General features: G+C 71.3%; 82 protein-coding genes (1 of these 82 cut by a window edge). 56 read left to right on the top strand and 26 right to left on the bottom strand.

Annotated features, from left to right (window positions below; genetic code table 11):
• The 7 genes from ABD329_RS18130 to ABD329_RS18100 form a co-directional block, all read left to right on the top strand.
• Window positions 1-1,055 (top strand): alpha/beta fold hydrolase (locus ABD329_RS18130; protein WP_344316644.1); only part of this gene is annotated, 1,055 nt, incomplete at its 5' end.
• 18 nt (window positions 1,056-1,073) lie between these two features.
• Window positions 1,074-1,643, top strand: coding sequence for a hypothetical protein (locus tag ABD329_RS18125; RefSeq protein ID WP_198280126.1), 570 nt, complete (start codon window positions 1,074-1,076; stop codon window positions 1,641-1,643).
• Window positions 1,644-1,872: 229 nt separating this feature from the next.
• Complete coding sequence (locus ABD329_RS18120) at window positions 1,873-2,478, top strand: hypothetical protein (protein WP_198280127.1); 606 nt, start codon at window positions 1,873-1,875, stop codon at window positions 2,476-2,478.
• Window positions 2,475-3,629 (top strand): peptidoglycan-binding protein, encoded by a 1,155-nt coding sequence (locus ABD329_RS18115; RefSeq protein ID WP_198280128.1) that lies wholly within the window; start codon window positions 2,475-2,477, stop codon window positions 3,627-3,629. The genes ABD329_RS18120 and ABD329_RS18115 overlap by 4 nt, the downstream gene beginning before the upstream one ends.
• Entirely contained in the window at window positions 3,626-4,390 is a 765-nt protein-coding gene (locus ABD329_RS18110) for an ABC transporter ATP-binding protein (protein ID WP_198280129.1), read from the top strand. The genes ABD329_RS18115 and ABD329_RS18110 overlap by 4 nt, the downstream gene beginning before the upstream one ends.
• A complete protein-coding gene (locus ABD329_RS18105; protein WP_344316642.1) occupies window positions 4,387-5,589 on the top strand; it encodes an ABC transporter permease in 1,203 nt (400 codons plus the stop codon). Before ABD329_RS18110 ends, ABD329_RS18105 begins: the two co-directional genes overlap by 4 nt.
• Window positions 5,590-5,784: 195 nt before the next feature.
• Complete coding sequence (locus ABD329_RS18100) at window positions 5,785-7,158, top strand: cation:proton antiporter (protein WP_344316641.1); 1,374 nt, start codon at window positions 5,785-5,787, stop codon at window positions 7,156-7,158.
• Here the strand turns inward: ABD329_RS18100 and ABD329_RS18095 are convergent.
• Entirely contained in the window at window positions 7,145-7,906 is a 762-nt protein-coding gene (locus tag ABD329_RS18095) for a polysaccharide deacetylase family protein (RefSeq protein ID WP_344316640.1), read from the bottom strand. The genes ABD329_RS18100 and ABD329_RS18095 overlap by 14 nt on opposite strands.
• A 41-nt stretch (window positions 7,907-7,947) precedes the next feature.
• On the bottom strand, window positions 7,948-9,333 hold the full coding sequence (locus tag ABD329_RS18090) for a glycoside hydrolase family 10 protein (protein ID WP_344316639.1): 1,386 nt from the start codon (window positions 9,331-9,333) through the stop codon (window positions 7,948-7,950).
• Window positions 9,334-9,697: 364 nt separating this feature from the next.
• Here ABD329_RS18090 and ABD329_RS18085 point away from each other — a divergent pair, with 364 nt between their 5' ends.
• The 15 genes from ABD329_RS18085 (at window position 9,698) to ABD329_RS18015 (ending at window position 32,287) form a co-directional block, all read left to right on the top strand.
• Window positions 9,698-10,600, top strand: coding sequence for an MBL fold metallo-hydrolase (locus ABD329_RS18085; protein ID WP_344316638.1), 903 nt, complete (start codon window positions 9,698-9,700; stop codon window positions 10,598-10,600).
• 40 nt (window positions 10,601-10,640) lie between these two features.
• A complete protein-coding gene (locus tag ABD329_RS18080) occupies window positions 10,641-12,137 on the top strand; it encodes a carboxylesterase/lipase family protein (RefSeq protein ID WP_344316637.1) in 1,497 nt (498 codons plus the stop codon).
• Between the two features lie 237 nt (window positions 12,138-12,374).
• Window positions 12,375-13,664 carry an ABC transporter substrate-binding protein gene (locus ABD329_RS18075; protein WP_344316636.1) on the top strand — a complete coding sequence of 430 codons (1,290 nt, stop codon included), beginning with the start codon at window positions 12,375-12,377 and terminating at the stop codon, window positions 13,662-13,664.
• A gap of 52 nt (window positions 13,665-13,716) precedes the next feature.
• A complete protein-coding gene (locus ABD329_RS18070; protein ID WP_344316635.1) occupies window positions 13,717-14,655 on the top strand; it encodes a carbohydrate ABC transporter permease in 939 nt (312 codons plus the stop codon).
• Between the two features lie 17 nt (window positions 14,656-14,672).
• A complete protein-coding gene (locus ABD329_RS18065) occupies window positions 14,673-15,500 on the top strand; it encodes a carbohydrate ABC transporter permease (protein ID WP_344316634.1) in 828 nt (275 codons plus the stop codon).
• A 20-nt stretch (window positions 15,501-15,520) separates the two neighbouring features.
• A complete protein-coding gene (locus tag ABD329_RS18060) occupies window positions 15,521-16,564 on the top strand; it encodes a LacI family DNA-binding transcriptional regulator (protein WP_344316632.1) in 1,044 nt (347 codons plus the stop codon).
• 79 nt (window positions 16,565-16,643) lie between these two features.
• Window positions 16,644-18,578, top strand: a complete 1,935-nt coding sequence (locus ABD329_RS18055; protein ID WP_198281205.1) for a cellulase family glycosylhydrolase — start codon at window positions 16,644-16,646, stop codon at window positions 18,576-18,578.
• The gene (locus ABD329_RS18050; RefSeq protein ID WP_198281204.1) at window positions 18,575-20,845 is read left to right on the top strand and encodes a glycoside hydrolase family 3 N-terminal domain-containing protein; all 2,271 of its coding nucleotides are present in this window, start codon (window positions 18,575-18,577) and stop codon (window positions 20,843-20,845) included. The genes ABD329_RS18055 and ABD329_RS18050 overlap by 4 nt, the downstream gene beginning before the upstream one ends.
• Before the next feature lie 112 nt (window positions 20,846-20,957).
• On the top strand, window positions 20,958-22,913 hold the full coding sequence (locus ABD329_RS18045; RefSeq protein ID WP_344316631.1) for a glycoside hydrolase family 5 protein: 1,956 nt from the start codon (window positions 20,958-20,960) through the stop codon (window positions 22,911-22,913).
• Between the two features lie 125 nt (window positions 22,914-23,038).
• Window positions 23,039-23,866 (top strand): ABC transporter ATP-binding protein, encoded by an 828-nt coding sequence (locus ABD329_RS18040; protein ID WP_198281996.1) that lies wholly within the window; start codon window positions 23,039-23,041, stop codon window positions 23,864-23,866.
• A 49-nt stretch (window positions 23,867-23,915) separates the two neighbouring features.
• Complete coding sequence (locus tag ABD329_RS18035; RefSeq protein ID WP_246619164.1) at window positions 23,916-24,842, top strand: ABC transporter permease; 927 nt, start codon at window positions 23,916-23,918, stop codon at window positions 24,840-24,842.
• Between the two features lie 44 nt (window positions 24,843-24,886).
• Window positions 24,887-26,041, top strand: a complete 1,155-nt coding sequence (locus ABD329_RS18030) for an ABC transporter substrate-binding protein (RefSeq protein WP_344316629.1) — start codon at window positions 24,887-24,889, stop codon at window positions 26,039-26,041.
• A 177-nt stretch (window positions 26,042-26,218) separates the two neighbouring features.
• A complete protein-coding gene (locus tag ABD329_RS18025; protein ID WP_198282069.1) occupies window positions 26,219-27,601 on the top strand; it encodes a cytochrome P450 in 1,383 nt (460 codons plus the stop codon).
• Window positions 27,602-27,806: 205 nt separating this feature from the next.
• Complete coding sequence (locus ABD329_RS18020; RefSeq protein WP_198277062.1) at window positions 27,807-28,748, top strand: NAD-dependent epimerase/dehydratase family protein; 942 nt, start codon at window positions 27,807-27,809, stop codon at window positions 28,746-28,748.
• Window positions 28,745-32,287, top strand: a complete 3,543-nt coding sequence (locus ABD329_RS18015) for an aminotransferase class I/II-fold pyridoxal phosphate-dependent enzyme (RefSeq protein WP_425574349.1) — start codon at window positions 28,745-28,747, stop codon at window positions 32,285-32,287. Before ABD329_RS18020 ends, ABD329_RS18015 begins: the two co-directional genes overlap by 4 nt.
• A 22-nt stretch (window positions 32,288-32,309) precedes the next feature.
• Here ABD329_RS18015 and ABD329_RS18010 read toward each other — a convergent pair whose 3' ends face one another.
• From ABD329_RS18010 to ABD329_RS17995, 4 genes are all read right to left on the bottom strand, one after another.
• Entirely contained in the window at window positions 32,310-32,879 is a 570-nt protein-coding gene (locus tag ABD329_RS18010; protein ID WP_198277063.1) for a toxin, read from the bottom strand.
• Window positions 32,880-32,892: 13 nt separating this feature from the next.
• On the bottom strand, window positions 32,893-33,333 hold the full coding sequence (locus ABD329_RS18005) for a helix-turn-helix domain-containing protein (RefSeq protein ID WP_198277064.1): 441 nt from the start codon (window positions 33,331-33,333) through the stop codon (window positions 32,893-32,895).
• A 396-nt stretch (window positions 33,334-33,729) separates the two neighbouring features.
• Window positions 33,730-34,884, bottom strand: coding sequence for an MAB_1171c family putative transporter (locus tag ABD329_RS18000; RefSeq protein ID WP_198277065.1), 1,155 nt, complete (start codon window positions 34,882-34,884; stop codon window positions 33,730-33,732).
• 40 nt (window positions 34,885-34,924) lie between these two features.
• On the bottom strand, window positions 34,925-35,653 hold the full coding sequence (locus ABD329_RS17995) for a TetR-like C-terminal domain-containing protein (protein WP_198277066.1): 729 nt from the start codon (window positions 35,651-35,653) through the stop codon (window positions 34,925-34,927).
• Window positions 35,654-35,809: 156 nt separating this feature from the next.
• Here ABD329_RS17995 and ABD329_RS17990 point away from each other — a divergent pair, with 156 nt between their 5' ends.
• The 3 genes from ABD329_RS17990 (at window position 35,810) to ABD329_RS17980 (ending at window position 42,864) form a co-directional block, all read left to right on the top strand.
• Window positions 35,810-39,031 (top strand): NACHT domain-containing protein, encoded by a 3,222-nt coding sequence (locus ABD329_RS17990; protein WP_198277067.1) that lies wholly within the window; start codon window positions 35,810-35,812, stop codon window positions 39,029-39,031.
• A 182-nt stretch (window positions 39,032-39,213) separates the two neighbouring features.
• On the top strand, window positions 39,214-41,274 hold the full coding sequence (locus tag ABD329_RS17985; protein WP_198277068.1) for an ATP-binding protein: 2,061 nt from the start codon (window positions 39,214-39,216) through the stop codon (window positions 41,272-41,274).
• Window positions 41,275-41,280: 6 nt separating this feature from the next.
• The gene (locus ABD329_RS17980; RefSeq protein WP_198277069.1) at window positions 41,281-42,864 is read left to right on the top strand and encodes an ABC transporter substrate-binding protein; all 1,584 of its coding nucleotides are present in this window, start codon (window positions 41,281-41,283) and stop codon (window positions 42,862-42,864) included.
• Between the two features lie 27 nt (window positions 42,865-42,891).
• Here ABD329_RS17980 and ABD329_RS17975 read toward each other — a convergent pair whose 3' ends face one another.
• The 5 genes from ABD329_RS17975 to ABD329_RS17955 all read right to left on the bottom strand — a co-directional run bounded on the left by ABD329_RS17975 (window position 42,892) and on the right by ABD329_RS17955 (window position 48,585).
• The gene (locus ABD329_RS17975) at window positions 42,892-43,689 is read right to left on the bottom strand and encodes an SAM-dependent methyltransferase (RefSeq protein ID WP_198277070.1); all 798 of its coding nucleotides are present in this window, start codon (window positions 43,687-43,689) and stop codon (window positions 42,892-42,894) included.
• 126 nt (window positions 43,690-43,815) lie between these two features.
• Window positions 43,816-44,619, bottom strand: coding sequence for a VC0807 family protein (locus ABD329_RS17970; RefSeq protein ID WP_309142712.1), 804 nt, complete (start codon window positions 44,617-44,619; stop codon window positions 43,816-43,818).
• A 291-nt stretch (window positions 44,620-44,910) separates the two neighbouring features.
• Window positions 44,911-45,699, bottom strand: coding sequence for a hypothetical protein (locus ABD329_RS17965; RefSeq protein ID WP_309142713.1), 789 nt, complete (start codon window positions 45,697-45,699; stop codon window positions 44,911-44,913).
• Window positions 45,689-47,341 (bottom strand): vWA domain-containing protein, encoded by a 1,653-nt coding sequence (locus ABD329_RS17960; RefSeq protein WP_344316627.1) that lies wholly within the window; start codon window positions 47,339-47,341, stop codon window positions 45,689-45,691. The genes ABD329_RS17965 and ABD329_RS17960 overlap by 11 nt, the downstream gene beginning before the upstream one ends.
• Window positions 47,338-48,585 carry a hypothetical protein gene (locus tag ABD329_RS17955; protein WP_309142714.1) on the bottom strand — a complete coding sequence of 416 codons (1,248 nt, stop codon included), beginning with the start codon at window positions 48,583-48,585 and terminating at the stop codon, window positions 47,338-47,340. The genes ABD329_RS17960 and ABD329_RS17955 overlap by 4 nt, the downstream gene beginning before the upstream one ends.
• A 314-nt stretch (window positions 48,586-48,899) precedes the next feature.
• Here ABD329_RS17955 and ABD329_RS17950 point away from each other — a divergent pair, with 314 nt between their 5' ends.
• Window positions 48,900-51,158: a hypothetical protein gene (locus ABD329_RS17950; protein WP_344316625.1), complete on the top strand. Its 2,259-nt coding sequence runs from the start codon at window positions 48,900-48,902 to the stop codon at window positions 51,156-51,158.
• Window positions 51,159-51,438: 280 nt separating this feature from the next.
• On the opposite strand, the gene ABD329_RS17945 is transcribed toward ABD329_RS17950, so the two are convergent.
• Complete coding sequence (locus ABD329_RS17945; RefSeq protein ID WP_344316624.1) at window positions 51,439-52,407, bottom strand: hypothetical protein; 969 nt, start codon at window positions 52,405-52,407, stop codon at window positions 51,439-51,441.
• A 298-nt stretch (window positions 52,408-52,705) separates the two neighbouring features.
• Between ABD329_RS17945 and ABD329_RS17940 the strand changes: the two genes are divergently transcribed.
• From ABD329_RS17940 to ABD329_RS17895, 10 genes are all read left to right on the top strand, one after another.
• Window positions 52,706-54,877, top strand: coding sequence for a HAMP domain-containing protein (locus tag ABD329_RS17940; RefSeq protein ID WP_198281374.1), 2,172 nt, complete (start codon window positions 52,706-52,708; stop codon window positions 54,875-54,877).
• 9 nt (window positions 54,878-54,886) lie between these two features.
• Window positions 54,887-56,434 carry a poly-gamma-glutamate synthase PgsB gene (gene pgsB / locus ABD329_RS17935; protein ID WP_344316622.1) on the top strand — a complete coding sequence of 516 codons (1,548 nt, stop codon included), beginning with the start codon at window positions 54,887-54,889 and terminating at the stop codon, window positions 56,432-56,434.
• Complete coding sequence (locus ABD329_RS17930) at window positions 56,431-56,913, top strand: poly-gamma-glutamate biosynthesis protein PgsC/CapC (protein WP_020866790.1); 483 nt, start codon at window positions 56,431-56,433, stop codon at window positions 56,911-56,913. Before pgsB ends, ABD329_RS17930 begins: the two co-directional genes overlap by 4 nt.
• A 21-nt stretch (window positions 56,914-56,934) precedes the next feature.
• Complete coding sequence (locus tag ABD329_RS17925) at window positions 56,935-57,996, top strand: NlpC/P60 family protein (RefSeq protein ID WP_198281445.1); 1,062 nt, start codon at window positions 56,935-56,937, stop codon at window positions 57,994-57,996.
• 113 nt (window positions 57,997-58,109) lie between these two features.
• Complete coding sequence (locus tag ABD329_RS17920; RefSeq protein ID WP_198281444.1) at window positions 58,110-58,547, top strand: Fur family transcriptional regulator; 438 nt, start codon at window positions 58,110-58,112, stop codon at window positions 58,545-58,547.
• Window positions 58,548-58,581: 34 nt separating this feature from the next.
• The gene (gene katG / locus ABD329_RS17915) at window positions 58,582-60,795 is read left to right on the top strand and encodes a catalase/peroxidase HPI (RefSeq protein WP_198281443.1); all 2,214 of its coding nucleotides are present in this window, start codon (window positions 58,582-58,584) and stop codon (window positions 60,793-60,795) included.
• A 199-nt stretch (window positions 60,796-60,994) separates the two neighbouring features.
• Window positions 60,995-61,372 (top strand): sortase-dependent protein, encoded by a 378-nt coding sequence (locus tag ABD329_RS17910; RefSeq protein ID WP_344316621.1) that lies wholly within the window; start codon window positions 60,995-60,997, stop codon window positions 61,370-61,372.
• The gene (locus ABD329_RS17905) at window positions 61,369-61,977 is read left to right on the top strand and encodes a class F sortase (RefSeq protein WP_198282313.1); all 609 of its coding nucleotides are present in this window, start codon (window positions 61,369-61,371) and stop codon (window positions 61,975-61,977) included. The genes ABD329_RS17910 and ABD329_RS17905 overlap by 4 nt, the downstream gene beginning before the upstream one ends.
• Window positions 61,978-62,078: 101 nt before the next feature.
• On the top strand, window positions 62,079-62,570 hold the full coding sequence (locus tag ABD329_RS17900) for an RNA polymerase sigma factor (protein ID WP_020866784.1): 492 nt from the start codon (window positions 62,079-62,081) through the stop codon (window positions 62,568-62,570).
• Window positions 62,554-63,141, top strand: a complete 588-nt coding sequence (locus tag ABD329_RS17895; RefSeq protein WP_344316620.1) for a hypothetical protein — start codon at window positions 62,554-62,556, stop codon at window positions 63,139-63,141. Before ABD329_RS17900 ends, ABD329_RS17895 begins: the two co-directional genes overlap by 17 nt.
• A 30-nt stretch (window positions 63,142-63,171) precedes the next feature.
• On the opposite strand, the gene ABD329_RS17890 is transcribed toward ABD329_RS17895, so the two are convergent.
• Entirely contained in the window at window positions 63,172-64,767 is a 1,596-nt protein-coding gene (locus ABD329_RS17890) for a solute symporter family protein (protein ID WP_198276917.1), read from the bottom strand.
• Window positions 64,764-65,159 (bottom strand): DUF485 domain-containing protein, encoded by a 396-nt coding sequence (locus tag ABD329_RS17885; protein WP_198276916.1) that lies wholly within the window; start codon window positions 65,157-65,159, stop codon window positions 64,764-64,766. The genes ABD329_RS17890 and ABD329_RS17885 overlap by 4 nt, the downstream gene beginning before the upstream one ends.
• 539 nt (window positions 65,160-65,698) lie before the next feature.
• On the opposite strand from ABD329_RS17885, the gene ABD329_RS17880 reads away from it, so the two are divergent.
• The 10 genes from ABD329_RS17880 (at window position 65,699) to melA (ending at window position 77,125) form a co-directional block, all read left to right on the top strand.
• Window positions 65,699-67,087 carry an L-lactate MFS transporter gene (locus ABD329_RS17880; RefSeq protein WP_198276915.1) on the top strand — a complete coding sequence of 463 codons (1,389 nt, stop codon included), beginning with the start codon at window positions 65,699-65,701 and terminating at the stop codon, window positions 67,085-67,087.
• A 4-nt stretch (window positions 67,088-67,091) separates the two neighbouring features.
• A complete protein-coding gene (locus ABD329_RS17875; RefSeq protein ID WP_198276918.1) occupies window positions 67,092-67,235 on the top strand; it encodes an MFS transporter small subunit in 144 nt (47 codons plus the stop codon).
• Window positions 67,236-67,379: 144 nt separating this feature from the next.
• Window positions 67,380-70,241 carry a nitrate- and nitrite sensing domain-containing protein gene (locus ABD329_RS17870; RefSeq protein WP_344316619.1) on the top strand — a complete coding sequence of 954 codons (2,862 nt, stop codon included), beginning with the start codon at window positions 67,380-67,382 and terminating at the stop codon, window positions 70,239-70,241.
• A gap of 30 nt (window positions 70,242-70,271) precedes the next feature.
• Window positions 70,272-70,721 (top strand): roadblock/LC7 domain-containing protein, encoded by a 450-nt coding sequence (locus ABD329_RS17865; RefSeq protein ID WP_198276913.1) that lies wholly within the window; start codon window positions 70,272-70,274, stop codon window positions 70,719-70,721.
• 16 nt (window positions 70,722-70,737) lie between these two features.
• On the top strand, window positions 70,738-71,349 hold the full coding sequence (locus tag ABD329_RS17860; RefSeq protein WP_344316618.1) for a DUF742 domain-containing protein: 612 nt from the start codon (window positions 70,738-70,740) through the stop codon (window positions 71,347-71,349).
• Window positions 71,350-71,654: 305 nt separating this feature from the next.
• Complete coding sequence (locus tag ABD329_RS17855; protein WP_198276911.1) at window positions 71,655-72,998, top strand: ABC transporter substrate-binding protein; 1,344 nt, start codon at window positions 71,655-71,657, stop codon at window positions 72,996-72,998.
• Window positions 72,999-73,007: 9 nt separating this feature from the next.
• Complete coding sequence (locus ABD329_RS17850; RefSeq protein ID WP_198276910.1) at window positions 73,008-73,958, top strand: carbohydrate ABC transporter permease; 951 nt, start codon at window positions 73,008-73,010, stop codon at window positions 73,956-73,958.
• Complete coding sequence (locus tag ABD329_RS17845; RefSeq protein WP_198276909.1) at window positions 73,955-74,797, top strand: carbohydrate ABC transporter permease; 843 nt, start codon at window positions 73,955-73,957, stop codon at window positions 74,795-74,797. The genes ABD329_RS17850 and ABD329_RS17845 overlap by 4 nt, the downstream gene beginning before the upstream one ends.
• A gap of 52 nt (window positions 74,798-74,849) precedes the next feature.
• Entirely contained in the window at window positions 74,850-75,818 is a 969-nt protein-coding gene (locus tag ABD329_RS17840; protein WP_198276908.1) for a carbohydrate kinase family protein, read from the top strand.
• Entirely contained in the window at window positions 75,815-77,125 is a 1,311-nt protein-coding gene (gene melA / locus ABD329_RS17835; protein ID WP_198276907.1) for an alpha-glucosidase/alpha-galactosidase, read from the top strand. Before ABD329_RS17840 ends, melA begins: the two co-directional genes overlap by 4 nt.
• A gap of 64 nt (window positions 77,126-77,189) precedes the next feature.
• Here melA and ABD329_RS17830 read toward each other — a convergent pair whose 3' ends face one another.
• The 6 genes from ABD329_RS17830 to ABD329_RS17805 form a co-directional block, all read right to left on the bottom strand.
• Window positions 77,190-78,092 carry a LysR family transcriptional regulator gene (locus ABD329_RS17830; RefSeq protein ID WP_198276906.1) on the bottom strand — a complete coding sequence of 301 codons (903 nt, stop codon included), beginning with the start codon at window positions 78,090-78,092 and terminating at the stop codon, window positions 77,190-77,192.
• A 113-nt stretch (window positions 78,093-78,205) separates the two neighbouring features.
• A complete protein-coding gene (locus ABD329_RS17825; RefSeq protein WP_198276905.1) occupies window positions 78,206-79,672 on the bottom strand; it encodes a family 43 glycosylhydrolase in 1,467 nt (488 codons plus the stop codon).
• A 59-nt stretch (window positions 79,673-79,731) separates the two neighbouring features.
• Entirely contained in the window at window positions 79,732-81,582 is a 1,851-nt protein-coding gene (locus tag ABD329_RS17820) for a glycoside hydrolase family 76 protein (RefSeq protein ID WP_198276904.1), read from the bottom strand.
• A 126-nt stretch (window positions 81,583-81,708) separates the two neighbouring features.
• Complete coding sequence (locus tag ABD329_RS17815; RefSeq protein ID WP_198276903.1) at window positions 81,709-84,015, bottom strand: AbfB domain-containing protein; 2,307 nt, start codon at window positions 84,013-84,015, stop codon at window positions 81,709-81,711.
• A 238-nt stretch (window positions 84,016-84,253) separates the two neighbouring features.
• Window positions 84,254-84,742 carry a hypothetical protein gene (locus tag ABD329_RS17810; protein ID WP_198276902.1) on the bottom strand — a complete coding sequence of 163 codons (489 nt, stop codon included), beginning with the start codon at window positions 84,740-84,742 and terminating at the stop codon, window positions 84,254-84,256.
• Between the two features lie 3 nt (window positions 84,743-84,745).
• Entirely contained in the window at window positions 84,746-85,207 is a 462-nt protein-coding gene (locus tag ABD329_RS17805; protein ID WP_344316616.1) for an ATP-binding protein, read from the bottom strand.
• 243 nt (window positions 85,208-85,450) lie between these two features.
• Between ABD329_RS17805 and ABD329_RS17800 the strand changes: the two genes are divergently transcribed.
• The 3 genes from ABD329_RS17800 to ABD329_RS17790 all read left to right on the top strand — a co-directional run bounded on the left by ABD329_RS17800 (window position 85,451) and on the right by ABD329_RS17790 (window position 87,483).
• Complete coding sequence (locus ABD329_RS17800; protein WP_198275577.1) at window positions 85,451-86,326, top strand: helix-turn-helix domain-containing protein; 876 nt, start codon at window positions 85,451-85,453, stop codon at window positions 86,324-86,326.
• A gap of 25 nt (window positions 86,327-86,351) precedes the next feature.
• Entirely contained in the window at window positions 86,352-86,564 is a 213-nt protein-coding gene (locus tag ABD329_RS17795; RefSeq protein ID WP_198275603.1) for a DUF397 domain-containing protein, read from the top strand.
• Window positions 86,565-86,667: 103 nt separating this feature from the next.
• Window positions 86,668-87,483 carry an SAM-dependent methyltransferase gene (locus tag ABD329_RS17790; RefSeq protein ID WP_198275578.1) on the top strand — a complete coding sequence of 272 codons (816 nt, stop codon included), beginning with the start codon at window positions 86,668-86,670 and terminating at the stop codon, window positions 87,481-87,483.
• A gap of 87 nt (window positions 87,484-87,570) precedes the next feature.
• On the opposite strand, the gene ABD329_RS17785 is transcribed toward ABD329_RS17790, so the two are convergent.
• Genes ABD329_RS17785 through ABD329_RS17775 form a run of 3 tightly spaced genes read right to left on the bottom strand, consistent with a single transcriptional unit; the run spans window position 87,571 to window position 90,162 of the window.
• Window positions 87,571-87,750: a hypothetical protein gene (locus ABD329_RS17785; protein ID WP_198275579.1), complete on the bottom strand. Its 180-nt coding sequence runs from the start codon at window positions 87,748-87,750 to the stop codon at window positions 87,571-87,573.
• 55 nt (window positions 87,751-87,805) lie between these two features.
• Window positions 87,806-88,498, bottom strand: a complete 693-nt coding sequence (locus ABD329_RS17780) for a response regulator (protein ID WP_198275580.1) — start codon at window positions 88,496-88,498, stop codon at window positions 87,806-87,808.
• Complete coding sequence (locus ABD329_RS17775) at window positions 88,495-90,162, bottom strand: sensor histidine kinase (protein ID WP_198275604.1); 1,668 nt, start codon at window positions 90,160-90,162, stop codon at window positions 88,495-88,497. The genes ABD329_RS17780 and ABD329_RS17775 overlap by 4 nt, the downstream gene beginning before the upstream one ends.
• A gap of 98 nt (window positions 90,163-90,260) precedes the next feature.
• Between ABD329_RS17775 and ABD329_RS17770 the strand changes: the two genes are divergently transcribed.
• From ABD329_RS17770 to ABD329_RS17760, 3 genes are all read left to right on the top strand, one after another.
• A complete protein-coding gene (locus ABD329_RS17770; protein ID WP_198275581.1) occupies window positions 90,261-91,268 on the top strand; it encodes a Bug family tripartite tricarboxylate transporter substrate binding protein in 1,008 nt (335 codons plus the stop codon).
• A gap of 161 nt (window positions 91,269-91,429) precedes the next feature.
• Window positions 91,430-92,902 carry a GntP family permease gene (locus ABD329_RS17765; RefSeq protein WP_198275582.1) on the top strand — a complete coding sequence of 491 codons (1,473 nt, stop codon included), beginning with the start codon at window positions 91,430-91,432 and terminating at the stop codon, window positions 92,900-92,902.
• 196 nt (window positions 92,903-93,098) lie between these two features.
• Window positions 93,099-94,121, top strand: a complete 1,023-nt coding sequence (locus tag ABD329_RS17760) for a LacI family DNA-binding transcriptional regulator (protein WP_246618218.1) — start codon at window positions 93,099-93,101, stop codon at window positions 94,119-94,121.
• A 42-nt stretch (window positions 94,122-94,163) separates the two neighbouring features.
• Here ABD329_RS17760 and ABD329_RS17755 read toward each other — a convergent pair whose 3' ends face one another.
• Window positions 94,164-94,931 (bottom strand): glycoside hydrolase family 172 protein, encoded by a 768-nt coding sequence (locus tag ABD329_RS17755; RefSeq protein ID WP_309142628.1) that lies wholly within the window; start codon window positions 94,929-94,931, stop codon window positions 94,164-94,166.
• Window positions 94,932-95,273: 342 nt separating this feature from the next.
• On the opposite strand from ABD329_RS17755, the gene ABD329_RS17750 reads away from it, so the two are divergent.
• From ABD329_RS17750 to ABD329_RS17735, 4 genes are all read left to right on the top strand, one after another.
• Window positions 95,274-96,752, top strand: coding sequence for an FGGY-family carbohydrate kinase (locus ABD329_RS17750; RefSeq protein ID WP_198275583.1), 1,479 nt, complete (start codon window positions 95,274-95,276; stop codon window positions 96,750-96,752).
• Between the two features lie 115 nt (window positions 96,753-96,867).
• A complete protein-coding gene (locus ABD329_RS17745) occupies window positions 96,868-98,517 on the top strand; it encodes a fucose isomerase (protein ID WP_198275584.1) in 1,650 nt (549 codons plus the stop codon).
• Between the two features lie 53 nt (window positions 98,518-98,570).
• Window positions 98,571-99,719 (top strand): DUF4185 domain-containing protein, encoded by a 1,149-nt coding sequence (locus tag ABD329_RS17740; RefSeq protein ID WP_344316613.1) that lies wholly within the window; start codon window positions 98,571-98,573, stop codon window positions 99,717-99,719.
• A 540-nt stretch (window positions 99,720-100,259) separates the two neighbouring features.
• Window positions 100,260-101,621 carry an FAD-dependent oxidoreductase gene (locus ABD329_RS17735; protein ID WP_198275586.1) on the top strand — a complete coding sequence of 454 codons (1,362 nt, stop codon included), beginning with the start codon at window positions 100,260-100,262 and terminating at the stop codon, window positions 101,619-101,621.
• A gap of 81 nt (window positions 101,622-101,702) precedes the next feature.
• Here ABD329_RS17735 and ABD329_RS17730 read toward each other — a convergent pair whose 3' ends face one another.
• On the bottom strand, window positions 101,703-102,473 hold the full coding sequence (locus ABD329_RS17730) for an SDR family NAD(P)-dependent oxidoreductase (protein ID WP_198275587.1): 771 nt from the start codon (window positions 102,471-102,473) through the stop codon (window positions 101,703-101,705).
• Window positions 102,474-102,502: 29 nt separating this feature from the next.
• On the bottom strand, window positions 102,503-102,548 hold the 3' end of the coding sequence (locus ABD329_RS17725) for a phosphotransferase family protein (protein ID WP_344316612.1). Its footprint extends 983 nt past the window's final position; only the last 46 of its 1,029 coding nucleotides appear in the window; its start codon lies off the right edge, out of view; it ends in the stop codon at window positions 102,503-102,505.

Raw genomic sequence — 102,548 nt, 5'->3', positions numbered from 1 at the left:
ACGCGCTGCCCATCACGGTGAACGGCAAGCTGGACCGGGCCGCACTCCCCGCTCCCGACTTCACCGGCGTGGCGAGGGCGGGACGTGGCCCGGAGACGCCGACCGAGGAGCGCCTGTGTGCGCTGTTCGCCGAGGTGCTGGGCCTGGAGGAGGTGGCGAGCACCGAGGCGTCGTTCTTCGAGCTCGGTGGCGACTCGATCCTCGTGATGAGGCTGATCGCGCGGATCCGGGCCGCCTTCGGCGCCGAGGTCAGCATCCGCGCGCTGTTCACCGCTCCGACCGTGGCCGACGTGGCGCGGCTGCTCGACGGTGCGGAGGACGGCACCGCGCACACCGACTCCGACGACACCGGTCTGTTGGTGCCGCTCCGGACCGGAGGTGACCGTCCGCCCGTGTTCTGCGTCCACCCGAGCACCGGGCTGGGGCGCTGCTACGCGGAACTCACGGACCACCTGCCACCGGACCGACCGGTCTACGCGTTGCAGGCCCGCGGTTTCGGAACGGATGAGTCACTGCCGCGGACGGTCGAGGAGATGGCCGCGGACTACGTGGCGAGGATCCGGACCGTGCAGCCGGCCGGGCCCTATCACCTCCTCGGCTGGTCATTCGGTGGCACCGTGGCCCATGCGATGGCGGCGCTGCTCCAGCAGCGGGGCGAAACGGTGGACCTCCTGGTCAGCCTCGATGGCTACCCCGGCGTAGACGAGGCGGGGCCGACCGGTGAGCCCGATGGCGAGCCCGCCGAAGGGCCCCGCGGCGGGCGGCGCAAGCGGGTGCGGATGCTCTCCGAGATCCAGAGGGTCAACGCCAACAACATCCGGCTCCTCCAGCACCACACGCCCGGCGTCTACCGCGGAAACCTGTTGCTCTTCGTCGCCGCGGAGGGTCGGCCCGCGTCGGCCCCCGCGCAGTCGGCTTCGGACAGCTGGGCGCCATACGTCGACGGGCATATCGAACCGGTCCGGATCGCCTCCGATCACGACGGGATGCTCACCGGAGAGCCCCTCGAAACGATCGGTCGGCTCATTTCCGCGCAGCTGCTGACGAAGAATTAGCGAGAGGGTGGAGAGAGTATGGACGAGAAGGAGAACGCGGCCTCGGGCGAGCCGCCCGAGGGTACGCGCCGACAGGGCAGATTGGGCATTCTGCTCGTTTCGCTGGGGGCCGCTCTCGCGATCGCGATGGTGGCGGGCGGATTGGGTTTCGCGCTCGGCTCCGACGATTCTCCGAAGTCGTCGGGGAGTGCCGGGGCGGGGGACAAGAAGGCCAAAAGCATGGCCTTCGTCGAATGCCTTCGGGACAACGGTGTGCCGGACTTTCCCGACCCCGCCGCGGACGGCTCCATTCTGCTCGACCCGAGCAGCGGCATAGACGTCAAGGGCGATGCGTACAAAAAGGCGGAGAAAGCCTGCGAGCGGCTGATGCCGGAAGGGCGCCGGGCTTCCCCGCCGCCCGGTGGGATGCCCGATCTGACGAAGTACGTGGACTGCATGCGGAAGAACGGCGTGCCCGACTTCCCCGACCCGAAGGGTGGCGGCTTCGCCCCTGAGGAGGCCGGGATCGATGTCAAGTCGCCCGGGTTCCGGGACGCCCACAAGGCTTGCGAGCAGCACCTGCCCGCCGGGGCGCCGGGCCCGGCGTAATCCCGCGCGATGCCCTGCCCGGTGCCTGCCTGGTGCCTGCTGGGTGCCTGCCGAGCGCCGCCCCTGCCCCGGTCCGCCGAACCACCCGTCCGGCGGCCCGGGGCTTCCGCATGCCCTGCGGTCCGGGACCTGCGCATCTCCGGCCGTAGCCCCCACTGAAACCTCGGCGAAACCGCCCCCTCGCTAAAACAGGAAGTACAGGAAATCCCGAAGGAATGGGGACAGTGGCATGGTGGTTATCACGGAGCGGCCGTCGGATGGCAGTGCCGCACCCAAGAAGAGGCTGCGGCGCACCACCGCACTGGCGGCGCTGCTGACCGGGGTCGCCCTGCTCGCCACTGCCTGTGGCGACAACGACGAACCCGATAAGAGCGTGGCCAGCGTGGGCTCCGGGAAGAACTCGCAGTCCAAGCAGCCGGCGGCCGGTGCACAAGGGGACGGGCTGAAATTCGCGGAGTGCATGCGGAAGAACGGCCTGCCCGATTTCAAGGACCCGAAGCCCGGTGAGGGCATGGGCGTCGGAATTGACCCGCAGTCATCGGAGTTCAAGAAGGCGGAGAAGGCCTGCAAGCAGTACATGCCGGCCCCGCCCCCGCAGGAAGGTGGTGGCGGTCCGGGGGACGTGTGGCCGACCGAGGACAAGCTCAAGTACGCCAAGTGCATGCGCAAGAACGGCGTGCCCAGCTTCCCCGATCCGGACGAGAGCGGTGGCTTCAAGCTGGAGGTCGACCCGACCACACCGCAGTTCAAGAAGGCGGAGGACGCCTGCAAGCAGTACCAGCCCGAGTCCCTGCGCAACATGGAGCCCAACAAGCAAGGCGGGGGCTCGGCGTGAGTGCGACCCAGACCCCGACCGAGGACGAGGAAGCGAGCCCCCCGGAGCGGCAGAGCGCGCCACCACCGGCGCGGCGCAAGCGGCGCGGGCTGACCGCGATCGTCGTCGTGGCGATCGTGGTCGCGGCGGGCGCGGGCGTCGTCGTGGCCGATCCGTTCAAGAAGTCAGAGAAGGACTCGTCGGCCAGGACCAGCGCCCCCACCGGGCTGGCGAAGGTCACCCAGGGCTCCCTTTCGGCCCGCACCCTGGAGAACGGGACGCTCGGCTACGCGGGTTCGTACGACGTCGTCAACAACGCCAAGGGCACCATCACCAAGCTCCCCGCCGTGGGCGATGTGATCAGCCAGGGCAAGGTGCTCTACCGCGTGAGCGGCAAGCCGGTGGTGCTGCTCCAGGGCGCCGCCGAGCCGGTCTACCGCGATCTGGCCTACGGCGCCGAGGGCGCCGATGTGCGGCAGCTCAACGCCGCGCTCGTCAGCCTCAAGTACGCCACCAAGGCACAGATCGACCCCGACTCGGACTACTTCAGCATGCAGACCTACTACGCCCTCAAGGAGCTCCAGGAGGACGTCGGTCTGAAGGAGACGGGTGAACTGTCCCTCGGGCAGGCGGTGTTCCTGCCCGCCGAGGAGGTCCGGGTCATCAAGTCAGGGGCCGTACGCGGTGGCCCGGCCGGGCAGGGGCAGAGCGTCCTCCAGGTCTCGTCGACCAAGCGGCAGGTGACCGTCGAGCTCAACGCCAGCCAGCAGACCGGAGTGGCGGTCGGCGACAAGGTGACCATCACCCTTCCCAACGGCAAGTCGACCGATGGCGAGGTGTCATCGGTGGGGAAGGTGGCGAAGCAGGCCGATGACAAGACCACGATCGAGGTGCAGATCAAGCCGAAGGACCCGAAGGCCACCGGCGGGCTCGACCAGGCGCCCGTCCAGGTGGCCATCGTGTCCGACACCGTGAAGGACGTGCTGTCGGTGCCGGTGAACGCGCTGCTGGCGCTCGCCGGAGGCGGTTACGCCGTCGAGGTCGTGGAGGCGGGCGGCAAGCACAAGCTGATCCCGGTGCGCACCGGGCTCTTCGACGACAGCGAGGGCAAGGTGGAGGTCAGCGGCGCCGGACTCGGGGTCGGCCAGAAGATCGCGGTGCCCGCCTCATGACCGGCGTGGAGACCGAGACGCGGCCGGTCGACGTCCGGACCAGCGGCGAGGCGGTGCTGCAACTGGAGGACGTGACCAAGGTCTATCCGGGCGCCTCCCCGGTCGTGGCGCTGGACGGGGCCGGATTCACCATCCACCGGGGCGATCTGGTGGCCATCGTGGGCCCCTCCGGCTCCGGCAAGTCGACCCTGTTGCAGGTCATGGGCACCCTGGACCGGCCGACCTCCGGCACGGTTCGGGTCGTGGGGGAGGACGTGGCCGCGATGTCCGACCGGGCGCTGGCCGGGCTGCGCGCCACCCGGATCGGCTTTGTCTTCCAGCAGTTCTTCCTGGCCGAACACGCCACGGCGCTGGAGAACGTGGCGGACGGGATGCTGTACTCCGGTGTCCGGCGTCCGGCCCGGCTGTCGGCGGCCGCCGCGGCCCTGGACCGGGTCGGCCTCAGCCACCGGATCCACCACCGGCCGTCGCAGCTGTCGGGTGGTGAGCGGCAGCGGGTCGCGATCGCCCGTGCCCTGGCCGGTGATCCGGCGATCGTGCTGGCCGACGAGCCCACCGGCAACCTCGACAGCGTCGCGGGTGCCGCGATCTTCAAGCTGTTCAAGGAGCTCAACGCCGAGGGCACCACCATCGTCATGATCACCCACGATCGGGAGCTGGCCGCCCGGCTGCCGCGCCGGATCGAGGTGCTCGACGGCCACATCGTCGCGGACGTCATGTCGGCGGAGGACCCGCTGGACATCGAGAGGCGGTTGCCATGACCTCCACGGCCCCCGCCCCCGGCCGGCTCCACCCCGCCGACCTGGGCCGGACCGCCAGCGTGGGCCTGCGTACCCGCCGGATGCGGGCCGCCCTGTCGGCGCTGGGCATCGCCATCGGCGTCGCCGCCATGGTGGCGGTGCTCGGGCTGTCGTCCTCCTCGCAGGCCGGGCTGCTCGCCGAGATCGACAAGCTGGGCACCAATCTGCTGAAGGTCACTCCGGGCCAGTCGCTGGGCGGCGGGGACGCCAAACTCCCCGTCGAGGCGCCCGGCATGATCTCCCGGATCGGCCCGGTCGAGGCGGTGCAGAGCACCGGCAAGACCGATGCCGAGGCGTACCGCAGCCCGCACATCCCGAGCCTCAACACCAACTCCCTCTCGGTGAACGCCGCCAGCCTGCGCCTCCCGGCCGCGGTGCGCACCTCGATGGCCCAGGGCAGATACCTCAACGCCGCCACCGCGCGGCAGCCGGTGGCCGTCCTCGGCTGGGACGCCGCCAGCCGGCTGGGCATCTCCCGGATCCACCCGGGCATGCGCGTGTGGGTCGGCGGCCAGTGGTTCTACGTGTCCGGGGTGCTCAAGCCCGCGAAGCTGACACCGGAGATCGACTCGGCGGTGCTGGTGGGCTACGAGGCCGCGAAGAAGTACCTGGACTTCGACGGCCACCCCTCCACGGTGTACGTCCGGTCGGACACCGACCAGGTCAAGGAGGTCCGCAACGTCCTGGCGGCCACGGCCAACCCGCAGAACCCCAGCGAGGTCAGCGTCACCCAGCCGTCGGCGGCGCTCGAGGCCCGGGCCGCCGCGCGGTCGGCGCTGGACGGACTGTTCCTCGGGCTGGGGGCGGTGGCCCTGCTGGTCGGGGGCATCGGGGTCGCCAACACCATGGTGATCTCGGTGCTCGAACGCCGCTCGGAGATCGGCCTGCGGCGGGCGCTCGGCGCCACCCGTGGCACCATCCGGTTGCAGTTCCTCTCCGAGGCGATCCTGCTCGCCATGCTCGGTGGCGCGGTCGGGGTGGTGCTGGGCACGCTGGCGACGTTCGTCTACGCGGGCGTCAAGGGCTGGGAGACCGTGGTCCCGGTCCTCGCCTGGGCGGGTGGACTCGGCGCGGCCGTGGCCATCGGTGCCATCGCCGGGCTGCTGCCCGCCCTGCGGGCGGCCCGGATGCCCCCCACGGAGGCGCTGCGAACCGTCTGAACCGAGCCGCCCGGCACCGTGGTGAATCCCCCGTCCCGGTGCCGGGCTCCGGGCTGCCCGATCCGGGGGCCACATACGGCCGTGGTCGCACGCGGTCGGCGTCGGTCCCGCGTCCAGACGTCCAAGTGCGCATTTCCGTAAGGGAGTTGGTTCCCCGAGACTGGGCGGAACCGGTGACGGGGGAGGGCCTTGGCCATGAGCGGCAGCGCGCTGGAAGAGACCATCCGGGATGTGCTGGTCGGCCTCGCCGTGGTCGTACCCGCGGCCGTCGTCTGCGGGCGGATCGCCCAGCGGCTGCGGCAGCCGGCGGTGCTGGGGGAAATCGCCGCGGGCCTGATGCTGGGGCCCAGTCTGCTGGGGCTGCTGCCCGGGAATCCGACCGCGGTCCTCTTTCCGGACCAGGCCCGCCCCTTCCTCCAGCTGCTGGCCCAACTGGGCCTCGTACTCTTCATGTTCGGGGTGGGATACCACCTCGACGTGGCACAACTGCGGGGCCGGGGACGCCAGGTGGTGTCGGTCTCGCTCAGCTCCGTCGTCCTGCCGTTCGCCCTGGGCACGGGCCTGGCCGTCGCCTTCGCGTCCTGGGGCCTCACCGGGCAGGGGCGGATGGGGCTGCTCGGCCCGGCGCTGTTCCTGGGCGCGGCCATGTCCATCACGGCCTTCCCGGTGCTCGCCCGCATCCTGACCGACCACGGTCTGGCCCGGGAGCGCATCGGCACCATGGCGCTGGCCTGCGCCGCCCTCCAGGACCTGCTGGCATGGGGCATCCTCGCCGTCGTGGTCGTCGTGGTGAACGCCGACGGCTCCTGGCCGCTGGCCCGGATGGCGCTGCTGTCCACCCTCTTCGCCATCGGCATGCTGTACGTGGTCAAGCCCGCACTGCACCGGCTGCTGGCGCCCGAGCGGTCCTGGAACCGGGACGGCACACTGGTCCAAGGCGTGGTCTTCAGCGGTCTGCTGCTGTCGGCCTGGGCCACCGACGCGATGGGACTGCACACGGTGTTCGGCGCCTTCCTCTTCGGTGCCGTCGTACCGCGCCGCCTGCTCGAGGCCCACACTCCGGAGGTGCCCGCGCGCATCGAGCAGTCGAGCCTGCTGCTGCTCCCGGTCTTCTTCACCGTCACCGGGCTGTCCGTCGACTTCCGGGGACTCGGCGGCCAGGGCCTGGCCATGCTGCTCGCCGTGCTCGTCGCGGCCTGCGCGGGCAAGTTCATCGGTGCCGCGGCCGCCGCCCGGCTCACCGGGGCCACCCCACGGCAGGCGGTCACCCTCGGTGTGCTGATGAACGCGCGCGGGCTCACCGAACTCGTCCTGCTCAACGTGGGCCTGGGCCTCGGAGTGATCGACGGCCGTGTCTTCACCGTGATGGTGGCCATGGCCGTGGTCACCACGATGATGACCGGCCCGCTGCTCCAGCGCCTGTTGCCGGCGCCCCCGTCACGCACCGCCTACCGCGGTGGCGAACACGGGGGCGCCGGGGGCGCGGCGGAAGCCGAGGCGGGGCCGCGGCCGCTGCCGCGCGACGCGGCCGGAAGCGGTCAGCCGGATACGGCGCTCAGGGAGCCGTGACGACCGCGCCGCCACCCGCCCCGGCGGTGATCCTGCCGGGGCACAGCCCCCGTGCCGCGAGCCCGCTGAGGATCTGCAGCACGGCGGCGACGGTGGTCTGGTACCCGCCGTCGTGCATGAGGATGATGCTGCCCGCCCGCATGGTGGCGGCGGCCTGGACGATCTGCTGGGTGCCGGCCCCGTTCCAGTCCTGGGAGTCCACGCTCCACAGCACCTCGGTCAGCCCGAGACGGGCCTCATCGGCCTTGACCTGCGCGTTGGTCTCCCCGTACGGCGGCCGGAACAGAGTGGGTGTCTGCCCGGTGATGCGCCGGATGGTGTTCTGGGCGCCCGCTATCTCGTTGTACGCCGCCGGCTCGCCGATCTGGGTGAGATGGGGGTGCGACGTGGTGTGATTGGCGATCCACATGCCCGCCGCCTGCTCGGCCCTGAGCAGATCCGGATGCTGGTCGGCGTGGAGCCCCCAGATGAAGAAGGTGGCCTTCGCGCCACCCGCCCGCAGGGCGTTGAGCAGCGCCTGGGTCGACGCCGGATTCGGCCCGTCGTCGTACGTCAGCCCCACGTATCCGTTGGGGCAGTCGGCCCAGGCCCGCTCGGTGTGCGCCGCGCCGTGCGTGGCCGCGGGCGACGGCGCGGCGGAGAACCCCGCCAGGGCGGCCGTGGCCGCCGCGACGAGTGCGAACCGCCGCGCTTTCCCGGTGCTTCTAGTGGCTGCGCGTCTTGCCGCGGCCTTCCCGCGTCCGGTCATGGTCCCTCCTGTAAGTGCGGGTGTGGTCCCCTGCCGGCCGGCTAGGAGGCGACGCACGAGCCGATGGTGGGGGCCGACCAGTCCCCGTTCGCCATGACCGTGAAGCCGAAGCTGGTGGCCGCTCCGGCGCCCAGGTTGCCGTTGCCGTTGGGCCTCATCGTCATGACCTTGCCGCTGCCGTCCCAGCTGGGAGTGCCGCTCCAGGTGGTGGAGACGCTCTGCGCGGAACGCACGGTCACCGTCACCGTCCAGCTGCTGATGGCGGAGTTTCCGGCCGTCACCGTCACCTTGCCGTTGAAGCGGTCGCCCCACCGCTGCGTCTCGGAGTACGACGCGGTGCACGACTTGTCGCCGCCGTCGCCACCACCGCTGGTGCCGCCCAGCGCGGTGAGCACCGCGGTGTAAGCGGGCTTCTTGGCGTAGTTGTTGTCGAACAGCAGCGGGGTGCCACTGGCGCGCCACGAGTACTTGTCGGTGACACCCCATACGGTGATGCCGGTGCAGCGGGACACGGCCAGACACGCCTGGGTGACACGGCGGTAGCTGTCGGCCTGGGCCGTGCCGGAGCCCTCGATGTCCAACTCGGTGATCTGCACATCGACGCCGAGGTCGGCGAAGCGCTGGAGGTTCTGCTGGTAGTCGCCGGGGACCGGGGACTGGCCGTTGAAGTGCGACTGGAAGCCGACGCAGTCGATCGGCACACCGCGCGCCTTGAAGTCCTTCACCATGTTGTAGACGGCGTTGCTCTTCGCGTTCTGGCCGTCGGTGTTGTAGTCGTTGTAGCAGAGCTTGGCGCCCGGATCGGCCGCACGCGCGGTGCGGAACGCCTCCTCGATGAAGCCGTCGCCGAGCTTGTCCTGGAACGGTGAACTGCGCCGGGCACCGCTGTTGCCGTCCTGGAACGCCTCGTTGACCACGTCCCAGGCGAGGATCTTGCCCTGGTAGTGCTGCATCACCTTGGTGATGTGGTTGTTCATCGCCGAGCGCAGCTCGGTGGCGCTCAAACCTCCTACCCAGCCGGGGAGTTGGGAGTGCCAGACCAGAGTGTGGCCCCGGATCTTCATGCCCTTGCCCTGGGCGTGACTCACGATCTGGTCGGCGCTGCCGAAGTTGAACGAGTTCCGGGAGCTCTCGACGGCGTCCCACTTCATCTCGTTCTCGGGTGTGATGGCGTTGAACTCGGTGTCCAGCGTGTTGGCGTACGCGGCTTCGCCGAGGTGGTTGGCGGCCACGGCGGCACCGAAGTAGCGGCCCTTGGCCGCCGCCGCGCCGCCCAGGGTGCTCGCGGCGCTGGCGGGACCGGACAGGGCCAGGACACCGGCCGCGGTGAGGAGGCCGACGACGCCGAGGCTGAACGCCCTTCGGACGCGTAACCGGGGACGGCGATCTCCGCGCTCCTGGCGGGCCTGACGGGAATCGATGACCATTGCTGTCCCTTCTTCGCGGGCGGGTGGCAGTGCTGTGCCGATGGGCAACGATCGATGCGGAGTATGCTGCGGGGCCGTCGCAACGTCAACGCTTCTTCCGGAACGATTCCGGTAGAAACTTCGGCTGGTGTTGCCGCTACATCGCCTCTGATCTGCGACTCACTGATGTATACGCATGGTCATCGGCGATGCAAAGGATCTAGCGCCATCAGTCTCCGAAAAGTTTTCGGTGCGGCGATGACGTGTTATCGGTCGTGCTGCCCGCCTCCGTCGGCGAGTGCAGTCAGGTGACGGATACCGCCCATGACCCCCTCCGACGAGGATTCTGCCGCGAATCGACATCTCATGAACAAGGTGAATATCCATGCAGCAGATAACCCTGGGCGATGTCACCGTCACACGCGTCGAGGAATACTACGGATCCGTCGACCTGACGTCCCGGACCTTCTTTCCGGAAAGCCCTGAGGAGGTGTGGAAGGACAACGCCTCCTGGCTGGCCCCGGACTTCTACGATCCCGGCACCGATAACGTGCGGTCCGCGATTCAGACCTGGGTCCTGCGCAGCGAGGGCAAGACCATTCTCGTCGACACCGGAGTGGGCAACCACAAGCACCGGCCCTACGCACCGGTGTGGAGCTATCTGAACACCGACTTCCTGGGGAATCTCGCCAGGGCCGGGGTGCGGCCGGAGGACGTCGACCTCGTGGTCAACACCCATCTGCACGTCGACCACGTGGGCTGGAACACCCGTCTCGACGGTCGGCAGTGGGTGCCGACCTTCCCGAACGCCACATATCTCATCCCCGAGCGCGACTTCGAGTTCTGGAATCCGGAGAACGAGCACAAGCCACTGCTCGGCAGGGGCAATCAGAATGTCTTCGAGGATTCCGTCGCCCCCATCCGGGAAGCGGGCAAGGCGCTGCTGTGGGACGGCAGCCTCGACATCGACGCCAATCTCCGTCTGGAACTCGCCCCCGGACACACACCGGGATCCTCCCTGCTCGCTCTCGATTCCCGGGGCGATCGCGCGCTCTTCGTGGGGGACCTGCTGCACAGCCCGGTGCAGATCGCCGATCCCGACACCAACAGCTGCTTCTGCGAGGACCCGGCCGAATCCCGCGCCACCCGCCGCCGGGTCCTCGGCCGGGCCGCCGATCGACACGCCCTGGTCTTCCCGGCCCACCTGGGCGGCCACGGCGCCGCCGAGGTGCGGCGCGAGGGCGACACGTTCGCCGTCAAGGAATGGGCCGCCTTCGCACGCCTGTGACCGGTGGCCGGAGAGATACCGAGGAAGAGACGCACCACGCATGACGAACCACACCCACGCCCCCGTCGTCGTGACCTCCCACGGCGCGGTCCGCGGCCGCCAGGAGGAACACGCCACCGTCTTCCGGCACATCCCCTACGCCGCACCACCGCGCGGCGCCGCCCGGTTCGCGCCGCCGGCGCCGCACCCGCCGTGGGACGGTGTCCGGGACACCACCGCCGGGGGCCCCACGGCACCGCAGCCGAAGCGCGACGCATTCGGCCGGCTCGACATGTCCCCGTACTTCGGACCGGGCTGGGTCCCGGGCGAGGACTACCTCGCGGTGAACGTCTGGACGCCCGACACCACACGCGACGACCTGCCCGTGATGGTGTTCGTGCACGGCGGCGGCTTCGTGGCCGGGTCCACCCGGTCCGAGCTCTTCGACGGCACCGCCTTCGCCCGGGACGGCGTCGTCCTGGTCACCCTCAACTACCGGCTCGGGGTGCCCGGCTTCCTGCACCTCCCCGACGCCCCCGACAACCGCGGCCTGCTGGATGTGGTCGCGGCGCTGCGCTGGGTCGGGGAGAACATCGCGGCGTTCGGGGGCGACTCGTCCCGGGTGACGCTCTTCGGCCAGTCGGCGGGCGCCACCATCGTGGGCGCGGTGGTGGCCGACCCACGGGCCGAAGGGCTCTTCCAGCGGGCCATCATCCAGAGCGGCAGCGGTCTGGGGGCGTTCAGCCGCGCCCAGGCGAGCCGGGTCACCCAGGCCCTCGCCCGTGCCCTGGGGACCGCCGCGACCGCGGAGGCGCTGGCGTCGGTCCCCGACGAGCGCTTCGTGGCGGCCATGCCGCGACTCGCCGGGATCGATCTCACGGTCGACGGGCGCTTCGACCCGCTGATCGGCCTGAGCACGTTCAGCCTCGTCCTGGACCAGCAGCCGGCCGAGGCCGTGGCCACCGGACGTGGCGCGGGCGTCGATCTGCTGCTCGGCACGAACGCCGAGGAGGGCAACCTCTATCTGGCCCCCTCGGGCCACCTCACGTCCTCGACCGAGGAGGACGTCCGCGCCACGGCGGCACGCTCCCACCCCGCCCCCGAGAAGCTGGTGGAGGTCTACCGCCGGGAGCGGCCAGGGGCGTCCCCGGGCGAGCTGCGGGCCGCCATCATGACGGACGCCCTGTTCGGCGCGGGCACCCGGCGGCTCGCCACCGCCCATGCCCAGCACCCCTCGTCGCGTACCCACGTCTACGAGTTCGGCTGGCGGTCGGAGGCGCTGGCCGGGCGGCTCGGCGCCTCGCACGTCATGGAGCTGCCGTTCGTGTTCGACCGCACCGACCTGACACGGCTCCACGGTCCCGAGGCGATCCTCGGCCCGGCCGGGCCGCCCGCCGACCTCGCCTCCCGGGTCCACGCCACCTGGATCCGGTTCGCGAGGACGGGCGACCCCGGCTGGCCGCCGTACGACAGCGTGCGCAGGACGACCATGCGGATCGCCGAGACATGGACGCAGGTGGCCGACCCCGGCGCCCAGGTGCGGCTGGCCTGGGAATAGCGCCACCGCGGGTGCGTCGTCACGGACCCGCCACCACGGACGACCGCGCACCATCCGCTCCCCACCACGGACGACCCGCACCCCATCCGCTCCCCGCCGCGGATGGGGTTCCGCGGGTCCGGTGTGTTTTCGGTCCCGGCAAGGGCTTGACCAGAGGCGAAGTGGCTCCTACATTCCTCACACCCTCGAGGTAGATCGATTAACCACTCGTTAACCGCCTGGTTGGAGACCCCCGCAGTGCACTCACCGCTGACTCGGCGCGGCTTCCTCGCCGCCGGTTCCGGCCTCGCCGCCGCGACCGTCCTGCCTGGCCTTTCCGCCTGCTCCGCGCTCACCGGCGCGGACTCCGATCCCGATACGCTCGTCGTGCACAGCCAGCTGGGCACCACCGCCCCGGGATCCCCCACCTACCTCGCGGCCCTCGACCGGTTCCGCAAGGAGCATCCGGGACTCAAGGTCAAGAACCTCATCAACGGCGACGACCTCGCGCAGGTCTACGAGACCTCGCGGCTGGCCCGCAAGGAGCCGGACGTCGTCATGGTCAACCTCTACGACAAGACGCTGGCCTGGACGGACGTCGGCGCCACGGTCGACGTCAAGGGCTATCTGGACGACTGGGGGCTGCGGGAGCGGGTGCTTCCGCAGGCGCTCGCCGAGTGGACCGACGCCAAGGGCAGGGTGCGCGCCTTCCCCTACTTCGCCACCAACTGGCCGATCGCCTACAACCGGGCCCTGCTGGACCGCGCGGGCGTCGACGCGATACCCACCACGGGCGACGAGCTGATCGCCGCGGCCCGCAAGCTGCGCGCCAAGGGGATCGCGCCCGTGACCGTCGGTGGCAACGACTGGACCGGGCAGAAGCTGCTGGCCCAGATCATCCAGACCTACCTCACCGAGGACGAGGCCCGGCACGCCTACACCACGGGGGACTTCGGAGCCAAGGGCGCCCGCGAGGGCATCGAGTACTTCGTGACACTGCGCGACGCCGGTGTCTTCGCCGACAAGGCCCAGGGCCTCACCTCGGATTCGATGACCACGCAGTTCAACACGCAGGCCGCGGCGATCGAGTCGGCGATGTCCTCGGCGCTGGCCAAGGTGCCCCCGAAGGTGGCCCGGCACACCGAGGTCGGCGGATGGCCGCTGGCCGACGGCGCCGCGCACGAGAAGCCCACCATCCTGCGCACCTACACCCTGATCGGGTTCTGGATCAGCCCGAACGGCACCAAGAAGATCGACGCCGTCGAGAAGTTCCTGCGCTTCATGTACCGGCCCGACACCGTCGCCCGGTTCATCAAGGAGAGCGGCCGCGACATGGCGCTGCGCTCCGACACCGTGAGCACCGATTTCCCGCTGGTGGCCGCGGCCCAGCGGCTGGGCTCGACCGTGAGCCAGGCGCTGCTGCCCGATGTGTACGTCCCGCCCGCCGCCGCCCAGCCGCTGATCACCGCGACCAGCACCTCCTTCACCCGCGGCACCAGCGCCGCGAAGGTCCGCGCCGCGCTCGAGACCGCGTACCGCTCCGCGTGAACCGCCCGCCCGTTCGCTCATATCCCGAGCCCGACTCCACGGGAGCCACCTCATGACGACGCTGACGTCGCCCCCGGGCGGGGCCGCGATCCGCCACCCCGCACCACCCGCCACCAAAGGCCGTAGCGGCACACCCCGGCAGGGCGGCACGATCCTGGCCGTCCCGGCGCTGGTCTGGTACGCGGTCTTCATGATCGGCCCGGTGATCGCCATCTTCGTGATCGCCGCCCTGCACTGGCCGGGCATGCTCCAGCCGGTGTCGTTCGCCGGGCTCGGCAACGTCCGCACGGTCCTGGACGACCCCGTCTTCTGGGACGCGGTGCGCAACACCGCCGTCCAGCTGGCGGTGGCGCTGCCGATCATGATCGTGTGCGCCTACATGCTGGGCTACTACGTGGCGCAGAAGCCGCCCGGACACCGGGTGATCCGCTATCTGCTGTTCATCCCCGGCCTGATCTCCACCCCCGCCAAGGCCATGGTGTTCTACGCGGCGCTGTCCCCGGACGGACTGGCCAACGGCGCGCTCGAGTCGGTGGGGCTCGGCTCGCTCACCGACGCCTGGCTCGCCTCGCCGTCCACGGCCCTGGCCTGTCTGATCGCCCTGGACGTGTGGAGCGGGATCGGCTTCACCGCCGTCCTGTTCGCCGCCCGGCTCGACAGCGTCCCCGACGACCTCGGCGAGGCGGCCCAGCTGGACGGGGCCGGGCACTGGCGGACCATGTGGCGCATCCACTTCCCCGTGATCCGCGACTACGTCGGCGTCGTCACCATGTTGCAGTTCCTGTGGACCCTCTTCGGCTCGGCGCAGCACGTGCTGCTGCTCACCCAGGGCGGTCCCGGCAGCTCGTCCACGACGCTGTCGTTCCTCGTCTACCAGAAGGCGTTCATCGCCGCCGACCTGGGCTACAGCCAGACCGTCGGCGTCATCCTCTTCCTGGCCGGGCTCGTCGGGCTGCTCACCATCCGCCGCGCGTTCCGCCAGAACTACTGATCGTGAGGCGGCTCACCATGAAACTCGGCAAGCGCTGGCTGCCCGCACACATCCTGGTGTGGACCTACGCGGTACTCCTGATCGTGCCGCTCTACTACTTCCTCGCCTCCGCGTTCAAGAGCAACGAGGAGATCTTCGCCCATCCCTTCGCACTGCCCGAGTCGCTCGGCTTCGGCAACTTCCGTACCGCCTACGACAGCGCCGACCTGGGCACCGCCGTCGTCAACTCCGCCCTGGTGACGGTCCTCGCCCTGGCGCTGACCCTGCTGCTGGCGCTGCCCGCGGCGTTCGCGCTCGCCCGCTCGACCGGACGGCTCGCCTCGGCGATGGAGAAGGTCTTCTCGCTGGGGTTCCTGATCCCCACGTTCGCGGCGCTCTTCCCCACCTTCCTGCTCGCCGCCGCCACCGGGCTGTTCCACACCCGGCTGTTCATGGTCTTCCTCCTGCCCGCGACGGCGATGCCGCTGTCGGTGGTGATCCTGGTGCAGTTCATGCGGACCATCCCCAGGGAGATGGAGGAGGCCGCCCGGATGGACGGGGCGTCCACCTACACGGTGCTGCGCCACATCTACATACCGATGTGCCTGCCCGGCATCGCCACCGTGCTCCTGCTGAACTTCCTCACCTTCTGGAACGAGTACCTGTACTCGCTGGTCATCATCGGTCCCGACCCCGAGCAGCGCACCGTGCAGGTGGCCCTGCCCACCCTCAAGGCCATCACCGGAACCGATTACGGCGTCCTCACCGCCGGTACCGTCCTGACCCTGATCCCCGTATGGGTCGTCTACACGGTGCTCCAGAAGCGCATGCAGCAGGCGCTCATCAACGGGGCGGTCAAGGCGTGAGCACGACCTCCGGTCAAGGTGTGAGCACGACCGCCGCGAAACCGGGACGGCGCCCCACCATCAAAGAGGTGGCGGCCGCCGCCGGGGTGTCCACCGCCGCCGTCTCCCAGGCGTTCAACGACAAGGGCCGGCTGTCGGAGGCCACCCGGCAGCGCATCCTGGACACCGCGACGGAGCTCGGCTGGTCACCGAGCGCGTCCGCCGCCGCCCTGCGCAGCGCCCGTACCCGCACCCTCGCCCTCGTCGTCCGGCGCCCCACCGATGTGCTCGGCGCGGACCCGCACTTCAGCGAGCTGATCACCGGTATCGAGGGCGAACTGGCGCCCCGCGGCTACGGTCTGCTGCTGCACCTGGTGGCCGGGGCCCAGGAGGAGAACGCCCTCTACAAGCGGCTCGCGGCCGAGGGCCGCGTCGACGGCGCCGTCCTGACCGACGCCCGCGCCGACGACCCGCGCCCCGCCCTGCTGGCCCGCCTCGGCCTGCCCGCCGTGCTGCTCGGTCCCCCCGACCGCGCCGCCGCCGTGCCACGCGTCGGCCTCGGCCACCAGGACGCCGCCGTCGAGGAGGTCGTCCGCCACCTCCTCGGGCTCGGACACCGGCGGATCGCCTATGTGGCGGGCCCCGCCGACCTGAAGCACACCCGGCTGCGCGGCGGCGTCTTCGAGACCGCCCTCCGGCAGGCGGGGCTGCGGCCCTACGCGGTCCTGCACACCGATTTCACCGAAGTGTCCGCCGTCGCCGCCACCCAGGCACTGCTGGACGCCGCCGACCGCGCCACCGCGATCGTCTACGCCAACGACTCGATGGCGATGTGCGGTATCGGCGCCGCCCAGCGCGCCGGGCTGCGCGTCCCCGACGATCTGTCGGTCGTCGGCCACGACAACCTGCCGCTCGGCCGCTGGCTGCACCCCCGGCTGACCACGGTCGACCAGCAGGTGCAGCGGGTCGGCGCGGCCGCCGCCCGGCTGCTCCTCGCACGCTGCGGCGAGAACGTCGAGGAGACGGCGCTCGACGACCGGCCACGGCTGGTCGTCCGCGAGTCCACCGGACCCGCCCCCGGCTGACGGCCGACACCTGAGCCCCCGACCCCGGCCCCGCGCCGGGCCACCCCCCACCCCGTACCACCGACATCCGAGAAGGACCATGCGACGCCACAGCGCCCAGCTCACCCACCACCCCGCCGTCCTGCCCTGGCTCGGCGCCAACTTCTGGTCCCGCACCGGCGGGCCCCTGATGTGGCGCGACTACGACCCGACGACGGTCCGCGCGGAGCTGAGGGTGCTGCGCGAGCACGGCCTGACGATGACCCGGTCGTTCTTCTACTGGCCCGACTTCCACCCGGAGCCCCACCGCGTCGACGAGACGCTGTGCGAGCGCTTCCGCGACTTCCTCGACGCCCACACCGAGACGGGCATGGGCACGGTGCCCACCTTCATCGTCGGACACATGTCGGGCGAGAACTGGGACCCCGCCTGGCGCGGTGGCCGCGACCTCTACGAGGACGTGTGGATGGTCGGCCGCCAGGCGTGGTTCGCGTCCCAGATGACCCGCCGCTTCAAGGACCACCCGGCGGTCACCGGCTGGCTCATCACCAATGAGATGCCCGGCTACGGCCGCATCTACCAGGTGGATCCGCCCTCCTCCGAGGTGGTGACCGCCTGGGCGCAGGCCATGTGCAACGCCGTACGGGCGGCCGGTGGCACCCAGCCCGTCTCCCTCGGCGACGGCGCCTGGGGCATCGAGGTCACCGGCCGCGACAATGGCTTCTCGCTGCGCGAGACCGCCGAATACGTGGACTTCGTGGGCCCGCACGTCTACCGCTCGGACACCGACCGGCCCCGTCAGCACCTGCGCGCCGCCTTCGAGTGCGAACTGGCGTCGGTCACCGGACAGCCCGTGGTCCTGGAGGAGTTCGGGCTCTCCACGGACACCGTGTCCGAGCGGAACGCGGCGGTCTACTACCGGCAGACCCTGCACAACTCGCTGCTCGGTGGGGCCACGGGCTGGATCGCCTGGAACAACACCGACTACGACGACCTGTGGGACCGCTCGCCGTACGACCACCACCCCTTCGAGATGCACTTCGGCATCACCGACCACACCGGCGCCCCCAAGGCCCCGCTGCTCGAACTCGCCGCGTTCGCCGACGTGTTGAAGGCCGTGGACTTCGCACACTGCCGACGCGCCGACGCGGACGCCGCCCTGGTCGTGCCCGCCTTCCTAGAGCGCGGCTACCCCTACAGCAGGCCCGCCGACCGGCCGCTGATCTTCACATCGCTGCATCAGAGCTATGTGGCCACCCGCGCCGCCGACCTGCCGGTGGGCTTCACCCGGGAGGCCGACGGACTGCCCGGCGACGCGGCCCTGTATCTGCTCCCCGCCACCCGTCAGCTCACCACGCGCACCCGGCGTGAGCTCGAACGCCGCGCCCACGCGGGCGCCACCGTCTACCTCTCGTTCTGCTCCGGGGAGCACCCGGGGACCCGCGGCCCGTGGTTCGACGACCTGGACGGGCTGTTCGGCGTGGAACTACAGCTCTCCTACGGCGTGGCCGAGCCCATCGAGGACGACGTCCTGGAGATGACGTTCACCGAGGACTTCGGCGGGCTGACGGCCGGGACCTCGCTGCGCTTCCCCGTCGCGGGCAACGAGGACAGCCGGGCGTATCTGCCGGTGGTGCCGCGTGATGCCCGGGTGGTGGCCGTCGACGCCCACGGGCGGCCCGCCCTCCTGGTGCGCGACACCGGGCGCGGCCGCACCGTCCTGGCCACCTACCCCCTGGAGCACATGGCCGCCCGCACCGCCCGCGCCAACCCCGAGGAGACCCACCGGCTGTACGCGGCGCTCGGCGACGTGGCCGGGGTCCACCGCCCGGTGACGGTCGACAGCCCCCACGTCGGCGCGGACCTCCTTGTCCACGACGACGGGCGCCGCTTCGTCTGGCTGGTCAGCCAGAGCCCCGAGGAGGTCACCGTCCGCCCCGCCGCCGAGGGAACGCTGCGTGACCTCGCGTCCGGCGCGGCGACGGCGGATGTGACACTCGGCCCGTACGGTGTGCGCGTCCTGGAGCTGACATGACCGACCAGCTCTACCGCGACCCGGCCGCGCCCGTGGCGGAGCGGGTCCGCGATCTGCTGGGGCGCATGACCCTCACCGAGAAGGTCGGCCAGGTCAACCAGCGGATGTACGGCTGGCACGCCTACGAGCGCACCGACGGCGGCCACCGGCTCACCGACGCCTTCCGCGCCGAGGTCGCCGCGTACGGCGGGCTGGGCGCCCTGTACGGACTCCAGCGGGCCGACGCCTGGTCCGGCGTCGGCTTCGCCGACGGCATCACCGCGGAGGACGGGGCGCGGGTCGCCGACGCCGTACAGCGGCACGTCGTGGAGAACACCCGACTCGGCATACCCGTGCTGCTCGTCGAGGAGGTTCCGCACGGCCACCAGGCCCTGGACGGCACCGTGCTGCCGGTCAACCTCGCCGTGGGCGCCACCTGGGACCCCGGGCTCTACGAGGACGCGGCGGCAGCGGTCGGCGCGGAGGTGCGGGCACGCGGTGGCCACGTGGCGCTGGTCTCCGCCCTCGACCTGGTGCGCGACCCGCGCTGGGGACGTGCGGAGGAGTGCTTCGGCGAGGACCCGTATCTGGCGGCCCGGCTCACCGGGGCGCTGGTGCGGGGGATGCGCACGGCGGACGTGGCCGTGGTGCTCAAGCACTTCGCCGGACAGGGGGCCGCGGTCGGCGGACGCAACAGCGCGGCCACCGAACTGGGCGCCCGCGAGCTGCACGAGATCCATCTGGCGGCTGCCCGGGCCGGGATACGCGCCGGTGCGGCCGGGGTGATGGCGGCGTACAACGAGTTCGACGGCCTGCCCTGCGTCGCCAGCCGACCGCTGCTGACCGAACTCCTCCGGGAGCGGCTGGGGTTCGACGGCCTCGTGATGGCGGACGGTGGCGCCATCGACCGTCTGGTCCGGCTCACGGGCGACCCGGTGGCCGCGGGCGCCCTGGCCCTCGACGCCGGATGCGACCTGAGCCTCTGGGATGCCTGTTTTCCGCGGCTGGCCGAGGCGGTGGCCCAGGGGCTCGTCGCGGAGCGGACCCTGGACACCGCCGTGGCCCGGGTGCTGGCGCTGAAGTTCCGCCTGGGCCTCTTCGAGCGGCCCTACGCGCCTGCCGTGGACCGGCCCGCCGACCCGCGTGAGCTGAGTGAACGCATCGCCCGCGCGTCCATCACCCTGCTCGCCCACGACGGGGGAGTCCTGCCGCTGGCACCCTCGGCCCGCCGGATCGCCGTCCTCGGCCCGAACGCCGACTCCATCGCCCAGCAGATCGGCGACTACACCGCGCCACAGCGCCCCGGCTCCCACCACGTCACGGTCCTGGACGGCATCCGGTCGGCCGCGCCGCCGGACACCGAGGTCACCTACGGGCCAGGGTGCGAGCTGGTCGGCGGCGACCTCTCCGGTGTCCCCGAGGCGGTCGCGCTGGCGTCAGCGGCGGACATCGCGGTGCTCGTCCTGGGCGGATCCAGCGCCCGGTCCGGTGACACCACCTTCGACAGCAACGGCGCCGCGGTGGTGAGCTCCGCCAACCCCGCGGGTATGACCTGCGGCGAGGGCGTCGACCTGGCGGAACTGCGCCTGCCCGAGGGGCAGTTGGCGCTCCTGGACGCGGTGGCGGCCACGGGGGTGCCGGTCGTCGTGGTCCTCGTCCAGGGCCGTCCGCACGCCCTGCCCGACCTCTCGGAGAAGGCCGCGGCGGTGCTGAGCGCCTGGTACCCGGGCCCGTGGGGCGGGCGGGCCGTCGCCGACGTGCTGTTCGGCACGGCCGGGCCCGAGGGGCGGCTGCCGGTGTCCATCCCCAGGTCGGCCGCGCAGCTGCCGGTGTTCTACAACGCCAAGGACCACCGGTACCGCGGCTATGTGGACCAGCCCGCCACCGCCCGCTACGCCTTCGGCCACGGCCTCTCGTGCACCACGGTCGCGTACGCGCCGCCGCGACTCTCCCGTGCCCGGGTGACCGCGGACGACCCGGCGCTCATCTGCCGGGCCACCGTGCGCAACACGGGTGAGCGGCCGGTGCGCGAGACGGTCCAGCTCTATGTGCGCCGGCTGTCGGGCGGCTCCTCGTGGCCCCGCGTCCGCGAGCTCCGTGGCTTCGCCCGCCTCGAGCTGCGGCCGGGGGAGGAGGCCGAGGCCGTGTTCGCGGTCGACGCCGACACCCTCGCCTCCGTCACCCGGGACCTGGGCCTCGCCGTCGAACCCGGTGAACTCCTGCTGGAGACCGGGCCCTCGTCCGGCGAAACGCAGGGGGCGCGGTTGGTGATCGAGCCGTCGAGCTGATCGAACGCCGCTGTCTGGACGGTGATGTGATGGGCCGTCAGTATGGTGCCAGGGCGCGCCGGGTCCGGCGGTGCCGCGTTCGGGCACCATCGCTCACCCACGGGAAGGCCGCATGCCGACCAGGAGATCACTCAGGTACCTGACGGGAATCGCGTCGATCCTCGCCCTGCTGGCCATGGCGCCGGGACCGGTCGCCACCGCCCGGCAGCCCGTCGCGGAGGCGGTCCCCGCCGTCACCGCCAAGGCCGCCTCCGTCTCCGCCAAGGCCGCCTCCGCCCCCGCGGCTGACGCCTGGCAGCCGCCGCTGTCGACCCGCGGCCGGTACATCGTGGACGCCAAGGGCGACCGCTTCCGGCTCAAGTCGGCCAACTGGGACGGCGCGCAGGGCTCGTGGACGGGCAGCGGCAGTGTGGACGACCCCGCCAACCACCACTCCGGGCAGAACTCCTCCGGCATCCCCCTCGCCCTGGACCGGGTGCCCCTGCCGACACTGCTCGCCGACTTCCACCGGCTGGGCATCAACAGCATCCGGCTGCCGTTCTCCAACGAGATGATCCACACCACGGCGACCGTCCCGGACAGCGCCGTGGCCGCCAACACCCAACTGCGCGGAAGGACACCCCTCCAGATCTTCGACGTCGTGGTGTCCGCACTCAGCCGGGACGGCTTCGCCGTCATCCTCAACAACCACACCAACACCACCCGATGGTGCTGCGGCATCGACGGCAACGAGCGGTGGAACAGCGGCCAGTCCACGCAAGCGTGGATCGACGACTGGGTCTTCATGGCCCGCCGTTACGCCGACGAGCCACGTGTGGTGGGCGCCGACCTCTACAACGAGGTGCGCCGCGATGTCCTGGACGACCCCAACTGGGGCCTCGGCGACCAGCACGACTGGTACACCGCCGCGCAACGTGCCGCCGACCGCATCCTCACCGAGGCCGACCCCGATCTCCTCATCGTGATCGAGGGCATCAACTGGACCGGGATTCCGGTGGACGGGCTGCCCCACGAACGCCCCACCCTGGCCCCCGCGCGCACCCTCTCGCACACCCTCACAGACGCCCACAAGCTGGTGTACTCGGCCCACTTCTACGGATACACCGGCCCGCGCCACAGCGGTGCCACCGGCGTCGGCGAGACCCACGACCCCCGGTACCAGGACCTCAGCCGGGATGAGCTGTATCGAACCCTCACCGACCAGGCGTTCTTCGTCGCCGAGGACAGCGGAAAGCACTACACCGCACCCGTGTGGATCAGCGAGTTCGGCATCGGATCGGCCGAGACGGGTACCGCGCCGCGCGCCTGGTTCACCCATATCACCGACTACTTCGCCGACCATGACGCCGACTTCGCCTACTGGCCACTCGTGGGCTGGGAAGGCCACGACGACTGGGCGCTGCTGCGCTACGACGCCACGGGCCGCGGATATGGAATCCTCGACCAGGGCGACTGGCGCGGCGCGGCGTGGCGGCGGCTGATGACCGCGCCCGGACACACCGGCCCCGTCGACCGCGTACCGGTCTGGCGCATGCTCGTCACCGACCACGGCGACCATGTGCAGTCCCTGATCGAGCGGGGCCGGGGCGACTGGGATCCGGGCGCCTACAAGGCGGCCTGCCCCGATGGGCTGCGGCTGATCGGCCTCAGCCACACCTCCGGGCGCGGGCTGTGCACCGACACCGGCGCCGACGACCCGCGCGCCCCCGGCACCGCCCATACGGTCGTCACGGACGAACGGTACGTACCGGCCGGTGGCGACTGGGCCTCCGGCTACACCAAGTTCCAGTGCCCCTCGGACCAGTTCCTCATCGGCTACAGCCGCCGTGGCAGCCGGGTGTCCGCCGCACTGTGCGCCCCGGCCCGGTCCCCGTTGGGCGCCACGGGACGTACGGTCTGGTTCGACCGCTCCGACAACCGGCCGGCCGACGCCGCGGGGGGCGACTTCGCCCACGGTGCCTACAAGGGGCAGTGCGCGGACGGCGAGTACGCCGCCGGTATCGCCTTCACCACGCGGGTGGGCGGCTCCGGCGGCCCGGACGCGCTGCTGTGCCGCCGTCTGTCCTGAGTAATGCCCCTGGGGTGCCAGTCGCTCCGCCACCCTTGCCCGAATCTGACGGGGCGTCATATCGTAAAGCGGTGCGCGCAGCCGTTGTCGCACGACACCCGCTCGACCGGATCAGGAGATACGGGGTGGAGCCGCACACCACACCCGGGGCCGCGCCGAAAGTACGTGCCCGCGCGGTGACCCGCACCTTCGGGCATGGAACCCGGCAGGTGCACGCCCTCGGACCACTCGATATGGACATTCGGCACGGGGAGTTCTGCTGCATCGTCGGCCCGTCCGGATGCGGCAAGTCCACGTTCCTGCGCATCGTCGCCGGACTCGTCCGCCCCAGCGGTGGCGAGGTCGAGATTCGCGCGCGTCGCCGGCACCCGGCCGCGATGATCCCGCAGGACTACGGCATCTACGACTGGAAGACCGTGCTGGCCAATGTCCGCTTCGGCCTCGATGTGCGGCGTGTGCCACGCAAGGCCGCCGACGCGCGGGCCCGGGACTGGCTGGCCCGGCTCGGTCTCTCCGACTTCGCCGACGCCTACCCGGCCACCCTGTCGGGCGGGATGCGGCAGCGGGTGGCGATCGCCCGCGCGCTCGCGGTGGAGCCGGAGGTGCTGCTCCTGGACGAACCGTTCGCCGCGCTCGACGCCCAGTTGCGCACCATCCTCCAGGACGAGCTGCTGGCGGTGTGCCAGGCCACCCGTACCACCGCACTGTTCGTCACCCACAGCCTGGAGGAGGCGATCGTGCTCGGGGACCGGGTGGTGGTGATGTCGGCCAGGCCCGGCAGGGTGATCGCCGAACGGCGCCCGCCGTTCGAACGCCCGCGCACCGGGGCGATGCGCCACGCTCCGCGGTTCGCCGCGTTGCGGTCCGAGCTGTGGGAACTCCTGCGCGACGAGGTGCGGCGGGGCGGGGCCGGTGCCACCGCCCCGGCGGACCCGGTGAGGAATCCCTCATGACGAGCGAGAACGGGAATCCCTCAGGTACGGGCGAGAACGGGAATCCCTCATGAAGGGCGAGAACACCGCCGCCTCGGCCCCGACCGCGCGGCCCGGTGAACGCCCCGCTGAAGGCGAACAGGGCGGCGCGCCCGCCGAGACGACGCTGCTGGTGCGGCGCCCCGGGCCGGGCGAGCGCGATCCGGTCCGCGCCCACCGGCGCCGCCGCGCCATCGAACTCTCCCTCGCCCTCGCCGTGCCCGCCGCGCTGATCCTGCTGTGGCAGCTCGCCGCGGACCAGCGCTGGATCGACCCGCGTATCTACCCCGCGCCGTCCACGATCGCGGCGGACGGCTGGCAGCGCGCCGCCGACGGCAAGCTGTGGCCGGACGTATGGGCCACCCTCAAGCGGGTGATCGCCGGTTATGCGCTCGGCACCGCGGCGGGCTATCTGTTCGGGCTGCTGATGGGTGCGCTGCGGATGGTCCGCGCGGCGCTGGAACCGTTGCTCGACGCGCTGTACGTCGTGCCCAAACTCGCACTGCTCCCCGTGTTCCTCAATATGTTCGGCCTCGGCGAGGGACCCCAGATCGCGCTCGTCGCGACCACCGTCTTCTTCTTCGTGTGGATCTCCACAATGGCCGCCGTGATGGGCGTCGCCGAGGGCCACCGGGAGGCGGGGCGGGTATTCGGCGCCGGTCCCTGGCAGATGTTCCGCCACGTCCTGCTGCCCGCCTCGCTGCCGCAGGTCCTCGTCGGCATGCGGGTCGCGGCCGGAGTGGCGGTCCTGGTCATCGTGGCCTCCGAGCAGATCGCCGCGAACGACGGCCTCGGCCACCTGATCTTCGACTCGCGGACGCTGTTCCAGAACGACGTGATGTTCGTCGGCATCGTCTGCGTGGCCGTGCTCGGCGTGGTCTTCTCCGAACTCGTCCGGTTCATCGGTCGCCGGCTCACCCCCTGGGCGCCGCGGGACCGCGGCCGGCCCCAGTCCTGACCCCCACCTCGGCTCCGACCCCCGGCCCCCGGAAGGCGGCACCCATGGCACGGACACCCTCCCTCGCCCGCGCCCTCCTCACCGGCGTGACCCTGCTGGGCGTCCTCGGCTCCCTCGCCGCCTGCGACGCGCGGACCTCGGACTCGGCGGGTCCGGGCGTGCGCGGCAAGCCCCGTCCGATCACCCCCGTCGCGGGCTGCGCCAAGGGCTGGACCGACCCCTCCGACAGGTCCGCCACCCGTGAACCCGCCCGTTGCGCGCCCGGCGCGCCCGCGCCGAAGCCGCTGAAGAGGAGGACGAAGGTCGTCGTCTCCGCGTCCACGCTGACCGCCGAATATCTGGCGCCCCTGCGGATCGGTGTGGCGAAGGGCGAATTCAGCAAGGAGAAGCTCGACGTCGAGGTGAAGCTGCTGCCCACCCCGGACGCGCTTCCGCTGCTCGCCAAGGGCGATGTCGACGTCCAGTACGCGGCGCCGGAGGCCGCCGTGCTCAACGGCATCCGGCAGGGGTTCGACATTCGCTGGGTCGCCGGCAACTTCACGCCCGCGCCCGGCTCCAGGAGCGGATTCTGGGCCAGGCTGCGGCCGGGGGAGACGGCGGGCGGGGTCAGCCTCAAGGACCGTACGGTCGGCACCCTCATCGGCAAGGGGTCGGTCATCACGTACCCGATGGAGAAGGTGCTCTCCGCGCACAAGGCCGACATGGACAGCGTCCGCTTCCAGCAGCTCGGCCCGGCCGAGGTCCTCGCCTCGCTGAAGAACGGCGGTGTGGACGCGGCCTGGCTGCTCGACCCGGTGTGGCGCCAGGTGGACGGCGACGCGGGCTACGCCTTCCTCGGCGGTCAGCCGAGCGGTGAACCGCTCGGCGGGCTCCTGTTCGGACCCGATCTGCTGACCGGGGACCCGGACGCGGGGGTGGCGTTCCTGCGCGCCTACATCCGCACCGTCAACACCTACTTCGCCGGCGACTACAAGAAGGACAAGGCGTTCCTGGACGACCTCGGCGACGTGCTCAAGACCGAGCCGGACACGCTGGCCGCCGTGCCGTCGCTGCGCATGGACTGGGAGATCCGCGCGGGCACCGTGGACCGCCTCCAGAAGGCGTACGCCACCGCCGGGGTGGTCGAGGGCGACCCGCTGCCCGAGGACAAGGTCGTGGACCGCTCGTTCTACGCGGAGGCGGTCGGCCACAAGCCCTAGCCTGCTCAAAGCCCTAAGGGGTGTCCCTGTTCAGCCCGCCGAACGGCCGCTAGTGTGGCCTGCGCCGTAGCGGGCCGACTCTCGCTCCGTGCCGCGCGTCAGATGCCGTGTGGCTACCCCCACACGGATCCCGCGGCCCGGCCGGAATGGTCCAGCTGTCGCCCTAAGGACATCGAAATGCACTTCCCTCCTTCCGAGCCGTCCGAGCTGGAGTCCCTGGCGGTCGAGCCGCTGATGACACGGGACTTCGAGACCCGGCCCGCCTCGGTCTACGCACGCCTGCGGGCCCGGTACGGGCCGGTGGCACCCGTCGATCTGCACGGGGTGCCGGTCTGGCTGGTGCTCGGCTACCGCGAGGTGCGGGAGGTGCTGCGCGACGAGAGCGCGTGGAAGAAGGACGTCCAGCACTGGCGGTGGCTGCGCGAGGGCCGGGTGCCGTCCGACTGGCCGCATCTGCCCGGCTACCAGGTCAGCCATCTGCTGGTCCAGGACGACCAGCGGCACAAGGCGACACGCGCCGCCGTGGAGGAGGCGCTCGCCCCCTTCCAGGACTCCGACGCGCCCCAGTCCTGGGAACTGGCGAACGCCGTCTCGCGCCACGCCGACGAGCTGATCACCTTCTTCGCGGACGGCAGCGAGAGCGGATGGGTGGACCTGGGCGCGCAGTTCGCCCGGGCGCTGCCGCTGATGGCCGTCAACCGGCTCTTCGGCTTTCCGGTCGAGCAGGGCGACGACGTGTTCATGGACTCGTGGCGCATGGTGGACGGCGGCCCGGACGCCGCGGCGGCCGTGGGCCGGCTGGTGGCCGCGACGACCGAACTCGCCGCGTACAAGAGGCAGAACCCCGGCGACGACCTGACCACCCGGCTGCTGGCCGTCGAGCCCCCGCTGACGGTGGAGCAGATCGGGCTGGAGCTGTACGCGATCATCGTCATCATGTCGGAGCTGGTCAGCCACGCCATCACCAACAGCGTGCTGGAGGTGCTGGCCGGGGAGGCCGGGACGCGCGCCGGACTGATGGCGGGGCCGGTCGAGGAGCTGGTCAACCGCGTGCACATCGCCTCGCCGCCGTGGGTCAACCTCACCTTCCGCTTTCCCGCGGTCGACACCGACCTGGGGGACTTCCGGCTCGCCGCGGGCGATGTGGTGGTGCCCTCGATCGCCGCCGCGCACGGCGACCCGATGTTCGCCACGCCCGGGAGCCAGGACGCGTCGGTGAGTTCGCGCGCCCATCTGGCCTGGGGCGCGGGGCCGCACCAGTGCCCGGGCCGGGGGCTCGCCGACATGGTTGTCACCACGGCGGTGGGCAAGCTGTTCGAACGGTGCGACTTCGAACTGGGCCTGCCCGTCGACCAGTTGCCCTGGCGCTCGTCCACGCATGTACGCGGTCTGAAGTCCTTCCCGGTCCGGTACCGGATGCGGACACGGCAGACCCCGGTGCCCCCGACCGCCCCGTTGCCGGAGGCCGAGCCGGTCACGGAGGCGACGCCCGCCCCCGCCCGGCCGGAACGGCCCCGCTCCGCGCTTTGGCGCTTCCTGGCGAGCCTGCGCCGGGGCTAGGGGGCTGGCGGATTGCCCCGCCTGCGGCGAGCTGCCCCCTCCCCTCCCCGCCCCTCCCCGAAGCCGGGGCTCCGCCCCAGACCCCGAAACCGGGGCGCCGCGCTACCTGCCCTCAGCGGGAACCGGCGCCTCCCGGTGAACGGAGTGAACGGCCCATCGGAACGTCTGCCGCAAAAGCCACAGACACTCGCGCTAGTGTGCGCGCGTGAACCTTCATGTCGTCATAGGATTCGGGCCCGCGGGGGCGGCCACTGCTCGGCTGCTCGCCGAAAGAGGCCATACGGTACGCGTCATCACCAGGTCGGGCCGCGGCCCGGAACCGGGTATCGAGCACGTCGCGCTGGACGCGACGGACAGCGAGCGACTGACCGAGGCCGTGCGGGGCGCGGCCGCCCTCTACAGCTGTGGCGCACCGCCCTACCACCGCTGGGCGAGTGAATGGCCGCCCCTGGCCGCGTCGCTCCGCGCGACCGCCGAGGCCACCGGGGCGGTCCTGGTCATGCTCGGCAACCTCTACGGCTACGGCCCGGTGGACGGGCCCATGACCGAGGAGCTGCCGCTCGCCGCCACCGGCACCAAGGGGCGGGTGCGCGCCGCCGGGTGGGAGCAGGCGCGCGACCTCCATGAGCAGGGCCGTATCAAGGCGGTCGAGGTGCGGGCCTCGGACTTCTTCGGGCCCGGGGTGACCGACGGCGGGCACCTCGCCGCGCGGGTCATGCCACCCGTGCTGCGCGGCAAGTCGGTCTCCTCGCTCGGCGACCCCGACACCCCGCACAGCTGGAGCTATGTCCCCGATGTGGCCGCCGCCCTGGCCGAGGTGGCGGGCGAGGAGCGGGCCTGGGGGCGCGCCTGGCACGTACCGACGGCGCCCGCGCTGTCCACCCGCGAGATGGTCGACCGCCTCGCCACCGAGGCGGGGACCGGGCCGGTCGCGGTGCGCAGGCTGCCGTCGGCCGTGCTGGGTCTCGCGTCGCTGTTCTCCCCGCTGCTGCGCGAGCTCAAGGAGGTCCGCTACCAGTTCGACCGGCCCTTCGTCATGGACGCGAGCGCCTACGAAGCCGAGTTCGCGGTGCGCGCCACCCCCGTCGAGGAGCAGGTCAAGGCGACGGTGGAGTGGTGGCGCGAGCGACTGGCCACCGCCGGGTGACGGCCGTGACAGCGAAGGAATCCACCGTGGGTGCGAGCGGCACGCGGCGCGATGACGTCGCGATCGTGGGAATGGCCTGCCGGTTCCCGGGGGCGCGGAACGTCAACCAGTACTGGCGGCTGCTCAATGAGCCGCGGGCGCAGTTCGCCACCGTCCCGGACTCGAGATGGCGCACCGCCACCTTCCTCAGCGACAACTTACGTGACACATCCGCGACCTATACGGACACCATGGCGCTGCTGCCGGACGTGGGCCACTTCGACGCGGCGCACTACGGCATCCCGCCACGCCGGGCCAGATCGATGGATCCGCAGGGGCGGCTGCTGATCGACCTGACCCGTGAGGCCATCCAGGACGCCGGATGGGAGGCCGAGGGCTTCGACCGCGAGGAGACCTCGGTGATCACGGCCCTCACCGAGAGCGGCTATCGCGAGATCACCACCATGCGCATCCGGATGCGCCAGCTGACCGGCGGCGAGTTCGGGGCGCGGGCCACCGACCCCGGGTGGCCGGAGACGGTCCGCGCGGTGGACGGGCTGCACGGCTCGTCGGTCGCCGGACTGCTGCTCAACATGGGGCCCAACACGGTCAGTTCGGTCTTCGATCTGCACGGCGAGAGCTATGCGCTGGACTCGGCGTGCTCCGGTGGTCTCATGGCCGTGGCCAACGCCGTGTTCGCACTGCGCGCGGGCCGCTGCCGCATCGCCCTGGCGGGCGGCGCCCAGCTGATCCTCGCCCCCGATCTGCTGGTGGGGCTCTGCCGGATCGGCGCCATCTCGCGCACCGGCAGATGCCTGCCGTTCGGCGCGGAGGCCGATGGCTTCGTCCTGGGGGAGGGCGCCGGGGTCCTGGCGCTGCGCCCCCTGGCCGACGCGCTGGCCGCCGGCGACCGGGTCTACGCGGTGATACGGGGCGTGGGCACGGCCAACGACGGGACCGTACAGGGCGGAATGCACCCCCAGGCGGCCGGTCAGCTCAGGGCCCTGCGCCGGGCCTACCGCGACGCCGATCTGACCCCCGACGCGGTGGGCTACCTCGAGGCACACGGCACCGGGACCACCGTCGGCGATCCGGTCGAGGTCGGCGTCCTGGGCGAACTGCGGGGGGCGCGGGGCGCGCCCGCCTTCCTCGGCGCCGTGAAGGCGGTGGTCGGACACGCGCTCAACGCCGCCGGGGTGGCCGGGCTGGTCAAGACCGTGCTGGCCGTGCACCGGGGGGTGATACCGCCACAGCCGGAGTTCGAACTCGCCGACCGCTCCGGACTCGACGCCGCGCGGCTGATCGTCCCGACGAAGCCCACCGTATGGCCGGAGTCCGGGCAGCCGCGCCGCGCGGGGGTGAGCGCGTTCGGCTTCGGCGGCACCGGTGTCCATCTGGTGGTGGAGGAATCCGCCACCGCCGCCGCCGGGGCCGCGGCCCGCCCCGCACCGGCCCGTCCCGCACCGGACGAGGGGCCGCGACTGCTGGTGCTCAGCGCCCGCGACCGGGCCGGGCTGGCCCGTTACGCCCGGGAGCTGGCCGACACCCTCGCCGAGGACCGGCCGCCGCTGGCCGCGGTGGCGGGCACCCTGGCCCGCCGGGCTCCGCTCGCCGAACGCCTCGCCCTGGTGGCCGAGGACACCGCCGACGCCGTCACCAAGCTGGCCGCCGCGGCCGAGGCCGTGGCGGCCGGCCGCACCGGGCGGCTCGGGCCGGGGCAGCTGACCGGCACGGTGCCACCCGGTGAGGAGCCGGAGACGGCCGTCGTGCCCGCGCCCGGCTCGCTGTCCGCCGAGGAGCGCTCGGCGGGGCTGGCCCGGCTCGCCGAGCGCGCGGTCACCGGCGCGGGGCTCCGCCCGGTGCTGGAGCACATACCCCCCTGCACCCTGCCACCGAGCCCGCTCGCCCCGCGCCACCACTGGGCGGTGGACGAGTCGGCACGCGCCCCGGAGGAGGCCCCGCCCGCCCTCGTGGCGGTGCGGGACGGCCGGACCGGGGTGGCGGAGGACCGGCCCGGGCCGGTGGAGGCGCGGGCCGGTGGCGGATCCGCGGCGACCATCGTGCTCGAAGAGCTCTCGCGCACCGGCGTCTTCCCGCTCGCCGATCTGACCGAGCGGATGAAGCTGGTGACCGACCTCGGCTTCGACTCCCTGATGCTCCAGGAGCTGGAGGTCAACATCGGCAAGCGGATACCGGGATTCCGCACCGAGGAGATCTTCTCGCCCGACCTCACCGTGGCACGGCTGGTCGGACTGGTCGATCCGCATCTCACCGGGGAACCGGTCCTCGGTGAGCCGCTGCCCCGGGAGACACGGGGGGACGTGGACGGGAACGGGAACGGGGACTGGGACGCGGCGACCGCGTGCGCCGATGACTTCCCCGAGGTGCGCCAGTTCGAGGAGCGCCTGAGCGCGATCACCGGCAGCGGCGCGGACTTCCCGTACTTCCGCGTCCACCAGGGCACCATCCGCGATACGACCATGATCGACGACAGGCCGTATCTGTCCTTCGGCAGCTACAACTACCTGGGGCTCTCCGGCCATCCGGCGGTCAACGAGGCCGTGCACCAGGCGGTGGACCGGTACGGGACCTCGGTCTCGGCGAGCCGGGTGCTCTCCGGCGAACGGGACCTGACCGTACGGCTGGAGCGGGCGCTGGCCGACTTCCTCGGCACCGCGGACTGCCTGGCGCTGGTGAGCGGCCACGCCACCAACGTCACCGCGATCGGGCACCTCGTCGGGGCGCGGGACCTGGTGGTGCACGACGCGCTCGCCCACGACAGCATCCTCCAGGGCTGCGCCCTGTCCGGGGCGGCGCGGCGCCCGTTCGCCCACAACGACATCGGCGCGCTCGAGGACACACTGCGGCGCAACCGGTCCCGGTTCAGACGGGTGCTGATCGTCGTGGAGGGCGCGTACAGCATGGACGGCGACCTGGTGGACCTGCCCGCCGTGATCGACCTGAAGCGGCGCTACGGCGCCCTGCTGATGGTCGACGAGGCGCACAGCATCGGCACCGTGGGCGAACGCGGCCGTGGCGTCGGTGAGTTCTTCGGCGTCGACCGGGCCGATGTGGACCTGTGGATGGGCACCCTGTCCAAGACGTTCGCCAGCTGCGGTGGCTATCTCGGCGGCTCGGCCCGGATGGTGCGGTGGCTGCGGCATACGCTGCCGGGCTTCGTCTACAGCGTCGGCCTGACCCCGGCCAACGCGGCCGCGGCGCTGACCGCCACCGAGCTGATCGTCGCCGAACCCCACCGGGTGCGTGCCCTGCGGCGCAACGCGGAACTCTTCCTCGGCCTGGCCGCTTCGGCCGGTCTGGCGACGGGCACCAGCGCCCACACCCCGATCGTGCCGTGTCTCCTCGGCGACTCGGCGAGAACCCTGCACATCGCGGACCGGCTGTTCGACCGCGGTGTGATCGCCGATCCGATCTTCCATCCCGCCGTGGAGGAGGGGCTGGCCAGGCTGCGGTTCTTCGTCACCAGCGAGCACCGCGAGGACGACATCCGGCGCGCCGTGGCGATCCTGGCCGAGGAGGTGGCGGCCACTGGGGGATGACTGAGGCACCGTCGGATCAACCTCAGATCAGGGTGCGTTCGATCCGGCTGAGCATGGCGTCCTGCCCGGATGCCCCGGCGCCCCCTGCCGTGGGCGCGCCATGCCGCTCCTCGGTGCCGCCCACCCGCTGGGAGAGCAGATAGGCGATGATCTCCGCCTCCTGCTCCTGGACGTCGTCGTAGGTCGCGCGCAGGAGCATGTCACGCACGAGGTCGGGGTCGAGGTTGGGGAAGAGGAGGCGTGCGCTCGCCTCGTCCAGCCAACCCGCCCCGCGATGGCAGCAGATGATGTGGCCCAGCTCGTGCAAGATGATGTGCTCCTGATGCGCGCTGGTCGTGTTGGCGTCATAGAAGATCAGGTCCTCGTCGCGGGCGGCGACCCACATGCCGCAGGGGTGCGTGGCCGGCATCGGCATCGGGACCAGCGTGATCGGGCGGCCGCGGACCTCGCCGAGATGGCGGCAGAGATCGGCCACGTCGGACACCTCCGGCAGGTCGAGGTCGGCGATCCGCCGCGCACCGGCCTTCCGGAGCTTCTTGAGCTGACTGCGGCGGTCGTGATCGGCCGACCGTCCCTTGCCCGCGCCCCTCACCCAGCCGCACCTCTCATTCCGGGTCCGAGGTGTCGGCGACCGGCGGAAGGCCCTGGAGCTGCCGGTACTGATCCATGATGGTCGTGATGGCCTCGAGGTTCTCCTTCTTCATCCCCGCCGCGCGCATCGCCACGGCGCGGACCCCGGCCTGGCGCAGCGCCTCGATGGCGGCGATCTCGCTGAGCACCGACTCGGCGACCTGGTCGTCGAAGAAGTAGGCCACCGACACGCCGAAGAAGCGCGCCAGGGCCGCCAGCAGGTCCGGTGAGGGATTGGAGCGCTTGCCCGTCCGCAACTGCGACAGATACACACCCCCGACCTTCAGTTCGGGGTTGGCCCGCTTGAGCTCCTCCGCCACCTCGGCGTTGGTCCAGTGCTTGCCCTTGGGACGAACCGTCTTGAAGAGGTTGTCCAGACGCACTGCCAGCATGGGCCGGTCGTCAGTCTCGGACATGCGAATCTCCCTCCCTCACCTCCTCGGCTTTGCCCCCGGCTAATCGTCAGTTTCGCAGATTAGCGGTCAGTTGACAATCGGACGCAACTCCGCCACCGTGGACCTCGCCGATAGCTGCCAGCTAACTCCGCTCACGGGGGTGGCCGAGTTGGTTGCCAGCTCTATCGGCCTGGTCCGGCCCGGTCTTTCGGGGCCGGACCCGGGCCGGACCGAGTGGGGCCACCCACTCGGCTCGGAAAGAAGGAAACGGGGGACACGGGGGAAACACGGGGGAAGTCCCGCTCGGCCTGTCGGGGGCAGACCGGGCGGGATCCACCCGGGGACCGGGGCGCGAACGCGCCCGCGGCCCCTCAGCGCGAACGCCTACGGTCGTCCCTCAGCGCGCCGTGCGGGCCGTCAGCGGACCTTGCCGAGCCGCCGGTAGGCGGAGGCCACCTTCGTGAGCCAGACGACCTCGGCGGTGAAGTTGTCCGTGTCGCGGTCCCCGAAGTCGCCGGTGTCCGCGTTGTCGTCGGGAATCGTGCCGGTGCGCTTGGCGTGCAGGGCCTGCCTGATCTGCGCCGCCTCGGCGAACGCCTGCCGGGACTCCTCGCTCCCCCTGGGGCCCGCCCCGCCGTCGCCGTTCGTGGTGCGGTCGATGTAGGGGCGCAACTCCCGCCATCCGTCCCGTATCTCGATGACCCTCCGGTGCAGCCGGTAGTCGAGATCGGAGACCGCGGCCCCGGGCGGCTCCAGCACGATGTCCGGCGAGGACTCGTACAGATCCCGCCACAGCGGGTACAGCGCCCGGTAGGATCGGTAGCCGCGCGCCCACTCCAGCAGCCTGGTGGCCGACGGCCCCCAGGAGGAGATCGTCAGGGCGAGCGAGAGGGTGACGATGCCCAGCGCGCTGAAGACGGACGCGGCCAGGGTCCAGGCGCCGATGTCGAGCCCGCACGCGGCCGTGAGGACGTTGACCACCCGGGCCAGGCAGTACAGGAAGAGGATCACCGCGGCGACGGAGAGCAGCCGCAGGGCCTGCCGCAGCGAGGTCTTGCTCGCCATCCGGGCGTAGGGCCCGCACTGGCGCAGGATGGTGACGCACGGAACCGCCTGGGAGACCATGAAGACCAGGAGGTAGGTGAGGACCAGCGGCTGGCCGCTGCCGGTGTTGAAGTCCTCGGCCGGCCGTCCGGGGCCGTCGGCGATCAGGAAGAGCGCCGTAAGGAGCGCGTTGAGGGCGATTCCGGTGATCAGCCAGTAGCGGGCCCTGCGCCCCGACTCCTCGGCGTCGGCCGCCCAGCGCAGCAGGATGATCTGGGCGCTGACGCAGAAGGCGACCGCCGACAGGTGCATCACCAGGATCGCGAGGTTGCCGACGCCCAGGAAGCGCTCGCTCCCCATGGCGACGGCACCCATCGTGAAGGTGAGGCACTGCAACAGCAGGGTGACCAACAGCGTGCGGTAGGCGCTGTCCCGCCAGCCGCGTCTGACCTGGCACAGCCGGTAGCCGAGGGCGGCGTACGACGACAGCGCCGCGATGGCGAAGCAGAGAGTCTTGATGGTGTTCACGGCCCTTTCCCCCACAGGTGCCGCGCACGCGGCGAACGATTCAGTCGGTGTTCTCGCCCAAGGGAACCACGAGTCCGATCCCTTCGGCCGCGACGGCGACGGCGTAGTCGAAGAACGCGGTCTCGTCCCGGACGCTGTCATGGGTGCGGCTGAAGACCTGGAACACCAGGAGCCCGATCAGGCTGCTCCACAGCACGATGCCGCGCTCGATGAGGTCCGAGAACGGGGCCTCGGGGGTGCCGCCGAACAGCTGCACCGCCTCCGGCAGCAGCAGCGGCGGCCCCGGCACCTGCCGCCGGGGCGCGGTGAGTTCACCGGCCTCCAGCGCCGACCGCACGATGCCGGCCAGCACCGCGGGGGTGCGCGAGGCGGGCGGGACGGTCTCCTGCGGGGCGTGGTAGTCCGGCACCGGCGAGCCGTAGACCAGAGTGAACTCGCCGGGGTTGGCGAAGGACCACCGGCGCAGCGCCCGCGTGACCGCGAGCAGCCGCGCGCCCGCCGACGCGCCCGCGTCCCGGGCGGCCCGGTCGGCCTCCTCCATCGCGGCACCGGAGTCGTTGTAGGCGTCGATGAGCAGCGCGGTCAGCAGATCGTCCCGGTGCGGGAAGACGGCCTCCACCTCGCTGACGGACAGGCCGCTCTCCTGGGCGACGGCGGCCGGGGACAGCCCTCCGGCGCCCAGTTTCACCAGCAGCTGGCGCGCGGTGGTCGTGATGACCGCCGACGCCCCGGAGTTGTCGTCGGCGGAACGTGTTAAGGAAGCATCCATGGGCCAAACCGTACCGGTGCCACGGCACTTCGCGCCCCGCGGACCGTGACCTGAACCCTGACCCCCGAGGGCTCTTCGCGGCTATGGTGAGCGGGATGTGAGCGGTTGCACGGGCTCGGCGGGGGCGCGCGCCGACGCCGCGAGGGAGGGGCTGCTGTGGACGGCGGCACGGTGGGGCTGCGGATCGCTTCGGCAGTGGTCGTGCCGGTGATCAAACGACTGCTGCTGCCGCCCGCGAGCGCGCCCGGCGCGGAGTACGGCGAACGGCCCGTGCCGATCCGCCGGCTCGTCTCGTTCGCCAAGGAGCACCGCACCCTCACCGAGGACGATCTGCACAAGCTCGCCCGCGAGCTGGTCCGCCGCGCCGTGCGGGCCGCCGGGCCGCACGATCCGCCGATCGGCGCCGATGAGCACGACTCCGTGGGGCAGGCGCTGACCCGCACCCTGCACGCGCTCGGCGATCTCGACATGGACGACGTGCACGCCTTCGCGCTCGGCCCGGAGCGGCTGGCCGCCGAGCTGTCCCGGCGCGCGGGCCCCGACACCCGCAGGCTCCTCAGCGACGACGCGGCCCGCTTCCACGACCGGCTCCTGGAGACGGCCTGCGTCCACCTCATGCGCTTCTTCAGCCAGCGGCCCGGGTTCGCGGCCCGAGCCCAGATCGAGCAGAGCCGCGAGATCCGGGAGCAGAGCGAGAAATTGGACGCCATCCTGCGGCGGCTGCCCGACATCAGCCGCCAGGACGAACAGTTCGAGGAGGAGTACGCGGCTTACGTCGTCGAGTGCCACGGCAGGCTCACCATCTACGGTGTGGACCTGCGCGAACCGGACGGCCAGGACTGGCCGCTGGAGACCGCGTATCTGAGCCTCCAGGCCAGGCCGTACCGCGATGGCACCGACCGGGTGCCGGTGGTGAACGGCGAGCCCGGCGCCGACCGGGACACCGAGACCGAGCGGGCCCCGGGCCCGGCCGAGGCGGTCTTCGCCACCCACGAGCGGGTCCTGCTGCGCGGGGTCGCCGGCACCGGCAAGACCACCCTCGTCCAGTGGCTGGCGCTCTCCACGGCGCAGCAGGAGCGGGTGCCGGGCGGGCTGTCCCAGCTGTTCGGGCGGGTCCCGTTCGTGCTGCCGCTGCGCACCCTGGCGCGCAAGGACTCCGAGCTGCCGATGCCCGACGACTTCCTGCGCTGGATCGGCTGCCCGCTGGTGGGCACCGAGCCCGACGGCTGGGCCGCGCGGGTGCTGCGGCACGGGCGCGGAGTGCTCCTGATCGACGGGGCCGACGAGATCCCGAAGGACGACCGGACCCGCGTACGGGCCTGGCTGAGGAAGCTGCTCGCCGTCTTCCCCGGCAACCTGTGGCTGCTCACCTCCCGCCCCGCCGCCCTCGAACGGGGCTGGCTGGCCCGCGAGGGCTTCCAGGAGTTCGCGCTCGCCGCGCTGCGGCCCGCCGACATGAAGCAGTTCATCCGGCGCTGGCACACGGCCGCGGGGGCCTCGCAGGAGCTCGGCGACTCGCTCACCCAGTCCCTGCGCAGCAGCCCCGAGCTGAGCCGTCTGGCGACCAACCCGCTGATGTGCGGCCTGATCTGCGCCCTGCACCGGGAGCGGCGCGGCTTTCTGCCCCAGGGCCGCGCCTCCCTCTACGAGGCGGCGCTGTCCATGCTCCTGGAGCGGCGCGACCTGGAGCGCGAGGTGTACGGGCGCAGCCGTAAGCCGGTCCTGGACCAGAAGTCGGCCACCGAGCCGCTCCAGAGGCTCGCGTACTGGCTGATCCGCAACGAGCGGACCCAGCTGGACCGCCCGGACGCGGTGAACGTGGTGCGGCGGCTCCAGCCGTCCGTGCCCCGCCTCGCGGAAGTGGGAACGGCGGAGGAGACTCTTCAGCATCTGCTGGAGCGCTCCGGTCTGCTGCGCGAACCGGCCCCGGGCGCGGTCAACTTCATCCACCGCACCTTCCAGGACTTCCTCGGCGCCAGGGCCGTGCTGGAGGAGCGCGATATGGGCATGCTGGTGAACAACGCACACCTGGACCAGTGGGAGGACGTGGTGCAGATGGCCGTGGCACAGGCTCGACACCAAGAGCGTGCCGACCTGCTGACCCGTTTGCGTGAGCGGGGCGACCGGGAGCAGGACGCGACGATCCAGGCGCGGTTACGGCTCCTCGCGCTCGCCTCCCTCGAACAGGCCACCCGGCTGGAGCCGACGGTCCGCGAGGCCATCGAGGACCGGGCCGCGCGGCTGCTTCCGCCGCGCAGCCTGCGGGAGGCCAGGTCACTCGCGCAGACCGGCCCGCTGCTGCTGGGTCTGCTGCCCGATGCCAAGGACCTGGAGGGCGACGAGGAGCTGGCCACCGTCCACGCGATCTGCCAGATCGGCGGGGACGCCGCCATCCCCAGGCTCCGGGAGTTCCTGGGCACCGGCCAGCCCGCGGTGCGCGCTCAACTGCTCGCCCACTGGGACCGGTTCGACACCAAGGTGTACGCCGAGGAGATCGTACGGCCGCTCCTCGACACCGCGCCCGAGGAGATCGTCACGGTGCGCTCCCACGCCGAGCTGGAGGCCCTGCGCACCATGTCCGGCTATCAACGCGTGGGCCTGCACGGCGACTTCGCCCCCGAGGCGATCCGCGCCGCGCTCGACCCCCACCAGCTGCGCGAGCTGCGCCTGCGCAACACCCTCCAGCTGGAGGACCTCGATCTGCTCTCCGCCTACCCGGGTCTTGAGACCCTCGCCCTCCAGGGCTGCCGGAACGTGAAGGACCCCGCGCCGCTGACCCGGCTGCCCCGGCTGCTGCGACTGGAGCTGCGGGACCTGCCGCAGTTCGAGCCGCTGCTGAAGCTGGCGGACTGCCCCCGTCTCGAAGGGCTCCTCATCGGGCCCGAGGTGCCCTGGCGCGGCCTGTCCGACCTGCCCCGCCCCGCCGAGCTGCGGCTGCTCTCCCTGCCGTCGTCGGCGGCGCAGCTCGCGGGGATCGTGGAGTGCCGGGAGCTGGAGGAGCTGCGACTCCAGGACGCGAGCGAGCGGCTGACGCCGGATGAATGGGGCTCCCTCATCGCCGAGTTGCCCCAGCTGCGCAAGCTGACGCTCTCCCCGCAGCAGCTGAGCATGCTGCTGTTCGCGCCCCGCACCGAGATACCGCAGGTCACTCACCTGGATGTGTGGGCCAGGGCCGGTGTCGCGGTGCCGCTGCGGCGAATAGCCCGGCGGCTTCCGGGACTCGAGGAGATCCATCTGTCGCAGGTGGCGGAGCTCGATCTCGCGTCCCTCGCCGGGCTGCGGCGGTTGCGCCGGGTGCGGCTGGTCTACCCGGGCGAGATCCGCGGTGCCGACTCGCTCCCCGAGAGCGTCGACCTCGACATCTATCCGCACCCCTGACCGGCACTATCCGCGACGGTGCCGCGTTCACCTGGTGGGATGTTTACCCAAGGGGTAAATTCAGGATTGTAGGCGTAGTTGGTACGGATGTCAGCGGCTGATGTCTCGGGGGAGCGGTGCCGCCCGTCTCCGAGGTCTCGGCTGCCGGGCAGCAGAGGACGACTGAGGCGGGTCGCGACGGAATGGGCGTATCGGAAGGGTCACCGCTCTATGGCCGGGACCCGGTGCTGCGCTCGCTCGTTCCCCGGCTGACCGGCCTGGCCTACGACGAGCGGTCCCGGGCCGGCCGGGAGCACCAGGGCGATCTGCCCGTGGTGCTGCTGACGGGGTATCACGGCATGGGGCGCAGCGCCGTCCTGGAAGAGCTGGCGGCGCGCTACCGGGACCGGCTGCCGCTGGCCCACGTCCGGGCCGTGGCCACCGAGTCCGTCCCCTTCCCGCGCACCCCGGCCGACGGCGGCGCCCCCACCGCCGCCACCCTGGTGGAGATCCTCGTGGAGCTGGTGTGCGGGCTCGCCCCCGCGTTGCGCCGCCGCTTCCCCGTCCTGGTGCCCGGCCTGTTCGCCGTCTCCGGCTGGTACCACGGCAACGGCGAGCAGCGGGACGCCGCGTGTCTGGGGTTCGCCCGGCTGCTGCTCGCCTGCCGCCTCGCCGGCGGGGACGAGAACGCGCTGAGGCACGCCTGGGCCACCGCCGTCGAGGGCCGTCTGGAGACCATCGACGCGGAGGCCGACGCGGAGTGGGGCCGGGACGCGGTCACCGCCGCCGTGGTGGCCGAGTACACCGACCGGTACCAGCCGGCCGCGGCACAGGAGTGGTACCGGCGGCGCTTTCCGCGCGGCGCGGACGGCCAGGATCCGCTGGTGCTGCTTGGGGAGTGGTTCCAGCGCGGCGGCGACTACCGACACGCGGCCGAGCAGAGCCTGATGGCCGCCTTCCTGCACGATGTCGCCTCCTCCTACGGCAGGCTCCAGCGGTGGAACCGCGAACCGTGGCCGCTCATCCTGCTCGACGACGCCCACTGCCCGCCCGGCCAGGACTTCCTCGACCTGCTCCTCGAACACCGGGCGCTGCCCGAGCGCCCCGACCACGAGGAGCTCGTCGTCGTGGCCACCCGCCTCGGCGGCTTACCCGAGGACGCCTCGGACGCCGTCCGCCGAGACCTGCCCGACCTGGTGAAGTCCTCCGGCTGGCAGCGCAGGGGCCTGGCCCCGTCCGCCGGGCTGCTCGCCGTCCCGCTCACCCCGCTGAGCCGGGACGACATCCTGCCCCTCCTGGTGCCCAGCCGGCCCGCCCGGCCGCTCCACCCCTATCTGGCCTCCGCCGTGCACTCCCTGACCGGCGGGCACCCCGCGGTGACCACCGTGCTGTGCGCGGCGGTCCTGGACGCCACCAAGCGGGGCCGCGGCGTGGGCCCGCGCGACCTCCTGGAGCTGAACGCGAAGGACGGCCGCCCGGTCACCGAGGCGCTCCTGGAGCGGCTGCTCCCGGACCGGCGCCAGCGCGACCGGCTGACCCTGCTCTCGCTCGCCCGCGACAGCACCGCGGCCGAGGCGCTGGCCGAGCACCTGCGGCTCCAGGGCCCGGACCAGCTGCCCGCCAACTCCGCCACCGACTACCTCGAAGAGCAGCAGTGGCAGCAGCTGACCCCGCCCGACCAGCCGTTGGTCACCGACGCGCTGCTGCGCACCCTGCTGGTGCACGAGGCGCGCCGCACCTCCTCGCGGGCCGAGGACGGCCGCAGCTGGCAGGACATCCACCGCTTCCTGCGGATGCACCACGCCCAGCGCGGTGAGAGCGGCGAGGCCGACGCGCTGCGGCACACCCTCGCGGCCGGAAACGCCGAGACGGTGGTGGCCATGCTGACGGAGGAGTTCCAGTCGGAGAAGGACGCCCACGCCGCCGCCCACTGGCTGCTGTGCCTCCAGTACGCGGCCACCGCGCCCACCCCACCGGCCGAGGAGTGGACCGACGAACGGACGCAGATCGCCCTCGGCGCGCACGACGGCCGGTACGCCGAGCTGCACGAGATCGAGCGCTGCGTCAACCGGCTGCTGCACGCCCTGTGGCATGTCTCCGAGCCGCACGCCGAGCCGGACCCCGACATGTGCAAGGCGGTCGGCGAGGAGCTGGCCTATCTCTCACCGCGCCATCCGTCCTGGCACGCCGTCCTGGGCCAGGCGGCCCGCAACTGGCCCACGGCGGCACGGAAGAAGCGCCCCTTCCCTATCTCCGGTCAGTGAGGAAGCATGCTGCTCCGTCTGTTCCGCCGGCACCCCCGCGAGTGGGGGCCGCTCGAATGGCTGGCCGTCGTCGGCATCGGCGCCCTGGTCGCCGCCGCGATCACCGTCGCCGTCAACGTGGCGCAGGGCCCCGGCAGGTGCGGTGACGACCTGCGGGACGTCGACGGGGACTGCGTGGGCGTCACCGAGGAAGCCTTCGAGGCGGACCCGGGCATCGAATCCCTCATCGGGGCGGTGGCGGACGAGAACGCCCGGGTGAAGCGGGACTGGGAGGACCCGCCGAGCGGACCCAGGATCCCGTACGTACGCATCGCGCTGATGATGCCCTTCACCGCGGACGACCACAGCGCCATGACGGCGGACATGATCCGCCGCGGCATCGCGGGCGCCCTGGCCGCCCAGCGGCAGGCCAACCGCTTCGGCGGACCGCACTACCAGCTGCTGCTCGCCCCCGACGGCCGCAACCTCGACCAGTGGGAGCCCGTGGTCGACCGTCTGGCCGAGCTGACCAAGGACACCCGGGCGCCGCTGGTCGGCGTGACCGGCATCCCCAGCAGCACACCGGAGACCCGTAAGGCGATCGCCGCGCTCAGCAAGCACAGCATCCCCACCGTCGGCCCCGTCATCACCGCGGCCAACATGAACTCCCCGTACTTCTTCAAGACCTCCCCCAACAACGACCAGTTCGCCCGAGCCCTCAAGCTCTACCTGGACAGACGGCCGGCCCGGCACAGAGGCTTCCTGGTCTGGGACAACCGCAGCGAGGACGTCTACTCCCAGAACCTGCGCAGCGTCTTCGAACGGCACTTCGGCGACGCGTACGACCTGACCAATCACAACTCGAACTTCACCGGCACCTCCGGAACCGACAAGGGCATCCCCCAGCGGTTCACCGACGCCGTCCAGAAGATCTGCAACGAGAAGTCCGACACGGTCTTCTTCGCGGGCCGCGACCAGGACCTCCCCGCCTTCATGGAGCGCATGGCGCAGGAGGGCAGCTGCGGGCGCACCACGACGCTGCGCATCCTGAAGGTCGGCATCGGCCTGGAGCCCACGCTCACCGGGGACGCGCCCCGCCGATGGCTGGACGAGGCACGCGCCACGATCGTCGACGCCTCCGCCGTCGACCCCGCCTGGTGGGCGGGGAAGAGCAAGAAGGCGCTCGGCCGCTTCCTGGACCGGTTCGAGGAGATCGAGAAACAGCACAACCTGGGGGACAAGCCGCTCGACGACGGCTACGCGGTGATGTACCACGACGCCTTCACCCTGCTCGCGGGCGCCGTGGACCGCACCTTCGCCGAGATCAACGAGGGCGGCAAGAAGGCGCCCGAGGCGCTGAGCATCCCGACGAAGGACGATGTGTACAACACCCTCATCATCCCGAGCATCGCCGGTGACGGGTGCAGTTCCTGCCTGGTCGGCGCCGGAGGTACGTACGGGTTCGAGGGCCCGGGCAAGAACGACCAATGGGCCGTGTGCAAGCCCGTGCCCGTGGTCGAGTTCCCGCCGCGCCCGCACTCCGGGGATCCGGGCGCGCCCGGCCTCTACCGCACCTATCGGAGCGGCTCCAAGAACGCCTGCCCCTCCTGACGCCTACCGCCGGCCGCGCGCGGCGGTTCAGCCGGTCTTGCGCCCCACCCCGCCGTAGTAGCCGATCTCCCCGGGCCGGGTCGGCGGCGGGGCGTCCGGGTGCCAGAACGGGACCTCGGCCACACCGGGCTCGACCAGGGTGAAGCCGTCGAAGAACCGCTCGATCCGGTCGCGGGACCGCAGGTTCAAGGTGGCGGTGGCGGTGTTGTAGACGGCCGAGGCGGCGCTGCGGTCGGCGAAGTCGCCGGTGGCGTGGGAGAGCACCAGGAAGCTCCCGGCGGGCAGCGCGTCGCGCAGCGTGGCGACGACCCGCTCGGGCCGCTCCGCGTCCGTGAGGAAGTGGACGATGGCCACGAGGAGCAGCGCGACCGGCTGCTCGAAGTCGATGACCTGACGGACCTCGGGGTGGTCCAGGACGGCCCGCGGATCGCGCAGATCGGCGAGCGCGATGCTGGTCGCGGCCGAGCCGCGCAGCAGCACATTGGCGTATGTGTTGACGATCGGGTCGTTGTCGACGTACGCCACGCGCACATCCGGCGCCACCTCACGCGCGATCTCGTGCACATTGGGGGAGCTGGGCAGCCCGGTGCCGATGTCGAGGATCTGCCGGATCCCGCTGTCGACCACATGGCGCACGGCGCGCCGCAGGAAGTCACGGTTGGCCCGTACGCCGCTCCACACCTCGGGCGCCGCGGCGGCGAGCCGGTCACCGGCCTCGCGGTCCACCTCGTAGTTGTTCTTGCCGCCCAGCAGGTAGTCGTAGATCCGGGCAGGGTGCGGCCTGCTGGTATCGATCTCCTCGGCGCGGAAGCCGTTCTCCGTCAACGCAAGTCTCCTCTCGACGACCGTCACGGCCCCCGCCCGCGTTCGACTGGCGAACAGCTTCCCACACCAACGTCGGTGCCGGACGCCGGAGTTCTCAGCGCCCGGCCTCCCGGTGCGGGCCGTCGGTCAGGCCTCGGCCGCCGCCGCGGGCTCCGCCTCGGTCCCGGCTTCGGCGTTCGCCTGGGCCGCTGCCGCTGCCGCCGCGGCGGCAGCGCGGGCCTGGCCCTTGCGGCGCGACCGCTTGCCGTAAAGGGCCGTCCATGTGCCGAGGGAGCCCAGCACGGCGTAGATCAGCACCGGGCTCAGGACCACCATGGTGTCGGTTCTCAGGGTGTACGACAGCACGACCCGGACCGCGGACTCGATGCAGTAGGCCACGCCCCAGACGGTCGTCATCGTCATCATGGCCCTGCGGAAGCCATCGACGTGCCACAGACCGTTCCACCAGGCGGTGCTCGCCTCGGTGCCGTCGGTGGCGAATTTGCGCCCCAGGTAGAACATCAGGGGGCGCGGCGCCAGCAGCGTCGCCAGGCACAGCACCCCGAACAGCCCGGTGACGCACGAGTCCTTGATCAGCAGCGCCCGGGCCGAGTGCGCGCCGACGGTCGACACCACGGCCGTGATCACGATGAACACCAGGGTGACGATGGCGAGTTCATCGAGACGGCGGCGCCAGGCGAGATGGACGGCGCCGTCGACCACCGGCCAGCCGCTGCTGATCAGCAGCGCGGCGAATTCGCTGAAGCCGTGGTCGCGCAGTGCGTTGTACGTGACGATCGGTGCGACGACATTGAGGCTGAGCGTGACCGCCCAGCCGAGAATGGCGGCCTTCTTGGACCGGGCGGGCGCTTTGGGCCGCTCGCCGGTCTGTGGCGCCTCCGTATCCGGTGCGCTCGAGGCGCCTTGCGTGGTCGAGTCCTGAGTGAGCACGGTTCCCCTGTAAGTGTGCCTGGTGGTGCTGTGCGTGGTGGTGCGGGAAAAGAGAAACGTAAAGCAGTCATGTCGTAAGGGGACAGTGCCGCGACGCCAAATGTCACCAAAATCTCGACGGAAGGCCGTTTGAAGGCGGATGTAGCGGTCAAGTGGTCGCTCGGATCGGCATTCCGTTGTCGTCTCCGGTGTTTTGAGAAGTCAAAGTCCATTGCGCTGAGTGGCCCTGAGAAAAACCCTTTGTGAACCCCGTCCGGTTAACGGCGGTTTCCGGTGGGATCGGTCACCGGTTCAGCTGAAGATGGCGATGGCCTCGATGGTCAGCTCACTGGTCCCCGGGTCCCAGTCGCGCACCTTGCCCAGACAGCGCGCCGGGAACGTGCCCTCGTGGCTGTCGTCGTTGCGCAGCCCGTCGGTGGCGCAGACCACGCGCACCTGGGGCCCCTCGGCCGGGTTCTCGGGGTCGCCGTACGGGGCGAGGAAGACGGTGCGCGAGGGGGTCTGGCCGGCCTTGCGGAACCGGCCCCTGATGGAGACGAAGTCCTCGATGTCGCGCAGTCGGACGCTCTCCGCGGCCCCGGGGCCCGGGCGGTCGATCGTGTCCAGCGCCCGTTCCAGGGCGTGGTTCCGGGTGATGGTGCCGGTCCTGAGGTCGCCGTGGACGATGGCGTCGGCCCGTTCGAGGGTGTCCACGATGAGGCCGATCGCCGTGATGGGCTTGGCGCTCTCGATGTACATGCTGATTTCCTCGCGGCTGACGTTCCGGCCGCCGCTGACGCCCACGCCGAAGAGCCGGGCCCGCAGCGAGCCGTCCGCGGTGCGGGTGATCCGGTGCTGGACCTCCCGCTCCAGCGCCTTCTCGTAACGGCCCATCTCGTAGAGGTTCATGATGGCCCGGTCGTGGAGGTAGAGGCAGATGCCCTCGGTGGGCTTCTCCGGGCTCGATCTGAGCCGTTTGCGGTACCGGTGCGCCCGGACCGCCAGCCACGCCACGACGGCGATCAGGCTCACGGCGGTCGCCAGCCACACCAGCATCCAGGGCCACCAGACGCTCCACCACATTCCGCTGTCAACAGCCACGGATCTCCTTGAAGGCGTCGGGAAGGGAGCGGGCGCCGGCGTCCACCATGCGCCCGCCGGTCGTACGCGCCGCCCGGGTCAGCTCCGCGGTGTCCGCCTCGCCGAACCGCAGCGGGAAGGTGGGGACGGAGCGGACGGTCTCCGACCGTGCCGCGTACCGGCGCTCGAACTCCCGGCGGGTGATGCCGGAGGTGTTCTCCCCGTCCGTCATGAGGACGATGGAGATGGGCTGTCCGGGGTGGTCGCGGGCGATGCCGGACGCCTTTCCGTAGGCGTGGTCCAGCGCGGACCAGATGGCGGTGGAGTTGTCGAAGTCGTCCGCCGCGACGAAGGACTTCACGGAGTCCAGGTCCCGTCGCCCGCCGACGGTGACATCGCGCTCGGCGAGCACACGGCCCCCGAAGCGCATCACGGTGACCCGCTCACCCTGGTAGAACCGCACGAACTTCCCCGTGGCGGAGGTGTCGGCGCCGCTGAGTCCGGCGAACGCCGCGCGCAGCGAGGCCACCCGCGCACCCCGCATCGAGGTGGAGAAGTCGAGGAGGAAGATCACATGGTGGGCGGTGGGCAGCCGGGGGTCGCCGTAGTCCTCGACCAGTCGGTCCACCACCGACCGCTGGTCCGGGAAGTACAGCGCGTTGCCGATGTCCGCCCGCAGCCTCGGGTCCCTGCGGACGTCCGCGCCGAGCGGCCGGCGCAGCGTCCGCTCCATGATCTTCTTCTGCGTCGAGGTGCTCTTGAGCCAGTTCACCACCTTGTCGTAGGCCGCGCGCTTGGCCGGGTCGAGGAGGAGCAGCGGATAGTCGGACAGCACCATGCCGTCCTTCGGATAGACGATCTCCAGCTTCTCGTGGAGCTTGCCGCTGGCGTTGAGCGAGAGCAGCTCCGATTCGTAGGTGATCAGGGCGTCCAGCCGGTCCTGGTGGGCGATGTACTGCTCGCGCAGATCGGCGCTGCTGTCCGCGGTGAGCTTCTGGCCGGTGCGGAAGCCGCGCAGCCGGTCGCAGGAGATGTCCTCGGCGCGCAGCGCGCTGCCGGTTCCGGCCGCGGCGGTGGCGACGCCGACGAGCGCGGAGAGGCCGCTGTTGGTGCGCTTGGGGTCGGCCATGCCGAAGCGCACCGAGCCCGCGGCGGCGGCGTCGGCGATGTCCGCCCAGGACACCTGTCCGCCCTTCGCGCTCGCCCGCAGGGCCCGCGCCGTCTCCGGCTTCACACCGACGACCACGGGGGAGAGCATGGTCGTGGTGGAGAGCGGCTTCGCGGTGCTCTTGGACTCCTTGAGCCGGAGCTGGAAGTACCGGTCGGAGGAGAGCCAGGCCAGGTCGTGGTGGTACGCACCGGGCGTCAGCCCGTCCCCGGCGTCCACCGTGGCCTTGTACTCCATGTCCAGGTCCACCCCCGTGTCCCGGCGCAGGTCGTCCAGCAGCGGTTCCATGTCCCGCAGCTCCGAACTCGCCAGTACGCGCAGGGTGGTGGAGTCCTCGTCACCGGAGCCACAGGCGGTGCCGGTGCCGAGCAGGGCCAGGCAGAGCGCGAGGACCACCCGGCGGCGCGGGGCCCGGGGGCGCGGGCCCCGGGTGTGCTGGGCCCGGGGGCGCGGGCCCCGGGGGTGTGGGTCCCGGGGGTGTGGACGCCGCCTCATGAGGATGTCTCCGGGGTCTGGTTCGGCGGCGGGCAGTCGCCGACCGACGTGATCATCCGTTCCAGCAGCGGCAGGCTCGGCAGCGTCGCCTTGGTGTCGTCGGCCGCCGAGGCGGGCGCCGGAATGCCCTGGTCCTCCAGGAACCGGTACAGCTCGGTGCTGGTCGCCTTGCCGCTGGAGTCCAGGACGCGGAAGCCCAACTCCATCGCCCGGCGCTGGAGTTGCTCATCACTGGCGAGCAGTTCCCCGAGCCGGTCACCCTTGGGGGTGAGCGCGATGTACTCGGGCTCGGTCAGGAACTGGGTCGAGGGATAGAGCAGCACCCGCTGCGAGTCGGGCCTTCCGGTCTGCTCCCGCTGCCGTATCTGATAGGCGAAGTACTGGTGCTCGTACACCACCACGATCGGGGCGAGCCCCTTTCCCTCGGGTACTTCGTACGTCTTGAACATCTGCTCCGAGGGCAGCCCCTGGGACACCAGGGTCGGCTTGATCATCCGGGCCACACGGTCCGCCGCCGCGTTGTCCGTCGGGACGGAGTTCCCGTTCTCGACGAAGGCGACCAGCCCCAGATACGTCCCGGCGTGGTTCGCCTCGCAGATGTTCGAGGTCTGGGCCAGGATCCGGTTGCCGTTCGTGGTCCGGTGTTTCTCGATGCCGATATCGCTCCATTTCTTCCCGCCCGCACTCAGCCCGATGAACCTCTTCATATTGAGGGTGTAGTAGAGCGGGCTGTTCCCGTCCGCGCCGATGCCCTGCCGCGGCCTGGCGAGGCCGTTGTCCCGCAGCGTTTCGGCGTATTCGCGGTAGGTGGCGAGGACGATGGGGCTGACGAAGGCCGAGTGCCCCTTGGCGTACGCGTTCTTGCTCTTGCGGTCATTCTTGATCATGTCGGCGGCGGGCTGGCCGGAAGGAAAGGCGAAGTCGTAGCCGTCGAAGCCGGTGGTGGCGATGTCCCGGGACCCCATGCGGGTGATGTGCACCCTGATGCCGTGTTTCATCAGGATGCGCTGGACCTTCTCGTCCTCGAAGAACTCCGACTTGGAGGCGATCTTGCCTTCGAGGGTGGTGACCCCGTCGAAGGGGAGCAGCAGATGCCCTCCCGCGGTGAGCGCCAGCAGCCCGGCCACGGGGAAGGCGAGCGCGGTCACCAGCGAACGGAGGGTACGGCCCCGCAGGGGGAGGCGTCGCGAGGGGCCACGGATGCTTAAGCGTGGCTCCTCCGCGTTGGATCTTTCGGCGGTCACCGGCTCCTCCTGCCTGGGAAAGGGGAAAGATCCTTTCCATTGGCCTTGGCGGATGCGTGAATTCCGTGGGGATGGGGGCCGAATTCACCGTGGCCGCTCCACGGAGGCGGCGGATGCTGGCCGGAGGCGGCGGGCGGCGGGCGGCGGGCGGCGGCTGCGGCGGTGGGTGGTGGTGGGCGGTGACGGGCGCTCGGTTAGCGCCTGGGAGGGGCGTTTATCGGCCAGCTTTGGTCCGTACCTGTAAGTGATCTCTTCCGGGGACGAACCTGTGGGCGTCAGCGTCCTTGATCCCCCGTCACGGAAGGATCTGCCAAATGTGGTACCGACGGATCAGACGGACCGCGGCGCGCGGAACCCCGGCGCGCGGCTCCCGCGCACTCGCGACCGGATGCGTCCTGGCCGCCCTAGGGCTGGCGGCGGGCCCCGCCCCCGGCGCCCTGGCCGCCCCTGCGGAGCCCACTCCAACCTCCGTGGCCGCCCCGGCTCCTGACGCCACGGCCCGCACCGTCACCCTGGTCACCGGCGAGCGCGTCACGCTCGGCGCGGACGGGAGCGTCGTCGTGGCGCCGCGGCCGGGAGCGGCGGCGGACTATGTCACCCGCCGCTTGGACAACGATGTCTTCGTCATTCCGCTGACCGCGCTGCCGTATCTGGGCCGCACCCTGGACCTCGAGTTGTTCAACGTCTCCGCCCTCGCCGAGGCCGGGGTGACCACCACCCCGGTACGGGTCGAGGCCAAGGGAGGCGCCACGGCGCCGCGTTCGGGTCCCGCCTTCGGCGCGGCGCTGGCGAAGCAGGTCGGCGCCGAGGCGGCGAAGGGCTCCGTCGGCGAGGGCCCGCTGTTCGGCGGCGTCACCTCCGTCGTACCGGCGGTCGCCACGGCCGGTGGACGGGCCGCCCCGCGCCCGGCCGCGCGGGCGGACCACACGCGGCGGGACGATCCGGTGGCGGGCCGAACGGTGAAGGTCACCGTGCTCGGTACGGACGGCAAGCCCCTCCCGGGCACCACGCCGTTCGCCCTGGCCAACGTCGATGACGCCACCCGCTACCGGGAGCCGTCCCTCCAGGCCGTCGACGGCGAGGCGACGGCCGAGGTGCCCGCGGGCCGCTACAGCGCCATGGTCTCCGCCCCGGCCTTCGACGCCGCGGGCGAGTCGACCGGCATCCGCATGGCCACCGCCGAGTTCACCGTCCCCGACGGCGCCACCGCGACCGATGTCGTGCTCGACCTGCGCAGGGCCACCGAGCGGGTCACCTTCTCGACCCCGCGCCCGGCCGAGGAGCACCAGCTGATCCTCCACTACCGACGCGACGACACCAAGGGTGAGGCGGCGGTCAACGACGGCGTCGGCGTCGCCGGCGGCGCGCCCGTCTACGTACAGCCCTCCAGCCGCCCCGTCACCACCGGCGAGCTGCGCTTCAACGTCTACACCCACCGCAAGGCGCCCGCGGACGCGGCCGCGCCCTACTCCTACGACCTCAAGCTGGCCAACCCCGCCGGTGTGATCGCGAAGAACCAGCACTACAAGGTCACCGGACGCCAACTGACCACCGTGCGGACCAACTACCACAGCGATACGCCGGGCCGCGCCCAGGAGGTCGCCCGCCTGATGTATCTGCCGTACGAATCGAGCGGTGAGGCGCTGTCCGAGCCGTTCAAGACACCGGCGCGACGGATCGAGTACGTCGGTGGCTCGCCCGGCGCCACCTACCAAGGCTGGCTCAAGGCCGGGGAGCGGCGCTTCGTGTCCGGGAAGCAGACGCCGCGGCCCGGCCGGACCACCACGGTCGACTGGCTGCGCGGCCCGCTCGCCCCGGGCTTCACCGAGCCCGCGCGGGGCGCCGCCGCGGACGAGACGTGGTACTGCGCGGCGTGCCGCAAGGGCGACGCCCTCACCTTCTCCCTGGCCACGGTCTTGGACTCGGCAGGCCACCACGCCCTCGCGTTCCCGTCCGACATCACCTCCTCGCACTTCGCGGTGGTCTCCGGGAATACGACCCTGTACGAGGGCGACGGCGTCTCCGGTGGCGTCCTGACCGTGCCGCCGCGGAAGGCCCCGTACACGGTGGTGTACGACCAGACGAGGACGAACGGCGAGTTCCACCAGTCGCTGACCACGCACACCGAGTGGACCTTCTCCTCGGGCCACTCGGGCGCCCAGACCGTGCCGGACGACTGGACCTGCGTCTCGGAGGCGGGCGAGTACGACGGGCCCGCCGAGTGCTCGGCGCTGCCGGTCGTCGTCCCGCACTACCGGCTCGGCGCCGCGCTGGACGGCACCAGCCCGGCCGGAGACGACCATCTCGTCGTCGGCTTCGGGCACGCACCGGGTGCGGCGGCCGCGCCCGCGGTCACCGGGGCGAGGGTCGAGGTGTCCTTCGACGGTGGCGAGCGGTGGACGGCGGCGGCCGTCACGGCGCTCGGCAAGGGCCGGTTCCGCGCGGACTGGACCACACCGGACACCGCGGCGGGCCGGGACGCCTCGCTGCGCGTCACCGGGACCGACGCGGACGGCAACAGCGTGACGCAGACGGTCAAGAGCGCGTTCACGGTGGCCGCGGCCCGCGATTAGGCCGCCTGCGGCTGACCGTTCCCCCTCCCCGCCCCTTCCCGGCACCTGACGATTTGCGGCTCCGCCGCATGGGGGGCTCCGCCCCGGGCCCCGGCCCGGGGCTCGGCGGGAAGTGCCGCGAGGTGCGGTCGTTCATCCGCGGCTGCGTCGTGGCTGGTCGCGCCCCGCGGCGGAGCCGCACGTCGACACGGCCCCGCGCCCCTTCGGGGCGGAGCCGAACCGCACCGGACTTCAGCGAGGCCGCTTGGCAGCGGGAAGGGGCCGGGGAGGGGATCGGCGGTCAGCCCGAGTCGGCCTTCGCCCACCGCCCGGTCACCGTGCCGATGGCCGCCACCGCGTTCCGGATCTGTCCGTCGCTCGCGCGCACCGAGCGCGCGAACTCGATGTGCAGGAACGGCACATGTTCGGTGGCGGCCCTGCGGCCCTGGACGTTGTCGCGCCCCTCCAGGGGGCAATCGCGGGCCCAGGCGCGGCAGACGGAGAAGTGCCGCGCGGTCAGGGCGGCCGCGAGGCGGCGGGCGTCCGGGCGGCCCGCGCGGCCCTCGCCGGTGGAGGCGACGACGTCCCGGCCCGGCACGGAGTCGTCGGCGAAACCGTGGATCTGGACGCCCGGCAGCCGGCGCCGGGCGAGCTCGTCGCAGACCGCGTCGAAGACCGAGTCCGTGCGGTGGGCGGCGTCGGCGGCATCGTCCTCCCCGGCCCTGCGGTGGGCGCCCGCGAGCACCAGGACGCCGCCGGGGGAGTCCAGGAGCACGCGCGCGCCCAGCCGTTCGGTGTCCGCGTCGGAGACCGGGTGCGGCACCTGGACCGACCAGCGGACGGCCGTGGAGAGGTCCACGTACACCCGGGCCCAGCCGCGCGGGTCGGGTCCGTCCGCGGTGCGGTCGGACAGCTCGGCGTAACGGCGGCCGGTGCCGGTGTCGGTGAGCGTACGGAGCCGGAAGCCGACGTCGGCGAGGAGCGGACGGGCGCGGTCCGGGTGTCCGTCGAGGATCAGGCCCACCGCGTCGGCGACGTCCCGGCGTTCGGCGCGGCGCGGCTCCCGGTAGTCGCCGTCCGGGGCGAACCCGGCCGTGAAGTCGGTGATCCTGCGCTCCAGCGGGACCTCGGGGGCCCGTGCGCCGTCCGACGTACGGCCGTTGTCTCCGGACGACCGGGCGATCGTATATGTGCTCAATGCCGCCACGAGCAGGCCGAATGCGACCGTGACGGCCGCCACGGTGATCGCCTTCGCTCGTACCTTCGCCATGACCGCCTCATCGTAACCATCCGCTTTACCGGGGCATATCGGGATGAGACGGGCTAAGAATGACGTCCGGGTGAACGACCGGCAAAGAATGCAAGACCGTCGTTTGCCCAGTCTTGGTTGGGACCAAACAGGTTTTCTCGTTTTTTCTTTAAGATGTGCAACCCTTTGATCCGTCTGGCTGTCTGACGGTCCGGATCGCACTCGAGTGCGCTCTGTGTGGTGTGAGTTGCATGAGAGGAGCCCATCCGTGGCCGCTTCGCGTTCGAAGCGGCGGCACAAGGTCCGCCGAAGGGCCGACATGTCGCTTGTGGGAGGTATTCGTCCCCCCATAGCGGTGCTGTCGGTTCTGCTTCTCTCCCTCGCGGGAATCACCGCCCTCACCCTGGGCAAACCGGACAACGCTCTGGTCCCCAAGGCGGTGCTGACCTCGCAGCAGTACGTCGCCGAGGACGGCGCCATCGCGCTGCGGGCGTCGCTCGACGAGTCGGTCACCGACCTCACCGGCACCGCGACCCTCTTCAACGAGGGCAAGCCGGTCTCCGCCGACACCGTCCTGGACAAGGTCGGCGAGGTCTACCAGAAGTGGCGTGGCACCGCCGTCATCGAGATCAAGTCGGGCAAGATGCTCGCCGCCCGCGGCGAGAACGTCCCGCTGAGCGCGATCGATCTCAGCAAGCTCTCCCGCAGTGACGGACTGGCCCCGCGGATGGTGCGCCTGGAGAACGGCCAGACCCGGCTGATCATCCCCGCCCTGCTGTCCTGGAAAGGCCGGCCGCAGCAACTGCTCGTCGCCTCGAGCACCCTCAGCTTCCCCGGTGTCGACCTCGGCCCCGGCCGCGCCATCGGCGTCGTCGACTCCACCGGCCGGCTGCTCTCCAGCCACGGCGCCCTGGACGGCGAGCGGGCCGGGAAGCAGCTCGCCTCCTTCGCCAAGACCGCCGCGCGCAGGGGCCGACAGCACCCCATCAAGGCCAAGGAGCCCGGCGCGGGCGGCTACACCGGCGTCAGCGGCCACCTCACCGGGGGCGCCGCCGAGGACGTCCGCACCGTCGGCGGCTACGCCACGCTCACCCCGCCCCAGCCCGGTGAGCCCACCACCGCCAGCAGCCTTGGGCTGACCGTCGTCACCCAGGTCGACGTCTCCGCCAAGGTCTCCCAGATCACCCGCCCCGCCTTCGGCGTGGCCGCCGCCGGCGCCCTGCTGCTCATCGGCGGGCTCGCGGTGATGGTGCTGCTGGGCACCGTGCAACGCCCGCTGATCCGGCTGTTCCTGGAGAGCCGCCGCCTCACCCGCGGCGACCTCGCCCGCCCGGTGAGCGTGCCCAGGGCCGGCGAGGCCGCGCGGGTGGGCGCCGCCCTCGAGCGGCTGCGCCAGCAGCTCCAGGGCGAGCCCGCCGACGCCCCGGCCCCGGCCGTGCGCAAGGGCCTGGGCGCCCGTGCCCTGCTCGCCGTCTGCGCCGTCCTGCTGCTCGTCTGGTCGGTCCCGCTGATGCTGGTGCTCAACCGCGCCGACTCCTCCGTCAAGGTCCCGGTCCAGCTCGTCCACGACCAGAAGTCCCGCACCGTCACCCTCAGCGACCGGGTGCGCCGCGCGCTCAACGAGGGCCACGCCGACCTCTCCGCGGTCGCCGCCCTGATCGGGGACCGCACCACGCCCGAGGACATGAAGAAGGTCCTGGAGCGCACCATGCAGGACCACGACCGCTACCAGTCGATGTACGTCCTCGGCGCCGACGGCGAGATCCTCGCGCGGGCCGGTGACGGCCCCCACCACGAGGACGGGAAGGGGCCCTCGAAGCAGGCCATCGAGGTGACCGGCGAGGGCGGCAAGAAGCCCGTGGTCACCGCGACCGCCCAGGCGCCCGGCCGGGGCGGCGCCGCCGTCGTCGGCGAGTTCCGCATCGAGTTCGTCAACGCGCTGCTGGGCCGTCAGGGCATGGGCGAGGTCCGCGTCGTGGACGCCAAGGGCCGGGTCATCGGCGGCGACTCCGGCTACATCGCCTTCGAGAAGGCGCCCTCGCACATGACCTCGCTGCTCGCCACCAAGCAGGCAGGCGCCACCGTCCAGCGCGGCGGCACGGTACGGGTCGCGGCCGCCGCGCCGTTCAGCGGCGGCGGCGCGGCCAAGTCGCTCCAGTGGTCCCTGGCCAGCTGGCAGCCCGCCTCGGGCCTGGCGATCCCCGAGTACAGCCTCCAGAACCGGACCGTGCTGGCCGGTCTGCTGGGGCTGACCGCCGCGGCCGCCTGCCTGGGCTGGCTGCACATCGTCGTCGTACGGCCCCTGCGCGCCCTGGCCGGACAGGCCGAGGCGCTCGCCGCGGGAGACCGCAAGACCGTGCTGTTCCCACGCCACCACGACGAGGTCGGCGCCGTGGTCCGCAGCCTGGAGCTGATCCGGCAGCAGCTCCAGGGACAGCCCCGCAAACGGGACGGCGGCAGCCGGACTCCCGCCGGCGTCGGAAGGAACTGAGGCCCCACCGTGCTCTTCCTCTACACCGTGCTCGTGGTGTGCGAGGCCGTCCTGCTGATCGCCGGCATCGTCGAACAGCGGCGGCACCAGACCAACCTCGATGTGATCCCCACCCGGGTCCTGGTCAACGGCATCCGCGGCAAGTCCTCCATCACCCGGCTGTGCGCGGGCGCCCTGCGCGGCGGCGGGCTGACCACCGTGGCCAAGACCACCGGTACGGCGGCCCGCTTCATCCACCCGGACGCCACCGAGGAGCCCGTCTACCGCAAGTTCGGCATCGCCAACGTGGTCGAGCAGATCGGCATCGTGCGCCGCGCCGCCGCCTACGACCCGGACGCGCTCGTCATCGAGTGCATGGCGGTCATGCCGGCGCTCCAGGAGATCAACCAGTCCAAGCTGATCCGCTCCACCATCGGCGTGCTGTGCAACGTCCGCGAGGACCACCTCGCCGAGATGGGCCCCACGCTGGACGACGTGGCGCGGTCACTGTGCCGGTCCATGCCGGAGAACGGCATCTGCGTCACCGCCGAGCAGGACCGCTTCCACATCCTCCAGGAGGAGGCGGACGCCCGGAACTGCCAGTTGATCTACGCCGACCCCACGACGGTCAGCGACGAGGAGCTGCGCGGCTTCAGCTGGTTCACCTTCAAGGAGAACGTGGCCATCGCGCTCACCGTCGCCGAGCTGGTGGGCGTCGACCGCGCGACCGCCCTCCAGGGCATGTACGACGCACCGCCGGACCCCGGCGTCCTCTCCGTCGAGCGGTACGCCACCGAGGACGGCAAGAAGCTGCGCTTCGCCAACGTCTTCGCGGCCAACGACCCCGAGTCGACGCTGATGAACATCAACCAGCTGCTCGACCTCGGCGCCATCCACCGCCCGCTCAACGTGGTCATCAACTGCCGTCCCGACCGGGTCGAGCGCAACGGCCAGATGGGCGAGATCATCCCCGACCTCGACCCGGAGCAGGTCTTCGTGATCGGCCACCCGGCCAAGTCCGCCATCGACGCCATCCCGGCCCAGTACCGGGACCGCGCGGTCGACCTCGGCGGCGACCGCCGGGATCCCGAGGAGTTCATGGCCGAGCTGCTCGGCCGCCTCGGCCCCGACTCCTCCCTGGTCGCCATCGGCAACATCCACGGCCAGGGCGAGATCCTCCTGGAGCACCTCGCCGAGCTGCCGCCCGACGAGAGCGCCGATGACACACCGGCGGCACCGACCGCACCGGCGGGCGGCGAGCGCCATGTCGAGTACGTGGACACGGTCCAGCTGTACGCGCCCCGCCTGGACCCCTACCAGGGGTACCCGGAGGCGTACGAGAACCGGTACGCGTCCCAGGTGCGCGTACCGCATCAGCGCACCCCCGAGCTGCCGTACCCGCGGACGGCACCCGACCAGGGCTCCCGGGAGCCCTGGCCCGCGGTGGTACCGACCCCCGACACCCCGCGGTCCAGCGATGCCCCGCAGCCCCGCGGCCTGTTCGAGCCGCGGGTCCCGCCCACCCCGCCCGCCGACGACTCCCAGCAGTGGCAGAACCCAGGAGAGCAGCAGCGTTGATCCCCTCCGTCCTCACCCCTGAGATCGCCGCCATCGGCATCGCGATCGGGCTGCTCTTCTCGCTGGTCTGCTACCTGACCACCAACCTCTCGCCCGGCGGCATGATCACCCCGGGCTGGCTGGCGCTGACCCTCGTCGAGGATCTCCAGCGGGCCGCCATGGTCGTCGGTGTCACGGTGCTCACCTATGTGGGCACGCTGCTGATGCAGAAGTACGTGATCCTCTACGGCAAGCGGCTCTTCGCCGCGGTCGTGCTGCTCGGCGTGACCCTCCAGGCGACCGTGATGATCATCCTGTCGATCGAGTTCCCGCTGATGTACGCGAACCAGACCCTCGGCTTCATCGTCCCCGGCCTGATCGCCTACCAGCTGGTCCGCCAGCCCAGGGGGGCCACCCTGCTGTCCACCGGGTCGGTGACGCTGATGGCCTATGTCGTCCTCACCGCCGGAATCCTCCTCGGCGTCATGCCGTCCGCCTGACCCACCACCGGAGCCGATCCCATGCCAGCGAAGAAGAAACGCCCCGTACTGCACGCCGTCACCGTGCTCGCGCTGCTCGGCGCCAGCGGCTATCTGACCGTGGAGCTCAGGAAGGACGAGCAGGACAAGACGCCCGCCACCCAGGCCGTCATCGACGAGCCGAACCTGGAGAACGGCACCGGCCAGCAGAGCGGCAAGCAGACCTGGGAGCGGCTGAAGAACCCCGCCCGCACCATCCTGCGCGGCGACAACGGCCAGATCCTCGCCACCTTCACCGACCACGCCCGCACCGCCACCCTGCGCGGCCCCTCCCGCACCTTCAGCGAGCCCGCCAACACCAAGTCCAAGGTGATCACCGAGGACTGGGTGCGGCTGATGCCGGAGCCGTGGGCCGAGGGCGCCGAGAAGGAGCAGTGGTTCAAGGACTGGTTCAAGGAGAACTACGGCAGCAAGAAGGAGGACCTGTTCGCGATCGCGTTCCAGTACGTGACGGGCGCACCGGTCAAGAAGGACGCCCAGGGCATCCCGTACGCGGGCGACGCGGTCTTCGGGCCGTTCAAACCGGACGGTGTGGACCGGCTGGAGCAGAACGACTTCTACGACTACCTGGGCATCTCCTACACCTTCCGCGACGGCACCACGATGGCCGCGCGCAAGGAGCGCTACCGGGCGCTGGACTGCTCCGGCTTCATCCGCATGGTCATGGGCTACCGGGCCCGCTACCCCCTGATGGCGAGCAACTCCCTCGGCGACGGCCTGCCGCGCACCGCCAACGGCATGGCCCGCTCCAAGGTCGGCGTCGATGTGATCAAGATCCAGGGCCCCGGCCCCTGGTACACCCGGCCCACCAATATCGACGTTCTCCAACCCGGTGACCTGCTGTTCTTCAAGATGGACCACCGCACCGGCGATCATATGGACCATGTCGCCCTCTACCTGGGGCTGGACACCGACGGCCACCGCGTCTTCGTCTCCAGCCGCAAGGAGCAGAACGGCCCCACCATCGGGGACAACGGCGGTGTCTCCCGCATCGACGGCAATGGCTTCTACGCCGGGCTGTTCCGCAGCGCCAAGCGCCTCTGAGGGCTCTAATCGGAAAATCGGGCTGAATCGGGACAAAAATTTTACCCGCGGCGCTAGACTTTAACGGCTCGTTTCCTTGTAGCGTTCGTGTTTGTGCGGGTAGGTTCTGGCCCATGACCGCATCCCAGACTCCGACCACTGCCGAGGAGCTGCGCGGTGCCGGCCTGCGGGTGACGGCCGCCCGGGTCGCCTTGCTGGAGACCGTCCGGGACGGTGATCACCTCGGGGTCGAGGCGATCGCCTCCGGGGTGCGCGACCGTGTCGGCCACATCTCCCTCCAGGCCGTGTACGAGGCCCTTCACGCGATGACCGCGGCGGGCCTCGTACGCCGCATCGAACCGGCCGGCAACCCGGCCCGGTTCGAAGGACGCGTCGGGGACAACCACCACCACGTCGTATGCCGGTCGTGTGGTGCCGTCGCCGATGTCGACTGCGCCGCCGGTGAGGCACCCTGCCTGACCGCGTCCGATGACCACGGCTTCTCGGTCGACGAGGCCGAGGTCATCTACTGGGGCCAGTGCCCCGACTGTTCCACCGCCACCAGTTCCTGAGCACCATGATCCGCCCTAGCGTGGAAGGATTTCCATGTCCGAGAACCATGAGGCAATCGTCGTAGACCCGAAGACAGAGGAAGCGGGGGGCTGCCCGGTCGCACACGGGCGTGCTCCCCACCCCACGCAGGGCGGCGGCAACCGTCAGTGGTGGCCGGACCGGCTCAATCTGAAGATCCTCGCCATGAACCCCCCGGCGACCAACCCGCTGGGTGAGGAGTTCGACTACGCCGAGGCGTTCCAGGCCCTCGACCTCGCGGCGGTGAAGCGGGACATCGCCGAGGTGCTGACCACCTCGCAGGACTGGTGGCCCGCCGACTTCGGCAACTACGGCCCGCTGATGATCCGCATGGCCTGGCACAGCGCCGGCACCTACCGCATCAGCGACGGCCGCGGCGGCGCCGGTGCCGGTCAGCAGCGCTTCGCCCCGCTCAACAGCTGGCCGGACAACGCGAGCCTCGACAAGGCCCGCCGTCTGCTGTGGCCGGTCAAGAAGAAGTACGGCCAGTCCATCTCCTGGGCCGACCTCATGGTCCTCACCGGCAATGTCGCCCTGGAGACGATGGGCTTCGAGACCTTCGGCTTCGGCGGTGGCCGTGCGGACGTCTGGGAGGCCGAGGAGGACGTCTACTGGGGCCCGGAGACCACCTGGCTCGGCGATGAGCGCTACACCGGCGACCGCGAGCTGGAGAACCCGCTCGGCGCCGTCCAGATGGGTCTGATCTACGTCAACCCGGAGGGCCCCAACGGCAACCCGGACCCGATCGCCGCGGCCCGCGACATCCGTGAGACCTTCCGCCGGATGGCGATGAACGACGAGGAGACCGTCGCCCTCATCGCCGGTGGCCACACCTTCGGCAAGACCCACGGCGCGGGCCCCGCGGACGCCGTCGGCCCGGACCCGGAGGCCGCTCCGATGGAGCAGCTGGGCCTCGGCTGGAAGAGCACCCACGGCACGGGCGCGGGCAAGGACGCCATCACCAGTGGCCTCGAGGTCACCTGGACCACCACCCCCACCCAGTGGAGCAACGGGTTCTTCAAGAACCTCTTCGAGTACGAGTACGAGCTCACCAAGAGCCCGGCCGGCGCCAACCAGTGGGTGGCCAAGGACGCCCCGGAGATCGTCCCGGACGCCTTCGACCCGAACAAGAAGCAGCGCCCGACGATGCTCACCACGGACCTCTCGCTGAAGCTCGACCCGATCTACGGGCCGATCTCCCGCCGGTTCTACGAGAACCCGCAGGAGTTCGCGGACGCCTTCGCCCGCGCCTGGTACAAGCTGACCCACCGCGACATGGGCCCGAAGTCGCTGTACCTCGGCCCGGAGGTCCCGGCGGAGACCCTGCTGTGGCAGGACCCGCTGCCCGAGGCCGAGGGCGAGGCCATCGACGCCGCCGATGTCACGGCGCTCAAGGCCAAGATCCTCGACTCCGGTCTGACCGTCTCGCAGCTGGTCGGCACCGCCTGGGCGTCCGCCGCCTCGTTCCGCGGCAGCGACAAGCGCGGTGGCGCCAACGGAGCCCGGATCCGCCTGGAGCCGCAGCGCGGCTGGGAGGTCAACAACCCGGACGAGCTGGCGCAGGTCCTGCACACCCTGGAGGCCATCCAGGGCGAGTTCAACTCCGGCGCCAAGAAGGTCTCCCTGGCCGACCTGATCGTCCTCGGTGGCTCCGCCGCCGTGGAGAAGGCCGCCAAGGACGCCGGTGTCGACGTGGAGGTGGCCTTCGCCCCGGGCCGTGTCGACGCGGGTGACGAGCACACCGACGCCGAGTCGTTCGCCGCGCTGGAGCCGACGTACGACGGGTTCCGCAACTACGTCGGCAAGGGCAACCGCCTGCCCGCCGAGTACCTGCTGCTGGACCGGGCGAACCTGCTCACCCTGAGCGCCCCCGAGATGACCGTCCTGGTCGGTGGGTTGCGCGTGCTGGACGCGAACCACAACGGGTCCAAGCACGGCGTCCTCACCGAGACCCCGGGCAAGCTCACCAACGACTTCTTCGTCAACCTGCTCGACCTGGGCACGACCTGGAAGTCCACCTCCGAGGACCAGACCACGTTCGAGGGCCGTGACGCCTCGGGCGCGGTCAAGTGGACCGGCACCCGTGCCGACCTCGTCTTCGGCTCCAACTCCGAGCTGCGCGCCCTCGCGGAGGTCTACGCGAGCGACGACGCCAAGGAGAAGTTCGTGCACGACTTCGTCGCGGCGTGGGTCAAGGTCATGAACCTGGACCGGTTCGACCTCGTCTGATCCGCTCCGAGCACCCCGTCCAGGCCGGTCCGCACGGACCGGCCTGGACGTCTTTCCGCCCGAACGCCGGTCCCGGCAGGGCCGATGAACACGCTTTGCCATCTCTTTGCAACGCGCCTCGCCGCTGCCTCGTCTCTCCGCTCGATCCGTAACCCAGCCCGCCGAACGGCCGGGCGGGCCGACGAAAGAGAGCGACTCCATGCGCCGCACTGTCCTCAGCGCGATGACCCTCGCGTGCACCGCCGTACTGGCGACCACCGTGCCCGCGTTCGCCGACGACGCGACCCCCGCCCCCCGCCGCACCCCCGCGGCCTCCGCCAGCCCGGTCCCGAGCGAGGCGCCGACCCGCGCGCCCTCCTCCGCCGCCCCGGCCCCGAGGGAGGAACCGGCCCAGAAGCGGGACCGCGGCCAGGTCGCCGTCGTGCCGAAGGGCGCGCCGAACACCGGAGTGACGGCCGGGTCCTCCGAGTCGTCCCAGAACGAGGGCGCGCTGATCGGCGGGGGCGCCGCCGCGGTGCTCGCCGCGGGCGGCGCGGCGGTCCTCGTCGTCCGGCGCCGGCGGGCGACCGGGGCATGACCCCGTTCTCCAGGCGCGCCTTCGCCACCGCGGCGATGGCCTCGCTGCTCGCGGGCTGCGGCGGCCACCCGGCCGGGCGGACCACGGCCGCACCGCACTCCGGGAGGACGCCACCGCCGACCCCCGTGCGGGCGGCGCGTCCCCTTGGGCGTTCGGTCCCGGTGGGGCTGCGGATCCCGGCCATCGGCGTCGACACCCCGGTCATCCGGCTGGGGCTGGCGCCGGACGGGAGCGTGGCGGTCCCGCCGGTCACGGCCCACGACCGCGCGGGCTGGTACCGGCACTCGCCGACACCGGGGCAGCTCGGCCCGTCCGTCATCCTCGGCCATGTCACGGTCGGCGCCTACGGCGACGGGGTCTTCCGTCACCTGGCGCGGCTGCGCCGGGGCGACCGGATCGAGGCGCGCCTGGAGAACGGCACGGCGGCACGGTTCGCCGTCAGCGCCGTACGGACCGTCGCCAAGGCGGAGTTCCCGGCGGACGAGGTCTACGGGGACGTGGACCGCCCGGAACTGCGGCTGATCACCTGCGGCGGCCCGCGCTCCGGCGACGGCTATCTCGACAACGTGATCGTCTTCGCCGCGCTGACCTCCGACGGCCCCTGACCCACCCCGGATCCCGGGCCCAGGGAACCCACCCCGGCGGCCCGGGATCCTCCTCTTCGAAGTGCCCTCACGGCCGAGTGCCGTCGCGACCATGGAGTGCGTTGAAACGGTCCCGTGACAGGGCGGCGTCCGAGCTGTTCGCCGCCCTCTACCCGCGCCTGGCCGGCTGGTGCCGACGTCTCGTCGACGACGACGAGACGGCCCATGAGATCGCCTCCGAGGCGTTCACCCGGCTCTGGGCCCGCTGGACGTCCGTGGAGGAGCCCCGCGGGTTCCTCTACGTCACCGCGGCCAATCTCGTCCGGGACCACTGGCGCAAGGTGGAGCGCGAGCGCAGGGCCATGCGCCGCGCCACCACGGAAGCCGCCGTCCGCCCCCACACCGAACAGTCCGACCCGTCGGTGCGCCTGCTCGTGCAGTCGCTGCCGGAACGGCTGCGCGTCCCGATCCTGCTGCACTACTACGCTGACATGCCGATCCGGGAGGTGTCCGTGCTGACCGGGCGCAAGGAAGGAACCGTCAAGGCCGACCTCCACGCGGCCCGGGAACTGCTCCGCGTCCACCTGAGGAGAAGCCTTGACCCCACGCTTTGAGGACGGCCCGGAGCACAACGGCCCGGAGCACAACGGCCCGGAGCCGGAGCACATGGGCCCGGAGCCGGAGCACATCGGCCCCGAGCGGGAGCCCGACGACCCCCTCGCGGTGATCCTGCGACCCCCCTCCGACCACCTCGGCCCGCCGCCCGGGCGATACGAGGCGATCCGCCGTGCCGCGACCCGCCGCAAGCTCCTCCGCACCGCGGCCGGGGTCGGGGTGTCCTGCGCCGTGGCCGCTCTCATCGCGCTGCCGCTCCGCCAGTCGGCGCCCGAGCCACCCGCGCGCCCGACGGTCCCGCTGGCCCCGCCCCCCGCGACCGGCCGTACGACGCCCCCGCCTCCGTCGGTTTCCGGCGGTCCCTCGGTGTCGCCCCGCCCCTCGGCGCCGTCCGGGTCCGCCAGTCAGCGCCGCGGTCGCGGGCCCGGGAGCGAGACGTCCAGCCCCCGGGACGGCTCGAAGGTGCCCGCGCGCGGCCGGTCGGCGGCGCCGAGCTCCTCGGAGCGGCTCGTTCCGTCGGAGGTCCGGAGGGATACCGAAACCACCCCCGGAACGGCCCGTCGGCCGTAGGCGGCTCCGGCCGCCCACGGCCCTGTCGGCTTATGCCTTCGAACCGATGCCGGTCAGCGACCGCACCTCCATCTCCGCCTGCTTCTTGGGGTCCGCGGGCTCCTTGCTGAAGACCGTGCCGAGGAAGCCGCAGAGGAAGGAGAGCGGAATGGACACCAGGCCGGGGTTGGTGAGCGGGAACCAGTGGAAGTCCACGCCCTTGATGATGGACGTGGAACTGCCCGAGATGGCCGGGGAGAAGATGATGAGCACCAGGCCGGACACCAGCCCGCCGTAGATGCTCCACAGCGTCCCGGTCGTGTTGAAACGCTTCCAGAACAGCGTGTAGAGGATCGTCGGCAGATTGGCGGACGCGGCGAGCGCCAGCGCCAGCGACACCAGGAACGCGACGTTCTGGCCGTTGGTGACGATGCCGCCGAGGATGGCCAGGAAGCCGATCACGAGCGCCGTCAGACGGGCGACCCGGATCTCGGACCGCGGATCGGCCTTTCCGCTCCGGATGACATTGGCGTACACGTCATGGGCGAACGAGGCCGAGGCGGCCAGGGTCAGCCCGGCCACCACCGCCAGGATCGTGGCGAAGGCGACCGCGGAGACGATGCCCAGGAGCATCGCACCGCCGATCTCGAAGGCGAGCAGGGGAGCGGCGGAGTTCTCGCCGCCGGGCGCCTTCACGATCTTGTCCGAACCGACCAGCGCGGTGGCGCCGTACCCGACGAGCAGGATCGACAGATAGAAGATGAACATCGACCAGGAGCACCACACCACCGAGCGCCGGGCCTCCTTGGCGTCCGGCACGGTGTAGAAGCGCATCAGCACGTGCGGCAGGCTGGAGATGCCGAGGACCAGCGCCAGGGAGAGCGAGACGAAGTCGAGCTGGTCCATCGCGTTCCTGCCGTACCAGCCGCCCGGGTTGAGCAGTTCCGCGCCCAGCGGGCTGTTCTGGGACGCCTGGTCAAGGATCGCCGAGAGGCTGAACCCGAACTTGCCGAGCAGGAACACACTCATGAAGGTCACGCAGATCAGCAGCAGGCCCGCCTTGATGATCTGCACCCAGGTGGTGCCCTTCATGCCGCCCACCAGGACGTAGAAGACCATCACGAGGCCGACGCCGGTGATGATGAGGGCCTGCCCGCCCTTGCTGTGCACATTGAGCAGCAGGGCGATCAGACCACCCGCGCCGGCCATCTGGGCGAGCATGTAGAAGAACGTGATCACCAGGGTGGCGTTGGCCGCCGCCGCGCGCACCGGGCGCTGCTTCATGCGGTAAGCCATCACATCGCCGACCGTGAACCGCCCGGTGTTGCGGAGCCGTTCACCGACGAGCAGGAGGGCGACCAGCCAGGCCACCAGCCACCCCACGGAGTAGAGGAACCCGTCGTAGCCGTGGACGGCGATCGCTCCCGAGATGCCGAGGAACGAGGCGGCGGAGAGGAAGTCGCCGGAGAGGGCGATGCCGTTCTGGACGCCGCTGAAGGCGCTGCCCGCGGCGTAGTAGTCGGAGGTGGTCGAATTCCTGTTGGTGGCCTTGTAGACGACGAACAGCGTGATGACGACGAAAGCGAAGAAGACGCTCAGGTTGATTATCGGGCTGCCGGTCGTGCGGGCTGCGATCTGCACTGTCATTCCTTGCCGACTCCCGCCAGCTCGTGGATCGTGTCCACCTGGGGATCAAGTTTCTTGCGCGCGAAGCGCCGGTATGTCAGGACGATCACCATGGTCGTCACGAACTGAAGCAGACCGAAAACGGTGCCGGTGTTGAGCGCGCCGAACAGCTTGCGGCTCATGAAGTCGTGGTCGTAGGCCGAGAAGAGAACGAAGGTCATGTACCAGCACAAGAAGAACGCGCTCATCGGGAAGATGAACCAGAGCAGTCTCTTGCGCAGGAGTTTGAACTCCGGGCTCTGCTGGATCGCCTCGAAGTCGGGCTCCCCGATGTCATCACCGCGATCGGCGAACCCCGTTCCGGTGGCCCGCTCGGATGGCAAGGAAGCGGGTGATCGCACCGATTTATTCATGGTTTTCTCCGGGGTTTTTCTGACGAAAACGTCGGTTCGGGGGCGCCCGCGCCCGGGCGTCAGGGAAGGGCAACCGGCGGGCCCTTGACGCGGCAAGTGTAGTAAGGCGCCGGACGCAGTCAACGTGGCACCCTGCTCCTCACCGGCGCAGGTTGGCACATGTCAGGGTGTGCGTCCGGCTTCGTGGCCATCTCGAATATGGTGGGAGAGGTCGCTGAACCAATGGTTTGTCTCACCTTCCCGTGTTGTCCATTTTGACTTGGTGTCAGGTTGACAGCGAGTGTCCCAGGTTGCGCCTTGAGGACATTTCGGCACCCGGCGTTGTGTCCCAAGTGTCGCCACTGGTAGAACCTCACCTCGGGTAGAACGTCCCATCGTGCGCGAGCATGAGTGCGGTGAGCATGCCGCCTGGGCAGCGCGTCTGCCGTTGGCATATGACGGCAGCCCCCGGCTCGCCACTCCCTCCCCCGAGGTGTTTGGATGGGACAAGGAATGCAGTCTGCGGGGGTGTTCTCAAGAAGCCGGAGGTAGGTTGATCTGTGGGTTTCCTCGACCGCTCTCGCATCGTGGCAGGCGCGGGCTGGAATCGTTGGCTGATTCCTCCGGCGGCGCTTGCGATCCACTTCTCCATCGGCCAGGCGTACGCCTGGAGCGTCTTTAAGATACCCCTGGAAGATTCCCTAGACATCTCGGGAACGGCCAGCGCCCTCCCGTTCCAGATCGGCATTCTGGTGCTCGGCCTCTCCGCCGCGTTCGGGGGAACGCTGGTGGAGCGAAAAGGGCCGCGCTGGGCCATGTTCGTGGCGCTCGTGGCCTTCTCGACCGGCTTCCTGGTCGCCGCGCTCGGCGTCGCCACCCGCAATTACTGGCTGGTCGTTCTCGGCTACGGCGGCATCGGCGGAGTCGGCCTCGGGATCGGGTACATCGCACCGGTGTCCACCTTGATGAAGTGGTTCCCGGACCGGCCGGGCATGGCCACCGGTACGGCGATCATGGGTTTCGGCGGTGGCGCGCTGATCGCTTCTCCCTGGTCGACGGAGATGCTCAAGGCGTTCGGCAGTGACACCAGCGGCATCGCCAAGACGTTCCTGGTGCACGGCCTGGCCTACGCCGTGTTCATGTCGCTGGGCGTGGTGCTGGTGAGGGTGCCGCCGGAGGGCTGGCGGCCGGCCGGCTGGACGCCCCGCGTCGACGCGGGCAAGCCGCTCGTGACCACCGCGAACGTATCGGCCAGGAACGCGGTGCGGACGCCGCAGTTCTGGCTGCTCTGGGTCGTGCTGTGCATGAACGTTACTGCTGGTATCGGGATCCTGGAGAAGGCCGCCCCGATGATCCAGGACTTCTTCCACGACACCGCGAGTCCGGTGAGCGCGAGCGCCGCCACCGGGTTTGTCGCGCTGCTGTCCCTGGCCAACATGGCCGGTCGCTTCGTGTGGTCCTCGGTCTCCGACGTGGTCGGCCGGAAGAACATCTACCGGCTGTACCTGGGCGCCGGAGCCCTGCTCTACCTCACCATCATGCTCGAGAAGGACAGCAGCACCGCGCTGTTCGTCGCCTCGACGATGGTGATCCTGTCGTTCTACGGCGGTGGCTTCGCCACCGTTCCGGCCTATCTCAAGGACCTGTTCGGCACGTACCAGGTCGGAGCGATCCACGGCCGGCTGCTGACCGCGTGGTCGGTCGCCGGGGTCGCCGGACCGCTCATCGTCGATTCCATCGCGGATTCCGCGCATGAGGACGGGCGTTCCGGTCCGGCTCTCTACACCTTCTCGTTCTCGCTGATGATGGGTCTGCTCGTGATCGGCTTCATCGCGAACGAGCTGGTACGTCCGGTGAATCCGAAGTTCCATGAGCCGGAGCCCGCGGCCCGGGAGGAGTCGGCGCCCCCGGAGGAAACACCCGATCCCATTCCGGCAGAGAGGCGGTAAACCGGTGACTGACGCGGACGGCCCTTCGACGAACGCGACCAAGGCGGGTTCCCCCGTGGTGATGGTCGTGGCATGGCTGTGGGTGGCGGTGCCGTTTCTGTACGGCCTCTATCAACTGGCGGAGAAAAGCAGCAAGTTGTTCGAGTAAAGGCAGGCGCGCCGGCGCATCGCCGAAGCGATGGGCCGGCGCGCCTGCCGGGCGTTCGACTTTCCCCATCCGGGGAAATCCCAGGAGAAACGGCATCGTGATACATCCCTGTGGGCAAGCCGGTCCGAGCGCGGAGCGCGCCTCATGACCCCGGGCAGGCATGCGGCCGCGCGCGACCGCTCGCCGTCGTGGTGGGCCGGCGTCGTGGAGTGGCGCAACTGGCGGCTGCCGGTGAAGCTGGGCGCCGTTCTGGTGGTGCCCGCTCTGCTCGCCGTGGCCTTGGGCGTCGTGCAGATCCAGCGCGACGTCGAGCGCGCCAACACGTACGCGGACGTGCAGCGACTGGTCAAGCTGCGCGCCGGACTGCGGCCGTTGATCGGCGATCTACAGATGGAGCGCACCCTGTCGGCCGAGCGGCTGGGCGGCGGTGGAATGGCCGATCCGGCCATGCTCCGGCAGCAGACCCGGCGCGTGGACCGAGCTCAGGCCGCCGTCATCCGCACCACGCAGCGGACCCACGGTCTGAAGGGGGTCTCGGCCAACCGCTACCGCGACGCCTCCAAGCTCCTGGACGGACTGCCCGACCTGCGCAAGCGGGTGACCTCCAAGGACCTGGGCTCATGGACCGCGGTGACCGAGTACAGCAAGGTCATCAACAGCCTGCTCGACCTGGACCAGGCGCTGGGCAGCGGGTTCGGTGACGCCGAGCTGTCCGGACCGGCCAGCGCGCTGTACGACCTGGAGATGGTCCAGGAGCAGGTCCACCTCCAGCATGTGATCGTCATGGTGGCGCCCCAGCCCGGCAGGCTGGAAGACCCCAAGCTCATCAGGGCGCTCCAGGAGTCCGACATCCGCATGCGGGACAAGCTGAGCGACTTCCGCGCCGTGGCCACCGCGGCGGACCAGCGCGCCTACGACCGCACGGTCACCGGCCCGGAGGTCGAACGGCGAACCAAGCTGCTGGACGCCGTGCTGTCCCAGGCGGGCTCGCCGAACGCCGGGCGGAACTCCGCCGACGCCCCGCCGTTCTCCGACCGCACCTGGCACCGCAGTTCGGAGGCGCAGGGAAGCCTCATCAACACGGTGGAGAAGCGGCTCGCCGAACGGCTCCGCGCTACCTCCGCCAAGCTCCAGGACGAGACCAGCGACCGGGCCGGTGCGGAGTCCGTGCTGCTCTTCGCCGTGCTCCTGCTCGCCTTCGCCATCGGCATCGCCATCGCCCGCCATCTGCTGCGGTCGCTGACCGTGCTGCGCTCCACCGCGCTCGACGTGGCCGAGCACCGGCTCCCGGAGGCGGTGTCCAGCATCCGCGAGGGCGAGGCGTCCAGCACCTCGATCAGCGCCGTGCCGGTCCACACCACCGAGGAGTTCGGGCAGCTCGCGAGGGCCTTCGACGCGGTGCACGGCCAGGCCGTGCGGCTGGCCGCCGAACAGGCCGCGCTCCGCGGCGACCTGCGCGACACCCTGGTCAACCTCTCCCGGCGCAGCCAGAGCCTGGTGGACCGGCTGCTGCGCCTGATGGAGCAGCTCGAATCGCACGAAGAGGACCCGGACCAGCTGGCCAGCCTCTTCAAGCTGGACCACCTGGCGACCCGGATGCGCCGCAACAACGAGAACCTGATGGTCCTGTGCGGGAGCACCCCGGTCCGCCCCTCCGAGCAGCGGGTGCAGCTGGACAGTGTGCTGCGCGCCGCGGTCTCCGAGATCGAGCACTACCGCCGGGTGGTGGTGGAGCCCGTTCCCACCGCCGAGGTGATCGGGTACGCTGCCGGTGACCTGGCGCGAATGATCGCTGAGCTGCTGGACAACGCCACCGCGTTCTCCCCGCCGGAGACCCAGGTGACCGTCAGTAATACACTGCAACTGGATGGTTCCGCACTGATCGAGGTTCGCGACGAGGGATTTGGGATGAGCGGTGCCGAATTGGCCAAGGCTCATCGTCGTGTAGCGGCGGACGCATCCGTGGAGGTACCTACGTCCCGGCAGATGGGCCTGACCGTCGTCGGTCGGCTGGCCCGTCGCCACGGCGTCACCGTGGAGCTGACCTCGGAGCGGGATACCGGTGGCGGGCTGCGCGCGGGCGTGCTCGTACCGGCCAGGCTGATGCTCGGTGAGAAACCCGCCATCGCGGGCCGGGAGAGCTCGCTGCCCGTCCGGAAGACCTCCGCCAGGACATCCGAGCCGGCACGGCCGCACCGTGAGCTCGGCGGCGCCCCGGCGGCGCCTCTGCCGCGCCGTGTGCCCGACAACCCCCGCGCGCTGCGCGCCGGTGATGCCCCGGCCGCGTCCGAGCACGCGGGCCGCTCCCTGCCGACCCGTCCCGGCTCCTCGCGGGCGTTCACGGATCCCCAGCAGACCGGCGGACTGCCGCGCCGGAACCCGGTAAGGCCCGGCCACCCGGCCAAGCCCGGTCACCCCGCCAAGCCGGGCCATCCCACCTCGGTCGGCGACGGCGCACCGGAGAAGAACGGCGCCCTGCCCGGCGACGGCGGAACGCCCGCGGACCGCCGCACCGCACAGCCGCCGGGGCAGCCCGTGATCCCCCCGCCGCGTTCGCGTCCGACCGCCCCGGACGGCGCCCCCTCGCCATGGTTCGCGTCGCCCGAGACGGCACCGGCGGACTCCCACGACGAGGGGCACACCGACGGCCGGGAGCCGGCGGACCGCTCGGCGTCCGCCGCCTTCCGGCGGCCCGACCCCGCTCCGTCCGGCCCCCCCGACGAGAGCCGGCCGGACCCCGCGGACGAGCCCGGCCAGATCGTCCACGAGCGGCCCGGCGCCGCCGAGGCGGGCGGTGTCACCCAGGCCGGGCTGCCCCGGCGGGTGCCGCGCCAAGGCCAGGCGGCGGACCGGGAGAAGCCGCGCGCCACCGGGGAGCGGCCCGCGCCGCGCGCCGCCCCGGACGACGCCGCCGCGCGGCGGAACGCCGGCCGTACCCATTCGTTCCTCAGCAATTACCAGTCGGGCATCCGGCGGGCTCAGCCCGACGGACGCGACGAGACATAAGGTCTCAGCGAAGATGGACAGGAAGAACCCATGACCTCACCCCAGCTGCGGGAGGTGAGCCAGTTCGGATGGCTGGTCACCAACTTCACCGAGCGTGTGCCCAATGTGGCGTGCGCCGTGGTGGTCTCGGCCGACGGGCTGTTGCTCACCGCGTCGGACGGGCTGGCGGCCGATCGGGCTGAGCAGGTCGCCACCATTGCCGCCGGGGCCATCAGCCTGATCCAGGGCGCTGCCCAGTGCATGGACACCGGTGATGTGCGGTCCTCCGTGATCCAGATGGAGCTCGGGAACATGCTCCTGATGTCGATCAAGGACGGCTCGTGCCTCGTGGTGCTGGCGGCGCCGGACTGCGAAATCGGTCAGGTGGCGTACGAGATGACGGTACTGGTCGATCAGGTCGGCGAGATGCTGACTCCGGAACTCCGCGCCGAGCTCCAGGAACTGAATCTGCGGGCCGTGAAGCGGACAGCAGCCCAATAGGCCGGACGGGGAGATGATGAGCACCGGTGAAGGCCCTTCCGGGCAGGGACCTGGGAGAGAACAGGGGGCGGAGGACGAACAGACCTTCGCCGACGTGCTCAACGCCTTCAGCTTCGGCAAAGGGCGACGCGGGCGGAAGCCGCCCCGGTCCGACGGGGCGCCGGAGGGCGCCCGGTCCCGCCGGGGCGGAGAGGCCCGGCCCGAGGACCCCGGGGAAACCTTTTCGCGGGGGGCCTCGGAGCCGGAGCGGCCGGGGGTCTGGGACACGGAGCACGAGGCCGGCCAGGGCCCGGCCTCGCTGGTCCGCGCCTACTCGTGGACGGGCGGCCGGACCAGGTCCGACCACCACTTCGAGGTCGAGACCCTGGTGACCACCACCGAGCTGGGCCACCGCTCGATGGACACCCTCCATGCGGACCACCGCCCGGTGATCATGCTGTGCCAGGAGCCGCGGTCGGTGGCCGAGGTGGCGGCCATGCTCTCGGTGCCGCTGGGGGTGGCCAAGGTCCTGCTCGGCGACATGGCCGAGCACGGCCTGATCACCGTCCACCGGACGGCTTCCGCGGAGGGCGACGTACCGGACGTCTCCCTGATGGAGCGCGTGCTGGTGGGGCTCCGGCGGATCTAGCGGCTTCGCCGCGCGGGAATCGACAGGCCCCCGCGCGGCGATATGCCCGTTTCCGGGTGCGATGCCCGCCGAAGAACATCCCCTCGCTGATTGCTTGTGCGCGTTCAAAGCCAACACTGAGCAGTTTCACGCTCTTGACGTGATTCGGTCTGATCGGTTTACTCCCTGGCACGCCGATGTCGAATCCTCGGCGGCAGAGGTACGCCCAGCCGGTATGCGGCTCCGCCGTGAGTCCGGCCCGAGTCGCCAGGTCGCTGTCCGTGACCGAGGCGGGGCCGTGCCCTCGGATCATGGAGCTCTCAGCGATGAGCCTGAACCGTTCGCGTATCCCTCCTCCCGTGTGCGGCGGTCCGTCCCGGCGTGGGGTGCTGCGCGGCGGCGGGGCGATGGCGCTCACCGGCGCCATGGGTGCTGCCGTGGCCGGATGCGGGACGGGCCTGGGGGTGGATTCCCGGGGAACCGTGCACATCGAGGTGTGGCACGGGCAGACCAGCACCGCCCTGCGAGCGGTCAAGCGGCTCGTGGCCGACTTCCACCGCGGCCACCCGAAGATACGGATCGACCTGAGCGGCGGCGTGCTGGCGGACGACATGCTTCAGAAGGTGATGGCCGGTCTCGTCGCCGGATCGCCGCCCGACGTCGCCTACATCTTCGGCTCCGACCTGGCCAGCGTCGCCAGAAGCCCCCAACTGGCGGATCTGACGACGGTCGTGGAATCCGGGCGGGTGCCGTGGAAGCAGTACTGGCCCGCCGCCCGGGAGGGCGTCACGGTCGACGGTGTGGTCCGTGCGGTGCCCGCGGTGCTGGACTCGCTGGCCGTGGTGTGCAACAAGGCCCTCTTCCGCCGGGCCGGTCTTGAGCTGCCGGGACCCGGCTGGACCTGGCGGGACTTCATCGAGACGGCCAGGAAGCTGACCGACCGCGGCAGGGGCACGTTCGGCACCGGCTGGCCCGCCGCGGGCGACGAGGACACGGTGTGGCGGATGTGGCCCATGATCTGGGATCTGGGCGGCGAGGTCATCGCCGAGGGCAAGCGGGAGATCGGGTTCGCCGGTGAACCCGGGGTCCGGTCCCTCGAGGTGCTCGCCGCACTCGCCAAGGACAGAAGTGTCTACGTCGATCCCAAGCCGGGTGGCGAGCAGATGTACCAGGCGTTTGCCGCCGGCCGGCTGGGCATGGTCGCCACCGGCCCCTGGCAGCTGCCCGACATCCGCCAGGCGAGGATCGACTATCAGGTCGTCCCGCTGCCCGGCTTCAGCGGCCGGTCGGTGACCATCTCCGGCCCCGACACCTGGAGCGTGTTCGACAACGGCTCCGCGCGGCTGAAGGCCGCCCGTACGTTCGTCGGCTGGCTCATGGAACCCGAGCAGGCGTACCGGTGGGACACCCAGGCGGGCAGCCTGCCGCAGAGCCGCCCGGCCGAGCGCCGTCCGCAGTGGCGGGCGTACGCGGCCGAGGTGCCCGGTCTGCCGGTGTTCACCGAGGTGCTCGAGACCGCCCGGGTACGGCCCGTCGACCGGGCCTACCCCAAGATCTCCATGCCGTTCGGCGAGGCCATCACCGCCGTACTGCTCGGCCGGAGCACACCGGCGAAGGCCCTGCGGCAGTGCGCCGACGAGGCCAACGCGGCCATCGCGAAGGTGCGTTGAGGAGCTCCCATGTCCCGTCTGCCCACCCCCATCACCCGCCCGGCGCCCCGCACACCGGCCCGTCCCGCACGCCGTACGGGCCGCAGGGAGGCCGCGACCGCCTGGGCGTTCGTCCTCCCCTCCGTCCTGGTCATCCTGGGCCTGAGCGTCATCCCCGTCCTGTGGTCCCTGCTGCTGTCGTTCCAGTACAGCGACCTCCTCACCCCGAGCGTCTGGGTGGGCTGGGACAACTACCGCCAGCTGGCCGACGATCCGCAGTTCGCCCAGGCCGTGCGCAACACCCTGGAGTACACGGCGCTGTATGTGCCGCTGAGCATCGGTCTGGGGCTGGTGCTCGCGCTGGTCCTCAACCGCCGGATCAGGTTCGCGGGGCTGTACCGCACGCTGCTCTTCGTGCCGTTCGTGGTCTCGGCCGCCGCCCAGGGCGTGCTGTTCTCCTTCATCCTCGACCCGGAGTTCGGCGCGGCCAACTCGCTGCTGCACCACCTCGGAGTCTCCCCGCAGGGCTTCCTGTCCGACCCGGGCCAGGCGCTGCTGGTCCTGGTGGGCATCTCACTGTGGAGCGGCACCGGCTTCTGCGTCGTGATCTACCTCGCGGCCCTCCAGGACGTGCCCCGCGAACTCATCGAGGCCGCCACCCTGGACGGCGCGGAACGCCGGCATGTGCTGCGCCACGTCACCCTGCCCACCATCGCGCCGGTCAGCGTGTTCCTGCTGCTGTGGCAGACGATCAGCGCCTTGCAGGTCTTCGACCTGGTGTACGTGACGACGAAGGGCGGTCCGCTCGGATCCACCACCGTGATCGTCTACTTCGTGTGGGAGCAGGCGTTCCGCAACTTCACCGCCGGTTACGGGGCCGCCGCGGCCTATGTCCTCGGCGTCGCCCTGCTGGTGGCCGCCGCCGCGCTGCGGCTGGTCCGGCGCCGCGGCGACCGCCGCATCGAGGGAGCCACGTCATGACGGATCCGTCCGCACGGCGCCGGCCGCGGCTGCCGTTCAGCCCGTGGCACCTGCTGCTCGCGCCACTGGCGCTGCTCTTCGCCGTACCGCTGCTCTGGCTGGGGCTCAGCTCGGTGATGAGCGACGCGGAGATCAACCGCTTCCCGCCCGCGCTCTGGCCCTCCGGAATCCACCTGGACGGCTACCGCTTCGTGCTCGGCAACGCGATGTTCCCGCGCTGGTTCGCCAACTCCCTGATCGTCTCCGCGGTCGCGGTCGTGTCCAATCTGCTGCTGGGGACGCTGGGCGGATACGCCTTCGCCCGGATGCGGTTCGGCGGGTCCCGGGTGCTGCTGGTGCTGATGCTGGCCACCATGGCCATCCCGTTCCAGCTGACGATGATCCCGACCTTCCTGGTGATGCGGAAGCTGGGGCTGGTCGACACCCTCGGGGCGCTGATCGTGCCGTCGCTGGTGACGCCGTTCGCGGTGTTCCTGCTGCGGCAGTTCTTCCTCTCGCTGCCCCGGGAGCTGGAGGAGGCCGCCTGGATCGACGGGTGTTCGCGGCTGCGGGTGCTGTTCCAGATCGTCGTCCCGCTGTCCCGCCCGGCGCTGAGCACGGTCGCCGTCCTGACCTTCCTCACCACCTGGAACGACCTGTCGTGGCCGCTCATCGCGCTGAACCACGACGCCAACTACACCCTCCAGCTGGGTCTGACCACCTTCCGGGGGCAGCACCACACCCAGTGGTCGGCCGTGATGGCGGGGAACGTCATCACCGTCCTGCCGGTGCTGCTCGCCTTCCTCGCCGCCCAGAAGACCTTCGTCCGGTCGATCACCTCCACCGGCCTCAAGGGCTGACCGGCACCTCAATGAGGCGGCTCAGCCCCTCCCTCACCCGTCAGGAACCCGTATGCCACCCACCTTCGACCTGCTCGTCATCGGGGACGCCAACCCGGACGTCATCGTCGGACCGCTCGACACCGCGCTCGCCTTCGGCCAGCGCGAACAGCTCGTCGACAGCGGCGCGCTCACCCTCGGCGGATCCGCCGCGATCACCGCCTGCGGCGCCGCCCGGCTGGGGCTGCGCGTGGCCTTCGCCGGACGCGTCGGGGACGACGGCGCCGGCCACTACCTGCGCGACCGGCTCGCGGCGCACGGCGTCGACGTCAGTGGACTGCGCCTGGACAGCGGCCTGCCCACACCGCTCACGGTCATCGTGACCCGCGGGGAGGACCGGGCCATCCTCACCGCGCCGGGCACCCTCGCCGCCACCTCGGGCCGCGACGTCCCCCCGCACCTGCTGACCTCGGCCCGCCACCTCCACGCCGCGTCCTTCTTCCTCATGCCGGGGCTCGCCGCCGATCTGCCGGACCTGTTCGACACCGCCCGCGCGGCGGGCGCCACCACCTCGCTGGACACCAACGACGACCCCTCGGGCCGATGGGACCCCGCCGCACTGGCGCCCGTCCTCGCCCGGACCGACCTCCTGCTGCCCAACGCCGCCGAGGCCCACCGGCTGGCCGGGACCGACGGCACATCCGTCGCGGCGGCCGCCGAACTCCTCGCGCGGCAGGTCCCGCTGGTGGCCGTCAAGAACGGGGCGGACGGCGCCCTGTGCCATGACGGCCGGACCCTGCTCACCACCGCCGGGATCCGTGTCACCCCCCGGGACGCCGTCGGCGCGGGCGACAGCTTCAACGCGGGCTTCCTCGCCGGACGGCTCACGGGCCGGCCCATCGCCGAGGCGCTCGACCTCGCCGCCGCCTGCGGTGCGCTGTCCACCCGCGCCGCGGGCGGCACCACCGCCCAGCCCACCTGGGACGAAGCCCTCACCCACCTCACCGCCCACCTCACCGCCAACGGAGACATCCCGTCATGATCAACCCCAAGATCGTGCTGATCGGCGCGGGAAGCGTCGTCTTCACCCAGGGCCTGCTGGCGGATCTCTTCGCCTTCCCGGAGCTGAAGACCGCGCGGATCGCCCTGCACGACATCGACCCGGAACGCCTCGCCACCGCCGAGGCCGCCGCGCGCTACATCGCCGAGCGGCGGGACGCCGCCGCGCACATCACCGCGCACGCCGACCGGCGCGAGGCACTCGACGGCGCCGACTTCGTCATCAACCTCGTCCAGATCGGGATGGCGGAGGCCACCCGGATCGACTTCGAGATCCCCGCGCGCCACGGAGTGCGGCAGACCATCGGCGACACCCTCGGCGTCGGCGGCATCTTCCGCGCCCTGCGCACCTTCCCGTTCCTCAAGGCGCTGGGCGAGGACATCGCCGCCGTATGCCCCGGGGCCTGGCTGCTCAACTACACCAATCCGATGGCCATGAACGTGCAGTACCTCGTGGCGGCCACCGGACTGACCCGGGTGGTCGGCCTGTGCCACTCGGTCCACTGGACCATCCACGACCTCTGCGAGCTGCTGAAGGTCCCGTTCGGCGAGGTCACCTACCGCGCCGCCGGGGTCAACCACCAGGCGTGGGTGCTCCGCCTGGAGCACGACGGCACCGATCTCTACCCCCGGCTGGACGCGCTGATCGCCGAGAACGAGCAGCTGCGGCGGCGGGTCCGCGTCGACATGTACCGGCGGCTCGGCTACTACCCGACCGAGACCAGCGAGCACTCCTCCGAGTATGTGCCCTGGTATCTGCACCACGACAGCGAGATCGAGCGGCTGCGGCTGCCCGTCGGCGCGTACCTCGGCATCGTGGACGAGAACGTCGCCGAGTACGAACGGACCCGCGACGCCCTCGCGACCGGCGCCCACATCGACGTCGAGGGGACCATGGAGTACGCCCCGCAGATCATCCACTCCATGGTGACCGGCACCCCCAGGACCGTCTACGGCAATGTGCCCAACCACGGCCTCATCGAGAACCTTCCGGCCCATGGCGTGGTCGAAGTGCCGTGTCTGGTCGACCGGTCCGGGGTGCGGCCGACCCGGGCCGGTGCGCTGCCGCCCCAGCTCGCCGCGCTCAACCGCACCTACCTCAGCATGAACGACCTGGTGGTGCGCGCCGCCCTGGAGGACGATCCACGCCACATCCGGCACGCGGCCATGACCGACCCGGCGACCGCCGCCGCCCTGCGCGTCGAGCAGATCTGGGAGCTGTGCGACGAGATGGTGCGCGCACACGGCGAACGGCTGCAACCCGCGCTGCGCGCGACGCTCGCCATCTGACAATACGAAGAATAGTGTGCCAAGCGGCCCACGCGGTGGCGCCGGCTCACGGGACACCGCCGACTCAGGCAGTGCCGTCGGTCGCCTCGCGGAGCACGTCCCGCACCTGGCCGCGCAGCCATGCGTGGGCGGGGTCGCTGTCGTGCCGGTGATGCCAGGTGAGGACCACCCGGGTCGGTGGCAGCTCCAGCGGGAGCCGCCGGGTGACGAGGCCGAGCCTCGCCGAGGCGGGTCGGCAGACCCGCTCGGCGACGACGGCCACGGCACCCGAACGGGACACCACGTCCAGCGCCGCGGCGCTCGTCGGCAGGGACGCGATCACCCGCCGGCGCAGCCCGCGTTCGGCGAGGGCGTCGTCGATGGCGTCGTGCAGCCGGCCCCGGCGCGAGACGGTCACGAAGGTCATGCGGAGGAGCCGGTCGAGGCCGACCCGGCCCTTGGCGAGCGGATGCCCCCGCCGCAGCGCCAGGACCAGCCGGTCGGCGCCGACCACCTCGGAGGAGATCTCCGGGCGGCCCGGCCCGTCCGCGCCGATCTCCAGATCGACCTGGCCCCGGGCGAGGTCGGGCCGGTCGGCGGCGGACTCGGCCAGCAGGCTCAGATGGATGTTCGGGGCGGTGGCGCCGATCCGGGCGATCAGCGGGGCGGCGAGGGCCGCCAGCAGCGCGTCATGGCCGCGCACGGTGAAGTGCCGGTTCAGGGCGGCGAGGTCGAGTCGGCGTACAGGAGTGAGCACGGCCGTGGCCCGCCGGACCAGGTCGCGGGTCTCCTCGCGCAGTTCGAGGGCGCGCGGGGTCGGGACCATGGTGCGGCCGGCGCGCACCAGGATGTCGTCGCCGGTCGCGCGGCGGATCCGGGCCAGCGTCCGGCTCATCGCCGGTGGCGAGAGGTTCAGCCGGTCCGCCGCGGCGGTCACGCTGTTCTCCTCCAGCAGCGCGTCGAGCGCCACGAGCAAGTTGAGGTCCACGTGCGCCACGGTAAGGCAGGCCCCAGTGGGATTGCGCGCGGCGTCATGTCCCACCCGGCCCCGCGGCGGGTGCGGCCCCCGCCGCCGGGCGGGGGCCGCTGATGTGCCGGGTGTCAGCGGGTGTACACCTCGGCGCGGTCCACGCTCACGAACGAGGCGCCGGACTGGGCGTTGTGCTCGCCGGTCACCCGGATGCGCAGGGTGTGGCGGCCGGAGGCGAGCCGGGGACTGAGGTACTGGAGCGTCTCGCCGGTGCGGACAGCGCCGTAGAAGTCCACGCGCTGCTCGGGGCCGCCGTCGATGCTGAGGGCGGCGATGCCGTTGCCGGTGTCGCGGACCGACAGCAGGGCGATCCGGGTGCCGGTGAAGGAGAACGTGGCGGTGTTGCCCGCCCGGTCGCTCCAGTGGTCGTCGCCCCAGAAGCACTGGGTGGCGCAGCCGGTCCCCGAGTTCCAGGTGCCGGTGTACGACACGCCCCCGTCGCCGCTGGATTGGCCGTCGTCATTGATCCAGTACGTGCCCGCTCCCGGGTCACCGGACGGCAGGTCCTGGGTGGCGCCCATGGCGAGCGGACGGCCCAGGTTCGGGCTGCCGTCGGCGTTCCAGGTGATCTTCTGGGCGCGGGTGGTGCGGTTGCTGTAGGTGTTCACCGACGTGGTCTTGGCGTGGTAGACGATCCAGTCCTCCTTGCTGTCGGGCGAGCGGAAGAACGCGTGGTGGCCGGGGCCGTAGACGCCGTGGTCATCGGCGCGGGAGAACACCGCGCCGGAGGCTTGCGTCCAGTTGCCGGGCACGAGCGGGTCGGCGGTGGACGGCAGGGACATCATCCAGACCTGGTAGTCCGGCTTGCCGGTGTCGCAGGTGGAGTACGTCATCCAGGTGCGGCCGTTGCGGTAGAGGAACTCGGGGCCCTCGCGCACCTCCGGGCAGCCCCCCGCCGCGTTGATGGCGACCGCGTTGCCCGAGACGGTGTACGGGTTGGACATCGGGGCGATGTTGAGGCCGTTGTGCTGGTACTGGTTGATACCGGAGTAGGCGAGGTAGAGGCGCCCGTTGTGCTGGAGGACGCCGGGGTCGATGGCGAAGTCGGCGGTGTGGTTGGGCGGCGTCAGACGGGACTTGAAGTGGTACGGGCCCGCCGGGTCGTCGCGGTCCGACTCCAGCACATAGAGCCGGTGGTGGTCGTCGGTCCCGTCGTCGGCGGTGTAGTAGAGGTACCAGCGGTTGCCGAAGCGGTAGAACTCCGGTGCCCAGATGTGCTGGTTGCGGGAGCCGTCGGTGTCCGTCCACACGGTGATGGGGTCGGCGTCGAGCAGGGTGCCCAGGGAGGTGGAGCGCCACATCCGGATGCTGTCGCCCTGTGTGGTGGTCAGGTAGTAGGTCCCGTTCCAGGTGGTCACAAACGGGTCGGGGCCGGTGTTGAGCGGGTTGCGGAAGGTGCCCGCGGCGGCGGTGTGCGGGGCCGCGGTGGCGGTGTGCGGGGCCGCCGTGGCCGCGGGTGGGCCGGAGATCAGCCCCCATAGGACGGCGAGCAGGGCGGTGAGCGGCGCCGCGCGGCGGCGGGCGGTGCGAGGGCTCATGGGCGCTTCCTTGCGTCGATGCGAGTACGGCTCGTGGGGGTTGGTTCGTGGGGGAGGTGTCACAGGCCGTCCGCGGCCGTCAGCGCGCCGAGGGCACTGGCCTGGGTGCGCCAGTCCACCTGGTTGGGGCCGGTGCCCGCCCAGCGCTGGCCGAGCCGGTTGAGCGGGTCGCGGTCGGTGGCCCAGATCGAGTCGGCCTGCTTCTTGATGTACGTCCGGTAGCCGGCGGATCCGGTGGCGTCCGCGAGGTCGGCGAAGTGGCGCATGAAGACGCCCTTGAACTGCTTCTGGTTGTCGTCGCAGGAGCTGCCGCCGGTGTCGCAGGACTCGGTCAGCACGCCGTCGCGGGTCAGCGCCGCGGAGCCGGTCACGGCGTCGGCCAGGCGGCGGGCGGTGTCCAGGTACCGGGTGTTGCCGGTGGACCGCCACAGTTGGGTGAAGGCGCCGATGGCCAGGCCCTGGTTGTAACTCCACACGGTCTGGCCGTTGTTGCGGCAGTCGCCGGTGAGCCCGTCGTTGACCAGGCCCGATCCGTTGATCAACCCGCTGCCCAGGTACCAGGTCGCCGCCGTGGTCGCCCGGCCGCCCCACACGGTGTCGCCGGAGATCCGCCGGTGCAGTGATGTGGTCAGCCACAGGTACAGCCCGTTGGTCACGGCGTTCTTGTAGGTGCGCTCCCGGTCCCACCACACACCGCCGCCGCAGCTGCCGGTGTCCCAGTACTGGTGGACGTAAGCGGCGATGGTGACCGCCTCGTCCAGGTAGCGCCGCTCATGGGTGTGGTCGTACGCGGCCAGCCAGGCCACGCCCCACCAGGCCGCGTCGTCGATGGCGCGGCTGATGAAGTGGCCCTCCACCGCGTCGGAGCTGCGCTCGCCCGGGGCGAAGGTGCCGCGGTTCTGCTCGAAGGTGCGGGCGATCACCCAGTCGTAGTCGTGCCGCCCGGTGCGCTGGGCGAAGTCGATGAGCGAGGTGACGGCGACGGCCGAGTTCCACCAACTGCTGCGCCACCAGCCCTCGTACGGGTGGTACGAGGCCATCAGCGCGTCGGCGGCGGCGCGCGCCCGGCTCGGCGCGGGCCTGACCCAGGCCGTGCAACCGCCCTCCTGATGGCTCGCCTCACGGCCGCACGCCCGGACCGCCCCGCCGAACATCAGCCCGCGCGGATCCCGGGTGGCGAACATCGCCGTCCGTGTCGAGGTCTTGCCCGACGCCACGCCCGTACGGCCGAGTGAGGAGCCCTCGGGCCAGGTGGCGCCGGAGTCCCAGGAGCGGTCCAGCCAGATCTCGTCGCCCGTGCCACCGCTTTCGATGACGCCCCACGCCATCCCGTTCTTCTGGTCGACATGGAGGCTGATGGTGCGCCCGAACAGGGTGGTGGAGGGCACCGGGCGGTCGTCGCCCGCCGCGGTGGCGGGGTCGGCGCCGTCGCAGAGCGTGCCGTCGCACACCTTCGGGTAGACCCAGTCGGTGCAGGTGACACCGGCGGCGTCGCCGCAGGCGCGGATCCAGCCGCGCCGGTGGCCCACCGGGTCGGTGAGGTTGTACATCAGGGTGCGGGTGCCGGTCCAGGTGCCCGGGATGCTCGCCTTGCCGAGCAGACCCTCCCAGGTGGCGCCCCGGTCCCAGGACCGGTCGAGCCAGACCGCGTCGCCGCTCACCCCGTTGTCGATGCTGGCCCAGGCCATGGAGTCGGGGTCGGAGACGTGCAGCTTCAGGGTGCGGCCGCCCAGGTTCACATTCGGCACGGGGAAGGACTCGCGCTGCGCCTTCGAGGGGTCGAGGGTGTCGCACGCCAGCGCGCAGACCGGGGTGGCGGCACGGGACGGCGTGGGGAGGGCGACCAGAGTGGCCAGGGCGATGGCCAGGGTCAGAAGTCCGTGGAGGACACGGTGGAGCCGCGCTGACATGACGTACCCGCCTTTCCGTGGGGGGCCGTGCACTGAAGCGTGGGGGAGGAGAGCGACGGCGGCCGCCCGCGCGGGGACGGCCGCCGGAGCGTGCGGGCCCCTCGGCCGGGGCCCGCGGCGGTGGCGCTAGGGAGCCCAGGGCGACTCGATCGCCCAGGTGGTGTCCTCGGTGAAGCTGGCCGGGTTGTCCCAGGCGTGGCCGCCGCCGGACTGGGCCAGCCACAGCTCGGCGTTGATGTGCCGCAGATACTGCCCGGGGAAGTTGGCGGCCGACATCCGGATGCCGCCGCTGCCCTGGGTCGGGCACCAAGTGGCGTCCTCCTTGTACACGGTGGAGCCGTCGCCCGCCTCGCGCCGGACGCGGAAGTCGCGGTGGCGCAGATACTCACCGGGGTAGTTGCGGGACTCGAAGGAGTAGCAGAGCTTGTTCGCGAGACCCTGCCGTACCGTCCAGGTGGCGTCCCGTTTCAGCAGGTCGGCGCTGGCCGCGTGCACCACCTCGGTGAAGCCCAGACCGTCGTAGTGGCGGATGTAGCGGTCGGTGTAGCCGGGGGTGGTGACCCGGATCGACACGTTCTGCCCGACGGGCAGTTTCACGGTGGCCCCGGCCGACCGGGAGGCCGCGATGAGGGCCTGGTTGGCGGCCCGCACCCGGGCCTGGTCGACCTTGACCACCTGCCGGTCGTAGGACATCAGCCCGTTGGCCTCGTTCTCCACGTCCGTGATCTGGGTGTAGACGGAGGCCGACAGGCCACCCGCGGGCATGCCGCTCTCCCGGATCCCGTCGAGCAGGCCGACGAGCCGGTTGTTGAGCGCGGCGGTGCTCGGCTGGTCCTCGTAGCTGAACCCGCCGCCCGGATACCACTCATGGCCGGGCACCCGGTAACCCAGGCCGCCGTACTCGCCGAGCACCGAGGCGCGCACCGACTCCGCCGGGGTGTTGCCGGGCCCGACGTAGTTGTGGTTGTCGACGACGTCGCCGTTGCCGCCGTCCTCGGCGGCGCAGCAGTTGACGCCGCTCATGTTGTCGACCAGGCGCGAGGGGTCGTATGCCTTGACCATGTCGGCGATGCGGGCCTGGTCGTACTGGCCCCAGCCCTCGTTCTGGTCCACCCACTGGATGAGCGCGGGCGAGCTGCGGTGCTGGTCGATGATGGCGCGGTACTCGCTCTCCCACTGGGCGCGGGCCGCGGTGTCCGGGTTCTTGCCGCTGTCCATCGAGGGCATGTCCTGCCACACCAGCAGCCCGAGCCGGTCCGCCCAGTAGAACCACCGCTGCGGCTCGACCTTGATGTGCTTGCGGACCATGTTGAAGCCCAGGTCCTTGTGGATTTGCAGGTCGTGCTTGAGGGCCTCGTCGGTGGGCGCGGTGTAGATGCCGTCCGGCCAGTAGCCCTGGTCCAGGGTGCCGGTCTGGAAGACGAACTCGCCATTGAGCACCGGCCGCCGGACCCCGCCCACGTCCTTCACCGCGATCGACCGCATGCCGGTGTACCCGCCGACCTTGTCGGCTCCGGCGGCGCCGGTCAGCTCGGCCGTGACGTCGTACAGGAACGGGTCCTCCGGCGTCCACAGATGGGCGTTCGGCACCGGCACGGAGAGCTCGCCGCCCACGGTGCCGGTGGCGCTGCCGACCGTCGTACCGCGGCTGGAGACGGTGACCTTGACGCCCGCGCCGTCGGCTCCTCCGGCGCCGCGCACCGTGACCCGCAGGGTGTTGTCCGCCAGGCGCGGGACCATGTCCAGGCGGGTGATGTGCGCGGGGGCGGTGGGCTCCAGCCAGACGGTCTGCCAGATCCCCGACGAGGCGGTGTAGACGATGCTCCGGCCGGGGTGCGGGGTGACGTCCTGGACGCGCTGCTTGCCGATGGCCTGACCGCCGGTCTCCGTGGGGTCGTACACGGAGACGACGATGGTGTTGGTGCCGCCGTTCAGCAGGGGCGTGATGTCGTAACTGAAGGCGTCGTAGCCGCCGCGGTGGGCGGCTCCGGCCTGCTTGCCGTTGACCCAGACCGTGGTCTCCCAGTCGGACGCGCCGAAGTTGAGCTGGACGCGGCGGCCGTTCCAGCCGGAGGGAACCGTGAAGGTGCGCTTGTACCAGAGCTTGTCATTCTGGGTGATCTTGCGCTGGACGCCGGAGAGCGCCGACTCGGGCACGAACGGCACCCGGATCCGCTCACCGAACGTGGCCGGCTGCCCGGCGTCGCGGGAGGTGACCGCGAAGTCCCAGATCCCGTTGAGGGGGGACCAGTCGGGCCGGGTGAGCTGCGGGCGCGGATACTCCGGCAGCGGGTCGTCGACCGGGACCTGGTTCGTCCACGGGGTCGTCATCGGGGAGGGTTTGGGATCCCAGGCCTGGGCGGCGTGGGAGGGGCCGGCGCCGGAGACGAGCAGACCGGTGGCGGCCAGCGCGGGGACCACGGCGGCGGCCACGCGCCGCCGCCAGGTCCGTCTTGGACGGAGGGAGGGGAGGCGAAGGAACAAGTGTCTCAGCACGCTGCTGCTCCATGGTCCGGTTGGCGCCGCCGCCCGGAGGACGGCGGAACTCTTCCACAGGGAACACTTGCTGCACGCATTACCAGAGCACTCACTCCAGTGTTTGTCCATACCTTGGGACAACGTTGTCGACGAGGCGGGGTCGCCTGCCGAGCAGCAGCGCGCGGGTGGGGGCCTAGATCGCCCGGGACGGCCCGGAGGCGTCCCCGGGTGACCAGTGGGGCCGGATGCCCGCGATATGACAGGTCATGAAGTACAGCGGAATCGGGGGTGTGTACGGCGAGTCGTCCTGGGGGTGATGGATCAGGCGGGGGACCCGGGAACGCCCGGAGTACTCGCCGCTCAGGTCGGTCATCCGCGCCCCGACCGCGTAGCTGGTGAACAGCGGCCAGGCGACGTCGATGTTCGACCCCGACGGCACGATCCACCACCAGCGCTGGTCGTCGGCGAAGACACAGCCGATGCGGGGCAGGCACTTCATGACCCGCCTGCCGATGTCCGTGGGCATCCCCACCGCGTCGTACCCCAGTCTGGCGGGCAGTCCGTCGGGGAGTCGCAGGCGGCGTCCGCGGTGGCCTCGCCACAGGCGCGCCGCGCCGAGTGACGGGGCCTCGGGCATCTCGCGTGCCTCGGGGGCCTCGGGGGCAACAAACTGTCGGTCCATGAGTCAGTGACACTCTTCCGTGCGCGACGGCAGCTCGGCCCATACGATCCGCCCCGGCCCGTGCGGGGCGTCCATGACGCCCCAGGCGCTGCTCACCGCGCCGACCAGCAGAAGCCCTCGTCCGCAGTGCTCATCGGGGTCGGGGGTGCGGGGCGCGGGGAGGGTCCGGGCCCGGATCTCATCCTCGACCTCGAGGCGCAGCAGTCCCGCGCCGACGCTCAGCCTGCACTCCAGATGATCGCTGAGCGTATGCGTGATCACGTTGGTGACCAGCTCGGAGGCCACGAGGAGCGCGTCGTCGCACACGTGGGGGCTCACGCCCCAGGTGCGCAGCCGTTCACGCACGGCCGCGCGGATCGTGCTCACCGACGGAGCGGTGGCCGGAAGCCGTAAAGCACATCCCGGGTGGGTGTCCTGCTCCCGGGACGTCCGAAGGGGAGTCAGGGGAAGGGCGAGGGGAGCCACGAGCGGCCGCCTTTCGTCTGCCTGCGCATCATGACCGTGCCGTTCCCGCACTGCGCAGTGCCTACGGACGTACCCACGCAAGCGTTCCCACCGTGATCGGACGGTGTGACCACTGTGGCAGGTGCAACGAACGACTTGCAAGCGGTAAGTTGAAATTTGCAAGTTGCCATCGCGGGGCTGCCGTTCGCGCGGCCGGCGACCGTGACAGACTTCAGCCGTAGCCCGTTGTGGGGAGGTAGAGCGTTGGCGGCGGAAACCGGATGGGGCGGTGCCCCCTCTGTCCTCCGCATGATCCTCGGCAGGCAGCTGGAGGAGCTGCGGACCCGCGCCGGCCTGACCTACGACCAGGCGGGCGCGGCGATCGGGGTCAGCCACTCCACGATCCGCAGGATGGAAGCCGCCAAGGTGGCCCGGCTCAGACTCGCGGACGTGGAGAAGCTGCTCCAGACGTACGGCGTCACCGACCGGCATGAGCTCGACACCTTCCTGAAGTCGGTCCGCGAGGCCAACAAGCGCGGCTGGTGGCACACCTACCGCGATGTGATGCCGGACTGGTTCGCCGCGTATCTGAATCTGGAGCAGGCGGCGCTTCAGATCCGCGCCTACGAGGCGCAGTTCGTCCACGGGCTGTTGCAGACCGAGGACTACGCCCGTGCGCTGCTCAGCGCCGGAAACCCGCACGCCCCTTCGGAGGCCACCGAGCGCCGGGTCGCCCTGCGGATGCAGCGCCAGGAACTGCTGTCCCGGGAGTCCCCTCCCCGGCTGTGGGTCGTGATGGACGAGACGGTGCTGAGGTGGCCGGTCGGGGGCCCGGCCGTGATGCGCGCCCAGATCGACCATCTGATCGAGGTCAGCGCCCTTCCCCAGGTGACCGTGCAGATCATGCCGTTCGGAAGCGGTCCGCATCCGGCCATGCGGGCCGGTGCGTTCCATGTCTTCCGGTTCAGGGCCCCGGAGTTGCCCGACATCGTCTACCTCAGCGGCCTGGTCGGCGCGGTGTATCTGGACAAGGAGGACGACGTGGTGGTGTATCGCGAGGTCCTGGACCGGATGGGCGCCCAGTCGGTGCCCGCCAGGAAAACCGAGGCCGTCCTCGGCGCAATTCGCAAGGAGCTCTGAAGTGCACCACCACATACGCAGCGGTATGCCCTCCCACGCCCTCGGCGCCCTGGGCTGGTCCAAGCCGTGGAGCGACGACGCCGGGGGCGCCTGCGTCGAAGCCAAGAAGCTGCACGACGGACGGGTGGCGCTGCGTCAGTCGACCGACCCCGACGGCCCCGCACTGGTTTTCGGCACGAACGAGATGACCCGGTTTCTGGCGAGTGTGAAGGCCGGCGACGCCGACTTCCTCTGCTAGCCGCCACGGCACCACATCCTTCCCGCTCGCGCGGGCCCGTTCCGGCCCGCGCGAGCGGGGGCCACACCGACAGCGAACTGACGATCCACTGGGAGGGGACGCCTTGAGCGACAACGGATGGTCGGCCGACCGCATCGACACCGAGAGCGCGCATTCGGCACGTATCTACGACTACATCCTCGGCGGTAAGGACTACTACCCGGCCGACAAGGAAGCGGGCATCGCCATGTCCCGCGAGTGGCCCGCCCTGCCGATCCATATGCGGGCCAACCGCGACTTCATGAACCGGGCCGTGCGCTATCTGGCCGAGGAGGCGGGCATCCGGCAGTTCCTCGACATCGGCACCGGCATCCCGACCTCGCCCAACCTCCATGAGATCGCCCAGGCGGTGGCCCCGGACTCCCGGGTCGTCTACGTGGACAACGACCCCATCGTCCTGACGCTCTCCCAGGGCCTGCTCGCCAGCACCCCCGAGGGCAGGACCGCCTATGTCGAAGCGGACATGTGCGAGCCCGCCACCATCCTGCGGGCCCCCGAACTCCGCGAGACCCTCGATCTGACGCGGCCGGTCGCCCTGACGGTGATCGCCATCGTGCACTTCGTCCTGGACAAGGACGACGCCTACGGAATCGTCAACCGCCTCCTGGAGCCGCTGCCCTCCGGCAGCTATCTGGCGATGTCCATCGGCACCGCCGACTTCGCGCCGGACGAGGTGGCCCGGGTCGCCCGTGAGTACGCGGCCCGCGACATGCCCATGCGGCTGCGCACCGAGGCCGAGGCCGAGCGGTTCTTCGACGGCCTCGAACTGGTCGAGCCCGGCCTCACCCAGGTCCACAAGTGGCGCCCGGACGCCACCGTCACCGAGGACATCAAGGACGAGGACATCGCGATGTACGGAGCGGTGGCCCGCAAGCCCTGACGCCGTTGACCGGCGGGCCCGGCGCCATGCCCGGGCCCACCGGCCGCCTGCTCCTCGGCTCAGCAGGGGGGCGCCGTATCCCCCGGCTCAGCGGGAGGGGTGCCGTTCGCGATCGGCCGCCCGCCGCGGCTGACCGGCCGGGAGCACCGTGTGCCGCTCGGGGCTCCAGGTCTCGCGAGTGGACAGCACCCCGAGGAGTCCCACCAGCGCGACGCACACATAGAGTCCGGCCGGGCCCGCCCAGCCGAAGGACTCCGCGAGCAGCACGGCGAGGCTATGCCCGCCGGCTGTAGCGGCCCTACGCCCGTCGGCTGTAGCGGCGCTACGCCCGTCGGCTGTAGCGGCGCTCCGGGCGCCCGGCGGTGCCGTAGCGCAGGGAGACATCGGCGTGGCCGGTGGCGTGGAAGTACTCCAGGTAGCGGCGGGCGCTGACCCGGGAGATGCCGATGGCGGTGGCCGCCTCGGCGGCGGAGACGGTGCCGTCCGCCTCGCGGAGGGCGCGTTCGACGAGCTGGGCGGTCTCCACGCTCAGGCCCTTCGGGAGGGCGCCGCCCGCCGGGGGCGCGAACGCTCCGGCCAGCACGCGGTCCACATCCGCCTGGCCACGGACGACCGTGGTGAGCAGCCGCCCGCGCTGGGTCGCATAGCGTTCCAGGCGGGGCTGGAGGTCCTCGTAGTCGAAGGGCTTGAGGAGGTAGTCGACCACGCCCTGGCGGACGGCGCCGCGCACCGCGTCGGCCTCCCGCGCCGCGGTGATCACCATGACGTCGCAGTCGTGCCCGGCGGTGCGCAGCCGGGGGATGACGTCCAGGCCGAAGAGGTCCGGCAGATAGAGGTCGAGCAGGACCAGGTCGGGCCGGAGCGCGTCGACCGCCTCGATCGCCTGCTCGCCGGTGTGGGCGGTGCCGACGACGCGGAACGGCGCCACCCGCTCCACGAAGGTGCGGTGCACTCGCGCCACCATGAAGTCGTCGTCCACGACGAGCACGTCGATCGTGTCGGCCGACTCGGTCATCGGGTCGCTCCTTCCGCCACCGCGTCGGCGGGGTGGCTGACGGACATGCGGGCGCTGAACATCGCGCCCTGGCTGGTGTTGGTCACCGCGATCTCACCACCGCGCCGCTCGCAGACGAGCCGGGTGAGCGCGAGTCCGATGCCGCGCTCGCCCTCCCTGGCGGCCTTGGTGGTGAAGCCGTGGGCGAAGACCTCCTGGGCGAGTCCGGGGGCGACGCCGGGGCCGGAGTCGCGCACCACGATCTCCACGCTGGTGTGATCCTGCCGCAGCTCGACCTCCACCCATGGCTCGTCACCGCCGTCGTCCTTGTGCGCACCGCCGTGCTCGGACGTGGCGGCGTCGATGGCGTTGTCGACCAGGTTGCCGACCACGGTCGCCACATCGGCGGCGTCCTCGGGAGTCAGCCGGTCCAGCGCGGTGCGGTCCGAGAGGCGCAGGGCCACCTTACGCTCGGCGGCCTGGGACGCCTTCGCCATCAGCAACGCGGCGATGGCGGTGTCCCGGACCCGGCGGCCGATGGACATGTCGAGCGACTGGCGGCGCTGGTTCAGCGCCCGGATGTAGCGCACCACCTCATCCTGCTCGCCGATCTGGATCAGCCCGGAGATGGTGTGCAGCTGGTTGGCGAACTCATGGGTCTGCGCGCGCAGCAGCTCGGAGGTGGAGCGGAAGGAGCCGATCTCGCGCTCCAGCCTCGCCAGCTCGGTGCGGTCCCGCAGGGTGGTCACGGACCCGAGCGGCCGTCCGTCCTTGACGACGGTCATGCGGTTCATCACCAGGACCCGGCCGTGCCGGACCACGACCTCGTCCTTCGGATCCGCCGATTCCTTCCGCGCCCCGGCCAGGACGTCCAGCAGCCGTCCCTCGATGCCGAGCTCGGCCAGGTTCCGGCCCACACAGTCCTCGGGCAGATCGAGCAGCCGCCTGCCCATGTCGTTGACGAGGGTCACCCGGTGCTGCGGATCGAGGGCGACCACGCCCTCGGCGATGCCGTACAGCATCGCCTCGCGGTGCTCGGCGAGCCCGGTGATCTCGCGTGGCTCCAGGCCCAGCGTCTGCCGTTTGACGCGCCGGGCGAGCAGCCAGGAGCCGACGACGCCGAGCGCGCTCGCCACGCCGAGATAGACGGGCAGATACGAGGACGCGCCGCTCAGCCGCTGCCACACCGTGGGGGACGCCTCACCGATCATGACGGTGCCCAGGTGCCGCCCCAGGTCGTCCCCCGTCGAGCCGAGCACCGGCACCTGCGCCACCAGCTCCCGGCTGCCGTCCCAGTCCAGCGTGCCCGACCAGCCACGGCCCCGGCCGACCCCCTCGCCCTGCGGCAGCCGGTCGCCGAGCACGGTGGGATTCGTCGAGCTGACCACGCGCCCGTGGCGGTCGGCCACCGTGACGGATGTCACCCGCGACTGCACCCGCGCCGAGTATACCAGCGGGGCCAGCGCCTCCGCCGGGGAGGGCCCCACCAGCCTGCTGCGCACCAGCGGCTGGGCGGCCAGCTGCTCGGCGAGCGCACCGACCCGGCGGCCCTCCACCCGGTTGAAGGTGGCCTCCGACTGCGCGAGCGAGACCGCCGCCACCGCCATCAGCACCACCACGACGATGGCGAGCTGGAGGAGCAGCATCTCGCCCGCGAGCGTTTGGCGACGGAACGCGGCGACCACAATGAACTCAATCTCTCCTGCTGACACAACCTGGGCGCATTGTCCGCCAGGCCGCACAATCATGGCGTCCGCCGTATGGGAAGCGAAAGGGAGGTGCCATGAGACGTCGCACCGGCACCCGTACCCGCACCCGCGTCCTGTCCGGCGCCCTGGCCGCCGTGCTGTCCCTGCTCGTCGGCGCCTGTGGCGCCTGGCCGGACGCCGGGGACGCCCGGGACGACGGGCTGCGGATCCTGGTGCCGAACACCCCCGGGGGCGGCTACGACACCACGGCCCGGACCGTGGCCCGGGTGCTGGAGGAGACCGGGACCGCGTCCGACATGGAGGTGTTCAACCTGCCCGGGGCCGGTGGCACCGTCGGTCTCCAGCGCACCGTGGACGAGCGGGGCAACGGACGGCTCGCCCTCCAGATGGGCCTGGGTGTGCTGGGCGCGTCCCATGTCACCCACGCGAAGGTGACCGTGGCGCGGACCACCCCGATCGCCCGCCTGATCGAGGAGCCCGAGGCGGTGGTGGTCCGCAGGGACTCGCCGTACCGCACCATCGGGGACCTGGTGGCGGAGTGGCGGAGGCACCCGGGAGACGTCACGGTCGGCGGTGGCTCGTCGCTGGGCGGGCCGGACCACCTACTGCCCATGGCGCTGGCCCGCGCCGTCGGCATCCAGCCGAAGACGGTGCGTTACGACGCCTACGACGGCGGTGGCGGCGATCTGCTCCCCGCGCTGCTGGACGGCCGGGTCGACTTCGCCACCAGCGGCATCGGCGAGTTCCTCGACCAGATCGCGGCCGGGCAGCTCAGGGTCCTCGCGGTCACCAGCGACCGGCCCGTGGCCGCGCTGCGCGGGGTGCCGACGCTGAAGGCGGCCGGGATCGATTTGGTCTTCGACAACTGGCGGGGGATCGTCGCCCCGCCCGGCATCAGCCCCGCGGACCGCGAACGCTGGTTCGCGGTGCTGACCGCGCTGCACGACTCCCGGCAGTGGAAGGCCGAACTCACTCGCCACGGCTGGACCGACGCCTTCACCACAGGTGGCGCGTTCGCCACCTATCTGGCCCGGCAGGACAAGAACGTGGCGGAGCTGGTCGGACACCTGGGACTGGACTGACCGAACCCCCGCCGGGGCGGCCGCCGCACGCCCTTCTCACCCTTGTCGCTCCTGTCGCTCTTGTCGCTTGTGAGCCACACCCCTGACCCACCCATGCCCTGGTGGCGTACGAACTCCCCGCATGCCCTGGTACGAACCCATATGTCCTGGAAAGGCATCGCATGACCGCACACACCTGGTGGCTGCTGCTCATCCTCACGGTGGCGATCGCAGCACTGATCTACCTCATCAACTCCCGGCTGCGGGTCCATCCGTTCGTCGCGCTGATCCTGGTCAGCGTGGGCACGGGGATAGCGGCCGGGGAGCCAGCCGCGAAACTGGCCGGATCCATCGAGGAGGGCGCCGGCGGCACCCTCGGCGACGTGGGCGTCACCCTCGCGCTGGGCGCCATGCTCGGCCGTCTGCTGTCCGACTCGGGCGCCACCGACGCCATCGCCCGGGCCCTCGTCGCCCGCGCCGAGCCCCGCAGACTGCCCTGGCTGGTGGGTGCCGCGGCGTTCGTCATCGGTGTGCCCATGTTCTTCGAGGTGGGCCTGATCGTGCTGCTGCCGTTGATCTTCAGCGTCGCCCGCAGGATGGAGGAACAGGGCGGCACCAAGGGCAGCCCGTACGTGCTCCTCGGTGTGCCCGCCATCGCCTCGCTGTCCACCCTGCACGGCATGCTGCCGCCCCACCCCGGCCCGCTGACCGCCATGACCGGTCTCCACGCCGACCTCGGTCTCACCCTCGGCGTCGGCATCGTCTGTGCCGTGCCCACCGTCATCCTGGCCGGGCCCGTCTACGCCCGCTGGATCGCGCCCCGGCTTCCCGATGTGGCGCCGGACGCCGAGCTGGTGGCGCAGTTCACGGGGGCCGAGCGGCAGCCCGCCGAAGCCGGCACCCCGGTGCCCGGTGCGCGGGCGGGCGCGGAGGCGCCCCGCCGGACCGGTGTGCCGACCGGCCTGGCCGTGGCGGCCGTGCTGGTGCCCGTCGTCCTGATGCTGCTGCGCACCCTGGCCGAGACGGTGCTGGACGAGTCGAGCGGGCTGGGCGCGGCGCTGGTGTTCGCCGGAGAACCGCTGGTGGCGATGCTCGCCGGTTTCGTCTTCGCCCTGGGTGTGACGATGTTCGGCTCCGCCCGCTCCGGTTCCGGTCACTCCGGCGGCTCCGGTCACTCCGGCCGTTCGGGGGAGGAGACCCGCGCCTCCCTGACCGACAGCCTGAAGTCCATCGCCGCCATCCTGCTCATCATCGGCGGGGGCGGGGCGTTCAAGCAGGTCCTTCAGGACTCGGGCATCGGTGATGCCATCGCGTCGGCCGCCGAGGGCGCTCACATCAATGTGATCCTGCTGGGCTGGCTCGTCGCCCTGCTGCTGTCGCTGACCACGGGCTCCGCCACCGTCGGCATCGTCTCCGCCACCGGCATCGTGGCCCCGCTGATCGGCGACGGCGGGGGCCTGGAGGCATCCCTGCTCGTGGTCGCGATCGGCGCCGGTTCGCTCGGTCTCAACTACGTCAACCACGCGGGGTTCTGGCTGGTGAAGGAGTCGTTCGGCATGGACCTCAGCCAGGCCACCAAGACCCAGACCGCCGTGCAGACCCTGGTCAGTGTGCTGGGTCTGGCGATGGCCCTGCTGCTGTCGGTGTTCGCCTGAGACGCCGGTCGTTCGCGGTGGGTCCGGCGGCCCGGTGGCTGTCGGACCCACCTGCGGGGCTCCGGCCATGGATCTTGGTGAGCCTTGAGGTGAGCGGTTGGTCAGCGCGGAGGCGAGGGTTGCGGTCCGCTCAATACCAGTGTGAAATCCTTTTCAGCGCGGGGTAGGGTGAAGGCTGCCCGTACACGGTGAAAGGATGCGGACACAGTTGGTGACGATCCATGACGTGGCGCGAGCCGCCGGTGTCTCTCCGGCGACCGTCTCGCGTGTCTTCAACGGCGGCAAGGTCACACCGGCGCGTGCCCTGTCCGTGCAAGAGGCGGCGGCCGCCCTCGGGTTCGCGCCCAATCGGGTGGCGCGGTCGCTGCGCAAACAGCGGTCCAGTGTGATGGCGCTGATCATCCCGGACATCGAGAACCCGTTCTTCACCTCTCTCGCCCGTGGCGTCGAGGACGCCGCGCAACGCACCAGCCTTTCCGTGGTCCTGTGCAACTCCGACGAGGACACCGACAAGGAGCGCCGCTACCTGGAGGTGGCCCTCGGCGAGCAGATGGCGGGCGTCATCGTGGCGGCGGCGTCCCAGGACGAGACGGATCTGGGGCCGCTGACCGACCGGCGGGTGCCCGTGGTCGCCGTCGATCGTCGTCCGCGCGACGCCGAGGTGGACGCGGTCCGGGTCGACAACCACCACGGTGGCGAGGTGGCCACCCGTCACCTCCTCCAGGCCGGTTACCGCAGGATCGCCTGCATCACCGGGCCCGAAGGCGCCTCCACCTCCGAGGAACGGCTCGCGGGCCACCGCACGGCGCTGCGCGCCGCCCAGGGCGGCCCGGCCGCGACCGACGACACCTACGTACGGCATGGCGACTTCCGGGTGGACGGCGGCCGCGCGGCGATGCGCGAACTGCTGGCGCTGCCCGAGCCGCCCGATGCCGTGTTCGTCGCCAACAACCTCATGACCATCGGCGTCCTCGACGCCCTCCGCGAGGCCGGCCGCACCCCACCCGACGTCGGTGTGCTCTCCTTCGGGGACGTTCCCTGGGCGTCGCTGGTACGGCCGTCCCTCACCGCGGTCGAACTGCCCTCGTACGAGCTGGGACGCACCGCGGCCGACCTCCTCCTCCAGCGCATGGACGGCAGCGTGTCGCCGGTGCAGACCGTGGTGCTGCGCACCAAGCTACAGGTCCGGGAGAGCACGGCCGGGCCTGCCGGGGCCTGACGTTCAGCCCCCGCGGCGCCACTTCACCTCACCTCACGGCGCTCACGGGGTGGTGTAGGCGGTGTACCCCTGGCCGGGGACGTCGAAGTTCCAGGCGCCGCCGAAGTAGTCCTCGGTGCCGGTGCCGCAGAGCGTGGGGAACTCGTCGTCGCCGTCGAGGTAGAACTTCAGCTCGCCCTCGCCCCACCAGCCGGGGCTGTTGACGCCCCACGCCAGATAGGTGCCGACGTAGCCACCGGCGCCGGTGACCGTGTCGAGCAGGGTGTGCACCTCGCCGTACGGCACCGGGTGGCTGCGGCGCCACTGGGCGTGGAACCAGAGGGCGTCGTCCCCGACCTCGTCCAGCTCGTAGTCCACCTGGTAGTAGAGCGTGACCTTCTCGGCGGTCAGGTTCTCCAGGGTGATGCGTGCCCCGCGGTGGAACGGCATCGGCCAGTACGCGTTGAAGCCGCCGTTGGGGTTCGCGGCGACGGGCACGGACGAGACCTGGCTGAAGGTGTTCCAGCCGTTGCAGAAGAAGTCACCGAGCGGGACCTCGACGGCCGGTTCCGTCTCGCCCTCCCAGTACATCCGCAGCAGGGTGCCCCGCCAGGCCCGGTGCGGGTCGGTGGTGCACCACAGGTGGCGGATGGTGCCCGGACCCTCGATGTCGGCGAGCACCGCCGTTGTGCCGGGGGCGATGTCGATGCTGGGGGAGATCTTCCAGCCCGGACCCAGCCTGCTCGCCGCCACCGCTCCGGTGCCCTCCGTGGCGCGGCCGCCACCCGACTTGGCGCCGGTGACGTTCTCGGCGCTGATGGAACGGCTCACGGCACGCGTCCTGCGGGAAATGCCATCGAGTCCAAAGGTCGTCATCGTGTCTTGCCCTCATGGATGGGGTACGGGGCGCGCGCCGACGGGCCGGAACAGCCGCCGTGGCGCGCGGGAAACGGCGTCACCGGCGGTGCGGCGCAGCACGTCTGAAATCCATTTCACCGAAACGTAGAGCGGGCTCCAGGGGGTGTCAAGGGGTGAGACATGGCGCCGATCGCGGGGTGTCGTGCGGTATCCGGGGGAGTCGACGCACGCTGCTGATATGGCTTTTCGCCGGGGCAAAGGTCATTCGCGTGGTCTCCCTTGACGGTGAAATCGTTTTCTGTCAGCGTGCTCGCCATGCCTCGCAACGCAGTCATCGGAGTGGACATCGGCACCTCGAGCAGCAAGGGCGTCCTCGTCGCTCTCGATGGCGCACTGATCCGCTCGGCCACCCGGGAGCACACCCCCGCGAGACCGGGTCCCGGCCACTTCGAGATGAACGCCTCCGTCTGGTGGCGCGAGTTCACCGAACTCGCCCGCGAGCTGACCGCCGCGGAGGACACCACCGTGGTCGCCGTCGGGGTCAGCGGCATGGGCCCCTGCGTCCTGCTGACCGATGAACACGACGCGCCGCTGCGCCCCGCCGTGCTCTACGGTGTGGACACCCGCTCGGTCCGGCAGATCCAGCGCATCGAGGCTCGGCTCGGCGCCGACGAGATCATCCGACGAGGCGGCTCCGCGCTGACCACCCAGGCCGCCGGGCCGAAGATCGCGTGGATCGCCGAGGAGGAGCCCGAGCTCTACGCGCGGGCCAGGCGCCTGTACATGCCGAGCTCCTGGCTGGTCAGGAAGCTCACCGGGAACTACGTCCTGGACCACCACTCGGCCAGCCAGTGCACCCCGCTGTACGACACGCTCGCGGGCGAGTGGTACGCCCCCTGGGCCGCCGAGGTCGCCCCCGGGATCGAACTGCCGCCGCTGCGCTGGCCCGGCGAGGCGGCCGGCGCCCTCACCCCCGAGGCCGCCACGGCGACCGGCCTGCCCGCCGGTATCCCCGTCACCACCGGCACCATCGACGCCTGGGCCGAGGCCCTGAGCGTGGGCGCGCAGAACATCGGCGATCTGATGCTGATGTACGGCACCACCATGTTCCTCATCCACACCGTGCCCGAGCCGCTGACCACGCCGTCCCTGTGGGGCACGGTCGGCGCCCTGCCCGGGACCCGGAACCTGGCCGGTGGCATGGCCACCTCCGGCGCGGTGGCCAACTGGCTGAAGGACCTGTTCGCCGACGGCGACCACGCCGAACTCACCGCGCTGGCCGCCGAGTCGGGCGTCGGCGCCAACGGCCTGCTGATGCTGCCGTACTTCTCCGGCGAGCGCACCCCGATCATGGACCCCGACGCCCGCGGTGTGATCGCCGGGCTGACCCTGTCCCACACCCGCGGCGACCTCTACCGGGCCGCGCTCGAGGCCACCGGGTTCGGCATCCGCCAGAACATCGAGGTCATCGAGGCGGTCGGCGGCGACATCCGCCGGGTGGTCGCCGTCGGTGGCGGCACCCAGGGGTCGCTGTGGACACAGATCGTCTCCGACATCACCGGCCGCCCGCAGGAGTTGCGCACCATCACCATCGGCGCGGGTTACGGCGACGCGCTGCTGGCCGCCCAGCTCGTCGGCGACGCCTCCATCGACGACTGGAACCCGGTGCGCGAGACGGTGACGCCGCGCGCCGCACACACCGGGCGCTACGACGAGCTGTACGCCCTCTACCGGCGGCTGTACCCGGACACCGCCGCGACCGTCCACGCGCTGGCCGCGCTACAGGAGCGCTGAGCGCCCCCGCGCCCGCAGCGCCACCCGCGCCCCCTCCGACGTACCGACGACGTACCGACGACGCACCACCAACGCACCACCGACGCACCACCGACGCACCACCGACGGAGACCGCATGACCGCGTACACCCTGCCCGAGCTCCACCGACCCCCCGCCGCCGAGCCCGCCACCGTCTACACCGTGGCCAGCGGCGACCTGCGCCCCGCCGCCAACGTCACCTGCTGGCCCACCCAGGAGAAGCTGGAGAGCGACCTCGCCGCGGCCCTCACGGACCTCGGCTGGAAGGTCCGCCGAGGCCACGCGGTGGACCAGGTCAAGGGGCACGGGTTCATCGACAGCCAGCGCGCCGGTATCGAGGTCTTCAAGCACATACCCGAGGACGCCCCGCTGATCGTCGTCGAGGCCGTCTGGCAGTACAGCCACCACGTACTCGCCGGACTGCGCGACCACCAGGGCCCGATCCTGGTGGTCGCCAACTGGAGTGGCGAATTCCCCGGGCTGGTCGGCCTGCTGAACCTCGCCGGGAGCCTCACCAAGGCGGGGCGTGACTACGCGGTGCTGTGGAGCGCCGACTTCACGGACGAGTGGGCGCGCGAGTCGTTGCGCACCTGGCTGGAGACCGGCACGCTCACCCACGACACCAGCCACGTCCGGCCCCTGCCGCCCCTGCCGGAGGCGAACCCCGAGACCGAACTGGGCGTGGCCCTCGCCCGGCAGCTGCGCGAGGAGAAGGCGATCATCGGCGTCTTCGACGAGGGCTGCATGGGCATGTACAACGCCATCATCGACGACGAGTTCCTCAACCCGCTCGGCATCTACAAGGAGCGCCTTTCGCAGAGCGCCCTGGTGGCCGAGATGCGGAAGGTGTCGGACGAGGAGGCCCAGGAGGTCCGGGCCTGGCTCGACCGGGCCGGGATGACCTTCCACACCGGCACCGACGAGGCCACCGAACTCACCGACGCCCAGCTGCTCAGCCAGTTCAAGATGTACATCGCCGCGGTGCGCATCGCCGACGACTTCGGGCTCGACGCGGTCGGCATCCAGTACCAGCAGGGCCTGAAGGACACCGTCCCGGCGAGCGACCTCGCCGAGGGCCTGCTCAACAACGTCCAGCGGCCGCCGGTACGGAGCCGCGACGGCGCCCGCGAGCTGTACGCGGGCGCGCCACTGCCGCACTTCAACGAGGTGGACGAGGGCGTCGCCGTCGACTCCCTGGTCACCAACCGCATCTGGACGGCGATGGGCCTCGACCCGGCCACCACACTGCACGACATCCGCTGGGGCGAGGAGTACGACGGCCGGTTCGTCTGGGTCTTCGAGATCTCCGGCTCGGTGCCCGCCTCGCACAACGGCGGCTACGACAAGTCGTACAGCATGCGGCAGCCCCCGATGTTCTTCCCGCTCGGTGGCGGCACCCTCAGCGGTGTCTCCAAGCCGGGCGAGATCGTCTGGTCGCGGGTGTTCCTGATGGACGGCAGGCTGCACGTCGACCTCGGGCGTGCCACCTCGGTCGAACTGCCCGAGGAGGAGACCCGGCGCCGGCTCGACGCCACCAATCACCAGTGGCCGATCATGCACGCGGTCCTGCACGGCGTCACCCGCGACCAGTTCATGGCCCGCCACCGCGCCAACCACCTCAACGTGGCCTACGCACCCGACGCGGCGACCGCGGACAAGGCGCTGCGCGCCAAGGCCGCGCTCTTCGCCGAGCTGGGTGTCGAGGTGCACCTGTGCGGAGACGTGGCGGTCCAGCCGCGGCGGTAGCCCGTAGCCATTCAGCCACAGCCGCAGAAGCGCACGATTCCGAGGAGTCGCACATGGCAGCTTCATCACAACCCGTCCCCGCCGGAACGACCGGTGGGGACCCCGCCGGAACTGCCGGTGGGGACCCCGCCGGAACCGCCGGTGGCCCCGGCCGCCGTGTCGTGCTCGCCGCCGGTCTGGGCCTGGCCACGGCGGCGGTCGGGCTGACGGCGGGGGCGCCGCGGGCGAGCGCCGCCGCCACCGCCACCACCGGTACGAAGGTCAGGAACCTCACCGGCCCGGCCGAGACGGGCCGGTTCGCCGCCCCCTGGACCGACCTGGGCATCCCCGTCCGCTGCCCCGACGGCACGATGCTGTTCGTCTGCGGCGACACCTTCGACGGCGGTGGCGTGGGCGGCCCCAACTGGCGTGCCCCGGTGGGGCTGCGGGCTCGCCACCCCGATCTGAACGCCCTCGTCATCGACGACAGCGTGGGCGGCTCGCAGGCCGTGGGCCTGGTCCCGGAGGGCCACGAGAACAACACCACCGCCATTCCGTCGGACGTCTTCACCGTCGGCGACACGATGTACATGCACCTGATGCGCGGCGTCCTCTACCAGACCCACCACTCCGACTTCTGGCGCTCGACGGACAACGGCCAGACGTGGCAGTACCTCTGCCAGTGGCCCGGTGACCAGTACGGCGGCCAGTTCCAGCAGAAGACCTACGCGGTGGCGGACGACGGCTACGCTTACGTCCTCTCCAGTGTGTTCAACCGGGACGTGCCCTCCGACCTCCTGCTGCACCGCGTCCCACAGGACCGGTTGGGCGACCCGGCGGCGTACCAGCCGTGGGGCTACGCGAACGGCGCCTGGGCCTGGGGCAACTACCCGACCACCATCACCGCCCGGCGCCGGTTCGGTGAGATCTGCTTCCGTGCGATGGCCGGCAAGTACGCCCTGACCTGGCTGAACATGGAGCCCTTGGACATCCGCGCGCAGGTCTTCCCGCTGCCGACGAGCAACTTGTTCGCCACTCCGGAGCAGCCCCTCATCCTCCCCACCACTCCCGGCAACGAGTCCGGCAACGCGGTGGCCAACCCCTACGGCGGGTTCATCGTCCCGGGCTCGACCTTCGGCGACTTCCACATCGCCGTGAGCCAGTGGTACGACAGCCAGAACTACCGGGTGATGCAGTACCGGATCAGCGGCCTGGCCGCCTGAGCGCGCCGCCACCGACACCCGCGGGGAGCACACCGTGCGACGATCCAGACTTCTGATCACCCTGGCGGCCGGGCTGGCCGTCGTGACGATGGCGACCGTACCCGCCGTCCAGGCGGACAGCACCGGCACCGGCCACGCCCGTGACACCGGGCGCAAAACCGCCATGTCCACCAAGGCCGCGAGATCAGCGGTTCGCCCGGCAACCTGGCGGGCACCCAGCGGGCGTCCGGCGACGGCATCGGCCGGGTCTGGGGCGCCCCCTACCCGACCTCCTCGGCCGCCGGCACGAACAAGACCTACGTCTTCGACTTCGACACCACGACCGGTGACGGCGTCCGCGTCATCGGTGGCAGCGGCGGAACACAGACCTTCACCTCCATCGCCGAACTGGCCGCCCACTACCGCTGACACCCTCACCAGGCGAATCCACTTCGGTCATGGTGATGCTGGTTCTGGCAGGCTGATCCGGTTCTGACGCTTGCTCTTTGAACTGGATTCGGTTTTGCTGGGAAGGTCGTCCCAGGACCGGAGGGGAGTCGCGTGCACGCGGAAGAAGTCGATCTGCTCATCATCGGTGCGGGCATGGCGGGGTTGACCGCCGGTGCCCGCGCGGTGCGCAATGGTCTGTCCGTCACGGTCGTGGAGATCGGTGAGGACGTCGGCGGTTCCGCGCTCTTCGCGGGTTACGCATGGACCGCGCCGAGCCACGACGTGATGGACCAGCAGAACCCGTATGGAGACACCGCGCTCAAGCGCGCCCTCGTGGACCGGTTCCCCGAGGGCGTCTCCTGGATCCGTTCCCTCGGCGTGGACATCAAGGACGCACAGCGCGTTCTCAGTTTCGGCCGCGGGCACCAGTTCGACACCCACCAGTATGTCGCCACCTGTCGTCAGGCCATCCGCCGAGGCGGTGGCACGTTGCTGTTGGAGACCAGCGCCGAAAGGCTGGTGGTCGAGGACGGTGTCGTGACGGGGGCGGAGCTGCTGCGACTGGCCGATGGCACCCGCACACAGGTGCGTGCCGGATCCACACTCGTCGCGACCGGTGGGTTCCAGGGCGACACGGAACTCCGCGCCACGCATGTGCACCCCCGCGCCGGGGGCATGGAGCTGCGCTCCAACCCCTTCAGCCGCGGCGGTGGCTACCGTCTGGCCACCTCGGTCGGCGCCGCCACCGGCCACGATGACGCGGGCTTCTACGGCCATCTCATCCCCAGCGGCATCCCCTTCGCCGACCCGGCGGACTTCGTCGACCTCTCGCTCTACTACAGCGAGCACGCCCTCCTGTTCAACGTGGCCAACGAGCGGTTCGTCGACGAGACGCTGGGGGACCACCTCACGGCCATGGCGTTGCTGGAGCAGCCCGAGGGGCGGGGCCTTCTCATCGCCGACGCCCGGGTCTTCCGGGACTGGGTCGTCGGCAGCTACGTCGAGGGCGCGGTCGCCGTGGACAAGTTCGCCCTGGCCGGCAAGCGGGGCGGCCGGGTGGGACTCGCCGAAGACCTCGACGAACTGGCCTACCTACCGGAGGAATGGGGATATCGGGGCGACGCCGTGCGCGACGCGGTCAAGCTGTTCAACGAACACGCCGCGGCGGGGCTGGAGCCCGCGCCCGGCCGGAAGCTGGACCGCCTCCCGCTCGACGAACCGCCGTACTACGTGATCGAGGCGGTACCGGCCATCACCTTCCCCTTTCACGGTGTCCGCGTCGACGACCGGGCCCGCGTACTGCGCGGGGACGGCGAACCGCTGCCCGGACTGCTCGCGGCCGGGTCGGACACCGGCGGCCTGTGGCACCGCGCCTACGCCGGTGGCATCGCCTCGGCCCTGGTGTTCGGGCTGACCGCCGCGGACACCGCGACCGCTACCGCCACCGCGACCGCTTCACACGCGACGGACTGAGCCTGCGGCGGCCGGGCACCCGGCCCGTCCGCCACGAGGCCCGTCCGCCACGGCTCGTCCGCCACGGCGGGGGGTGTCCCGTCAGCGGGCCGTCCAGCCGCCGTCCACGTAGAGCTCGGAGCCGGTCACGAAGCTCGCGTCCTGGGAGGCGAGGAACGCGACGGCCCCCGCCACCTCTTCCGGACTGCCGAGCCGCCCCATGGGGGTGCCCTCGACCATCGCGGTGTGACGAGGTGTGCCCTGCCACAGTTCGCGCGAGAGCGGGGTCTCGATGAAACCGGGATGGATCGAGTTGACCCGGACGCCGCGGGTGGCCCAGTGCAGCGCGGCGTTCTTCGTCATCAGCCGGACCGCGCCCTTGGCGGCGTGATACGAGAACTGGCTGCCGAAGCCGCCCACCGTGCCGAAGATCGACGCGATGTTGATGATCGAGCCGCCGCCGGAGCGTTCCATCGCGGGGCCACCGTGCTTCATGCCGAGCCAGACACCGCCCTGGGTCACCGCGATGACCTTGTCCCAGGACTCCTGGGTCTCCGTCTCCACGGTGCGCATCTGGGCGATCCCCGCGTTGTTGACGAGCACGGACAGGCCGCCCAGTTGGGAGACCACGCGCTCGACCGTTCCGCGCCACGCCTCCTCGTCGCTCACGTCCAGCGCGAGGCCCAGCGCCGGCGCTCCGTCGGCCGCCAGCTCCTTCGTCAGCTCCTCCGCCAGCCGCTCGCAGCGGTCGGCGTCCACGTCGGTCACCACCACCGTGGCGCCCTCGATGGCCAGCCGCCGCGAGACGGCGGTTCCTATGCCGCCGGTCGCGCCGGTGACCAGGGCGATCTGTCCGGACAGTCGGTCTCGCACGGGCTCTCCTTCGTCTTGCGTGTCAGTGGTCACGGCAGGAGTTCCAGCCCCGAGCGCAGTAGCGCGGGCACCGCG

This window comes from Streptomyces javensis, assembly GCF_039525925.1.
Lineage (GTDB): Bacteria > Actinomycetota > Actinomycetes > Streptomycetales > Streptomycetaceae > Streptomyces > Streptomyces asiaticus.
Note: the sequence above shows the minus strand (reverse complement) of the source record. Positions and strands in the feature narration are given on the sequence as shown.

Coding starts and splice junctions, on each gene's coding strand:
- ABD329_RS17845 (WP_198276909.1), top strand. CDS start 73,955: ATGACGGATCCGTCCGCACGGCGCCGGCCGCGGCTGCCGTTCAGCCCG.
- ABD329_RS17865 (WP_198276913.1), top strand. CDS start 70,272: ATGACCTCACCCCAGCTGCGGGAGGTGAGCCAGTTCGGATGGCTGGTC.
- ABD329_RS17905 (WP_198282313.1), top strand. CDS start 61,369: ATGACCCCGTTCTCCAGGCGCGCCTTCGCCACCGCGGCGATGGCCTCG.
- ABD329_RS17795 (WP_198275603.1), top strand. CDS start 86,352: ATGCCCTCCCACGCCCTCGGCGCCCTGGGCTGGTCCAAGCCGTGGAGC.
- ABD329_RS18070 (WP_344316635.1), top strand. CDS start 13,717: ATGACGACGCTGACGTCGCCCCCGGGCGGGGCCGCGATCCGCCACCCC.
- ABD329_RS18110 (WP_198280129.1), top strand. CDS start 3,626: ATGACCGGCGTGGAGACCGAGACGCGGCCGGTCGACGTCCGGACCAGC.
- ABD329_RS17810 (WP_198276902.1), bottom strand. CDS start 84,742: ATGGACCGACAGTTTGTTGCCCCCGAGGCCCCCGAGGCACGCGAGATG.
- ABD329_RS17765 (WP_198275582.1), top strand. CDS start 91,430: ATGACCGCACACACCTGGTGGCTGCTGCTCATCCTCACGGTGGCGATC.
- ABD329_RS18105 (WP_344316642.1), top strand. CDS start 4,387: ATGACCTCCACGGCCCCCGCCCCCGGCCGGCTCCACCCCGCCGACCTG.
- ABD329_RS18100 (WP_344316641.1), top strand. CDS start 5,785: ATGAGCGGCAGCGCGCTGGAAGAGACCATCCGGGATGTGCTGGTCGGC.
- ABD329_RS18055 (WP_198281205.1), top strand. CDS start 16,644: ATGCGACGCCACAGCGCCCAGCTCACCCACCACCCCGCCGTCCTGCCC.
- ABD329_RS18095 (WP_344316640.1), bottom strand. CDS start 7,906: ATGACCGGACGCGGGAAGGCCGCGGCAAGACGCGCAGCCACTAGAAGC.
- ABD329_RS17870 (WP_344316619.1), top strand. CDS start 67,380: ATGACCCCGGGCAGGCATGCGGCCGCGCGCGACCGCTCGCCGTCGTGG.
- ABD329_RS17760 (WP_246618218.1), top strand. CDS start 93,099: ATGCGGACACAGTTGGTGACGATCCATGACGTGGCGCGAGCCGCCGGT.
- ABD329_RS17910 (WP_344316621.1), top strand. CDS start 60,995: ATGCGCCGCACTGTCCTCAGCGCGATGACCCTCGCGTGCACCGCCGTA.
- ABD329_RS18030 (WP_344316629.1), top strand. CDS start 24,887: ATGGCACGGACACCCTCCCTCGCCCGCGCCCTCCTCACCGGCGTGACC.
- ABD329_RS17825 (WP_198276905.1), bottom strand. CDS start 79,672: ATGAGCCCTCGCACCGCCCGCCGCCGCGCGGCGCCGCTCACCGCCCTG.
- ABD329_RS17950 (WP_344316625.1), top strand. CDS start 48,900: ATGTGGTACCGACGGATCAGACGGACCGCGGCGCGCGGAACCCCGGCG.
- melA (WP_198276907.1), top strand. CDS start 75,815: ATGATCAACCCCAAGATCGTGCTGATCGGCGCGGGAAGCGTCGTCTTC.
- ABD329_RS18025 (WP_198282069.1), top strand. CDS start 26,219: ATGCACTTCCCTCCTTCCGAGCCGTCCGAGCTGGAGTCCCTGGCGGTC.
- ABD329_RS17980 (WP_198277069.1), top strand. CDS start 41,281: ATGCTGCTCCGTCTGTTCCGCCGGCACCCCCGCGAGTGGGGGCCGCTC.
- ABD329_RS17770 (WP_198275581.1), top strand. CDS start 90,261: ATGAGACGTCGCACCGGCACCCGTACCCGCACCCGCGTCCTGTCCGGC.
- ABD329_RS17850 (WP_198276910.1), top strand. CDS start 73,008: ATGTCCCGTCTGCCCACCCCCATCACCCGCCCGGCGCCCCGCACACCG.
- ABD329_RS18065 (WP_344316634.1), top strand. CDS start 14,673: ATGAAACTCGGCAAGCGCTGGCTGCCCGCACACATCCTGGTGTGGACC.
- ABD329_RS17855 (WP_198276911.1), top strand. CDS start 71,655: ATGAGCCTGAACCGTTCGCGTATCCCTCCTCCCGTGTGCGGCGGTCCG.
- ABD329_RS18085 (WP_344316638.1), top strand. CDS start 9,698: ATGCAGCAGATAACCCTGGGCGATGTCACCGTCACACGCGTCGAGGAA.
- ABD329_RS17995 (WP_198277066.1), bottom strand. CDS start 35,653: ATGGATGCTTCCTTAACACGTTCCGCCGACGACAACTCCGGGGCGTCG.
- ABD329_RS17960 (WP_344316627.1), bottom strand. CDS start 47,341: ATGAGGCGGCGTCCACACCCCCGGGACCCACACCCCCGGGGCCCGCGC.
- ABD329_RS17745 (WP_198275584.1), top strand. CDS start 96,868: ATGACCGCGTACACCCTGCCCGAGCTCCACCGACCCCCCGCCGCCGAG.
- ABD329_RS17840 (WP_198276908.1), top strand. CDS start 74,850: ATGCCACCCACCTTCGACCTGCTCGTCATCGGGGACGCCAACCCGGAC.
- ABD329_RS17920 (WP_198281444.1), top strand. CDS start 58,110: ATGACCGCATCCCAGACTCCGACCACTGCCGAGGAGCTGCGCGGTGCC.
- ABD329_RS18035 (WP_246619164.1), top strand. CDS start 23,916: ATGAAGGGCGAGAACACCGCCGCCTCGGCCCCGACCGCGCGGCCCGGT.
- ABD329_RS17740 (WP_344316613.1), top strand. CDS start 98,571: ATGGCAGCTTCATCACAACCCGTCCCCGCCGGAACGACCGGTGGGGAC.
- ABD329_RS17860 (WP_344316618.1), top strand. CDS start 70,738: ATGAGCACCGGTGAAGGCCCTTCCGGGCAGGGACCTGGGAGAGAACAG.
- ABD329_RS17820 (WP_198276904.1), bottom strand. CDS start 81,582: ATGTCAGCGCGGCTCCACCGTGTCCTCCACGGACTTCTGACCCTGGCC.
- ABD329_RS17940 (WP_198281374.1), top strand. CDS start 52,706: ATGTCGCTTGTGGGAGGTATTCGTCCCCCCATAGCGGTGCTGTCGGTT.
- ABD329_RS17885 (WP_198276916.1), bottom strand. CDS start 65,159: ATGAATAAATCGGTGCGATCACCCGCTTCCTTGCCATCCGAGCGGGCC.
- ABD329_RS18080 (WP_344316637.1), top strand. CDS start 10,641: ATGACGAACCACACCCACGCCCCCGTCGTCGTGACCTCCCACGGCGCG.
- ABD329_RS17780 (WP_198275580.1), bottom strand. CDS start 88,498: ATGACCGAGTCGGCCGACACGATCGACGTGCTCGTCGTGGACGACGAC.
- ABD329_RS18090 (WP_344316639.1), bottom strand. CDS start 9,333: ATGGTCATCGATTCCCGTCAGGCCCGCCAGGAGCGCGGAGATCGCCGT.
- ABD329_RS17945 (WP_344316624.1), bottom strand. CDS start 52,407: ATGGCGAAGGTACGAGCGAAGGCGATCACCGTGGCGGCCGTCACGGTC.
- ABD329_RS18120 (WP_198280127.1), top strand. CDS start 1,873: ATGGTGGTTATCACGGAGCGGCCGTCGGATGGCAGTGCCGCACCCAAG.
- katG (WP_198281443.1), top strand. CDS start 58,582: ATGTCCGAGAACCATGAGGCAATCGTCGTAGACCCGAAGACAGAGGAA.
- ABD329_RS17750 (WP_198275583.1), top strand. CDS start 95,274: ATGCCTCGCAACGCAGTCATCGGAGTGGACATCGGCACCTCGAGCAGC.
- ABD329_RS17890 (WP_198276917.1), bottom strand. CDS start 64,767: ATGACAGTGCAGATCGCAGCCCGCACGACCGGCAGCCCGATAATCAAC.
- ABD329_RS18125 (WP_198280126.1), top strand. CDS start 1,074: ATGGACGAGAAGGAGAACGCGGCCTCGGGCGAGCCGCCCGAGGGTACG.
- ABD329_RS18045 (WP_344316631.1), top strand. CDS start 20,958: ATGCCGACCAGGAGATCACTCAGGTACCTGACGGGAATCGCGTCGATC.
- ABD329_RS17925 (WP_198281445.1), top strand. CDS start 56,935: ATGCCAGCGAAGAAGAAACGCCCCGTACTGCACGCCGTCACCGTGCTC.
- ABD329_RS18050 (WP_198281204.1), top strand. CDS start 18,575: ATGACCGACCAGCTCTACCGCGACCCGGCCGCGCCCGTGGCGGAGCGG.
- ABD329_RS18005 (WP_198277064.1), bottom strand. CDS start 33,333: ATGTCCGAGACTGACGACCGGCCCATGCTGGCAGTGCGTCTGGACAAC.
- ABD329_RS17985 (WP_198277068.1), top strand. CDS start 39,214: ATGGGCGTATCGGAAGGGTCACCGCTCTATGGCCGGGACCCGGTGCTG.